The sequence below is a fragment of the Sphingomonas cellulosilytica genome (genome assembly GCF_052321755.1).
Lineage (GTDB): Bacteria > Pseudomonadota > Alphaproteobacteria > Sphingomonadales > Sphingomonadaceae > Sphingomonas.
The window spans coordinates 54,549-162,338 of record NZ_JBQRTT010000002.1 but is presented as its reverse complement, the minus strand read 5'-3'; the positions used below and the strand labels follow the sequence as shown (position 1 = coordinate 162,338).

Annotated in this window: 114 protein-coding genes, 3 tRNA genes and 1 other RNA gene (2 of these 118 running past the window's edge); 60 read left to right on the top strand and 58 right to left on the bottom strand. The window is 69.0% G+C overall.

Translation table 11 applies throughout. From position 1 onward, the window contains the following. Both purC and ACTZQ5_RS03980 read right to left on the bottom strand, forming a co-directional pair. Positions 1-490, bottom strand: the 5' portion of a protein-coding gene (gene purC / locus ACTZQ5_RS03985) for a phosphoribosylaminoimidazolesuccinocarboxamide synthase (protein ID WP_443583870.1). 290 nt of this gene lie to the left of the window's left edge; 490 of the gene's 780 nt are visible here — the first part of the coding sequence; its start codon is at positions 488-490; its stop codon lies beyond the left edge, outside the window. A 140-nt stretch (positions 491-630) separates the two neighbouring features. Continuing rightward, on the bottom strand, positions 631-1,512 hold the full coding sequence (locus ACTZQ5_RS03980) for a hypothetical protein (RefSeq protein ID WP_443583869.1): 882 nt from the start codon (positions 1,510-1,512) through the stop codon (positions 631-633). Positions 1,513-1,645: 133 nt separating this feature from the next. On the opposite strand from ACTZQ5_RS03980, the gene ACTZQ5_RS03975 reads away from it, so the two are divergent. Next, positions 1,646-2,341, top strand: coding sequence for a DUF2490 domain-containing protein (locus ACTZQ5_RS03975; RefSeq protein WP_443583868.1), 696 nt, complete (start codon positions 1,646-1,648; stop codon positions 2,339-2,341). 56 nt (positions 2,342-2,397) lie between these two features. Then, the gene (locus ACTZQ5_RS03970; RefSeq protein WP_443583867.1) at positions 2,398-2,853 is read left to right on the top strand and encodes a DUF983 domain-containing protein; all 456 of its coding nucleotides are present in this window, start codon (positions 2,398-2,400) and stop codon (positions 2,851-2,853) included. A 9-nt stretch (positions 2,854-2,862) separates the two neighbouring features. Here the strand turns inward: ACTZQ5_RS03970 and kynU are convergent, their stop codons facing one another. Genes kynU through ACTZQ5_RS03940 form a run of 6 tightly spaced genes read right to left on the bottom strand, consistent with a single transcriptional unit; the run spans position 2,863 to position 8,186 of the window. Beyond that, positions 2,863-4,080, bottom strand: coding sequence for a kynureninase (gene kynU, locus ACTZQ5_RS03965; protein ID WP_443583866.1), 1,218 nt, complete (start codon positions 4,078-4,080; stop codon positions 2,863-2,865). Beyond that, positions 4,077-4,907, bottom strand: a complete 831-nt coding sequence (locus ACTZQ5_RS03960; protein WP_443583865.1) for an alpha/beta hydrolase — start codon at positions 4,905-4,907, stop codon at positions 4,077-4,079. The genes kynU and ACTZQ5_RS03960 overlap by 4 nt, the downstream gene beginning before the upstream one ends. After that, positions 4,904-5,494: an FMN-binding negative transcriptional regulator gene (locus tag ACTZQ5_RS03955; RefSeq protein WP_443583864.1), complete on the bottom strand. Its 591-nt coding sequence runs from the start codon at positions 5,492-5,494 to the stop codon at positions 4,904-4,906. Before ACTZQ5_RS03955 ends, ACTZQ5_RS03960 begins: the two co-directional genes overlap by 4 nt. Beyond that, entirely contained in the window at positions 5,494-6,666 is a 1,173-nt protein-coding gene (locus ACTZQ5_RS03950; RefSeq protein ID WP_443583863.1) for an RluA family pseudouridine synthase, read from the bottom strand. Before ACTZQ5_RS03950 ends, ACTZQ5_RS03955 begins: the two co-directional genes overlap by 1 nt. After that, positions 6,663-7,043, bottom strand: coding sequence for a fluoride efflux transporter CrcB (crcB, locus tag ACTZQ5_RS03945; RefSeq protein WP_443583862.1), 381 nt, complete (start codon positions 7,041-7,043; stop codon positions 6,663-6,665). The genes ACTZQ5_RS03950 and crcB overlap by 4 nt, the downstream gene beginning before the upstream one ends. Positions 7,044-7,097: 54 nt before the next feature. Beyond that, positions 7,098-8,186, bottom strand: coding sequence for an extracellular catalytic domain type 1 short-chain-length polyhydroxyalkanoate depolymerase (locus ACTZQ5_RS03940; RefSeq protein WP_443583861.1), 1,089 nt, complete (start codon positions 8,184-8,186; stop codon positions 7,098-7,100). A gap of 175 nt (positions 8,187-8,361) precedes the next feature. On the opposite strand from ACTZQ5_RS03940, the gene ACTZQ5_RS03935 reads away from it, so the two are divergent. Continuing rightward, positions 8,362-9,360, top strand: coding sequence for a patatin-like phospholipase family protein (locus ACTZQ5_RS03935; protein WP_443583860.1), 999 nt, complete (start codon positions 8,362-8,364; stop codon positions 9,358-9,360). 6 nt (positions 9,361-9,366) lie between these two features. Here ACTZQ5_RS03935 and ACTZQ5_RS03930 read toward each other — a convergent pair whose 3' ends face one another. Next, positions 9,367-10,089 carry a hypothetical protein gene (locus tag ACTZQ5_RS03930; RefSeq protein WP_443583859.1) on the bottom strand — a complete coding sequence of 241 codons (723 nt, stop codon included), beginning with the start codon at positions 10,087-10,089 and terminating at the stop codon, positions 9,367-9,369. Between the two features lie 134 nt (positions 10,090-10,223). Here ACTZQ5_RS03930 and ACTZQ5_RS03925 point away from each other — a divergent pair, with 134 nt between their 5' ends. Then, the gene (locus tag ACTZQ5_RS03925; protein WP_443583858.1) at positions 10,224-10,445 is read left to right on the top strand and encodes a hypothetical protein; all 222 of its coding nucleotides are present in this window, start codon (positions 10,224-10,226) and stop codon (positions 10,443-10,445) included. Between the two features lie 46 nt (positions 10,446-10,491). Here ACTZQ5_RS03925 and ACTZQ5_RS03920 read toward each other — a convergent pair whose 3' ends face one another. From ACTZQ5_RS03920 to ACTZQ5_RS03880, 9 genes are all read right to left on the bottom strand, one after another. Next, positions 10,492-11,082 carry a glycine zipper 2TM domain-containing protein gene (locus ACTZQ5_RS03920; RefSeq protein WP_443583857.1) on the bottom strand — a complete coding sequence of 197 codons (591 nt, stop codon included), beginning with the start codon at positions 11,080-11,082 and terminating at the stop codon, positions 10,492-10,494. 104 nt (positions 11,083-11,186) lie between these two features. After that, positions 11,187-11,612: an OsmC family protein gene (locus tag ACTZQ5_RS03915; RefSeq protein ID WP_443583856.1), complete on the bottom strand. Its 426-nt coding sequence runs from the start codon at positions 11,610-11,612 to the stop codon at positions 11,187-11,189. A 92-nt stretch (positions 11,613-11,704) separates the two neighbouring features. Then, positions 11,705-12,010, bottom strand: a complete 306-nt coding sequence (locus ACTZQ5_RS03910) for a glycine zipper 2TM domain-containing protein (protein WP_443583855.1) — start codon at positions 12,008-12,010, stop codon at positions 11,705-11,707. Positions 12,011-12,094: 84 nt separating this feature from the next. Next, positions 12,095-12,247 (bottom strand): hypothetical protein, encoded by a 153-nt coding sequence (locus tag ACTZQ5_RS03905; RefSeq protein WP_443583854.1) that lies wholly within the window; start codon positions 12,245-12,247, stop codon positions 12,095-12,097. A gap of 305 nt (positions 12,248-12,552) precedes the next feature. Next, entirely contained in the window at positions 12,553-12,867 is a 315-nt protein-coding gene (locus ACTZQ5_RS03900) for a 5'-nucleotidase (RefSeq protein ID WP_443583853.1), read from the bottom strand. 62 nt (positions 12,868-12,929) lie between these two features. Then, positions 12,930-13,532, bottom strand: coding sequence for a TIGR02466 family protein (locus ACTZQ5_RS03895; protein WP_443583852.1), 603 nt, complete (start codon positions 13,530-13,532; stop codon positions 12,930-12,932). Then, entirely contained in the window at positions 13,529-14,098 is a 570-nt protein-coding gene (gene pth / locus ACTZQ5_RS03890; RefSeq protein ID WP_443583851.1) for an aminoacyl-tRNA hydrolase, read from the bottom strand. The genes ACTZQ5_RS03895 and pth overlap by 4 nt, the downstream gene beginning before the upstream one ends. Positions 14,099-14,342: 244 nt before the next feature. Then, a complete protein-coding gene (locus tag ACTZQ5_RS03885; RefSeq protein ID WP_443583850.1) occupies positions 14,343-14,990 on the bottom strand; it encodes a 50S ribosomal protein L25/general stress protein Ctc in 648 nt (215 codons plus the stop codon). 261 nt (positions 14,991-15,251) lie between these two features. Further along, positions 15,252-16,175 (bottom strand): TraB/GumN family protein, encoded by a 924-nt coding sequence (locus ACTZQ5_RS03880; protein ID WP_443583849.1) that lies wholly within the window; start codon positions 16,173-16,175, stop codon positions 15,252-15,254. Positions 16,176-16,269: 94 nt separating this feature from the next. Here ACTZQ5_RS03880 and ACTZQ5_RS03875 point away from each other — a divergent pair, with 94 nt between their 5' ends. From ACTZQ5_RS03875 to grxD, 13 genes are all read left to right on the top strand, one after another. Then, the gene (locus tag ACTZQ5_RS03875; protein WP_443583848.1) at positions 16,270-17,139 is read left to right on the top strand and encodes a glycine--tRNA ligase subunit alpha; all 870 of its coding nucleotides are present in this window, start codon (positions 16,270-16,272) and stop codon (positions 17,137-17,139) included. Positions 17,140-17,302: 163 nt separating this feature from the next. Continuing rightward, positions 17,303-19,666, top strand: a complete 2,364-nt coding sequence (gene glyS / locus ACTZQ5_RS03870; protein WP_443583847.1) for a glycine--tRNA ligase subunit beta — start codon at positions 17,303-17,305, stop codon at positions 19,664-19,666. Between the two features lie 103 nt (positions 19,667-19,769). Beyond that, entirely contained in the window at positions 19,770-22,427 is a 2,658-nt protein-coding gene (gene ppdK / locus ACTZQ5_RS03865; protein WP_443583846.1) for a pyruvate, phosphate dikinase, read from the top strand. A gap of 133 nt (positions 22,428-22,560) precedes the next feature. Further along, positions 22,561-23,268 carry a CoA transferase subunit A gene (locus ACTZQ5_RS03860; RefSeq protein ID WP_443583845.1) on the top strand — a complete coding sequence of 236 codons (708 nt, stop codon included), beginning with the start codon at positions 22,561-22,563 and terminating at the stop codon, positions 23,266-23,268. Then, the gene (locus tag ACTZQ5_RS03855; RefSeq protein WP_443583844.1) at positions 23,265-24,221 is read left to right on the top strand and encodes an HAD family acid phosphatase; all 957 of its coding nucleotides are present in this window, start codon (positions 23,265-23,267) and stop codon (positions 24,219-24,221) included. The genes ACTZQ5_RS03860 and ACTZQ5_RS03855 overlap by 4 nt, the downstream gene beginning before the upstream one ends. Beyond that, complete coding sequence (locus ACTZQ5_RS03850; protein WP_443583843.1) at positions 24,218-24,535, top strand: DUF5076 domain-containing protein; 318 nt, start codon at positions 24,218-24,220, stop codon at positions 24,533-24,535. The genes ACTZQ5_RS03855 and ACTZQ5_RS03850 overlap by 4 nt, the downstream gene beginning before the upstream one ends. 1 nt (position 24,536) lies before the next feature. After that, a complete protein-coding gene (locus ACTZQ5_RS03845; RefSeq protein WP_443583842.1) occupies positions 24,537-25,178 on the top strand; it encodes a CoA transferase subunit B in 642 nt (213 codons plus the stop codon). Positions 25,179-25,259: 81 nt separating this feature from the next. Next, positions 25,260-26,699, top strand: coding sequence for a 3-isopropylmalate dehydratase large subunit (leuC, locus tag ACTZQ5_RS03840; RefSeq protein WP_443583841.1), 1,440 nt, complete (start codon positions 25,260-25,262; stop codon positions 26,697-26,699). A 111-nt stretch (positions 26,700-26,810) separates the two neighbouring features. Continuing rightward, the gene (gene leuD, locus ACTZQ5_RS03835) at positions 26,811-27,440 is read left to right on the top strand and encodes a 3-isopropylmalate dehydratase small subunit (protein WP_443583840.1); all 630 of its coding nucleotides are present in this window, start codon (positions 26,811-26,813) and stop codon (positions 27,438-27,440) included. After that, positions 27,403-28,407: an NADPH:quinone oxidoreductase family protein gene (locus ACTZQ5_RS03830; RefSeq protein ID WP_443583839.1), complete on the top strand. Its 1,005-nt coding sequence runs from the start codon at positions 27,403-27,405 to the stop codon at positions 28,405-28,407. Before leuD ends, ACTZQ5_RS03830 begins: the two co-directional genes overlap by 38 nt. A 312-nt stretch (positions 28,408-28,719) precedes the next feature. Continuing rightward, complete coding sequence (locus tag ACTZQ5_RS03825; RefSeq protein ID WP_443583838.1) at positions 28,720-29,049, top strand: DUF1476 domain-containing protein; 330 nt, start codon at positions 28,720-28,722, stop codon at positions 29,047-29,049. 4 nt (positions 29,050-29,053) lie between these two features. Continuing rightward, positions 29,054-29,284 carry a BolA/IbaG family iron-sulfur metabolism protein gene (locus ACTZQ5_RS03820; RefSeq protein WP_443583837.1) on the top strand — a complete coding sequence of 77 codons (231 nt, stop codon included), beginning with the start codon at positions 29,054-29,056 and terminating at the stop codon, positions 29,282-29,284. 11 nt (positions 29,285-29,295) lie between these two features. Beyond that, positions 29,296-29,622, top strand: a complete 327-nt coding sequence (gene grxD / locus ACTZQ5_RS03815; protein WP_443583836.1) for a Grx4 family monothiol glutaredoxin — start codon at positions 29,296-29,298, stop codon at positions 29,620-29,622. Between the two features lie 56 nt (positions 29,623-29,678). Here grxD and ACTZQ5_RS03810 read toward each other — a convergent pair whose 3' ends face one another. After that, positions 29,679-29,867, bottom strand: coding sequence for a hypothetical protein (locus tag ACTZQ5_RS03810; protein ID WP_443583835.1), 189 nt, complete (start codon positions 29,865-29,867; stop codon positions 29,679-29,681). 75 nt (positions 29,868-29,942) lie between these two features. Between ACTZQ5_RS03810 and ACTZQ5_RS03805 the strand changes: the two genes are divergently transcribed. From ACTZQ5_RS03805 to nadA, 5 genes are all read left to right on the top strand, one after another. Further along, on the top strand, positions 29,943-30,311 hold the full coding sequence (locus tag ACTZQ5_RS03805; protein WP_443583834.1) for a BlaI/MecI/CopY family transcriptional regulator: 369 nt from the start codon (positions 29,943-29,945) through the stop codon (positions 30,309-30,311). Continuing rightward, positions 30,308-31,879 carry a M56 family metallopeptidase gene (locus tag ACTZQ5_RS03800; protein ID WP_443583833.1) on the top strand — a complete coding sequence of 524 codons (1,572 nt, stop codon included), beginning with the start codon at positions 30,308-30,310 and terminating at the stop codon, positions 31,877-31,879. The genes ACTZQ5_RS03805 and ACTZQ5_RS03800 overlap by 4 nt, the downstream gene beginning before the upstream one ends. Before the next feature lie 84 nt (positions 31,880-31,963). Further along, positions 31,964-32,821, top strand: coding sequence for an MBL fold metallo-hydrolase (locus tag ACTZQ5_RS03795; protein WP_443583832.1), 858 nt, complete (start codon positions 31,964-31,966; stop codon positions 32,819-32,821). Further along, positions 32,803-33,552, top strand: a complete 750-nt coding sequence (locus ACTZQ5_RS03790) for a DUF4230 domain-containing protein (protein WP_443583831.1) — start codon at positions 32,803-32,805, stop codon at positions 33,550-33,552. The genes ACTZQ5_RS03795 and ACTZQ5_RS03790 overlap by 19 nt, the downstream gene beginning before the upstream one ends. A 31-nt stretch (positions 33,553-33,583) precedes the next feature. Then, positions 33,584-34,591: a quinolinate synthase NadA gene (gene nadA / locus ACTZQ5_RS03785; protein WP_443583830.1), complete on the top strand. Its 1,008-nt coding sequence runs from the start codon at positions 33,584-33,586 to the stop codon at positions 34,589-34,591. Between the two features lie 18 nt (positions 34,592-34,609). Here nadA and ACTZQ5_RS03780 read toward each other — a convergent pair whose 3' ends face one another. Next, positions 34,610-34,759, bottom strand: a complete 150-nt coding sequence (locus ACTZQ5_RS03780; protein WP_443583829.1) for a hypothetical protein — start codon at positions 34,757-34,759, stop codon at positions 34,610-34,612. Positions 34,760-34,836: 77 nt separating this feature from the next. Here ACTZQ5_RS03780 and nadC point away from each other — a divergent pair, with 77 nt between their 5' ends. The 3 genes from nadC to ACTZQ5_RS03765 are packed head-to-tail and all read left to right on the top strand — an operon-like array spanning position 34,837 to position 36,900. Continuing rightward, entirely contained in the window at positions 34,837-35,685 is an 849-nt protein-coding gene (nadC, locus tag ACTZQ5_RS03775; RefSeq protein ID WP_443583828.1) for a carboxylating nicotinate-nucleotide diphosphorylase, read from the top strand. Between the two features lie 52 nt (positions 35,686-35,737). Beyond that, positions 35,738-36,184, top strand: coding sequence for a hypothetical protein (locus tag ACTZQ5_RS03770; RefSeq protein WP_443583827.1), 447 nt, complete (start codon positions 35,738-35,740; stop codon positions 36,182-36,184). Next, a complete protein-coding gene (locus tag ACTZQ5_RS03765; protein WP_443583826.1) occupies positions 36,181-36,900 on the top strand; it encodes a ribonuclease T2 family protein in 720 nt (239 codons plus the stop codon). The genes ACTZQ5_RS03770 and ACTZQ5_RS03765 overlap by 4 nt, the downstream gene beginning before the upstream one ends. 6 nt (positions 36,901-36,906) lie before the next feature. Here ACTZQ5_RS03765 and ACTZQ5_RS03760 read toward each other — a convergent pair whose 3' ends face one another. The 7 genes from ACTZQ5_RS03760 to ACTZQ5_RS03730 all read right to left on the bottom strand — a co-directional run bounded on the left by ACTZQ5_RS03760 (position 36,907) and on the right by ACTZQ5_RS03730 (position 43,819). Next, positions 36,907-37,311, bottom strand: coding sequence for a DUF4112 domain-containing protein (locus ACTZQ5_RS03760; RefSeq protein WP_443584134.1), 405 nt, complete (start codon positions 37,309-37,311; stop codon positions 36,907-36,909). A 41-nt stretch (positions 37,312-37,352) separates the two neighbouring features. Further along, complete coding sequence (locus ACTZQ5_RS03755) at positions 37,353-38,720, bottom strand: ABC transporter substrate-binding protein (protein ID WP_443583825.1); 1,368 nt, start codon at positions 38,718-38,720, stop codon at positions 37,353-37,355. A 113-nt stretch (positions 38,721-38,833) separates the two neighbouring features. Beyond that, a tRNA-Leu gene (locus ACTZQ5_RS03750) sits at positions 38,834-38,917 on the bottom strand. A 60-nt stretch (positions 38,918-38,977) separates the two neighbouring features. Further along, positions 38,978-39,259 (bottom strand): integration host factor subunit beta, encoded by a 282-nt coding sequence (locus ACTZQ5_RS03745; RefSeq protein WP_443583824.1) that lies wholly within the window; start codon positions 39,257-39,259, stop codon positions 38,978-38,980. Between the two features lie 131 nt (positions 39,260-39,390). Then, positions 39,391-41,109, bottom strand: a complete 1,719-nt coding sequence (rpsA, locus tag ACTZQ5_RS03740; RefSeq protein ID WP_443583823.1) for a 30S ribosomal protein S1 — start codon at positions 41,107-41,109, stop codon at positions 39,391-39,393. A 216-nt stretch (positions 41,110-41,325) separates the two neighbouring features. Further along, complete coding sequence (locus ACTZQ5_RS03735) at positions 41,326-42,522, bottom strand: sensor histidine kinase (RefSeq protein WP_443583822.1); 1,197 nt, start codon at positions 42,520-42,522, stop codon at positions 41,326-41,328. Continuing rightward, a complete protein-coding gene (locus tag ACTZQ5_RS03730) occupies positions 42,512-43,819 on the bottom strand; it encodes a sigma-54-dependent transcriptional regulator (protein ID WP_443583821.1) in 1,308 nt (435 codons plus the stop codon). The genes ACTZQ5_RS03735 and ACTZQ5_RS03730 overlap by 11 nt, the downstream gene beginning before the upstream one ends. Positions 43,820-43,861: 42 nt before the next feature. Here ACTZQ5_RS03730 and ACTZQ5_RS03725 point away from each other — a divergent pair, with 42 nt between their 5' ends. From ACTZQ5_RS03725 to ACTZQ5_RS03705, 5 genes are read left to right on the top strand one after another with little or no spacing between them, the layout of a single operon-like run. Beyond that, entirely contained in the window at positions 43,862-45,148 is a 1,287-nt protein-coding gene (locus ACTZQ5_RS03725; protein WP_443583820.1) for an efflux RND transporter periplasmic adaptor subunit, read from the top strand. A gap of 14 nt (positions 45,149-45,162) precedes the next feature. Further along, positions 45,163-45,858 carry an ABC transporter ATP-binding protein gene (locus ACTZQ5_RS03720; protein ID WP_443583819.1) on the top strand — a complete coding sequence of 232 codons (696 nt, stop codon included), beginning with the start codon at positions 45,163-45,165 and terminating at the stop codon, positions 45,856-45,858. A 9-nt stretch (positions 45,859-45,867) separates the two neighbouring features. Further along, entirely contained in the window at positions 45,868-48,288 is a 2,421-nt protein-coding gene (locus ACTZQ5_RS03715; RefSeq protein WP_443583818.1) for an ABC transporter permease, read from the top strand. 36 nt (positions 48,289-48,324) lie between these two features. Continuing rightward, positions 48,325-50,748 carry an ABC transporter permease gene (locus ACTZQ5_RS03710; protein ID WP_443583817.1) on the top strand — a complete coding sequence of 808 codons (2,424 nt, stop codon included), beginning with the start codon at positions 48,325-48,327 and terminating at the stop codon, positions 50,746-50,748. Beyond that, positions 50,741-52,003 carry a TolC family outer membrane protein gene (locus ACTZQ5_RS03705; RefSeq protein WP_443583816.1) on the top strand — a complete coding sequence of 421 codons (1,263 nt, stop codon included), beginning with the start codon at positions 50,741-50,743 and terminating at the stop codon, positions 52,001-52,003. The genes ACTZQ5_RS03710 and ACTZQ5_RS03705 overlap by 8 nt, the downstream gene beginning before the upstream one ends. 8 nt (positions 52,004-52,011) lie before the next feature. Here the strand turns inward: ACTZQ5_RS03705 and ACTZQ5_RS03700 are convergent, their stop codons facing one another. Both ACTZQ5_RS03700 and ACTZQ5_RS03695 read right to left on the bottom strand, forming a co-directional pair. Then, positions 52,012-53,076 (bottom strand): TSUP family transporter, encoded by a 1,065-nt coding sequence (locus tag ACTZQ5_RS03700; RefSeq protein ID WP_443583815.1) that lies wholly within the window; start codon positions 53,074-53,076, stop codon positions 52,012-52,014. 106 nt (positions 53,077-53,182) lie between these two features. Beyond that, positions 53,183-53,689, bottom strand: coding sequence for a GntR family transcriptional regulator (locus ACTZQ5_RS03695; RefSeq protein WP_443583814.1), 507 nt, complete (start codon positions 53,687-53,689; stop codon positions 53,183-53,185). A gap of 25 nt (positions 53,690-53,714) precedes the next feature. Here ACTZQ5_RS03695 and ACTZQ5_RS03690 point away from each other — a divergent pair, with 25 nt between their 5' ends. Continuing rightward, positions 53,715-54,797 carry a glycoside hydrolase family 31 protein gene (locus ACTZQ5_RS03690; protein ID WP_443583813.1) on the top strand — a complete coding sequence of 361 codons (1,083 nt, stop codon included), beginning with the start codon at positions 53,715-53,717 and terminating at the stop codon, positions 54,795-54,797. Positions 54,798-55,033: 236 nt separating this feature from the next. Here ACTZQ5_RS03690 and ACTZQ5_RS03685 read toward each other — a convergent pair whose 3' ends face one another. Beyond that, entirely contained in the window at positions 55,034-56,095 is a 1,062-nt protein-coding gene (locus ACTZQ5_RS03685; RefSeq protein ID WP_443583812.1) for an SDR family oxidoreductase, read from the bottom strand. A gap of 92 nt (positions 56,096-56,187) precedes the next feature. Here ACTZQ5_RS03685 and ACTZQ5_RS03680 point away from each other — a divergent pair, with 92 nt between their 5' ends. From ACTZQ5_RS03680 to ACTZQ5_RS03665, 4 genes are all read left to right on the top strand, one after another. Continuing rightward, the gene (locus tag ACTZQ5_RS03680) at positions 56,188-56,565 is read left to right on the top strand and encodes a winged helix-turn-helix transcriptional regulator (protein ID WP_443583811.1); all 378 of its coding nucleotides are present in this window, start codon (positions 56,188-56,190) and stop codon (positions 56,563-56,565) included. A 164-nt stretch (positions 56,566-56,729) separates the two neighbouring features. After that, entirely contained in the window at positions 56,730-59,195 is a 2,466-nt protein-coding gene (locus ACTZQ5_RS03675; RefSeq protein ID WP_443583810.1) for a TonB-dependent receptor, read from the top strand. A 7-nt stretch (positions 59,196-59,202) separates the two neighbouring features. Further along, on the top strand, positions 59,203-59,934 hold the full coding sequence (locus ACTZQ5_RS03670) for a tetratricopeptide repeat protein (RefSeq protein ID WP_443583809.1): 732 nt from the start codon (positions 59,203-59,205) through the stop codon (positions 59,932-59,934). After that, complete coding sequence (locus tag ACTZQ5_RS03665) at positions 59,928-60,611, top strand: Fe2+-dependent dioxygenase (protein ID WP_443583808.1); 684 nt, start codon at positions 59,928-59,930, stop codon at positions 60,609-60,611. Before ACTZQ5_RS03670 ends, ACTZQ5_RS03665 begins: the two co-directional genes overlap by 7 nt. A 29-nt stretch (positions 60,612-60,640) precedes the next feature. Here ACTZQ5_RS03665 and ACTZQ5_RS03660 read toward each other — a convergent pair whose 3' ends face one another. Next, on the bottom strand, positions 60,641-61,414 hold the full coding sequence (locus ACTZQ5_RS03660; RefSeq protein ID WP_443583807.1) for an SDR family oxidoreductase: 774 nt from the start codon (positions 61,412-61,414) through the stop codon (positions 60,641-60,643). Between the two features lie 269 nt (positions 61,415-61,683). Here ACTZQ5_RS03660 and ACTZQ5_RS03655 point away from each other — a divergent pair, with 269 nt between their 5' ends. Both ACTZQ5_RS03655 and ACTZQ5_RS03650 read left to right on the top strand, forming a co-directional pair. Continuing rightward, complete coding sequence (locus ACTZQ5_RS03655; protein ID WP_443583806.1) at positions 61,684-63,885, top strand: TonB-dependent receptor; 2,202 nt, start codon at positions 61,684-61,686, stop codon at positions 63,883-63,885. A gap of 3 nt (positions 63,886-63,888) precedes the next feature. Beyond that, positions 63,889-65,460 (top strand): AMP-binding protein, encoded by a 1,572-nt coding sequence (locus ACTZQ5_RS03650; RefSeq protein ID WP_443583805.1) that lies wholly within the window; start codon positions 63,889-63,891, stop codon positions 65,458-65,460. A 299-nt stretch (positions 65,461-65,759) separates the two neighbouring features. Here the strand turns inward: ACTZQ5_RS03650 and ACTZQ5_RS03645 are convergent, their stop codons facing one another. Continuing rightward, positions 65,760-67,400 (bottom strand): carboxylesterase/lipase family protein, encoded by a 1,641-nt coding sequence (locus tag ACTZQ5_RS03645; protein ID WP_443583804.1) that lies wholly within the window; start codon positions 67,398-67,400, stop codon positions 65,760-65,762. Further along, entirely contained in the window at positions 67,397-68,716 is a 1,320-nt protein-coding gene (locus ACTZQ5_RS03640) for a spinster family MFS transporter (RefSeq protein WP_443583803.1), read from the bottom strand. The genes ACTZQ5_RS03645 and ACTZQ5_RS03640 overlap by 4 nt, the downstream gene beginning before the upstream one ends. Positions 68,717-68,864: 148 nt before the next feature. Here ACTZQ5_RS03640 and ACTZQ5_RS03635 point away from each other — a divergent pair, with 148 nt between their 5' ends. Both ACTZQ5_RS03635 and ACTZQ5_RS03630 read left to right on the top strand, forming a co-directional pair. After that, positions 68,865-69,533: a TetR/AcrR family transcriptional regulator gene (locus ACTZQ5_RS03635; RefSeq protein ID WP_443584133.1), complete on the top strand. Its 669-nt coding sequence runs from the start codon at positions 68,865-68,867 to the stop codon at positions 69,531-69,533. Positions 69,534-69,608: 75 nt separating this feature from the next. Continuing rightward, positions 69,609-70,487: an SDR family NAD(P)-dependent oxidoreductase gene (locus ACTZQ5_RS03630; RefSeq protein ID WP_443583802.1), complete on the top strand. Its 879-nt coding sequence runs from the start codon at positions 69,609-69,611 to the stop codon at positions 70,485-70,487. Positions 70,488-70,554: 67 nt separating this feature from the next. Here ACTZQ5_RS03630 and ACTZQ5_RS03625 read toward each other — a convergent pair whose 3' ends face one another. The 8 genes from ACTZQ5_RS03625 to recJ all read right to left on the bottom strand — a co-directional run bounded on the left by ACTZQ5_RS03625 (position 70,555) and on the right by recJ (position 79,914). Further along, entirely contained in the window at positions 70,555-71,493 is a 939-nt protein-coding gene (locus ACTZQ5_RS03625) for a glycosyltransferase family 2 protein (RefSeq protein ID WP_443583801.1), read from the bottom strand. After that, entirely contained in the window at positions 71,490-72,401 is a 912-nt protein-coding gene (locus ACTZQ5_RS03620; protein ID WP_443583800.1) for a polysaccharide pyruvyl transferase family protein, read from the bottom strand. Before ACTZQ5_RS03620 ends, ACTZQ5_RS03625 begins: the two co-directional genes overlap by 4 nt. Beyond that, entirely contained in the window at positions 72,398-73,471 is a 1,074-nt protein-coding gene (locus ACTZQ5_RS03615) for a glycosyltransferase (protein ID WP_443583799.1), read from the bottom strand. Before ACTZQ5_RS03615 ends, ACTZQ5_RS03620 begins: the two co-directional genes overlap by 4 nt. Continuing rightward, positions 73,468-74,400, bottom strand: coding sequence for a galactosyltransferase-related protein (locus ACTZQ5_RS03610; protein ID WP_443583798.1), 933 nt, complete (start codon positions 74,398-74,400; stop codon positions 73,468-73,470). The genes ACTZQ5_RS03615 and ACTZQ5_RS03610 overlap by 4 nt, the downstream gene beginning before the upstream one ends. Beyond that, positions 74,397-75,542 carry a glycosyltransferase gene (locus tag ACTZQ5_RS03605; protein ID WP_443583797.1) on the bottom strand — a complete coding sequence of 382 codons (1,146 nt, stop codon included), beginning with the start codon at positions 75,540-75,542 and terminating at the stop codon, positions 74,397-74,399. Before ACTZQ5_RS03605 ends, ACTZQ5_RS03610 begins: the two co-directional genes overlap by 4 nt. Continuing rightward, positions 75,539-77,569, bottom strand: coding sequence for an HAD family hydrolase (locus ACTZQ5_RS03600; protein ID WP_443583796.1), 2,031 nt, complete (start codon positions 77,567-77,569; stop codon positions 75,539-75,541). The genes ACTZQ5_RS03605 and ACTZQ5_RS03600 overlap by 4 nt, the downstream gene beginning before the upstream one ends. 465 nt (positions 77,570-78,034) lie before the next feature. After that, positions 78,035-78,109: transfer RNA gene (locus tag ACTZQ5_RS03595), tRNA-Glu, on the bottom strand. A 50-nt stretch (positions 78,110-78,159) separates the two neighbouring features. After that, entirely contained in the window at positions 78,160-79,914 is a 1,755-nt protein-coding gene (gene recJ / locus ACTZQ5_RS03590) for a single-stranded-DNA-specific exonuclease RecJ (RefSeq protein WP_443583795.1), read from the bottom strand. 103 nt (positions 79,915-80,017) lie between these two features. Here recJ and ACTZQ5_RS03585 point away from each other — a divergent pair, with 103 nt between their 5' ends. From ACTZQ5_RS03585 to ACTZQ5_RS03575, 3 genes are all read left to right on the top strand, one after another. Then, positions 80,018-81,664, top strand: a complete 1,647-nt coding sequence (locus ACTZQ5_RS03585; RefSeq protein ID WP_443583794.1) for a DNA polymerase III subunit gamma/tau — start codon at positions 80,018-80,020, stop codon at positions 81,662-81,664. Further along, entirely contained in the window at positions 81,661-81,984 is a 324-nt protein-coding gene (locus tag ACTZQ5_RS03580; RefSeq protein WP_443583793.1) for a YbaB/EbfC family nucleoid-associated protein, read from the top strand. The genes ACTZQ5_RS03585 and ACTZQ5_RS03580 overlap by 4 nt, the downstream gene beginning before the upstream one ends. Positions 81,985-82,061: 77 nt before the next feature. Next, positions 82,062-82,310 carry a hypothetical protein gene (locus tag ACTZQ5_RS03575; RefSeq protein WP_443583792.1) on the top strand — a complete coding sequence of 83 codons (249 nt, stop codon included), beginning with the start codon at positions 82,062-82,064 and terminating at the stop codon, positions 82,308-82,310. 123 nt (positions 82,311-82,433) lie between these two features. Here ACTZQ5_RS03575 and mtgA read toward each other — a convergent pair whose 3' ends face one another. From mtgA to ACTZQ5_RS03555, 4 genes are all read right to left on the bottom strand, one after another. Beyond that, a complete protein-coding gene (gene mtgA / locus ACTZQ5_RS03570) occupies positions 82,434-83,108 on the bottom strand; it encodes a monofunctional biosynthetic peptidoglycan transglycosylase (RefSeq protein WP_443583791.1) in 675 nt (224 codons plus the stop codon). 9 nt (positions 83,109-83,117) lie between these two features. Beyond that, positions 83,118-84,521 (bottom strand): flavin monoamine oxidase family protein, encoded by a 1,404-nt coding sequence (locus ACTZQ5_RS03565; RefSeq protein WP_443583790.1) that lies wholly within the window; start codon positions 84,519-84,521, stop codon positions 83,118-83,120. A gap of 1 nt (position 84,522) precedes the next feature. Continuing rightward, the gene (gene rpoH, locus ACTZQ5_RS03560) at positions 84,523-85,428 is read right to left on the bottom strand and encodes an RNA polymerase sigma factor RpoH (RefSeq protein WP_443583789.1); all 906 of its coding nucleotides are present in this window, start codon (positions 85,426-85,428) and stop codon (positions 84,523-84,525) included. A gap of 63 nt (positions 85,429-85,491) precedes the next feature. Next, complete coding sequence (locus ACTZQ5_RS03555; RefSeq protein WP_443583788.1) at positions 85,492-86,439, bottom strand: RluA family pseudouridine synthase; 948 nt, start codon at positions 86,437-86,439, stop codon at positions 85,492-85,494. A gap of 17 nt (positions 86,440-86,456) precedes the next feature. Between ACTZQ5_RS03555 and ACTZQ5_RS03550 the strand changes: the two genes are divergently transcribed. The 12 genes from ACTZQ5_RS03550 (at position 86,457) to ACTZQ5_RS03495 (ending at position 96,718) form a co-directional block, all read left to right on the top strand. After that, the gene (locus tag ACTZQ5_RS03550) at positions 86,457-86,858 is read left to right on the top strand and encodes a M67 family metallopeptidase (protein WP_443583787.1); all 402 of its coding nucleotides are present in this window, start codon (positions 86,457-86,459) and stop codon (positions 86,856-86,858) included. Between the two features lie 80 nt (positions 86,859-86,938). Next, positions 86,939-87,583 (top strand): histidine phosphotransferase family protein, encoded by a 645-nt coding sequence (locus ACTZQ5_RS03545; RefSeq protein WP_443583786.1) that lies wholly within the window; start codon positions 86,939-86,941, stop codon positions 87,581-87,583. Positions 87,584-87,655: 72 nt separating this feature from the next. Then, positions 87,656-89,950, top strand: a complete 2,295-nt coding sequence (locus ACTZQ5_RS03540; RefSeq protein ID WP_443583785.1) for a chemotaxis protein CheA — start codon at positions 87,656-87,658, stop codon at positions 89,948-89,950. Further along, positions 89,950-90,375: a chemotaxis protein CheW gene (locus ACTZQ5_RS03535; RefSeq protein ID WP_443583784.1), complete on the top strand. Its 426-nt coding sequence runs from the start codon at positions 89,950-89,952 to the stop codon at positions 90,373-90,375. The genes ACTZQ5_RS03540 and ACTZQ5_RS03535 overlap by 1 nt, the downstream gene beginning before the upstream one ends. A 67-nt stretch (positions 90,376-90,442) precedes the next feature. Next, positions 90,443-90,808, top strand: a complete 366-nt coding sequence (locus tag ACTZQ5_RS03530) for a response regulator (protein WP_443583783.1) — start codon at positions 90,443-90,445, stop codon at positions 90,806-90,808. Positions 90,809-90,824: 16 nt separating this feature from the next. Next, positions 90,825-91,898, top strand: coding sequence for a chemotaxis protein CheB (locus ACTZQ5_RS03525; RefSeq protein ID WP_443583782.1), 1,074 nt, complete (start codon positions 90,825-90,827; stop codon positions 91,896-91,898). Beyond that, positions 91,895-92,737 carry a CheR family methyltransferase gene (locus ACTZQ5_RS03520; RefSeq protein ID WP_443583781.1) on the top strand — a complete coding sequence of 281 codons (843 nt, stop codon included), beginning with the start codon at positions 91,895-91,897 and terminating at the stop codon, positions 92,735-92,737. Before ACTZQ5_RS03525 ends, ACTZQ5_RS03520 begins: the two co-directional genes overlap by 4 nt. Before the next feature lie 42 nt (positions 92,738-92,779). Continuing rightward, positions 92,780-93,469: an N-acetylmuramoyl-L-alanine amidase gene (locus ACTZQ5_RS03515; RefSeq protein WP_443583780.1), complete on the top strand. Its 690-nt coding sequence runs from the start codon at positions 92,780-92,782 to the stop codon at positions 93,467-93,469. 11 nt (positions 93,470-93,480) lie between these two features. After that, positions 93,481-93,848, top strand: an RNA gene (gene rnpB, locus ACTZQ5_RS03510) — RNase P RNA component class A. A 47-nt stretch (positions 93,849-93,895) separates the two neighbouring features. Continuing rightward, positions 93,896-95,842 (top strand): hypothetical protein, encoded by a 1,947-nt coding sequence (locus tag ACTZQ5_RS03505; RefSeq protein WP_443583779.1) that lies wholly within the window; start codon positions 93,896-93,898, stop codon positions 95,840-95,842. Positions 95,843-95,888: 46 nt separating this feature from the next. After that, entirely contained in the window at positions 95,889-96,428 is a 540-nt protein-coding gene (locus ACTZQ5_RS03500; RefSeq protein WP_443583778.1) for a J domain-containing protein, read from the top strand. Next, entirely contained in the window at positions 96,413-96,718 is a 306-nt protein-coding gene (locus tag ACTZQ5_RS03495) for a (2Fe-2S) ferredoxin domain-containing protein (protein ID WP_443583777.1), read from the top strand. The genes ACTZQ5_RS03500 and ACTZQ5_RS03495 overlap by 16 nt, the downstream gene beginning before the upstream one ends. A 602-nt stretch (positions 96,719-97,320) precedes the next feature. On the opposite strand, the gene ACTZQ5_RS03490 is transcribed toward ACTZQ5_RS03495, so the two are convergent. The 10 genes from ACTZQ5_RS03490 to ACTZQ5_RS03445 all read right to left on the bottom strand — a co-directional run bounded on the left by ACTZQ5_RS03490 (position 97,321) and on the right by ACTZQ5_RS03445 (position 100,759). Then, positions 97,321-97,725, bottom strand: a complete 405-nt coding sequence (locus ACTZQ5_RS03490; protein WP_443583776.1) for a SufE family protein — start codon at positions 97,723-97,725, stop codon at positions 97,321-97,323. A gap of 63 nt (positions 97,726-97,788) precedes the next feature. Beyond that, entirely contained in the window at positions 97,789-98,025 is a 237-nt protein-coding gene (locus ACTZQ5_RS03485; protein ID WP_443583775.1) for a hypothetical protein, read from the bottom strand. 11 nt (positions 98,026-98,036) lie between these two features. Continuing rightward, entirely contained in the window at positions 98,037-98,267 is a 231-nt protein-coding gene (locus tag ACTZQ5_RS03480; protein ID WP_443583774.1) for a hypothetical protein, read from the bottom strand. Positions 98,268-98,323: 56 nt separating this feature from the next. Further along, positions 98,324-98,605 carry a hypothetical protein gene (locus ACTZQ5_RS03475; protein WP_443583773.1) on the bottom strand — a complete coding sequence of 94 codons (282 nt, stop codon included), beginning with the start codon at positions 98,603-98,605 and terminating at the stop codon, positions 98,324-98,326. 1 nt (position 98,606) lies between these two features. Further along, positions 98,607-98,876: a hypothetical protein gene (locus ACTZQ5_RS03470; RefSeq protein ID WP_443583772.1), complete on the bottom strand. Its 270-nt coding sequence runs from the start codon at positions 98,874-98,876 to the stop codon at positions 98,607-98,609. Positions 98,877-98,887: 11 nt separating this feature from the next. Continuing rightward, the gene (locus ACTZQ5_RS03465; RefSeq protein WP_443583771.1) at positions 98,888-99,199 is read right to left on the bottom strand and encodes a hypothetical protein; all 312 of its coding nucleotides are present in this window, start codon (positions 99,197-99,199) and stop codon (positions 98,888-98,890) included. Positions 99,200-99,227: 28 nt separating this feature from the next. Next, a complete protein-coding gene (gene pspC / locus ACTZQ5_RS03460) occupies positions 99,228-99,602 on the bottom strand; it encodes an envelope stress response membrane protein PspC (RefSeq protein ID WP_443583770.1) in 375 nt (124 codons plus the stop codon). A 1-nt stretch (position 99,603) separates the two neighbouring features. Then, a complete protein-coding gene (gene pspB / locus ACTZQ5_RS03455; RefSeq protein ID WP_443583769.1) occupies positions 99,604-99,861 on the bottom strand; it encodes an envelope stress response membrane protein PspB in 258 nt (85 codons plus the stop codon). Position 99,862: 1 nt separating this feature from the next. Then, positions 99,863-100,543 carry a phage shock protein PspA gene (gene pspA / locus ACTZQ5_RS03450; protein ID WP_443583768.1) on the bottom strand — a complete coding sequence of 227 codons (681 nt, stop codon included), beginning with the start codon at positions 100,541-100,543 and terminating at the stop codon, positions 99,863-99,865. Positions 100,544-100,618: 75 nt separating this feature from the next. Next, the gene (locus tag ACTZQ5_RS03445; RefSeq protein ID WP_443583767.1) at positions 100,619-100,759 is read right to left on the bottom strand and encodes a hypothetical protein; all 141 of its coding nucleotides are present in this window, start codon (positions 100,757-100,759) and stop codon (positions 100,619-100,621) included. A 173-nt stretch (positions 100,760-100,932) separates the two neighbouring features. On the opposite strand from ACTZQ5_RS03445, the gene pspF reads away from it, so the two are divergent. The 3 genes from pspF (at position 100,933) to ACTZQ5_RS03430 (ending at position 103,589) form a co-directional block, all read left to right on the top strand. Then, positions 100,933-101,976, top strand: coding sequence for a phage shock protein operon transcriptional activator (gene pspF / locus ACTZQ5_RS03440; RefSeq protein ID WP_443583766.1), 1,044 nt, complete (start codon positions 100,933-100,935; stop codon positions 101,974-101,976). 145 nt (positions 101,977-102,121) lie between these two features. Further along, complete coding sequence (locus ACTZQ5_RS03435; RefSeq protein ID WP_443583765.1) at positions 102,122-102,727, top strand: superoxide dismutase; 606 nt, start codon at positions 102,122-102,124, stop codon at positions 102,725-102,727. A 112-nt stretch (positions 102,728-102,839) separates the two neighbouring features. Next, positions 102,840-103,589, top strand: coding sequence for a MauE/DoxX family redox-associated membrane protein (locus ACTZQ5_RS03430; RefSeq protein ID WP_443583764.1), 750 nt, complete (start codon positions 102,840-102,842; stop codon positions 103,587-103,589). On the opposite strand, the gene cmk is transcribed toward ACTZQ5_RS03430, so the two are convergent. Both cmk and aroA read right to left on the bottom strand, forming a co-directional pair. After that, complete coding sequence (cmk, locus tag ACTZQ5_RS03425) at positions 103,586-104,215, bottom strand: (d)CMP kinase (protein ID WP_443583763.1); 630 nt, start codon at positions 104,213-104,215, stop codon at positions 103,586-103,588. The two genes, ACTZQ5_RS03430 and cmk, sit on opposite strands and share 4 nt — an antisense overlap. Next, on the bottom strand, positions 104,216-105,547 hold the full coding sequence (gene aroA / locus ACTZQ5_RS03420) for a 3-phosphoshikimate 1-carboxyvinyltransferase (RefSeq protein WP_443583762.1): 1,332 nt from the start codon (positions 105,545-105,547) through the stop codon (positions 104,216-104,218). A 123-nt stretch (positions 105,548-105,670) separates the two neighbouring features. Here aroA and ACTZQ5_RS03415 point away from each other — a divergent pair, with 123 nt between their 5' ends. From ACTZQ5_RS03415 to ACTZQ5_RS03405, 3 genes are all read left to right on the top strand, one after another. Next, the gene (locus ACTZQ5_RS03415) at positions 105,671-105,991 is read left to right on the top strand and encodes a TIGR02300 family protein (protein ID WP_443584132.1); all 321 of its coding nucleotides are present in this window, start codon (positions 105,671-105,673) and stop codon (positions 105,989-105,991) included. 82 nt (positions 105,992-106,073) lie between these two features. Then, positions 106,074-106,149, top strand: a tRNA-Ala gene (locus ACTZQ5_RS03410). Between the two features lie 138 nt (positions 106,150-106,287). Then, complete coding sequence (locus ACTZQ5_RS03405) at positions 106,288-106,662, top strand: heavy metal-binding domain-containing protein (protein ID WP_443583761.1); 375 nt, start codon at positions 106,288-106,290, stop codon at positions 106,660-106,662. Between the two features lie 261 nt (positions 106,663-106,923). Here the strand turns inward: ACTZQ5_RS03405 and ACTZQ5_RS03400 are convergent, their stop codons facing one another. Next, a protein-coding gene (locus ACTZQ5_RS03400) for a PQQ-dependent sugar dehydrogenase (protein ID WP_443583760.1) crosses the window boundary here: on the bottom strand, positions 106,924-107,790 show its 3' portion. It continues 462 nt past the right edge of the window; only the last 867 of its 1,329 coding nucleotides appear in the window; the start codon falls outside the window, past its right edge; its stop codon occupies positions 106,924-106,926.

Genomic DNA, 107,790 nt, shown 5'->3' with positions numbered 1-107,790 from the left:
CGGTCAGGAAATCGTTCACGCGGATGGCGAGGTCGGCGATGTCGTGCATCTCCTCCTGGCTCGCCCAGCCGAAGGCGGCGATATGTTCGTCGGAGATCATCGGATCGCCGAGCGCATCGTCCTTGTAATAATATTCGATGATCGTGCGCGGCAGCTTGACGCCTTCCTCGATGCCGAGGCGCTTGGAGAGCGAACCCGCCGCGACGTTGCGCACCACGACCTCGATCGGCACGATCTCGACCTGGCGGATCAGCTGTTCGCGCATGTTGAGGCGGCGGATGAAGTGCGTCGGCACGCCGATCGCATCGAGCAGGGTGAAGACATGCTCGCTGATGCGGTTGTTGAGCACGCCCTTGCCGTTGATCGTGCCCTTTTTCTGGGCGTTGAAGGCGGTGGCGTCATCCTTGAAATACTGGATCAGCGTGCCGGGTTCGGGACCCTCGTACAGGATCTTGGCCTTGCCCTCATAGATCTGGCGGCGGCGAGCCATGCGCGACTTCCCCTGAAAAGAGCAGCCCCGGCGGCGCGAGGGTTTCGCGGGCCGGGGCCGGATTGGCCGGGCCTATAGGGGAAGGGGGGCAGGCGCGCAATCTTTGGCGGCGTGCCTGCGCCCATGTGCATACCAGTGCGTCACGACTCGCCGTCCCCGCCACGCCAGCGGGCGACCGGGCCGCGCATGCGGCGCCAGAGGAGCAGGCTGACGACGATCACGATCGCCGGCGGGCCGAAGATCGCGATCAGCCCGAGCAGCACGGCGAGCGTCACCTGGGCGGACACCACCATCGTATCGAGCGCGCTGGTCAGCGGTGCACTGGTATCGAACCCGCGCACGGTGTCGCCAGATTCGTACACGAACTCCATCGGCGTGGTGGCAAGGCTGGCGCGGGCCTCCTCCGCCTCGGCAGTGGCGACCTGGACGGCGTTGGCGGCGGCGATGCGGCGGCTCTGGAGTTCGGCGCGCTCGTCCGTGCCTTGGCCCGCCGCCGCGAGTCTACGGTCCGCGTCACGTTCGGCGGCGGCGGCCTCGCGCGCAGCGGCGCTGGCGCGGGTGATCGCCTCCGCCGCATCGGTACCGGTGATCGTGGCATCGGCAAGGCTGCCTTTGGCGGCCTTCACCAGGTCGATGCCGCGCTTGCCGAATGCGCGGGCGATGGTCGGATCGAGCTTGAACAGCAGCCGCCCGCGGATATCGTTCTCGCCGACGACGCGATAGTCCATGCCGGTGATGCGGCAGCGCGCGATGCCGAGCTTTTCACAGGCCTGGGCATGCGCCTCCTGCGTGGCGGCGATCGCCCGCGGCGGCAGGCGGAAGGCGTAATGATAGGTGAAGGCGACGCCGGGCGCCGCCGTCACCGCGACGCCCGGCGCACCCATGGTGTCTCCGGTGTCGGCCAGGGTCTCGACACTGTTGTGATTGCCGCTCGCGAACGGGGCGGAGTTTTCCGCATCGGGTGCCTTGCTGCATCCGCCGATCGCCAGCGTGATGCAAATCGTCGCCAACACTGTCCGCATGGCATCTCCCTCCCCACGTTTCGATACACCATCCGCTTGGTAGGATTTGCCGTCAAGCCAGCCTCGCTGACCGACACCGGTGCCGCATCGGCCCAAGGTGACAGCGGCCCCGTCACGCATTAGCAGCGATGCCATGTCACGCCGCCGCCTTGCCTGCGCCATCGCCCTGCCGCTCGCGTCCGCCGCCGCGCCGGCCTGTGCGCAGCAGCAGGATGCGCAGCTCTGGACGCAGATCAACACCAACGTGCCGGTTGCCGATGGCGTGCGCGTGACGCTGGAACAGATCGCGCGGTTCAGCGATCGGCAGGATGGCCTGTACCAGAGCGAGTTCGGCGTGCTGCTGGGGCTGCGTGTGGCGAAGGGCGTCGAGCTGGGCGGGGGCTATCGCAAGGTCGGCGCGCACAACGGCAATAGCGGCGCGAACGAGGACCGCCTGCGCCAGCAGGTGGTGGCGACCTTCGGCCGTGTCTCCACGCGGTTCCGGATCGACGAACGCTTCAATCCGCGCGGGCCCGAGATCGGCGTGCGCATCCGCCCGCTGATCCGCTACAATTACCCGCTGGGATCGCGCGGCGTCGCGCTGTTCGCCAGCCACGAAAGCTTTTTCCTGCCCAACACGACGCGCTGGGGGCAGCGCAGCGGGTATGAGCGGATGCGCAACATCGCCGGGGTGATGGTGCCGATCGGCCGCGAGATGAACCTCGACATCGGCTACCTCAACCAGTTCCGCCCCGGCCGCAGCCATGCGCGCGCGCAGATGGATCATGCGCTCACCCTGCAGCTGACCATCAACCTGCACGATCTCGACCTGCCGCTGCTGCACGACTGACGGGGCGGGACAATTTGTCCCATCGTATCGGCGGCGCATGCGCCTATGTCTTTGTTATGAAAACGGATGATGCCGATCCCACGACGCCGCTGGACGGCAAGGCCAAGGTCCGCTGGATCCTGCGCTGCGGGTGGAAGGGGCTGTGCCCGCGCTGCGGCGAGGGGCGCATGTTCAAATCGTGGCTGAAGATCGTCGACCGCTGCGATCGCTGCGGCCTGGATTACCGCTTCGCCGCGCCGGATGACGGCCCGGCCTTCTTCTCGCTCTGCATCATCGCGCTGCCGCTGATCGCCTTCGTCGTGTGGGTGCAGGTGGCGTTCGACCCGCCGGCCTGGGTGCATCTCGTCACGTCGGTGCCGTTCATGGCGGCGGGGACGCTGCTGCCGCTCCGGCCGTTGAAGGGCTGGCTGGTCGCCTCGCAATTCGTCAACCGCGCGCAGGAGGCGGGGACGCAGCAGCTCTGGGCACAGCTGCACGGCACCCGCGCCGACCAGAACGACTTCGACCAGTAATCCCGCCGCTCACGTCACCGCGTTGCGGGTGGCGAAGGCCGGATCGCGCCACGCCTCGGTCGCGATCACCTCGCGCAGCTGCTCGCCGGCGCGCCATACGTCTTCGTGGCTGAGGTAGAGTGGCGTCAGGCCGAGACGGATCACGTCGGGTGCGCGAAAATCGCCGATCACGCCGCGGGCGATCAGCGCCTGCGTCACCTCATAGGCGCAGGGGTGGCGAAAACTGATGTGGCTGCCGCGCTGCGTCGGGTCGACCGGCGTGACGCAGGGCAGCCCGGCGGCATCGCCTGCCGCGGCCAGGATGGCGAACAGGCTGGCGCTCTTGGCGGTGAGGGCCGCCATGTCGACCGCGTCCCAGATCGCCAGCGCCGCCTCCAGGCTCGCCATGCCGAGGATCGGCGGCGTGCCGACCAGCCAGCGCTTCATGCCCGCCGCGGGCCGATAGCCGTCCTGGAACGCGAAGGGTTCGGCATGCCCCATCCAGCCGCTCACCGGATTGGCGAGCGCATCCTGCCACCGCTCGGCGACATAGAGGAAGGCGGGCGCGCCAGGCCCGCCGTTCAGATACTTATAGGTGCAGCCGACCGCGAGGTCGGCACCGGCGGCGGTGACGTCGATCGGCACCGCGCCGACGCTATGGCTGAAATCCCACAGCATCAGCGCCCCCGCCGCCTGCGCGCGCGCCGTCCATTCCGCCAGGTCGAAGCGTTCGGCGGTCTTGTAATGGACGTGGGTGAGCAGGAGGACGGCGGTGTCGGCGTCCAGCGCACCGGCGAGTTCGTCCCGCGCCACCACCTTCAGCCGGGCACCGGGAACGCAGCCGACCGCCCCTTCGGCGACATGCAGGTCGGTGGGGAAATTCCCCGCCTCGCTGACGATGGTGCGGCGGGCGGGATCGCGGCGCAGCGCGGCGACCAGCGCCTTGAACAGATGCGCCGAGGTGGTGTCGCCGACGATCACCTCGTGCGGGGCGGCGCCGATCAGCGGCGCGATGCGCGCGCCCAGCCGCTGCGGCGCGTCGATCCAGCCTTCGTTCCAGCTGCGGATCAGCCGCTCGCCCCATTGGCGCTGCGCCGCATCGGCGAGCGCCGGCGCGACCGCACGGGGCAGCGCGCCGAGCGAATTGCCGTCGAGATAGAGAATGCCTTCGGGCAGCGCGAACCGGTCGCGGAAGCCGGCGAGCGGGTCGGCGCGGTCGAGAGCGCGGGCGTGGTCGAGCGTGGTCATGGCAGGGTGTGGCGCAACGCGGCGGCGATGAGGCGGCGCGCGGTGGCCCAGGCGGGCGTCTCCGGCGCGATCAGCTCGACATGGCCGGTGTCGGCGACCGTGTGCAGCCGGGCCGCGTCGCCCGCCGCGGTGGCGCGCGCGACATGGTCGGTGGCGAAGCGATAGGGCACGATGCGATCCTCGCGGCCGTTGACCAGATCCTGCGGCACACCGAGCGGCGACAGGCGGGGAACCGAGGTGTCGGCGAACGGATCGGCCCGGCCCGGATCGACCAGCCGCGCGATCACCTCCGTACCGCAGCCGTTGTCGGGACTGGCGGCGACCGCCTCCAGGTCGGGGAGGCCGCCCAGGCTGACGACATGGGCGATCGGCAGCGGATCGTCGGCACGCAGCGGGCTGTCGACCGGCAGGCGCGGCCGCGCTGCGAGCCATAGCGCCAGATGGCCACCCGCCGAATGACCCACGGCCACGATGCGGGTCAGGTCCAGCCCGGCGCCGTGCAGCCGCAGCGCGTCGGCGGCGGCGGCCACGTCGCAAAAGGTGCCGGGATAGCCGCCGCCGGTCCGGTCGACGCCGCGGTAATCGATGTTCCACACCGCGATGCCGTGGTCGCGCAGGTCGGCCGCCACCCAGTCCATCAGCCGCCGGTCGGCGATATCCGACTGCCAGCAGCCGCCGTGGACCATCACCACCACGGGATGCGGCCCTGCTCCTGCGGGGCACCACAGGTCGACACGCTGGAGCGGCGCGTCGCCATAGGCGAAGGTCGCATCCGCCATCGGCCGCGGCCGGCCGGTAAGGTCGGGCCAGGCGAGCCGCGTCGTCATCGGCCCTCCATCCGGTCGGCGAGCGCGGCCTTGTCGCTGCGGCGAAAGCCGGCGATCACGCCGGCGCGGTCGGCAGCCGTCTTGTTCTGGCTGAGCTTGGTCGTCTCGCGCACGGCCGTCACGGTGACCTCGAACCCGCGGATGCCGGTCAGCATGCGGGCGAACACGCCGGCATCCATCTTGGCGCGGGTCCAGGGGTTGTCGCGCGGCTCGTGCACCGCCGCCAGCCGGTCGAGCTGTTCGGTCAGTGCCGCGTCATCGATCGCGCGGGCGGTGCCGTCGCATTCGATGGTGACGAAGTTCCAGGTCGGCACCTGGTCGCCCGGCGGCGCATACCAGTTCGCGCTGACATATCCGTCGATCTCGGCCAGGCTGACCAGCACGGCCGCGCCGTCGAGGTGCGGCGCGATCCGGTTGGAACGCGCGACGTGGAAGCGGAGCACGTCGCCGTGCAGCGTCACCGGCGCATGCACCACCATCGGGCCAGCGGGCGTCGCGGCGAAGACATGCGCGAAGCCGATCCGCTCGGCGCGGAGGAGCAGGTCGGCCTCCGCCGCGCCGGATCGGAACGCCGGGCTGGGGTGCATCAGCTCTTCCGGCCGCCGCCCTTGCCGCCGCGGCTCCCCGTGCCGCTACCACCTGCGTCCGGGCCGCCACGGCGGCGCCGCTCGCCGCGCTGCTCCTTGCGCATCGTCTTGGCGTGCGCCTTGGCGCGCTGCTTCAGCACGGACTTGGGCGGCGGGCCCTTCTTTGTCTCTTCCAGCGGCAGCGCGTCGCCCTGCGCCTCCTCGAAGCCCAGGCTGGCGAGGCTCTCGGCGAAATGCGTCGGCAGGCTCGCCGTCTCGTCGATGCTGCCGCCGTCGGGATGGTCGACGCGGATGCGACGGGCGTGAAGGTGCATCTTGCGGCTGATCCCGCCGGTCAGGAACGCCGCGGCGCCACCGTATTTGCCGTCGCCGACGATCGGATGGCCGATCGCCGCCATATGGACGCGCAGCTGGTGCGTGCGGCCGGTAAAGGGTTGCAGCTCGACCCAGGCGCAGCGGTTGCCGGCGCGCTCGATGACACGATAGCGGCTGCGCGCCGCCTGGCCGTTCTCCTCGTCGACGTGCATCTTCTCGCCGCCGGTGCCGGGCTGCTTGGCGATGGGCAGGTCGACCATGCCGTCGTCGATCGAGGGCACGCCGACGACCAGCGCCCAATAGACTTTCCGCGCGGTGCGGCCCGAAAAGGCCTTGGCGAAGAACGCCGCGGCACGGCTGGTGCGCGCCACCAGCAGCGCACCCGACGTATCCTTGTCGAGGCGGTGGACCAGCTTCGGCCGCCCCTCGGCGTCATATTGCAGCGCGTCGAGCAGGCCGTCGACATGCTCGGCGGTCTTGGTCCCGCCCTGCGTCGCGAGGCCCGGCGGCTTGTTGAGCACCAGCGCCTGCAGATCCTTGTGGATCACCATCTCGCGCGCGAAGGCGATCTGGTCCTCGCTCAGCGGCGCCCGCTCGCGCTTGGGGCGGGCGGTGACGGCGCCCGTTTCGTCCTTCACCTCGGGCTCGGGCGGCGGCACGCGCAGCGTCTGGCCCGCCTTGATCCGGTCGCCGGGCGTCGCGCGCGCGCCGTCGACGCGCAACTGGCCGGTGCGCGCCCATTTCGCGACGGTGGTGAAGCTGGTGTCGGGCAGGTGCCGCTTGAACCAGCGATCCAAGCGGATGCCGTCGTCGTCATAACCGACCGCGAACTGGCGGATGCCGGGCGTCTCGCTCATGCCGCCGCCCCCAGGGTACGCGTCAGCCACAGGCCGGCGAACAGCGCCAGCACCGACCCCAGCACGGACAGCAGCGCATAACCCAGCGCCGCGCCCGCCGCGCCGCGTTCGATCATCGTGACGACGTCCAGGCTGAACGAGGAGAATGTGGTGAATCCACCCAGCACGCCGATGCCGAGCAGCAGCCGCCAGGATTCGGCCGCGCCGGTGCGGGCGAGCACGCCGACGAGCACGCCCATCAGCGCTCCGCCGATCAGGTTGACGGCCAGCGTGCCGAACGGAAATTCCGGACCCAGCAGCGCCAGCGCGGCACGCCCGGTGAGATAGCGCGCGCCGGACCCGAAGGCCCCGCCGACCATGACGAAAACGAGAGGCATGGCCACTGCCCTACCGCAAGATGCGGGCAAGGGAAATGCGGGAGAGGGCAGGGATCAGCGCAGCAGCCCCGCCGCCCGCAGCGCCTCGTTGATGACGGCCGCCGGCGATGACCCCGCCTGGGGCGGCGCAGGCGCTGGCGAAGGCGTCGGCGCCGCAGCGGGCGTGCCGGGTCGCTCGGCAAGCGCGGGCGCGATGCCCCAGAAGGCGGCGATCCGCCGCGTCGACGACAGGCCGACGTCCAGCATGAAGGCACCGGCCTCGCCACAGGCTTCCGCCCCCGTCGCCGCGATCGGCGTGCCATGCCCCATGCCGGCGATGCGATGATCCTCCAGCACGATCCGGCCCGCCGTGTCGCGCCACGTGCGGTGCGGGTGGCCGGCGACGCAGTCGTGCTGCGCCGCCCCCTCCGCCAGGCGGTGCAGGCCGCGCCATTGCGCCAGCACCGCCTCGGCATTGGCGGGATGCACCGTCGCGTCGGCGTCGCCGTGCCACACCGACAGGATCGGCCAGGCGCCGCGATGCGCCGATGCATCGGTCACCCGCCGTGCCAGCGCCGCCGCATCCGGAACGCCATGGCCGCGCATCCGGTCGAGCGCCTGCGCGACGCCGCTTGCCGTGCCATAGGGCAGGCCGCCGATGATCGCGCCGCCGGCGAACAGCTCCGGATAGGTCGCCAGCATCACCGCGGCCATCGCGCCGCCCGCCGACAGGCCGGTGACGAAGATCCGCGCCGGATCGACATCCTGCGCGGTCGCGACCGCGGCGATCATCGCCGCGATCGACTGCGCCTCGCCTTGCCCGCGCGCCATGTCCTCGGGCGCGAACCAGTTGAAGCAGAGGTTGGGATTGTTCGCCCGCCGCTGCTCGGCGAACAGCAGCACGAACCCCGCCTCGTCGGCGAGCCGCGACCAGCCCGATCCCTGGTCGTAGCCCGCCGCCGTCTGCGTACAGCCGTGCAGCACCACGACCAGCGCCGGCCGCGGCGCGCATCGCGCCGGCACGTACAGCCGGGCGCGCAGGTTGCCGGGGTTGGGCGCGAAGTCGGTGAGGTCGTGCAACCGGTCGACCGCGGTCGCGCCCATAGGCTCCGCCGGCCCCCGTGCCGCCACCAGCCGGCCAATCGTATCAGACAGACGTCGCATGCGCGCACTCCCGAAGGCAGGCCGAAAGAGGGCAGGATTGCCGCCAGACGTGTAATGCTGCGATGCACAATATGGCGTCTGCCCCGCGAATGACAAGCGAACGCGCGGCGGCTGTGATATGCAAGCATCCCCTTGATTGCGCGGGACCTTTCGCTCTTTGCTGCGTTGCGACACGATGGCTGACCCGTCTTTCCATCTCGCGCTGGTGCTCGCTGGGGGCAATGCGCTCGGCAGCTATCAGGCCGGCGTGTACGAGGCGCTCCACGGCCACGGCCTGGAGCCGGGCTGGATCGTCGGCACGTCGGTCGGCGCGATCAACGGCGCGGTGATCGCCGGCAATGCGCCCGGCGCACGGATCGGCGCCTTGCGCGACCTGTGGCGCCCGGCGGCGGTGGACGCGGGCTGGCCCTCTGCCGCGGAGACATGGCGCCGGACGCTCTCGGTGCAGCACGCCGCGCTCGCCGGGCGACCCGGCTGGTTCGACCCGGTCGGGCCGCTGGGATCGTGGTGGCGCCCCGATGCCGACGCCGCCGCACCCGCATTGTTCGATCAGGCGCCGCTCGCCGGGACGCTGGCGCGCCTCGTCGACTGGCAGCGGCTGAACGACGGCGCGATCCGCTACGCTGCGCTGGCCGTCGACATGGCCGACGGCAGCGACCGACTGTTCGACACGCATCGCGAACGCGTTTCCGCCCTCCACGTCCGCGCCAGCGGCGCGCTGCCGCCGGTCTTTCCGCCGGTATCGGTCGACGGGCGGATGCTCGCCGATGGCGGCCTGTCGGCGAACCTGCCGCTCGACCCCGTGCTGGGCGAGGCGGACGCTCCGCCGACCCTCTGCATCGCCGTCGACCTGCTGCCGCTTGCCGCGCCGCTGCCGACGACGCTCGGCGAGACGATGGCGCGGGCGCAGGACCTGTCCTTCGCCATCCAGTCGCGGCGCACGATCGCACGCTGGCAGCACGCCTATCGCGTCGGCGCGCCGCCCGGCGGCGGAGTGGCGCTCGCCTGCCTCGCTTATGCCGACCAGCGCCCCGAGGTGGCGGGCAAGGCGCTCGACTTCTCGCCCGAATCGGTCGCGCACCGCTGGCGGGCTGGCATCACCGACGGCCATGCGCTGGCGGAGCGGATCGCAGCCGGCATCGCGATCACGCCCGGTGCGCTGACGATGCTGTGAGCGGGCTTAACGGACGAGCAGGTCGACGTCGCTGCCGCCGCCGGCCGCCGGCGTGACATAGACGACATAGGCCGCATCGCCCCGCGTTCCGCCCAGCACATGCTGCGCGCCGGCGGCCTGATGCTCGGCGGAATAGCCGGCGCGGGTGACGCGGGCATTGTACCAGTCGAGGATACGCCCGACCGGCGCGGCGCTGGCGAAGCTCACCACGCGCAGGCCGCAGGCCTCGTTGCCGGCCGCCTCCCGCACGCGCGCGTCGGGATACAGCGGCACGTCGGCCGGCAGCCGGTTGGCCCAGGCCGCGGCATAGGTGACGCGCGCGGCGCACGCGCCCGCATCGGTCTGGCGCGCGGCGAGTTCGCCCAGCGTCAGCGCACCCGCCGCCTTGCGGCATGCCGGGCAATCACCCCGCGCCGGCGGCACCGCCTTGAGGTCGGCGGCCTGCACCCCATCGGCGTGCGGCACCACCGGCTCGGGCGGCGCGGAAAGCGGATCGGGCCGGCTGGGTGGCCGGACGACATTGGTGTTGGCGCTTTGCGTCAGCGCCGGATCGACCATGATCTGGTCGTGCAGCGCGGCGGTGAGCGCAGGGTCGCGCCGGTTGCCGCCTGCGTCTGCGGTCAGTTCCTTATCGAGGGTGTCGAGGTCCTGCTGCGGCGCCGGCTGCTTGTCGCACGCGGCGAGCAGGGCGAGCGGCAGGAGGACGAGGAGGGCACGATTCGCTGACACGCCACCGCCATGCCGCAGCAGGCGTTAAGCGGCCATCGGCCATCGTGGTTAACCCGGAGCGTGCGGTCGCCCGGCTGTTCCGAAAGGAGACGCCTCCCTTGCCGCGCCGCCGGGCAGGGGCCATGTTCGCTGTCATGCTGAACATCTTTTCCATCGCGATCGGCCTCGTCACGCTGGTGCTCGGCCTGGTCGCATTCGTGCCGCTGCTCGGCTGGATGAACTGGCTGGTGATCCCGATCGGCATCGTCGGCGCCGCGGTCGGCGCGCTGTCGTCCTCAAACGGCGGCCGCAACCTCAATCTCGTGCTGATCGTGATCTTCGCAATCCGCCTCAGCCTCGGCGGCGGCATCATCTGATGCGAAAAGGCCCGGCGATGACGCCGGGCCTCCCGATCCCTTGTGGTCAGCGGCAGACCACTTGGCCGCGATCGACCGACTGGCCGAGCAGCGCGCCGCCGCCGGCACCGATCAGCGAGCCGAGCAGGCGCGATCCGCCACCGGCGATCACGTTGCCGAGCACGCCGCCGGCCAGGCCACCGACGATCAGGCCGGTCGTGCCGTCGCTGCGCCGGCAGTAATAGCGCCCGTTGCCGCCGCGATAGATGCGGTCGTTCCGCCCCAGCCGGCGCGGCTGGTAGTAGCGGCCGTCGCGATAGTAATTTTCCGCATAATAGCCACGCTGGCCCCGCGGCAGGCGGTTGTAGTCGTAGTTGCGCCACTGCCGCCAATCGTCACGCCGGTCGCGGCGGACATCGCGCAGGTCCTCGCGCCGGTCGCGCTGCGCATCGCGAACGTTGTCGCGATATTCGCGCCGCGCCTCGCGCACGTCGCGCCGCGAATCGGCATCGCGCAGGTCGTCGCGATAGTCGCGCCGCGCATCGCGCACGTCGTCGCGATATTCGCGGTTCGCCTCGCGGCGGGTGTCCTGCGCCGTCGCGGGCATCGCGGCGAGGCTGGTCGCCGCCAGGGCGACGGAAAGGATGGCGATACGCATGGTCGATGCTCCCTTGATCCAGATGAGCGTACAACCGGCATCGTCGCCTGCCGGTTGCGTGAACCGGAAACTACCTCCGGTTCATCGCACCGACAGGGGATGGATCAGCCGAACGTCGTCTCCAGCGTGATGTCGCAGTTCAGCACCTTGGAGACGGGGCAGCCGGCCTTCGCCTCGTCGGCGATACGCTTGAACTCCGCCTCGTCCAGCCCCTCGACATGGCCGGTCAGGGTGAGCGCGGAGCGGGTGATGGTGAAGCCGTCGCCATCCTTGTCCAGCGTCACCTTGGCGCTGGTCTGCAGGTCGCCCTGCTGGTGGCCGGCGCCGGCGAGCGCGAACGCCAATGCCATGGTGAAGCAGCCGGCATGCGCGGCGGCGATCAGCTCCTCGGGATTGGTGCCGGGGCCGTCCTCGAAGCGAGTGCCGAAACCGTAGTTGCTGTCCTGTAGCACGCCCGACTGGGTCGAGATCTTGCCCTTGCCGTCCTTGCCGAGGCCAGCGTAGCTCGCCGAAGCGCTGCGGGTCACCATAGTCGTATCTCCTGTCCGTTGCGGCCCTTATACGCGACAGGGCGCCGCGAGTTGCCTCGCGACGCCCCGTTCGGTCGAAAATCGGGCTGCGATCAGCGGCAGCGACGCTTGCCGCTGCGCTCCACCTCGCGGCCCAGCAGGCCGCCGGCCACCGCGCCGCCCAGCGTGCCGAGCGTCCGGTCGCCGCGGGTGTCGATCGTACGGCCGAGCAGCGCACCGCCGACCGCGCCGACGACGGCGCCGGTCGTGCCATCGGGCTTGCGGCAGCGCAGGCGGCCGCGGTTGTCGCGCCATTCGCGATACTTGTAGCGCTGCGCGCCGGCCTGCGACACCGGCACCACCATCGTCGCCGGCACCACCATCGCCGCACAACCCATCGCGAGCATCAACTTACGCATAACAGTCTCCCGTCCTTTGAAAATTCGTGTCGGACTAACGTTGGTCAGTACGGCCGGTTGCATGAACGTCAAACAACGTTCCGTTCAGGAAACGACCGGAGGTTCCCGCCCGGTTTCCGCAGGTTGCGCCCGGCGCCGGCGATAGTGATCGGCGACCAGCGTCGCACCGAGGATGAAGCCGCCGGGGGCGAACAGGACGACGGCGGCCAGGCCGATCTGGCGAGGGGTGATACGCATGGCTCCACCCTTAGCCGCGGCAGGTGAACGCCGGCTTGCAAGACGCGTGGCGCGCGATGGGTTCACCCATCCCGCTCAGCCCCGCGCCCGTCGAAGGGCGGGTTTCTACTGGCGGCCCGCTCGCGGCACGGCGCCCTTCGACAGGCTCAGGGCGAACGGATGAGGTTCGACATTCGACCTTCCGGCTCATCCCATATCCGTTAGCCCTGAGCCTGTCGAAGGGCGGGTTTCTACTGGCGGGCCCGCTCGCGGCACAGCGCCCTGCGAAGAACTCAGCGCGAACGGATCGGATGTGCGACTACCGGTCAGAACGGCATCTTCAACCGCAGCATCGCCCTTGGCGCACTCTGGCCATTGGGCAGGGTGCCCTGTTCGGCTTCGGCGGACAGGCCGATCCTGCCGACCCTGGTCGTCGCCCGGATCGGCTTTTCGGCATAACGCTGCGCATCGACGGGTTTCAATCGATCGGCGTTCCGGTCCCGCGCGCATACCACGATATCGCCGGCTTCGTCGGGCTCGCCGCATGGCGCCGATGGCGGCGCCACCTTGGGCGCGGTACGCAGTTCGGCCGGCACCGGCGGTCCCGCGACCTGAAGCGCCACCATCATCGCCAACCGCATCGCGTCGTCCTCCGCCGCCGTGGCCCGAGCGTGACGCGCGATTACGGCGGCAGTGCGGCGGGTCAGCGATAGTTGAAGCTGATGCTGATCCGCTCGCCCTTGGCGGCATTGGGCACGACCTCGTGCCGCAGCCAGCTTTCCCACAGGAAGACGCTGCCGGGCTTCGGCTCGGCATAGACGAAGGTCGCATGGCTCTCGTCGGCGTGGGGCAGGCGGGTCGGTGCCGCCATCATCAGCGGCAACCGCGGATCCTCGAGCTTCAGCGCGCCCGCGCCCGGCGGCGTCGCGACGTAGATCGTGCCGCTCACCGCGCTGTGCGGATGGATATGGCCCGAATGCGCGCCGCCCAGCTTGAGGACGTTGACCCACAGGCTGTCGAGCTTCAGCCGCCGCCCGCCGAGGTCGAACGCGCAGGCCTCGGCAAAGCGCGCGACATGCTTGTTCAGCAGCCGGACGAGGTCGGCGAAGCGCGGGTCGCGCGACGGCAGGTCGTTCAAGGAGGCGTAGGAGGTATAGCCGCGATAGCCATGCGCCTTCGACCAGGCGACGCCGGCGCGATCCTCGCGCGCGAGATCGCGGCACGCCTCCTCCAGTTCCTCCAGCAGCGCCGCATCGCCGAGGTCGTCCTCGTAGAAGCGGGTCGCGAACAGCGTACGGATGCTCATTGTGCCAGTCTCATCGCAACGTCGTTCATGAAGCGCACGTCGTCGCCCGCCGCCAGCCACGGCGCCTCCGCGCCGATCGCGCCGAGCATGTCGGCGAGCGGGTCGAGTTCCGCCTTGGCATAATTGCCGAGCACGTAGCCGGTGACGCGATCCTTGTGCCCCGGATGGCCGATGCCGATCCTGACGCGGCGGAAATCCGGCCCCAGGTGCTGGTCGGTCGAGCGCAGGCCGTTATGCCCGGCGGTGCCGCCGCCGCGCTTCACCTTCACCTTGAAGGCTGCGAGGTCGAGTTCGTCGTGGAAGACGGTGAGCGCCTCGACCCCCAGCTTGTAGAAGCGCAGCGCCTCGCCGATCGCGCGGCCGCTGTCGTTCATGAAGGTGGCGGGCTTCAGCAGCAGCACCTTCTCGGTGCCGATCCGCCCCTCCTGCGTCCAGCCCTGGAACTGCTTCCTGACGGGTGAGAAGCCGTGCAGGTCGGCGATCAGGTCCACCGCCATGAAGCCGACATTGTGCCGGTGCATCGCATATTGCGGCCCCGGATTGCCGAGCCCGGCCCAGATCTGCATGGCATGGTCCTTCATTCTGGCCGGTCATCTCACCCAGCTTCTGTCATCCCCGCGAAGGCGGGGATCCATAATCACGACGGCCAGTGAGTCTCAAAAGCATCAGCCAGTATGGATCCCCGCCTTCGCGGGGATGACGGCGGGTAGGGCTTCGGCGTGTCGCCACGACCTCCTACCAACCGTCAACGAAAAAGGGCAGGGGAGCCTCGCGCCACCCTGCCCCTTGTCCGAACGTCCGTGAAGGGGATCAGCCCTCCGCGCCGTCCTCGCTCTCGGCGGCGGCTTCGGCTGCCTGCGTCTCGGCGATCTCGGCGTCGGTCGCCTCGTCCTGCGCGGTCGGCACCGTCGGCGGCACGATCGTCGCGATCGCGAAGTCGCGGTCCTCGATCGCCGGCGTCGCGCCGTTGGGCAGCGTCACGTCGCTGATGTGGATCGAATCGCCGATCTCGCGGCCCTTCAGCGAAATGGTGATCTCCGACGGGATGTCCGCCGCGTCGACGACCAGCTCGATCTCGTGGCGGGTGATGTTGAGCACGCCGCCCTGCTTGATGCCGCGGCAATCGTCCTCGTCCGCGAACACGACCGGCACCGCGACGGTGACCGTGGTGTGCTCACCGATGCGCAGGAAGTCGACGTGCACCGGACGATCGGTGACCGGGTGGAACGCCACGTCTTTGGGCAGGGTGCGCTCGCCGCCCAGCATGATGACCGAATTCATGAAGTGACCGGTCGACAGCGCCTTCACCAGCGCCTTTTCCTCGAGATGGATCGAGGTCGGTTCCTTGTTCTGGCCGTAGATCACGGCGGGGACGCGGCCGTCACGACGCAGCGCCCGGGAGGCTCCCTTGCCAACCCGGTCGCGCGTCTCGGCTGCGAGCGTAATGGTGTCGCTCATGCAGAAAACCTTTTCGAAACGTGCTAATGTATGCTCCCGCGCCACGCCTCCAGGGATGACCATGGCCGGAAGCGGGCGCGCATAGCGGAAGGTCGCCACAAACGCAAATCCACTCCTCCCTCGCTTTAGCGGGGGAGGGGGACCGCCCGGCGCAGCCGGGTGGTGGAGGGGGCGCTTCCGCAAGCACCACGTTCGCCGCTGACCTCCCCCTCCGACCGCCTGCGGCGGCCACCTCCCCCTGGCGGGGGAGGACTGAGGATTTCAGTACCGCACCCGCCGCGCCGTCACCCCCAGCCTGGCAAGCTGCGCCTGCACCGAATCCGGCCCCGCCAGATGCCCGGCGCCGACCGCGATGAACACCGTGCCCGGCCGCGCCATCCGCCCCTTGATCCACTGCGCCCAGCGCGCGTTGCGGTCGGTCAGCAGCACCTTGGCGACCTCCGGCGAACTCTTCAGCTCGTCGTTCATCTCGCGTGCCAGCGCATCGGGATCGCCGCGCGCCCATTCGTCGACCATCGCGGCCATCTGCGTCTCCAGCTTCGGCAGCTCGTCCACCGTGCTGACCAGGAACTGGAGCTGCGCCGAATCGGACAGGCTGCCGAAGAAGCCCAGCTGCTGCTCGGGCGTCTCCAGCCCCGACACCGGCTTGCCGGCGCGCTTGGCGGCATCGGTGATGACCTCTTCCGGCCCGTTGGCGCTGTCGTAGCCCAGCTTCGACAGCGGCGCGACCGACAGTTGCGTCGCGGCGAGCCACGGCTTGTACCGGTCGAGCGCGTCGGCCGGCAGGCCGAGGTCGGTCACCGCCTTGGTGAAGGCGGCACGCTTGCCGGCGGGCAGGCGTTCGGTCAGCGGCGGCGTGCCCGGCGCGGCGACGCCGGTCGCCTTGACCAGCCCCTGCATCGCGGCCGGATCCGGCATCACGATCTCCAGCTTCACCTCTTTCGACCGGTCGAACGCGGTCTTCACCGCCTCGTCGAACCAGGTGAGGCCGGGCTTCAGCACATGGATCGTGCCGAACAGATAGATCGTCGTGTCCTTGTCCTTCACCACCCACAGTGCCGGATCGGCATCGTTGGCGGCGCGCGACGGTTTGGCGGCGGGGGCCTTGGCGGGCTGTTGCGCGCAGGCGGGCAGGGCAAGGGCGATCGCGACCGCGGACAGCGCGGCACCAAGCTTTCGTATCATGTGGAGACGGTATCCATTCGGGCGGTCGGGACGATACCTAATGCCGCAGCGCACCACTTGCTAGACGCCGCCTCATCCGCCAAAGCCGCGGGCAATGGCCGCCACTCCTCTCTCCTTCCAAAAGATGATCCTGACGCTCCACGATTACTGGAGCGACAAGGGTTGTGTGATCCTCCAGCCCTACGACATGGAGATGGGGGCAGGGACCTTCCATCCGGCGACGACGCTGCGCGCGCTCGGGCCGCAGGCGTGGAACGCCGCCTTCGTCCAGCCCTGCCGCCGCCCGACCGACGGCCGCTACGGCGAAAACCCCAATCGCCTCCAGCATTACTACCAGTATCAGGTGATCCTGAAGCCGAGCCCGCCCGACCTTCAGGACCTATACCTGGGGTCGCTCGCCGCGATCGGCGTCGACATGACCACCCACGACATCCGCTTCGTCGAGGACGATTGGGAATCGCCGACGCTGGGCGCCTGGGGCCTCGGCTGGGAAGTGTGGTGCGACGGCATGGAGGTGACGCAGTTCACCTATTTCCAGCAGATGGGCGGGTTCGACATGAAGCCGGTCGCGGGCGAGCTGACCTACGGCCTCGAACGCCTCGCCATGTACATCCAGGACGTCGACAACGTCTACGACCTGCGCTTCAACGATGCCGGCGTCAGCTATGGCGACGTGTTCCTCGAAAACGAACGCCAGATGTCGAAGTGGAATTTCGAGGTCGCCGACACCGCGACGCTGTTCGACGCCTTCCGCAAGGCGGCGGCGGAGTGCGAGAACAGCCTGGCCGCCGGCCTGCCGATCCCCGCCTACGAACAGGCGATCAAGGCCAGCCACACCTTCAACCTGCTCCAGGCGCGCGGCGTCATCTCGGTCGCCGAGCGCCAGGCCTATATCGGCCGCGTCCGCGATCTCGCCAAAGGCGCCTGCGGCGCCTGGATGGACAAGAACGGATGGGCGGCGTGACGCTGGTCCGCGCCGTCAGGCGCTTCGAAACGATGATGGTCACGCAAAGCCGCGAAGGCGCAAAGGCGTCGGGTCCAGAGGCTGGCGCTCGTCATTCTCTTCGCGTCTTCGCGTCTTCGCGTGAATCACACTTTCTTGGAAGCCGCTCCGCGGCAAACGGCCAATGACCGACTTCCTCCTCGAACTCCGCTCCGAAGAAATCCCCGCGCGCATGCAGGACAAGGCGCGGGAAGACCTCGCCCGCCTGTTCGCCGCCGAACTCGCCCGGGCCGGCCTCGCCGCGACCGGGATGGTCACCTACGCCACGCCGCGGCGCCTTGCGCTGATCGCACGCGGGCTGCCGGCCGAGACGCAGGCGGTGTCCGAGGAACTGAAAGGGCCCAAGACCGGCGCCCCCCCGCAGGCGCTCGAAGGATTCCTGCGCAAGACCGGCCTCGCCCGCGAGCAGCTGACCGAGCGTAACGGCGTCTTCTATGCGGTGACCGAAAAGCCCGGTCGTGCCACCCCGGCGGTGCTTGCCGAGGCGATCCCGGCGATCGTCCGCGCCTTCCCCTGGCCCAAGTCGATGCGCTGGGGCGCCGCCTCCGCCTCGACCGAATCGCTGCGCTGGGTGCGGCCGCTGCACGGCATCGTCGCGCTGTTCGGCGACATGCCGGTGGATGTCGAGATCGCCGGCATCCGCTCGGGCGTCGCGACCTACGGCCATCACTTCCACCATCCCGGCCAGATCACCATCGGCTCGGCGGCGGATTACGTCGAGAAGCTGCGCGCCTGCCACGTCATCGTCGACCAGGACGAACGCCGCGCGCTGATCCGCACCCGCGCCGCCGCGCTCGCCGCGGCGGCGGGCTTCACGCTGGTCGAGGACGAAGGGCTGGTGGCCGAGAATGCCGGCCTCACCGAATGGCCGGTGCCGATGCTCGGCCGCTTCGATGCCGACTTCCTCACCGTGCCGCCCGAGGTGATCCAGCTCACCGCGCGCGTGAACCAGAAATATTTCGTGTGCCGTGCGGCCGACGGGTCCCTCGCCGACGCCTTCGTCTGCACCGCGAATATCGAGGCGACCGACGGCGGCACCAAGATCGTCGAGGGCAATCGCAAGGTGCTGGCCGCCCGCCTGTCCGACGCGCGCTTCTTCTACGACACCGACCTGAAGACCCCGCTCGAAGAGCAGGTGGCGAAGCTGTCTAACATCGTCTTCCACGAAAAGCTCGGCACCGTGGCGGACAAGGTCGACCGCATCGCCAAACTCGCCCGCTGGCTGGTGGAAGAGGGTGTAATCCCTCCCCGTGCCGGGGAGGAGCCGATGAGCCTCGCCGCCATGGCGGAGCGTGCCGCGCGTCTCGCCAAGGCGGACCTCGTCACCGGCATGGTCGGCGAATTCCCCGAACTCCAGGGCCTGATGGGCGGCTATTACGCCGCCGCGCAGGGCGAGCCGCAGGCGGTGGCGGACGCGATCCGCGATCACTACAAGCCGGTCGGGCAGGGCGACGACGTGCCGACCGCACCGGTGACCGTGGCGGTGAGCCTCGCGGACAAGCTCGATACGCTCGCCTCCTTCTTCGCGATCGGCGAATTGCCGACCGGATCCAAGGATCCCTTCGCCTTGCGCCGCGCCGCCCTCGGCGTGATCCTGCTGATCGAGCGTTCGCAGTTGCGGCTCGGCATGCTCGCGCCGTTCGGCGTGGCGGTCACCAACGTCGTGCAGAGCGTGCTCGGCCGCACCGCGCAGGCCGATCCCAATTTCGCGCTCTACCTCGAAAAGGTCACGCAGATCGCGCCCGACCGCAATCTGCCGCAGGATGAATTCGACCGCCGCATGGCGCTGATGACCGAAGCGCTCGGTGATTTCGAGATCGTGCTGAAGCCGGAAACCGAAAAGGTCTTCCATTTCCTCCAGCAGGGTCGCGAGCGTATCCGCGAAACGCCGGTGCAGCTGCTCGGCTTCTTCGCCGACCGGCTGAAGGTGCAGCAGCGCGAGGCGGGCGTGCGCCACGACCTGATCGACGCGGTGTTCGCGCTGGGCGGCGAGGACGATCTGGTCCGTCTGCTCGCCCGCGTCGCGGCGTTGCAGGCGTTCGTCGGCAGCGACGACGGCGCGAACCTGCTCGCCGGCTACAAGCGCGCCGCCAACATCCTCAAGAAGGAGGGTTTCTCCCCTCTCCCCTCGCGAGAGGGGCAAGGCGCGCCAGCGCCGCGGGGTGAGGGTGAGCGCGGGACGGCTGGTGATCCTGACCCTTCCGCCGGGAGAGCGAATCCGCTGTCCTACACGCCCGAAAAAGCGGAAGGCGATCTCATCGCCGCGCTCGACTCGGCCGAACCCGCCGCCGCCGCCGCGGTCGCGGCGGAGGATTTCGAGGGCGCGATGGTGGCATTGGCGTCGCTGCGCGCGCCGATCGATGCGTTCTTTGACAGTGTGACCGTCAACGATGCCGATCCGGCGAAGCGCGCCGCGCGTCTCGCGCTGCTTGCCCGCGTCCGCGCCGCCGTGCACGGCGTCGCCGATTTTTCGAAGATCGAGGGGTAGGAAGACACCTCCCACGTAGCGTCAACTTCGACAACTTCCGAACGTCGGGTATGCTTCCTTCCTCCCCGGGGCCGAGCATTCGAACCGTAGCTAAGGACCAGCGATGACCCAATACGTGTACCGTTTCGGTGGCGGCGTTTCGGACGGGGGGAAGGGCGACAAGAATCTGCTCGGCGGCAAGGGCGCGAACCTTGCCGAAATGGCGTCGATCGGCCTGCCGGTGCCCCCCGGCTTCACGATCAGCACCGCGATGTGCACGCGCTATTACGAGGATGGCGAGCAATTTCCCCAGAGCCTGCGCGACGAAGTGGCGCACGGGATCGCGCATATCGAGGGGATCACCGACAAGGCGTTCGGCGATGCCGCCAATCCGCTGCTCGTCTCGGTCCGCTCGGGCGCGCGCGTGTCGATGCCGGGCATGATGGACACCGTCCTCAACCTCGGCCTCAACGACACCACGGTGGAGGGGCTGGCCGCCCGCTCGGGCGACGAGCGCTTCGCCTGGGACAGCTACCGTCGCTTCATCCAGATGTACGCCGACGTGGTGCTCGAACTCGATCACGGCGCCTTCGAGGAGGCGCTGGAGATCGCCAAGGAAGACAATGGCTACACGCTCGACACCGAACTGACCGCCGCCGACCTCAAGGCGCTGGTCGCCGAATACAAGGGGCTGGTCGAGCAGGAATGGGGCAAGCCCTTCCCGCAGGACGTCCACGATCAGCTGTGGGGCGCGGTCGGCGCGGTGTTCGGATCGTGGCAGTCGGAGCGCTCCAAGGTCTATCGCCGGTTGAACGACATTCCCGCCGACTGGGGCACGGCGGTCAACGTCCAGGCGATGGTGTTCGGCAACATGGGCGACACCTCGGCCACCGGCGTCGCCTTCACCCGCGATCCCTCGACCGGCGCCAATGCCTATTACGGCGAATTTCTCATCAATGCTCAAGGGGAAGACGTCGTCGCCGGCATCCGCACGCCGCAATATCTCACCAAAGCCGCGCGCGAGGAGGCCGGCGCCAAGCCCGCCTCGATGGAAGAGGCGATGCCGGAGGTGTTCGCCGAGCTCGCCGCGGTGTTCGACCGGCTGGAAACCCACTATCGCGACATGCAGGACATCGAGTTCACGGTCGAACAGGCCAAGCTCTGGATGCTGCAGACCCGCTCGGGCAAGCGCACCGCCAAGGCGGCGCTCAAGATCGCGGTCGACATGGCGAGCGAAGGGCTCATCACCCGCGAGGAGGCGATCCTGCGCGTCGATCCGATGGCGCTCGACCAGCTGCTCCACCCGACGCTCGATCCGGACGCGCCGCGCGACGTGATCGCCAAGGGGCTGCCGGCCAGCCCCGGCGCCGCCTCGGGGGCGGTGGTGTTCGATGCCGACACCGCGGAGAAGCGCAAGGCGGCCGGCGACAAGGTGATCCTCGTCCGCGTCGAAACCAGCCCCGAGGATATCCATGGCATGCACGCGGCGGAGGGCATCCTGACCGCGCGCGGCGGCATGACCAGCCACGCCGCCGTCGTCGCGCGCGGCATGGGGCGCCCCTGCGTCTCGGGCGCCGGATCGCTGTCGATCGCGGCGAAGGACAAGGTGATGAAGGTTGCCGGCCGCGAAATCCGCGAGGGCGACATCATCACCATCGACGGCGCCAGCGGCGAGGTGATGGCGGGATCGGTGGCGACGGTGCAGCCCGAACTGGCCGGCGACTTCGGCACGCTGATGGAATGGGCCGACGGCGTGCGCCGGCTGAAGGTGCGCGCCAATGCCGAAACCCCGCTCGACTGCCGCACCGCGCGCGATTTCGGCGCGGAGGGCGTCGGACTGTGCCGCACCGAGCATATGTTCTTCGACGCCGACCGCATCACCGCGGTGCGCCAGATGATCCTGGCGAGCGACGAGGCAGGCCGCCGCGCCGCGCTCGCCAAGCTGCTCCCTGCGCAGCGCAGCGACTTCACCGCGATCTTCGAGGTGATGGCCGGCCTGCCGGTGACCGTGCGCCTGCTCGACCCGCCGCTGCACGAATTCCTGCCGCACGAGGAGAACGAATTCGCCGAGGTCGCCGCGGCGGCCGACGTCGATGTCGAGGTGCTCAAGCGCCGGGCTGCCGAACTGCATGAATTCAATCCCATGCTCGGCCATCGCGGCTGTCGCCTCGGCGTGACCTACCCCGAGATCTACGAGACGCAGGCGCGCGCGATCTTCGAGGCGGCACTGGACGTGGCGGAAAAGTCCGGCGCGGCGCCGATCCCGGAGGTGATGATCCCGCTCGTCGCCACCAAGCGCGAGCTCGACCTGATGAAGGCGGTGGTCGACACGGCGGCGCGCGCCGTGTTCGCGGAGCGCGGGCGGACGGTCGACTATCTCGTGGGCACGATGATCGAGCTGCCCCGCGCCGCGCTGAAGGCGGGCGAGATCGCCGAGACGGGCGAGTTCTTCTCCTTCGGCACCAACGACCTGACCCAGACGACGCTGGGCGTCAGCCGCGACGATGCCGCGCGCTTCCTCGGCGCCTATGTCGAACAGGGCATCTACGCCAAGGACCCGTTCGTCAGCCTGGATGTCGACGGCGTCGGCGAACTGGTCGAACTGGCGGCGGAGCGCGGCCGCAAGACCCGCCCCGGCATCAAGCTCGGCATCTGCGGCGAACATGGCGGCGACCCGGCCAGCATCGCCTTCTGCGCCAGGGTCGGGCTCGATTACGTCTCCGCCTCGCCCTACCGCGTGCCGATCGCGCGGCTGGCGGCGGCGCAGGCGGCGTTGAAGTAACGCCCCCTTCCGTCATCCCTGCCTTCGCGGGGATGACGGAGGAAGCGCAGAGTTGAACATCAATTCAGGTTTGCTTGACCCCGCGGCGTCGCCCCCGCTATCGCCGCCGGCAACGACAGGAGAGTGACGGGCGATGAAAAAGCTCTATCCCGATGCGGCAGCGGCGCTCGACGGCCTGCTCCACGACGGCATGACGATCTGCGCCGGCGGTTTCGGCCTGTGCGGCATCCCCGAACGGCTGATCGACGCCATCCAGGCCTCCGGCGTCAAGGACCTCACCATCGCCAGCAACAATGCCGGCATCGACGGCGAAGGGCTCGGCAAGCTGCTGCGCACCCGTCAGGTCAGGAAGATGATCTCCAGCTACGTCGGCGAGAACAAGGAGTTCGAGCGCCAGTATCTGTCCGGCGAGCTGGAGGTGGAATTCTGCCCGCAGGGCACGCTCGCCGAACGCTGCCGGGCCGGCGGCGCGGGCATCCCCGGCTTCTACACCAGGACCGGCGTCGGCACGCTGGTGGCGGAGGGCAAGGAGGTGAAGAGCTTCGACGGCGAGGATTACATCCTCGAACGCGGCATCCGCGCCGACCTCTCGATCATCAAGGGGTGGAAGGCGGACGAGAGCGGCAACCTGATCTTCCGCAAGACCGCGCGCAACTTCAACCAGCCGATGGCGACCGCGGGGCGCATCTGCGTCGCCGAGGTGGAAGAGGTGGTGCCGGTCGGCAGCCTCGATCCCGATCACATCCACCTGCCCGGCATCTACGTGAAGCGGATGATCGTCGGCGGCCCTTACGACAAGAAGATCGAGTTCCGCACCGTCCGCGAACGCGAGAGCGCATGATGCGGCGGGCGGTCTTCGCGCTGACGACCGCGGCGCTGCTGACCGCGTGCGGCGGGCGCGGCGAACGCGTCGCCACGCTGCCCGCGCCGGGGCAGACCTACACGGCGGACGGCAAGGTCGTACAGATCACCGGCCTGAAAGCACTCCCGGCGCCCGGTGAAGCTCCTGCGGCGGGTGCGCAGGCCGCGGCGCCGGTGCCGCCGCAATTCCAGTATCTCTACGGCTCGGCGGAGTCGCTGGCGCTCAGCCGTCAGGCGTTCCGTGCGCTCGTCTCGTACGCCACGTATCGCAAGGCGGCGGGCGACAGCGTCGTGTTGGCGCCGGGCGCGACGCTCGCGATGCCGCGTTGGGAGCCTTGCAATGGCAAGCAACGAGCAGCAGTCTTCGATGCCGACGAAACAGTGCTCCTTAACCTTGGCGTAGAAGGCTTGGCGGCGCGCAATCCGGGCGCAGCGTTTGATCCGGCGCAATGGGCGCGCTGGGAGCGCACCGGCGCAAAAGCGGTCGCACCTGTCCCGGGCGCTGTCGAGGCGTTCGCTGCGCTGCGCGATGCGAACATCGCCGTCATCATCAACAGCAACCGCTCTGCCTCGGAATATGCCGGAACCATTGCCGCCTTGAAGGCGGCGGGACTGGGCGATTTCATGCTCGGGGTCGATCTGTTTTTGAACAATCAAAAATCGCCCGGCAAAGACTCTCGGCGAACCGCCATCGCCCAGCGCTATTGCGTCGTCGCGATGGCCGGCGACCAGCTCGGCGACTTCACGGACCTGTTCAACGCCGGCCTGTCCTCCACCGACCGTCGCCGCGCCGCCGATACCGGCCCGATCGGCGAGATGTGGGGCAACGGCTGGTTCGTGCTGCCCAACCCGGTCTATGGCACCGGCTTGAAGGGCGGCTTCGACGACATATTCCCGGCGGACAGGCGCTGGGTCGATGGAGGCGCGCAATGAGCGACAAGCCGATACCGATGAACCTCGATCGCTATGCCGAGCTGATCGGCGGCAGCGCGGAGTTCCTGCGCGTATGGGCCAAGGTCGATGGCCCGGTCACCTGCTTCGTCAATCCGGTGCCGATCGGCCCCGACCCGTTCGCCTTCGGCCTCGCCATGGTCGATTGCGTCCGCCACGCCGCCAGGGCCTATGCGCGCGCCGTCAATATCGACGAGGCGGAGGCACTGGCGCGCATCTGGGAAGGGCTGGATGCGGAACGAGCCGCGCCGACGACCGACCCGATCTCGATCACCGCCAAAAGGGATGTGAACTGATATGCCGTGGGATCGCAACCAGATGGCCGCACGCGCCGCGCAGGAGCTGCGCGACGGCTATTACGTCAACCTCGGCATCGGCATCCCGACGCTGGTCGCCAACAACATCCCCGCCGGCATGACGGTGACGTTGCAGTCCGAGAACGGCATGCTGGGGATCGGGCCTTTCCCCTATGAGGACGAGGTCGACCCGGACCTCATCAATGCGGGCAAGCAGACGATCAGCGAGCTGCCGCAGAGTGCCTATTTCGGCAGCGAGCAGAGCTTCGCGATGATCCGCGGCGGTCATATCGACCTGACCGTGCTCGGCGCGATGGAGGTGAGCGAGGGCGGCGACATCGCCAACTGGATGATCCCCGGCAAGATGATCAAGGGCATGGGCGGGGCGATGGACCTCGTCGCCGGCGTCAAGCAGATCATCGTCGTGATGGACCATAATGCCAAGGACGGCAGCCCGAAGTTCATCCCGGCCTGTTCGCTGCCGCTGACCGGCAAGAACGTGGTCGACATGATCGTGACGGACCTCGCCGTCTTCCGCCGGCCCGATCATGCGACGCCGTTCCAGCTGATCGAACTGGCCCCCGGCGTGACCGCGGACGAGGTCGCGGCCAAGACGAGCGCGCGGTATCTGCCAGCGGAATAAATGGCCGTTGCGAGGTCCGAGGGTAATTTAACGATCGTCAACCTTGGCGTTCGTGCAGCTTTCGGTTAACGCGCACCCATCATGGCAACCCGACCGCAGACGCTGTACGAAAAGATCTGGGCCGCGCACGTCGTCGAGACGCGTGACGACGGCACCTGCCTCATCTACATCGACCGTCACCTCGTGCATGAGGTGACGAGCCCGCAGGCGTTCGAGGGACTGCGCGCCGCCGGCCGCCGGGTCCGCCGCCCGGAGCTGACGCTGGCGGTGCCGGATCATAACCTGCCGACCACGCCCCGCCTCGACGCCGCCGGCCGCCCGATCCCGATCGCCGATCCGGAAAGCGCGCAGCAACTCGACGCCCTGCGGCGCAACACCGCCGAATTCGGCGTCGACTATATCGATGCGACCGCGGCGGAGCAGGGGATCGTCCACGTCGTGGGACCCGAACTGGGTTTCACCCTGCCCGGCACGACCCTGGTCTGCGGCGACAGCCACACCTCGACGCACGGCGCGCTGGGCGCGCTCGCCTTCGGCATCGGCACCAGCGAGGTGGAGCATGTGCTCGCCACGCAGACGCTGCTGCTCAGCCCGTCGAAGACGATGGAGGTCCGCGTCGACGGCACGCTCGGTTATGGCGTCAGCCCCAAGGACGTGATCCTGGCGATCATGGGCCGGATCGGCGCAGCGGGCGGCACCGGCCACGTGATCGAATATACCGGCGAGGTGGTGCGCGCCATGTCGGTGGAAGGGCGGATGACGCTCGCCAATATGTCGATCGAGGGTGGTGCGCGGGCCGGTCTGGTCGCGCCCGACGACACCACCTTCGCCTATATCAAGGGTCGACCGATGGCCCCGTCGGGTGAGGCCTGGGACAAGGCCGTCGCCTGGTGGCGCAGCCTCGCCACCGATCCCGGCGCAACCTACGACACCGTGGTGCGGCTCGATGCGACGGGAATCGCGCCGGCGCTGACCTGGGGAACCAGCCCCGAGGATGTGGTGCCGATCACCGGCGTGGTGCCGGAGCCGGAGAGTTTCGCCGATCCCGCCAAGCGCGACGCCGCCCGCCGCAGCCTGGACTATATGGGCCTCACCCCCGGCACGGCGATGCAGGACGTGGCGATCCAGCACGTCTTCATCGGCAGCTGCACCAACAGCCGCATCGAGGATCTGCGCGCCGCCGCCGCCGTCGCCGACGGGCGCCGCGTCGCGGACGGCGTGCGGGCGATGGTGGTGCCGGGATCGGGGCTGGTGAAGCGGCAGGCGGAGGCCGAGGGGCTCGACCGCGTGTTCGTGTCCGCCGGCTTCGAATGGCGCGAGCCGGGCTGTTCGATGTGCCTGGCGATGAACCCCGACAAGGTGCCGGCCGGCGAGCGCTGTGCCTCGACATCGAACCGGAATTTCGTTGGTCGTCAAGGACCTGGAGCCCGCACCCATTTGTTGTCCCCGGCAATGGCGGCGGCAGCGGCGGTGACCGGGCGGCTCGCCGACGTGCGTGATCTGATGGGAGGACGGCCGTGAAGAAGGTGCTGGTATTGTTGGTCGCAGGCGCGATGATGAGCGGCATCGCCGCCTATGTGGCGGGTGCGCGCGCGCCGCTCACGTCGGTCAAGACGCAACACTGATCCGCCGATGCAGCCTGTCACCCGCGTCAGCGGCACCGCCTATCCCTGGGGTGCCAAGAACATCGACACCGACATCATCATTCCGGCGCATTGGCTGAAGACGATCACCCGTGCCGGCCTGGGTCGCGGTGCGTTCGAGACGGTGCGGGCGCAGCCGGGCAACGTCTTCGACGATCCGCGCTATGCCGGGGCACCGATCCTGATCGCCGGCGACAATTTCGGCTGCGGGTCGAGCCGCGAGCATGCCGCCTGGGCGCTCGCGGACATGGGCGTGCGCGCGGTCATCGCACCGAGCTTCTCCGACATCTTTTCGGGCAATGCCTTCAAGAACGGCATCGTCCCCGTCGTGCTGCCGCAGGACGCCGTCGACCGGCTGGTCGAGGTGGCGCGCGACCAGCCGGTCACTGTCGATCTGGAGACGATGACGGTGACCACCCCGTATCAGGACCGCTTCGCCTTCCATCTCGATCCGTTTCGCCGCCGTTGCCTGATGGAAGGGCTGGACGAGATCGGGCTGACACTGGCAAGGGATACCGCGATTTCGAAATTCGAAGGTGCGGTGAACGAACACCGCCCCTGGATCGGGAGCAGGAGCGGTTATGCGGGCATTGCTGTCAACGGCGTCGGGCGGACCTGAAACTCTGAAATTGACCGAGCTGCCCGATCCGGTGCCGGCCGCGGGGCAGGTGCTGGTGGCGGTGAAGGCCTGCGCGATCAACTATCCCGACGTCCTCATCATCGAGGACAAATACCAGTTCAAGCCGCAGCGCCCCTTCGCACCGGGCGGCGAGATCGCCGGCACGATCGAGGCGCTCGGCGAGGGTGTCAGCGACTGGCAGGTCGGCGACCGGGTGATGGGGGTGATCGGCCACGGCGGCCTCGCCACCCGCATCGTCACCGAACCGCAACGCCTCTACCGCCTGCCTGAGGAGCGTGATTTTGCCGAAGGGGCGGCGCTGATCCTCACCTATGGCACCACGATCCACGCGTTGCTCGACCGTGGGCGGTTGCGGGCCGGGCAGTCGCTACTGGTGCTCGGCGCGGCCGGCGGGGTGGGGCTGGCGGCGATCGAGCTGGGCAAGGCCTATGGCGCGCGCGTCGTCGCGGCCGTGTCCTCCGAAGAGAAGGCTGCGGCCGCCAGGGCGGCGGGTGCCGACGAGACGCTGATCTATGGCCGCGCGCCGTTCGACAAGGACCAGTCGAAGGCGCTGGCCGAGCAGTTCAAGGCCGCAGGTGGCCGGTCCGGCTTCGACGTGATCTACGATCCGGTGGGTGGCGATTATGCCGAGCCCGCCTTGCGCGCGATCGGGTGGGAGGGGCGCTATCTGGTCGTCGGCTTCCCGGCAGGCATCCCGAAGCTGCCGCTCAACCTCACCCTGTTGAAGAGCTGCGATGTGTGTGGCGTGTTCTGGGGAGCCTTCGCCGCCCGCGACCCGCAGGCCAATGCCGCGCATGTCGAGGAGCTGTTCCGCCTCTGGCGGGATGGCGCCATCGCGCCCAAGGTCACCCAGCGTTTCCCCTTCGAGCAGGGCGGCGATGCCATCGCCACGATGGCGGCCCGCGCCGCCATCGGCAAGTTGGTGGTGGAGGTCAGCGCAGGATAAGCACCGTCCCGGCGATCATCGCCCATAGCACCAGCGAAATCGCGGTACCGATCAGCACCCCGGCCAGCGGCGGTGCGCGCTCGGGCGTGGCCATGGGGGCGGGTCCGTTCGACATCATCCTTCTCCATCCGGTCGCTCGTCATGGGCAACCTGCTGTTTATATGATGCGGAAAGGCCAGGAGTTCCATAGCGACGATTATGGACATTCCGCTTTTTCGAAATCCAGCCGCGACGCGGCAGGTGTCCGGCGGCACGTTGCGCGGCCGGGTGGCGCCGCCTATGTGTCGATGATGGAATTGCGGGGAACGGGCCATGACGATGTTCGATGACAGGCGACGGGCCGAAGAAGCGCATTTCGCGCGCTCCGAAGAGATGGCCTTTCGCATCACCGCGCGGCGCAATCGCCTGCTCGCCCAATGGGCTGCGGCACAGATGCGGCTGACGCCCGAGGAAACCGACGCCTATGCCAAGGCGGTTGTCCAGGCCGATTTCGAGGAAGCGGGTGACGAGGACGTGATCCGCAAGCTGCTCGGCGACCTGACCGCCGCCGGGGTGGAGACGGACGATGCCGCCGTCCGCCGCGCGCTCGCCGAACAGTCGATCGAGGCGCGCCGCCAGCTGATCGAAAGCCAGCCGGAGTAAGCGCATGCCGATGGCCGCCGACGATATCGCCGCGCTGATCCGCGCCGCCATCCCCGACGCCGAGGTCGAGATCACCGATCTCGCCGGCGACGGGGACCATTATGCCGCCCGCGTGACGTCCGCGAGCTTCGCCGGCCTGCCGCTGCGCAAGCAGCATCAGGCTGTCTATGCCGCACTCGGCCACCGCATGGGCGGCGAACTCCATGCGCTGCAATTGAAGACCGCAGCCGCCTGAGGATGATGACCATGACCGATGATACCCACGCCCGCATCGACGCCGTCGTAAAGGCCAATCCCGTGGTGCTGTTCATGAAGGGCAGCCCGCTGTTCCCGCAGTGCGGCTTCTCCAGCCGCGCCATCGCGATCCTTGACCACCTCGATGCCAAGTACGAGAGCGTCGACGTGTTGCAGGACCAGGGCATCCGCCAGGGGATCAAGGCCTATTCCGACTGGCCGACCATCCCGCAGCTCTACGTCAACGGCGAATTCGTTGGCGGGTCGGACATCATGATGGAGATGTACGAGAGCGGCGAACTCGCCACGCTGATCAAGGGCGACGCCGCCGCGGGCTGATCCCGCTCGAGCAAGCCATATGGGTCGCGGATGCCGAACGGTGTCCGCGGCCTTTTTCATGTGCGGATGGCCGGGTGCGGGTGGATCCGCGAGGCGGATCCACCCTGCTGAGGCGTCGAACGCTCGGCTGCCTGGTAATAAAGCAGATGGCATGCCAATTCGCGCAATCCGCTGAAAATGGCCACCACGATGGTTAACGCGACTGTTGGGTCGGGGTGATCTGTAAAGTCGCCCGACACATCCATGCACAATCCAACTCCACGCCTTGACTACGAACGTAATCGATGCGATTACAAGCGTAGTTGAAGAGGGAGCGTGTCATGGCCGAACGAATCAGCGATGCCGAACATGCCGTGATGGAGGTGCTGTGGGACGAGGCGCCGCTCACCGCGCAGGACGTTGCCGAACGGGTCGATCCGGCGCGCGGCTGGAGTGCCAACACGGTCAAGACGTTGCTCGGCCGCCTGCTCGCCAAGGCGGCGATCGCGCATCAGGAGGATGGCCGCCGCTATCTCTATCGTCCGCTGGTCGCCCGTGACGATTACGTATCGGGCGAATCGAAGCGGCTGATCGATCGTCTGTTCGGCGGCAAGCTGACGCCGCTCGTCGCGCATCTCGCCGAGCGCGACGCGCTGACCGCGCAGGACATTGCGGAGATCGAGGCGCTGCTGAAGGACCTCAAGCAATGACCGGCTGGCTGATCGAGGCGCTGATCGCCTCCACCCTGCTGATGGGGCTGGTCCTGCTGCTCCGCCGGCCGGTGCGCAACCAGTTCGGGCCGCAGGTCGCTTATGCCCTGTGGGCCTTGCCCGTCATGCGGCTCGTGCTGCCGCCGCTGCCGGACGCCTGGCGGCAGGCGGCGGTGACGCCGATCTCGCGCGCGGGCGAGACGATCACGATCTTCGTCGTCGACGGCGGCGTGCAGGCGGGATCGGCGGCTGAGGCGCCGGCGTCGATCTGGCCGGGCATCGCGATGGTCGTCGGGGCGCTGTGGGCGGCGGGGGCGCTCGCCTTCCTCGTCTGGCACCTGACCAGCCACACCCGCTTCTGCCGCCGGCTGCTCGGCTCGGCCGCCACGGTCGAGGAGGTGAGGGGGGTGCGCGTCATCGCCAGCCCTGCGGCGCCCGGCCCGCTCGCCTTCGGGGTGCTGCGCCGCTACGTCGCCTTTCCGACCGACTTCGCCGATCGCTACGATGCCGACGAGCGCGAACTGGCGCTGGAGCATGAGATCGGCCACCACCAGCGCGGCGACCTGATCGCCAACTGGATCGCGCTCGCCGTGCTCGCCATCCACTGGTTCAACCCGGTCGCCTGGCGCGCGTTCAGCGCGTTCCGCGCCGACCAGGAACTTGCCAACGACGCCCGCGTGCTCGCCGGCCGATCGACGATCGACCGCCACGCTTATGCCTGCGCCATCGTCAAGGCTGCGCACGGCGGCGCCGTGTCGGCAGCGTGTCACCTTCACACCATCGACGATCTGAAAGGGAGAATCCGGATGCTGTCCACTTCGCCGCGCTCGCGCCGCCGCCTCGCCGCGGGTGGTGCGCTCGTCTCCACGCTGGTCCTTGCCGGGCTGGGCATCACCGCGTCCGGCACCAGTGCCGCCGCTGCGATCTCCGGCAAGGTCGGCCGGACGATCGGTGCCGACCTGCAGGACGCCCCGCCGGCGCCGCCCGCGCCGCCCGCCCCGGCGATGCCGGCGGACCCCGCGCTGCCAGCCGCTCCCCCCGCACCGCCGGCGCCTGCCGCCGAGGGCAAGGTGCGCCACGTCGTCGTCAAGCGCGTCGACAAGGATGGCAAGGTCAGCACCTATACCTCGTCGACGGATGGTCGTTTCGACGATGCGGCGATCCAGGCGATGGTCGATCGCTCCCTCAAGATGGCGCCCGAGGTTCGCGAACGCCGCTGCGTCGACGGCCGGGACGGTGCGGCACGCGAACTGGTGGTGAACAGCGAGGCAGGCGGCAAGCGCATGATGGTGATCTGCACCAACCGCATCGAGGCGATGGCCTCGTCGGGAGCGGCGGCGGCCGCGCACGCCGATGCCATGCGCGTCAATGCGAGCGCCATGCGCATCAACGCCGAGGCGATCCGCCGCAATGCCATGGCGACCGCGCTCGCCAGCGTCGCCGCGTCGCGCGCCGATATCGCCGCCAATCGCGCGATGGCGGACGCGGATCGCACCAAGGCGCTGGCCGAAATGGACGCGGCGATGGCCGAACTGCGCGCCGAAGCCGCCGAGACCGACAAGGATTGATGCCCCTCCCGGCCATCCTTCGCCGACCCGCGAAGGATGGCCGCCCCTTGCGTCGCAGCGCGGACCGGGCCACATCCCTTGCCGATGCCTGAGTATCCGACCGGTATTCCGATTGAACTCGAGCCGCTTGTCACCCGCGTGCTCGCCCCCAATCCCTCGCCCTACACCGGCAGCGGCACGCAGACGCATATCGTCGGGCAGCGCGATGTCGCGATCATCGATCCCGGCCCGGACGATCCGGCGCATGTCGCGGCGCTCCTGGCCTCGGTTCGGAATCGCCCGGTGCGGGCAATCGTCATCACCCATCATCATCGCGATCACAGCCCGGCGAGCCGCCCGCTCGCGGCGGCGACCGGCGCGCCGATCGTCGGTGCCGCGCCCGTCCACAAGGCGAGCGACAGCCCACGGCTGGATGCCGCCTTCGACGCCGATTACGCCCCCGACCGCATCCTCGGCGAGGGCGACCGGGTGAGCGGCGACGGCTGGACGCTGGAGGCGATCGCGACGCCGGGCCACACCTCCCATCACCTCGCCTTCGCCCTGCCGGAGAGCGATGCGCTGTTTTCCGGCGATCACGTCATGGGATGGGCGACCAGCGTAATCTCGCCGCCCGACGGCGACATGGGCGCTTACATGGCCAGCCTCGACAAGCTGCTCGCCCGGAATGACCGCATCTACTACCCGGGCCATGGCGAGGCGGTGAGCGCGCCGCAACGGCTGGTGCGCGGCATGCTGGGCCATCGCAAGCAGCGCGAAGGCCAGATCCTGCGCCTGCTGCGCGAGGCGCCGCGCGGCCTTTCGACGATGACGGAGCGCATGTATGTCGGGCTCGATCCGCGGCTGATCCCGGCAGCGGAGCGTTCGGTGCTGGCGCATCTGTACGACCTGCGCGGGCGCGGACTGGTGGACGAGGAGGGCGAAGCATGGCGGATCGCGGCGTGAACGATCCGGCGGCGGCGCCCGCGCCCTTACCCCCGCAGCGATCCTCCACCGGCTCGTTCCTCGGCAAGGTGGCGGGCGTCATCATCCTCGTCGGCCTTGCCGTGCTGGTCGGCCTGTGGGGCGTTCAGCGTTATGTGGAGCGGCGGCTGGCGCCAGACCCCACCACCGTCGCCAGCGCCAGCCTGCAGGGCCTGCGCGAACAGAACCGCCTGTCCGCCTTCGCCGCGCGCTTCGTCGCGGTCAGCACCTCGCGCCAGTCGCAACTGGGCCTGTCGACCGAGAAGACGCTCATCATGCCGGGCCTCGTCCGCTACGAGGTCGATCTCGGCAAGCTGACGCAGAAGGATGTCGCCTGGGACCCGGACACCGATACGCTGTCCGTGCGCCTGCCGCCGATCGAATTGGACGGGCCGCAGGTCGACCTGACGCAGATCCGCGAATATGGCACCGGCGGCATCCTGTCGCGCTTGACCGATGCCGAGACGCGGCTCGATTCCGCCAACCGCCGCGCCGGGCAGGCGGAACTGGTGCGGCAGGCCCGCGATGCGACGCCGATGAAGCTCGCCAGGGATGCGACGCGACGCGCGGTGGAGAGCAGCTTCGCCATGCCGCTGCGGGCCGCCGGGATCGATGCGACGGTCAAGGTGACCTTCGCCGACGATCCGACCGCGGCGACCGAGCGCTGGGACACCAGCCGCTCGCTGGAAGAGGTGCTCGGAAACCGGCGTTGAGGGCGGCGGCCGGATCGCCTACGGGGGTGCCATGGAACTGACCAACAGCTTTGCCGGGCTAGACCTCCGCGCCGAGATCGAGCGGCTCCGCAAGGAGCGCAATGCCGTGATCCTGGCGCATTATTACCAGAAGCCCGAGCTTCAGGACTTGGCCGATTTCGTCGGCGACAGCCTGGACCTCAGCCGCAAGGCGCAGGCGACCGATGCGGACGTCATCGCCTTTTGCGGCGTGCGCTTCATGGCGGAAACGGCGAAGATCCTCAGCCCCGACAAGACGGTGGTGCTGCCCGACATCGACGCCGGGTGCAGCCTGGAGGACAGCTGCCCACCCGAACAGTTCGCCGCCTTCCGCGCCGCGCATCCGGATCACATCGCGCTCACCTACATCAACTGTTCGACCGAGGTGAAGGCGCTGAGCGATATCATCGTCACCTCGTCGTCGGCCGAGACGATCCTGGCGCAGCTGCCGCGCGATCAGAAGATCATTTTCGGTCCGGACCGCAACCTCGGCGGTTACCTGCAACGCAAGACGGGGCGCGAGCTGCTGCTATGGCCGGGCGTGTGCATCGTGCACGAGGCGTTCAGCGAAACCGAGCTGATGAAGCTGAAGGCGCAGCATCCCGGCGCGCCGGTCGCCGCGCATCCCGAATGCCCGGCGGTGATCCTGGATCATGCCGATTACGTCGGCTCGACCCGCGGCATCCTGGAATATGCGCAGGCGATGACCGGCGACACGCTGATCGTCGCGACCGAGCCGCACATCATCCATCAGATGGAAAAGGCGATGCCCGCCAAGCGCTTCATCGGCGCGCCGGGCGCGGACGGCAATTGCAACTGCAACATCTGCCCGTACATGGCACTCAACACGATGGAGAAGCTCTACGTCGCGTTGCGCGACCTGACGCCGCGGATCGAGATCGAGGAAAGCCTGCGCGTGAAGGCGAAGTCCAGCCTGGATGCGATGCTCGCGATGGCGTCCGGCACGGTCGGGCAGGGCGATCTTGGCCCGCGTCGCGCGGTGCCGGTGACGGGCGACTGAGCGATCGGGGCGAGGCGCTCAGAGCGCGGGCGCGGCCTGCATGCAGCGCAACCGGTCGCGTGCCTCGTCGACATGGATGGCGATCATCGGCATGTCCAGCCGGTCGGCCAGTTCCAGCGCCGCCGTCAGCATGCGATGCAGTTCGGCCGTTGCCGCGTGCGTTTCCATGTCGATGATCCCCCAAAGCCCCGACCGCGAATGCACAAGTCTCCATTTGGTTCCCTGCTTCGCTCGAGAAAGTATCCATGACCCGATTCACCTTGGACGGCTTCGATCCTGACGCTTTCGTGGCGGCCACGCTTGCCGAGGATTGCGGGCAGGCAGGCGACATCACTTCCGCCGCGGTGATCCCGGCCGAGGCGCGCTTCGCCGGCGTCATGGACACGCGCGAGGCGATCGTCGTCGCCGGCCTGCCCCTCGCCGAAGCGTTCTTCCGCACGCTCGACCCGGAGGTACGCTGCACCGCTCTGGTGGCCGATGGCGAAAAGGTGAGGGCCGGCACGCCACTGATGCGCATCGACGGGTTGGCACGGGCCATGCTCACCGCGGAACGGTCGGCACTCAACACGGTGCAGCACCTGTCCGGCATCGCGACGCTGACCCGAGCCCATGTCGATGCGATCGCCGGCACCGGTGCGATCCTGCTCGACACCCGCAAGACCATCCCGGGCCTGAGGCGGCTGGAGAAATACGCCACCCGCATGGGCGGTGCGCAGAACCACCGCATGGGCCTGTGGGATGCGGCGATGATCAAGGACAATCACGTCGCGGTGGCCGGCGGCGTCGCGGCGGCGGTCGATCGTGCCGTCGCCGCCGGCATCGCGCGGATCATCGTGGAGGTCGACCGCATCGACCAGATCGCGCCCGCGCTCGCCGCGGGAGCGACGCACCTGCTGCTCGACAACATGCCGCCCGCCATGCTGCGCGAGGCGGTGGGCATCGTCGACGGGCGGGTGCCGACGGAGGCTTCGGGCGGCGTGCGTCTCGACACGATCCGCGCCATCGCCGAGAGCGGCGTCACCTATATCTCGGTCGGCCGTCTCACCCAATCTGCACCGGCGGCGGACATCGGGCTCGATTTCGCCTTGGCGTGATCGCCGTGCCGCGGCTAGGCTGCACCCCGTATCCGCAAGGGGGGAACACGCCATGAGCAAGCCGCCGTCGATCGTCCGGTTCGAGCAATTCTACTGGGCCTCCGTCATTCTGTCGCTGATCAACGGCCTGCTCAACTGGCGGGTGTCGCAGGCGACACTGGCGGCCAATCCCGTGCTCGCCAATGCGACCTGGCTGCTGCCGGTCATGCAGCTGGTCGGGCTCGCCATCGCGGTGCTGCTGTGGTTCTTCATCGCCCGGCGGCCGAGCGTCGTCGCCAAATGGGTGCAGGTGGTGTTCGCCGCGTTCGGCGCCTTTGCCATCCTGTCGTCGCTGTTCCTGCTCGCCTCCGGCCGCACGGCCAGCCCGTTGCAGGTCCTGCTGGGGCTGATCGCCAACATCCTCTACATCGCCGCTGCCGTCATGCTCTTCAAGCCCGATGCCAAGCTGTGGCTGGGCGAGGGGCTGGACGACGACGATCTGGACGCGCCGCGCGTATGATCGGCCGGCTGACCCTCGCTGCGACGATGCTCGCCGTTCCCGCGGCGGCGCAGGCGCAGGCCTATCGCTGCACGGTGCCGGCGCCGGCGGCGATCGATCGCCCGCGGCCCGACCTGCCCGACGCCAGGCAGCCGCGCCGGGTGCTGCCGATCGGCGGCTACACGCTCGCCGTCACCTGGGCGCCGCAATATTGCCGCGACCATGCCCGCGACGCGTCCGCCCGCTTCCAGTGCGGCAGCGGCAATCGGTTCGGCTTCACGCTGCATGGGCTATGGCCGGATGGCGTCGGCAAGGACTGGCCGCAATATTGCCGCAGCACCCCATTGCTGTCACGACAGGTGATCCGGCGCAATATCTGCGCGACCCCGTCGGCACAGCTGCTCCAGCACGAATGGGCGAAGCATGGCACCTGCATGCCCGGCATGCGGCCGGAGCGCTATTTCGAACGATCGACCGGCCTCTACGCCAAGCTGCGCTATCCGGATATGGACGCGCTGTCGCGCCGCCCGCTGACCGCCGGCGGGCTGGCGCAGGCGGTGGCGCTCGCCAATCCCGGCCTGACCGCCGACATGATGCGCATCACCGCCAACCGGCAGGGGTGGCTGGACGAGATCTGGATCTGCCTCGACACCGGCTTTCAATACGCCCGCTGCCCGGCGCATCAGGGCGGGCTCAGCCCCGATGCAGCCGTCAAGATCTGGCGGGGACGGCGCTGAGCGCGCTCATCCGGTGATCGTCGCGGTCGCCGGATGATGCCGGTCGAGGTGCCGGCGAATGATCCGCAGGTTGCGGGTGTTGGAGCGGAAGAAGAAATCGGGCACGGCGCCGACGAAGGGGATCAGGCCCAGCGCCCAGTCGATCCCGACATTGCCGAACATCCGCGCCATCTGCAGCTTCGACATGCCGAGGTTGCGCGCCTCCCACACCAGCCACGATCCGATCAGCGCGGCGATCGTGGTGCCGACCACGGGCACGAGATCGAGCAGCACGTCCATGCCGACGCGGCGGTTGATGCCGGGAATGGTGAACAGACCCTCCATCACCCGTTCCATCGCCTCCAGCCGCACCCGCACCGATGCCGGATCGCGCCCGACGGGCAGCGAATCCAACATCGGGCGGATATCCATCGGACGGGGGCGGGTGGTGCCGGGGCGGGTGTTCATGCCCCTTAATTGGGATCGTCGCGCAGGCGGTTCAACGGGTGCCAGGCGCGGCTGTTCGGCCGCCACTGGCGCAGGCGCATCGCCACCAGCGACCAGCGCAGCGGGCGGGCGATCGGGATGAAGGCGGTGTCGCTGGCCAGCGCAGCATCCGCTGCGGCGATCAAGCGCGATCGTTCCTGTAGCGTCGGTGCGTCGCGCGCGGCGATCAGCGCGCGCTGCGCCTCTTCGCCGCAAACGGCACAGCCATTCGCCAGATACCAGCGCGCGCTGTCATAGGGCGCGACGCGATCGACGAGTTGGAGGTCGGCCGCGCCGCCGATGGCGACACGCTCGCTGGTGATGCCGACGCCGAGCAGCGAGGCGGCAACCTGCGCATAGAGCAGGGTGGCACCGGGACCGGGTGGCAACGCGATACGCAGATGCACCGGCGATCCCCAGGCGGTGACGGCAGCGCGCGCCTGTTCCTGGCGTTGATCGGGCGTGAGCAGCGACCAGCCGGGCAGGGCAGGGGGGGCTGCCGAGTCGAGCGTGTCCGGCAGGATGCGCTCCGCCGGTTCCCAACCCTGCATCACCGCTCCGGTGATCGCCGCGCGATCCATGGCGCCGCTGATCGCCGCCCGGTTGCGCGCATCCGCCAGAAAGCCGTCGCGGGTGAGGATCGCCAGGCCGAACAGGCCGGCGGCGGGGTCGAGGCGGATGTTGGCAGGCGCCACCGCCGCCAGTCCGACCAGCGGCCAATCGACGAAGGTGCCGCCCGTGACATAGTCCGAATCGCGCGCGGCGAAGCGGACGATCGCCCGCGCTGCGCGTTCGCCGATCAGCCGCACGTCCTGTTCCGGCCGGGTGCGCCGCTGATCCTCGGGATCGGCGCGGTCGGGGTCGAAGGCCGGGCGCAGCAACGGACTGCGCGCCGCCCGCACGATCCGCATCGGGCCTGCGCCGCCCACCTTGTCGCTGCGCCACAACGCCAGTTCAGGCTGGGCGAAGAGCTTCAGCAGGTCCGGCCGGGGGCGGCGCAGGCGCACCTCGATGACCTGCGGCGTCATCGTCACGATCTCGTCGACCGCGGTGAGGAAAGGACTGAGCGGATTGCGCGATCCCGGCGCCAGTTCCCGGCGCAGATGCGCGACCACCTGTTCCGCCAGCACGGGACTGCCGTCGCTCCACTGCGCCTCGCGCAGCCGGAAGATGTAGCTCATTCCCTGGTCGATCACGATCCAGCGTTCGGCGAGACCCGGTTCGATCTGGCCGGTCGCATCGAAGCGGACCAGCCCCTCGGCCGTCGCATCGAGCAGCAGCCGGGCGGGCGTATCCGGCCGCCCGCGCGCCGGATCGACCAGCCGCGGCGGCCCGCCGATCGCGCTGGCGATCACCGGTCCCGAATCGGGACGCTGACTACATCCGGAAGCCGCGGCCGCGATCAGCAGCGGAAGCCTCAGGGCGCGCGTGACGGGCGATCCGAAGGCACGAGACAGCGAGAGCGTGGTGGTGCGGACGGCGGGACTCGAACCCGCACTCCAGGGGAAGCCGATTTTAAGTCGGCTGCGTCTACCGGTTTCGCCACGTCCGCACACGCGCGCACGACAAGCGCAGCGAGGGGCGGGCGTCAAGCCGCCATCGACGGCAATGGTCAGGCGACGTTGAGCCGTGCGCGCATTTCCTTGCCGGGCTTGAAATACGGAACGCGCTTGGCGTTCACGGCGACGATTTCGCCGGTGCGCGGGTTGCGGCCGGTACGGGCATCGCGCTCGCGGGTAGAAAAGGCGCCGAAGCCGCGCAGTTCGACACGGCCATTGGAGGCGAGTCGCCGGGTGATCTCGTCGAAGAACGTCGTCACGATCGCCTCGACATCATGCGTCGCGAGGCTCGGGTTATGATTACACAGCTTCTGCACTAATTCAGATCGGATCATCGCAAGGTCCCTACCCGCGCTCGTTCGTGGGGCGCTTGATAAAGATCAATTCAGGACGCGTATAGAGCCGGATCGTACGTACTTGACAAAAAAAGAAGGGCCGGAGCAGCAATGCTCCGGCCCGTTCTCCTTTACTTCTTTTCGGCGTCCGAGCGGGCCTTCAGCGCCTCGCCCAGGATGTTGCCGAGCGTCGCGCCCGAGTCGGACGAACCGTACTGGGCCACCGCCTGCTTCTCTTCGGCGATCTGCATCGCCTTGACCGAGAAGGTCGGCTTCTTGGACCGGTCGAAACCGGTGACCATCGCGTCGAACTTCTGGCCGACCTGGAAACGCTCCGGACGCTGTTCGTCGCGGTCGCGGCCGAGATCGGTGCGCTTGATGAAGCCGGTCGCGCCATCGTCGCCCTGCTGCACTTCGAGGCCCGCATCGCGGACTTCGAGCACGGTCACGGTGACGATCGCGTTCTTGTTCAGGCGGTCGCCCGATGCGCTCGCGCCGCCGACCGACGGGCCGCCACGCTCGAGCTGCTTCATGCCGAGGCTGATGCGCTCCTTCTCGGCGTCGATGTCGAGCACGACCGCCTGCACGGTCTCGCCCTTGCGGTGCAGGTTGAGGGCATCCTCACCCGACACGCCCCAGGCGATGTCCGACATGTGGACCATGCCGTCGACGTCGTTGTCCAGGCCGATGAACAGGCCGAACTCGGTCGCGTTCTTGACTTCGCCCTCGACGGTCGAACCGATCGGATGGGCGGCGGCGAACGCTTCCCACGGATTGTTCTGCGCCTGCTTGAGGCCGAGGCTGATGCGACGCTTGTCCTCGTCGACCTCGAGCACGACCACATCGACTTCCTGCGAGGTCGAGACGATCTTGCCCGGATGGACGTTCTTCTTGGTCCAGGACATCTCGCTGACGTGGACCAGGCCTTCGATGCCCGCTTCCAGTTCGACGAACGCACCATATTCGGTGATGTTCGTGACGCGGCCCGACAGCTTCGCGCCGACCGGATACTTGGCCGATGCGCCATCCCACGGATCGGACTCGAGCTGCTTCATGCCGAGGCTGATGCGCTGCGTGTCCTTGTTGATGCGGATGATCTGCACCTTCACGGTGTCGCCGATCGCGATCATTTCCGACGGGTGGTTGACGCGCTTGTAGCTGAGGTCGGTGACGTGCAGCAGGCCGTCGATGCCGCCCAAGTCGACGAACGCACCGTAATCGGTGATGTTCTTGACGACGCCGTCGATGATCTGGCCCTCGGCCAAGCTCTGGATCAGGCCCGAACGCTGTTCGGCGCGGGTTTCTTCCAGCACGGCGCGACGCGACACGACGATGTTGCCGCGCTTGCGGTCCATCTTCAGGATCTGGAACGGCTGCGGGATGTCCATCAGCGGCGTGACGTCGCGCACCGGACGGATATCGACCTGCGAACCCGGCAGGAACGCCACGGCGCCCGACAGGTCGACGGTGAAGCCGCCCTTGACGCGGCCGAAGATCACGCCCTCGACGCGGGCGGTCTTGCTGAATTCCAGCTCCAGCTTGTCCCAGGCGGCTTCGCGGCGGGCGCGGTCGCGGCTGAGCATCGCTTCGCCATGCATGTTCTCGACGCGGTCGACGTACACTTCGACTTCGTCACCGACCTTCAGGTCGGCCTTCTGGCCCGGTGCGGCGAATTCGCGCAGCGGCACGCGGCCTTCGGACTTCAGGCCGACGTCGATGACGGCGAGGTCGTTCTCGATCGCGGTGACGGTGCCGTGCACCACGCGGCCCTCGAAGCTGTCGGCACCGCCGAACATGTCATCGAGCATCGCCGCGAAATCGTCGCGGCTGGGAAGGGCTTGGGTAGCCATAGGGTTAGAGTGTCCTCGAGTTTTATCTGTTTCCGGCCAAGCGGTTGGCTCCGCTGGTCTTGGCTGAAAACGCCACGGCGGCCCCATGCCGGTCGCGGCATCCAGCGGGCGGGATCGGGCGGAGGAGATACGATGCGCGGATGCGAAAAGGGCGCTGAGCGGCTGGGCCGATCTGCGCCGTCCTCCGCGAGCTCCTGCTCGTCGGACCGGCGGCCCTTAGGCGAAACCGGCCGTTTTGGCAAGGTCGCAAGGCTTTGCTCCGCCGCCGCCCGCGCAGGTGCGCAGTTCGAAGGTGGTGGTGGCGACCGGCAGCAGCCGAAGGTCGCCGCCATGCGCACGGGCGATGCGCTGCGCCAGGCTGAGGCCGATCCCCGATCCCGACGGCTTGGTGGTGAAGAACGGGCGGAAGATGCGCGAACGGTCGGCGGGGGCGATGCCTGCGCCGCTGTCCGCAACGGATACGGTCAGGCGTTGGGTGCCGATCGCGAAGGCCAGCGTGATCCGCGGCGGTCCCGACGCGGCGAGCGCCGCCTCCGCGCCATTCTGCAGCAGCGCCCAGATCGCCTGCGTCAGCTGGTCGCGGTCGACATGCGCACTGGCATCGGCGGGCAGATCGAGCGCCAGCGCGACCGACGTCCCGAAGCGGCTGGCGAACAGCCGGCGCAGATCCTGTGCCAGATCACCCAGCGCCACCGGCGCCGGCAGCGGGTCGGGCAGGCGTGACAGCAGGCGATAGGCGCGGGTGAAGCCTTCCAGTCCCTCGACGCGCCGTGCCAGCGTGGCAAGGATATCGGGCAACATGGCATCGCCCCGGGCGGCGGCGGTGACTGCGCTGTCGGCCAGCGAGACGACGGGCGACAGGCCGTTGAGCAGTTCGTGGCCGAGGATGTCGATCATCTCGTTGCCCGCGCGCATGTCGGCGGCCTGTGCCTCCGCCTCGACGTCGATCAGGACGAGCTGGCGTTCGCCGGCGCCGATCTCGACCGCGTCGATCCGCCAGTGCCGCCCCTCGTGACTCAGCCGGTCGGCGCCTCGTTCCAGCAGCGCCGGCACGGCGGGCAGGATGCGGTCGTCCGTGTCGAACACGATCCGTGCCGCGCGGTTGATCGCATGGGCGCCGGTCGCATCGACGCGGACCAGCGGCAGCGGCACCTGATCGAGCAGGGGGCGCAAGGGTGCAGGTTCGGCATCGGTGCGGCCGGCGGTCGCGTCCGTGGCGCCGGCGCGGCGATGCAGCGCCTGCCAGCCGTGCGAGCCGGCGATCCCGCACAGGCACAGCGATGCGCCGAACAGCGTCGCCCACCAGTGCATCTGCCAGGCGAGCACGCACGCCGCGCCGCTGGCGGCGAGCAGGCCTTCGGTCGCCAGCACGCTGCCGGCCCCGCGCCACGCGAGCGGCCGATCAGAAGCCATAGCGCTCCATGCGGCGGTATAAGGCCCCGCGGCTGAGGCCCAGCGCGTTCGCCGCGTGGGTGACGTTGTGATGGTGCTGGCGCAGCGCCGCGGCGATGACCGCGCGCTCATTCTCCTCCAGGTCGAAGCGCGACGGTGCGGTAGCGGCGGGGACGGCCGGGGCGGGCGCCGGCGGCAGCAGCAGGGCGGTGTCGATCACCCCGCCGTCGCCGAGCAGGACGGCGCGCTCCACCGCGGCCGCCAGCCCGCGCACCTCGTCCGGCCATGGCGCCCGCAGCACGGCGGCCTCGGCCGACGGGGTCAGCTGCGGCACCGGGCGCCCGTGCCGCTCCGCCGCGATCCGGACGAAATGGCGGGCGAGCAGCAGCGCATCGTCCCCGCGGGAGGCGAGCGGGGGCAGGGCGATCTCCACGGCGGCGACGCGCCGGGCCAGCGCCGGGTGGATCGCCGCTGCGTCATCGGCGATGGCGATGATCCGCGCCGCGTCGGGCAGACGGTCGAGCAGGCGCGCTTGCTCCACCGCGTCGAGGGCGGAGAGATGGCGCAGCAGCAGCGTGCCGGATGCATCGTCCAGGCGCTGCCACGCCGGGGCATCGCGCAGGTCGACGCGGATCATCGGCTGCTCCGCATGAGGCGAGGCGGCGTGGATCGCGGCCGCGACCAGCGTGCGGCCGGTGCCCGATGCACCGGTGACGAGGACGCCGGCCAGCGTCGGCCCGACGCGGCGGATCAGGTCGCGGGCGCGGACGATCCCGTCGCTGTCGCCGATCAGCCGCAGCGCATCCGCCTGCGGCCGAGGATCGACCGGCAAGGGCATCGGTGCGGCCGTCGCCGGAGCCGCCGCGCGTTCCAGCCGGGCGAGCAGATCGGCGTTGCGCCACGGCTTCATCACGAAATCGCGCGCGCCGGCGCGCATCGCCTCCACCGCGATGCGGATGCCGCTGTGCGCGGTGATGACCACCACCCTGGCGCCCGGATCGTCGGCGAGGATGCGGCCGAGCAGCGCCATGCCTTCCTCGCCGCCGGTCCGCCCCGCGGCATAGTTCATGTCGAGCAGGATCGCATCGTACCGCCCGACCGCAAGCCGCGACAGCGCCTCCTCCGGATCGGCGGCGCGTTCCAGCGCGTGACCGGCGAGCCGTACCGCCAGCCCGAGCGATTCGGCGACATGCGGATTGTCGTCGATCAGCAGGATCGACAGCGCGCTTGACGACCCCGCCGGCCGTCCATTCGTGGACGGTCCGTCCGACCGTGGACGGACAGGATCGTCCGCCTTCTGAAAAAACCGTTTATCCATAGCGCTTTAGGCTTTTCGTGGGTGGTGAGCGACACTGCGCCCATGATGACCGAACCCGATCACGGCGCAAGCACCTCTCCCGGAGCGGCGATGGACCGGCGCGTCGCGCGCCCTCGCCGGCCGTGGTGGCGGGGGCGCCCGGCCCTGATCGGCGTCGCCGTTCTGCTGATCGCGCTGGCGGTGTGGCGGGTGCTGCCGGCGAGCGGATCCACCGACATCGCCGCCGCCGATATCGAGACGGGGGAGGTGACGCGCGCCCGGTTCGACGACTATCTGCCGGTGCGCGCGACGGTGGCGCCGCGGGTGACCACCTTGGTCGGCGTGCTGTCCGGCGGCCAGGTCGAGCGGCTGCTGGTGCAGGACGGCGCAACCGTCACCGCGGGACAGCCGCTCGCCACGCTCGCCAACCCGGAACTGCGCCTGGACGTGCTCACCCGCGAGGCGCAGATCGCCGGACAGCTCGGCAGCGTCGCGGGCGAAGGGCTGGGGATCGAGCGCAACAGCCTGGATCGCGCCGCCCAGGTCGCGCAGGCGGAATACGACCTCATCAAGGCGCGGCGCGATCTGGCCGTCCGCCAGCAGTTGCACGATCAGGGCTTCCTGTCGGATGCCGGCGTGCGCAGCTTCCAGGAAGAGGCCGCCTATCAGGAAAAGCGGCTGGCACAGCTGCGCACCGGCCGCGCGGCGGAGGCGCGGATCACCGCCACGCAAAGCGCCCGCCTCGCCGACACGCAGCAGCGCCTGTCCGGCAATCTCGCGGCGGTACGCGGCGGGCTGGAGGCGCTGACGATCCGCGCGCCGGCGGACGGGCGCCTCACCAACTTCACGCTGCAACCGGGGCAGACGCTGAAGCCCGGCGACCCGGCGGGGCAGGTCGACAGCGAAGGATCGTGGAAGCTGGAGGCCGACGTCGACGAATATTACCTCGGCCGCGTCGCCGTCGGGCAGCGCGCCCGCACGCTGGACGGCGCGGCGCTCACCGTATCCAAGGTGCTGCCGGCGGTGAAGGACGGGCGCTTCCGCGTCGAACTGACCTTCGACGGCGCGGGACCCCGGGGGCTCAACCGCGGCCAGACGCTCGATATCCGGATCACGCTCGGCAGCGCGGCGGTCGCGCTGGTCGCGCCGGTCGGCGGCTGGCTTGAATCGGGGGGCGGCACCTCGGCCTTCGTGCTCGACGCCGACGGCGCGCATGCCCGGCGCCGGGCGGTGAAGACCGGCCGCCGCAATCCCGAGCAGGTCGAGATCCTGTCCGGCCTGAAGCCCGGCGCCCGCATCGTCACCAGCAACACCGCGTCCGTGAAGGGCGACATCCTCAACATCCGCTAGCCGGGAGAGCCGACATGATCCGTCTCGAAAACATCCAGCGCCGCTATGTATCCGACGAGGTCGAGACCACCGCGCTGCGCGACATCGACCTGGAGGTCGCCGACGGCGAATTCCTCGCCATCATGGGGCCGTCGGGCTGCGGCAAGTCGACGCTGCTCAACACGCTGGGCACCGTCGACCGGCCGACCGCGGGCCGATATTCGTTCGGCGAGCGCGACCTTGCCGCCTTGAGCGAGAAGGAGCTGGCGAAATTCCGCGGCGCGACGCTCGGCTTCGTCTTCCAGAGCTTCAACCTGATCGACGAACTGACGATCGAGGAGAATGTCGCGCTCGGCCTCGCCTATCGCAAGGATACGGCGACAGGGGCGGGGCAGGCCGGTCGCCGGGCGCGGGTGGCGGCGGCGATGGACAAGGTCGCGATCGCCCACCGCGCCCGCCACTTCCCGCACCAGCTGTCCGGCGGGCAGCAGCAGCGCGCCGCCATCGCCCGCGCGATCGTCGGCGATCCGCAGCTGATCCTCGCCGACGAGCCGACCGGCAACCTCGACACCGCCAACGGCGAGCAGGTGATGAACATCCTCGCCAGCCTCAATGCGGAAGGGGCGACGATCGTGATGGTCACCCACTCGCCAAGCCATGCCGACATGGCGAAGCGACGGATCGACATGCTCGACGGCCGCATCGTCGCCTCCGCGATGCGCGCGATCTGAGGCGGCGCGATGACCGGCCATGTCATGACGACGCTGCATCGCGCGCTGACCCGGCACAAGGGCTATGCCGCGCTCAACATCGGCGGGCTGGCCGTAGGTATCGCGGTGTGCCTGGTGCTGGGCCTCTACGTGCGATTCGAACTGGGTTTCGAACGCTGGCTCCCGCACCATCGCGAGCTGTACCTGGTCCAGAGCGAGTTGCATCTGCCGGGCAGCCCGTTCAACGGCGCCTATCCGCAGACGATGGCCGGCATGCTGGAACAGATGCGCGCGGACTTCCCCGGCCTGGTCGGGACGCGCGTCCGCGGCGGCAAGGACGGCGGCAGCGTTCTGCGCGCCGGCGAGGCGCTGCGGATGGACGTGGCGCAGGTCGATCCGTCGTTCTTCTCGGTCTTCGCCTTGCCGATGGTGCGTGGCGACGGGGCGGCCGCACTCGCCGATCCCGCGGCGGCGCTCGTCAGCCGGTCGGCGGCGCGCACGCTCTTCGGTGCGGCGGACCCGATCGGCCGGACGCTGACGATCGCGGTCGATGATCCACGCCCGTATCGGGTCGCTGGCGTGTTCGAGGACCTGCCCGCCGATACCGACCTGTCCGCCACCATCCTGATCCCGATCCCGCGCACGCCGCCGCCCGCCGAATGGGCGTGGTACAGATGGGGCACCGCCGCGGTCACCACGGTGCTGCGCTTCCCCACGCCCGCCGCCGCGGCGCGCTTCACCGCGCAGATGCCGGCGTTCATCCGGCGACACGCGGGACAGGATCTGGGGCCGGCGCCGGACAAGGTCATTTCGCTGTCGTTGCTGCCGGTCACCCGCGTTCACCTGCAACCCTTCGGCGGCGAGAACAGCGGCCGCCCGCTGATGATCGCCGCACTGGGTATCGTCGGCGTGCTGACCCTGCTGATCGCTGCGGTGAACTACGTGAACCTCGCCACCGCGCGTGCCGGGCTGCGGGCACGCGAAGTGGCGATCCGCAAGGTGCTGGGCGCGGATCGGGCGATGCTGATCCGCCAGTTCCTCGGCGAAGCGATCCTGACCGTGGCGATCGCCGCGCTGGTCGGGCTGATCCTGGCCGAACTCGGCCTGCCGCTCGTCAACGCGGCGGCGGGCTTGTCGCTTGCGCTGCCCTACGGACTCGTCGTTCCGGTGCTGGTGGCGGTGACGCTGGTGGTCGGCGTGATGGCAGGCGCCTATCCCGCCCTGCTGTTGTCCCGCTATCCGGCCGCCGCCGTACTCGCCTCGGCACGGGCACCCGGCGGCGGCCGGACGGGCACGCGGGCGCGCGAGGCGCTGGTCGTGGTGCAGTTCGCCCTTGCGGTCGCCTTCATCATCGGCACGATCGTCCTCGCGGCGCAGGCCTTTCACGTCCGCCGATCCGATCTGGGCTTCCGCCGCGACGGGCTGATCGTGGTGCCATCGCTGGCCGACAGGCGGATCTTTCCACCGCAGTCGCGACCGATCATTGCCGCGTTCCGTCGCTTGCCTGGCGTCGTCGCGGCGGGGGCGGGCAGCGTCAGCCCCGGTGGTGACGGCATCGGCAATATTGATTTGATCGAGCGGCCCGGCGGGCCTGGGCTGACGATCATGGCCGTTACCGTGGGACCGGACTTCTTCGCCGCATACGGCCCGCGTCTGCTCGCCGGCCGCCTCTTCGACGACAGGCACGGCGCCGACGATGCGAGCGACTGGACACGGTGGAAGCAGGGCCGCAACATCGTCATCGACCGCACCGCCGTGCGGGCGCTCGGTTTCCACTCGCCGGCCGATGCGATCGGCAGGACGGTCGGCGGTGCCATGCCGCGCACCATCGTCGGGGTGATCGACCCGTTGCGCTTCGCATCGCCGCGCACGCCGCAACGGGCGACCTATTACCAATATTACCGCGACATGCCGCCCGCGCCCATGGCCGCGATCCGCTTCACCGGCGATCCGCGCGTGATGCTCGACCGGGTGCGCGATACGTGGCGGCGGCAGGCGCCCGATGTGCCGTTCATCGCGGACACCGCCGACCGGCGATTGGCCCATCTCTACGAGGATGACGATCGCGCCACGCGCCTGTTCGCCATCGGGGCGGGACTGGCCGTGCTGATCGGCTGCGTCGGATTGTGGGGACTGGCCGCGTTCAACAGCCAGCGGCGGGTGAAGGAGATCGGCATCCGCAAGACGCTGGGCGCCTCGTCCGCCGATATCGTCCGGCTGCTGGTCGGCCAGTTCCTGCGCCCGGTGCTGATCGCCAACCTGTTCGCCTGGCCGCTTGCCTGGGTAGCGATGCGGACATGGCTGGCCGGGTTCGGCGACCGGATCGCGCTGTCGCCGCTCTATTTTCTGGCCGCCAGCCTGCTCGCGCTCGCCATCGCCCTGCTGACCGTCCTTGCCCAGGCGCTCCGCGCCAGCCGTGCGGCGCCTGCCTGGGCGCTGCGCCATGACTGACCGCCCCGCCCGCCTCCTCCTGAACGGGATCGTCCCATGAACCGCTACGCGCTGCTTTCGCTATATCGCTCGCTCACCCGCCATAAACTCTATGCGGCGCTCAACATCGGCGGGCTGGCGGTCGGCATCGCCGTCTGCCTGGTGCTCGGCCTCTATGTGCGCTTCGAGACGGGGTACGACACGTGGCTGCCCCGCCACGACCGCATCTATGCCGTGCAGACGGTGTGGAGCCTGCCGGAGAGCCCGGCGAACGGCGCCTATCCCTATACGATGGGCGGCCTGCTCGATCAGATGCAGGCCGACTTCCCCGGTTTGGTCGGTACGCGGATCCGCGGCGGCAACGGCAGCGTGCTGCAGGACGGCCGCGCCACGCAGGAGGGGGTGGTGCAGGTCGACCCCGCCTTCTTCCAGGTCTTCGATCTGCCGATGGTGCATGGCGACGGGCCGAGCGGCCTCGCCCGGCCGGGGGGCGTGCTCATCAGCCAAAGCGTTGCAGCCAAATATTTCGGCACTGCCAACCCGATCGGCCAGCCGCTGACGGTGGCGATGGATGCGCCGGGCAGCTACCGCGTCGCCGGCGTGTTTCGCGATCTGCCCAAGGACAGCGAGCTCGATTTCTCCATCCTGATCCCGCTGCCGCGCACCCCGCCTTCGACGAACTGGTTCCACTGGGGCAGCACCTCGCTCCAGACCTTCCTGCGCTTCGAAACGCCCGCGGCGGCACGTGCCTTCGGCGGAAAGATGCAGGCATTCGTCAACCGGCATGGCGGCGAACTCGCCGCACCGGGCGAGCGGCCGTGGGCGGTGCAGCAGTTGCGCCTGCTCCCCGTCGCCCGCCTTCATCTCGAACCGCAGGGGCAGGAGAGCGGCAGCCGCAAGACGACGGTGGTGACGCTCGGCCTGGTCGGCGTGCTGACGCTGCTGATCGCGATCGTGAACTATGTGAACCTCGCCACGGCGCGGGCGGGTCTGCGTGCCCGCGAGGTCGCGATGCGCAAGGTGCTGGGCGCCGACCGGCTTTCACTGGTGCGCCAGTTCCTCGGCGAAGCGATGCTGACCGTCACCGCCGCGGCGCTGGTCGGGCTGATCCTCGCCGAACTGGGGCTGCCGCTGGTCAATGCGGCGGGTGGCCTGTCGCTGACGCTGCCCTATGGGGTAGTCGTGCCGGCGCTCGCGCTGCTGGTGCTGCTGGTCGGCATCGTCGCGGGATCCTATCCGGCGGTGCTGCTGTCGCGTTTCCCCGCCGCCGCCGTCCTCGCATCGGCGCGCACGCCGGGCGGCGGGCGATCGGGCGCCCGCACGCGCGAAGCGCTCGTCGTCCTGCAGTTCGGCCTGGCCATCGCCTTCACCATCGGCACGATCGTGCTGGTCGCGCAGACGCGGCACGTCCGGCAGACCGATCTCGGCTTCCAGCGCGACGGGCTGCTGATCCTCGGCTCCATCGCCGACGGCCGGGTGCCCCCGGCGCAGAAACGCTCGGTCGTCAACGCCATCGCCGCGCTGCCGCAGGTCGTCGAGGTGACGCTGTCGAACGGCGTGGCGGGCGGCAGTGGCGAGGACAATGCCAATAACGTGCCGTTGCCGGGCGTGCCGGGCAGCGGCCCGTCGCTGCGCTGGGAGGTCGTCGGACCCCGCTTCTTCGATACCTATCGCGCGCGGCTGATCGCGGGCCGGCTGTTCGACTCGGTGCATGGGGCCGACGACGTCCAGGCGCGGGACTTAGCCAAGGGTATCAATATCGTCGTCAACCGCCGCGCGCTGTCCTCGCTCCGCCTGGGCTCGCCGCAGGAGGCGATCGGCAAGACGGTCGGCGGCAACCGCCCCCGAACCGTCATCGGCGTCATCGACGACCTGCGCTTCGCCTCGCCGCGCGATCCCAATGCGCCGACCTATTACATGTACCAGAGCCGGCCGGAGACGTTGGGCACGGCGATGGCCACCCTGCGCTTCCGCGGCGATCCGCAAGCCATCACGGCGGCGGTGCGCGGCGTGTGGCAGCGGATGGTCCCGCAGGTGCCGTTCCAAGCGAAGACCGCCGATCAGCGGCTTGCCGAATTCTACAAGGCCGACGATCGGGCGACGCGCCTGTTCGGCATCGGCGCCGTGCTGGCCGTGCTGATCGGCTGCGTCGGCCTGTGGGGGCTCGCCTCGTTCAACACGGCGCGGCGGGTGAAGGAGATCGGCATCCGCAAGACGCTGGGCGCGTCATCCGCCGATATCGTCAGGCTGCTGGTCGGTCAGTTCCTGCGCCCGGTGCTGCTCGCCAACCTCATCGCCTGGCCGATCGCGTTTATCGCGCTGCGTAGCTGGCTCGCCGGGTTTGCGGATGCGGTGGCGCTGTCGCCGCTCTACTTCCTTGCCGCCAGCCTGCTGGCCACCGCGATCGCGGTGCTGACGGTGCTCGGCCAGTCGCTCCGCGCCAGCCGCGCCACCCCCGCCTGGGCGCTGCGCCATGGTTGAGCGGCGTATCCGCGCGACACTGCTGGTCGCGGCGACGCTTGTCGTCGCGGCGCCCGGCTATGCCGAGACGCTGCCGGAGGCGATCGCCGCCGCCTGGGCCGGCAATCCCGAACTCGCCGCCGCCCGCGCCCGGCAGGAGGCGCTGGCCGAAACGCCGCGACAGGCGCGCTCGGCCGGGCGGCTGACCGCTGCGGCGAGCGGCAATGCCGGCTACGACGAACTCGGTTACGGCCGGTCGGGCAGCACCGGCGTGGTGGCGACGCTGCCGATCTGGACCGGCGGGCGGGTCGCATCGGCGGTGCGGGCGGCCGACGCCGATGTCGCATCGGGCGCGGAGATCGTGCGCGATGCGGAGGCGGCGGTGCTCCAGCGCGTGGTCGCGGCTTACGCCGCCCTCCTCTACAATCAGCAGGCGGTGGAGGTGGCGCGCGTCGGGATCGAGCGGCTCGACCGGCAGGTGGCGGAGGCGCAGTCGCGCTTCGGGCTCGGTCAGGCGACGCGCACCGACGTCGCGCAGCTCCAGGCTCAGCGGGCCAGCGTCGTCGCCAATCTCGCCGACGCGGAAAGCGCGCTGGCCGCGACGCAGGCGGCCTATCGCGCTGTGGTCGGCCGCGATGCCGGCGCCTTGTCGGACGCCATCGCACCATCGCCGCTGCTGCCCCGCACGCTCGCCGATGCGCGAACCGCGGCGGAACGCGCCAATCCGCTGCTGCTCGCCCAACGACGCGTCGTCGATGCGTCCGCCGCCAGGATCGATCAGGCACGCGCCGAGCGGATGCCCGGCCTCGATCTGGCGGGCGGCTATGGCCGCGGATGGCGGAGCGCCGGCGGCGACTGGCGCGGCTTCGACAGCGCGGCCAGCGTCGGCGCCACCGTGCGGATACCGCTGCTGACCGGCGGCCTCATCGGCTCGCGCGTCCGCCAGGCGGAGGCGACGTGGCGTGCCGATCGGTACCAGACCGATGCCGCGGCGCGCGAGGCGGTGCGCGGCACCGACGCGGCATGGGCGGACCTCACCGCCGCGCAGGCGCGGCTGCGTGCCGGTACTGAAGGGTTGGCCGCCGCCGACCTCGCGCTGAAGGGCGTGCGGGCGGAATATGGCTTCGGCCTGCGCTCGACGATCGACATCCTCGTCGCCGACCAGAGCTTCCGCGCCGCGCAACTCGACGTCGCGCGGGCGCAGGCCGACATGCTGACGGCGCAGGCCGCCCTGCTACGCGCTGTCGGCCGGATGCAGCCCGATGCCTTTCGGTGACGGGCGGATCAGTGGTCTGGCAGTGCACGGTTGCGTGGCGTGCCCTGGGGGGAGATTTCCAGCTTGCTGACTATCCCGTCGTGGCGACGGTAAACCTCGTAGTACAGGCCGTTGCCGCGCACTTCCTCGATCATCACGATCGCGCCCCCGGCAGCGATCGTCGGCAGCGCCGCGCGCACGGCAGGGGGAAGCTGCGCCGGCGCCACCACCCGTTCGACGACGAGGCGCCCGTCATCCTCCCGCTCGATCGCGGCGCGGCGGGTGCCGCCCCAATAGAGTTGGATTTCCCTCTCGTCGCCGGGTGCGACATAGGTGATCCAGGCGCGGTGGATCGCCATGATCTGGCTGCCCGACAGGCTGAACATCGCGATGCCCGACGCCACCATCGCCAGCAGTCCGGCGCGGCGGAACAGGCTTTCGCGCATCAGCGACAGGACGCGCCGCGATGCGAGCGAGGCGAGCACGGCGGCAGCGGCGACCAGCCCGCCGGCGATCAGCGCCGAACGCGGCAACAGGCCGAAGGCGGCATAGAGCGCGATCTTCAACAGGTGCAGCAACACCTCGTTGGTGGCGCGGGTGGCGACGATCTCGGCCTTGCTCAGCCCCATCCGGTAATAGGCACGGTTGAAGACGACACCGACCGCGCCGGTGAACCCCGACAGCAGGCCGGCGGCGGCGCCGAGCAACGGCAGGCGCGCGAGCGGCAGCGGCGCCTCCGTGCCCGGTGCCGGCATGCGCCGGAACAGCGCGGGCAGGTTGAGCAGCAGGAAGCAGCCGAGCAGGAATTCGACGTACACCGCCTCGAACTGCGTCAGCAGCCACGCGCCGAGCGCCGCGGCAGGCAGCGCGGCAGGCACGAAGCGCCGGACGACATCCCAGCGGATGTGGGGGCGGAACAACCAGATGCGCGAGAGCGAACTCGCCGCGGTGCCGATCGACAGCGCGCCGGGGATCGAGGCGACGGGCAGGATCAGGCGCAACAGCGGCACCAGCACCAGTCCGGCGCCGCCACCCGCCACGGCGCTGACGATGAAGGCGAGGAAGGCGGCGACGAAGACCAGGGCGACGATCACGTCGCCGTCCTAGCCATATCATGCGTGGATGTCGCGCCGATCACGGACCATTGCGGCCGGATACTCCGGCCGTCCGGTCGCTGGGCGGCCGCATGACCCGCAGGCGTCACGCCATGCCGAGGATCCGTTGCAGCGCCTGCTGGAAGTGGCTGGCGAGCGCGATCTCCGCCGCATCCGCATCGCGGCTCGCGCAGGCTTCGAGGATGTCGAGATGCTCGCGCAACGTCCGTATCGCCAGAGGTCTGGTGACGAGCCGATCGAGCCGCACCAGCGTGACATAGTTCTTCAGCCGCCGAGCCGTGATCTCGATCAGCGGGTTACGCAGCGCCGCGATCAACGCGCCGTGCAGTTGTTCCTCCAACTGCCCCAGGCGTTCCTCCTCCGCCGGTCCCAGGTCGGCCTGATCGAGCACTGCGAGCAGATCGCGATGCGCCGCGATCATCTGAGCGATGATACGTGCGTCCCCCGTCTCGGCGAGCGATCGCGCGCCTGCCTGCTCGATCAGCGAGCGGAACTGATAGGTCGACCGCGACAATTCCAGGTCCGCCTTGACGAAACGGATGCACGAACGCGAGTGGATCGTGATCAGCCCCTCGTTCTCGAGCGTGCGCAAGGCGTCACGCAGGGGCTATCCGCTGATGAATGCTCGCGCCTTCTACGAGGGGTGGACCGCCTTCAAGCCCGATGTACGACCGCTCGTGCTGACGCGATCGGGTTTCGGCGGGCTGCAGCGTTACAGCGCCGCGATCTGGTCCGGCGACACGGCCAGCCGGTGGGACGACTTCAGGGCGCAGATACCCGCGGGCGTCAATGCGTCGATGTCGGGATTGCCCAATTGGACGCACGATATCGGCGGCTTCACGGTCGAGGATCGTTACGCCGTCAAGGCCCCCAAGCCATCCGACCTCGACGAATGGCGCGAGCTCAACCTGCGCTGGTTCCAGTTCGGGGCGTTGAGCCCGCTGTTCCGCAGCCATGGCGAGGCGGTGTATCGGGAAATCTACGAGATCAGCCCGGACGGGTCGCCGATGCGTAGCTCGATGATCTGGTACGACGAATTGCGTTACCGGCTGATGCCCTACATCTACACGCTGGGTGCCGACACCTATCAGCGGGACGGCAGCATCATTCGCGCACTGGCTGCCGATTACCCGCAGGACCGGACCGCGCGCGTCGTGAACGACGAATATCTGTTTGGCGACGCGTTCCTCGTCGCGCCGGTGACCGCGTACAAGGCGCGCAGTCGGCCGGTCTATTTTCCAGGGCGCGGGACCTGGTACGACTTCATCACCGGCACGGCGTATCGCGGCGGCGCCAGCGCCACGGTGCCTGCGCCGTTCGAGCGGATGCCGCTGTTCGTTCGTGCCGGTGCGATCGTGCCGATGGGCCCCGTGACGCAATATGTGGACCAGCGACCCGAGGCGCCCATCACGCTCGTCATCTACACCGGCGCCGATGGCCACTTTTCGCTCTACGAGGATGATGGCACCAGCACCGCCTACAAGACGGGAGCGTTCGCGAGGACGCCGATCGGCTATGACGACCGCACCGGCACCGTGGCGCTCGCCGCGCGGGAAGGCCAGGGGTGGAAAGGGATGCAATCGCGCCGGATGGTGCGGGTGAAGTGGTTGAAACCCGGACAGGCTGTCGGCAGCAGCGACGCATTCGATGCCGAGGTGGCGTATACCGGGATGCCGCTGACCATCAAACGGCCCAAGTGACGAGGCTGGCGCGGCCTGCGCCGGAAGCGATGGCCGCGCCGAAACCGATCTTCCAGTCGGCAGGCTGTGTCGCTCGGGCAGCGACGTCCCGATCCGATCGCCGGGCGAGGCATCCGGCACCAGCAGGCCATGCCTGTTCGGCCGGGCGTTCGAGACCTGGCTGCCCGGACCCGGTTCGGGTGCGTCGTCGACGCACTTCGAAGGCGACGCCCTGACCGATATCCTCTCCCGATGGCTCAGGGGATCAGCCGGTCGGCGCGAAGCCGTTGGAAGAGCGCGAAAAAGGCGTCGTCGGTCGGCTGATAGCCGGTAAAGCCGAGCCGGCGGCTTTTGCTCATATCGGTGACCACCTCTATCGGCCGGCCGAGATCGGCATCGGTGTGCCAGGGGGAGGCGAGGCGGTGAAGATCCGGTTCGGCCAGCCCCTCGCGCATTGCGATCTCACGCCACAGAGCCGCGTCACCCGCCATCTGTTGATCGAGTGGCCGCACGGTGCCGTCGAAGGGCGCCGCCTCGACGCCGAACCAGTCGGCGATGCGGCTCCACATCCATTGCCAGCGGAAGATGTCGCCGTTGACGACGTTGAATGCCTCGTCGTGGGCGCCGGTCGTCTCCGCAGCCCAAAGAAGATGGCGCGCAAGCTGGCCGGCATCGGTCATATCGGTCAGCCCCGCCCATTGCGCCGCCGAACCGGGGAACGTGAAAGGCCGTCCGGCTGCCCGGCACAAGGTGGCGTAGACCGCCAGCGTCGTGCCCATGTTCATCGCGTTGCCGACCGCCAGGCCGATCACCGTATGCGGGCGGTGCACGCTCCAGGTGAAGCCGTCCCGCTCGGCCGCGGCGAACAAGGCATCTTCCTGCGCATAGTAGAAGTTCTCGACGTCCAACCGCCCCTGCTCCTCGCGGAATGGCGTCTGCGGCAGCGTGCCCTGGCCGTAGGCCTCGAACGGCCCGAGATAGTGTTTGAGACCGGTGACCAGCGCGACGTGGCGCGGACCGCGCGGCCTGGGCAGTCCGTCGAGCAGGTTGCGCACCATGGCCGAATTGACCCGGATATTCTCCGCCTCGCTGTCCTGCCGCAGCCACGTCGTGATGAAGACGGCATCGGGATGCAGGTCGTGCAAGGCCGTTGCCGTCGCCGCGGCGTCCTGCAGATCGACGGCGATCGGCCGGACCCCCGCATCGTCCCGCGGCCTGCGGGCAAGTCCGTGCACGGTCCAGCCCTCTTCCTGAAGGAGCGATACGGTCGCGCCGCCCACGATGCCGCTCGCACCCACCACCAATGCCGTCTTCGCCATGAAAATCTCCTTGTCGTCGCAGGAGCTAGGCACCGCCGGCGCGCACTTCTAGACGGCACCATTTGGGTCCCCAGGCACCAGGAGGTAACCACATGAGGCCCGGAACACCGGACGATGAATGGCGTGAGGACTGCGCACCGCGTCGCATATTGGAGCTGTTCGCGACCAAGTGGACCAGCATGGTGCTGCATACGCTTCATGCCCGTCACGATGGTGCCGCCCGCTCGGCGGTGCTCCAGCGCAGCCTGCCGGGCATCTCGAAGAAGATGATGACGCAGACGGTGCGGGAGATGGAAGCCAGCGGCCTGCTGACCCGCCATGTCCACGGCAGCATTCCGCCGATGGTGGAATACCGCCTGACGGATCTTGGACGCCGCTTCGTCGAGCCGGTGGAACTCCTGTACGACTGGGCGCGTGCCAATGCGGATGCGCTGGACAGCCTGCGGCCGCGCCCGACCTCACGCCGGTGAGCGATCCGCGACGCGCCGCCGTTCGCAGCCCCCGGTCCGATGCGTACGACTGGGCCGCGCGGCGGGACAGGGAATCGGAACTGCATGTTTGCGAGAGCGACTCGCATTAGCATTGACGGTGATAATCATTCGCAATAATGGCGCCTCCATAAAGGGGGAATCAGATGACCAATCATGTGCAACGATCCGGCACGTTCCTGGCGCTGACGTGTGTCGGCGCCTTCGCCACGGCGCCGGCCTATGCCGAGGACAAGGTCGTGGCGCCGGAACCTCAGCAGGTCCATGGTGCCGACGACATCCTGGTCAACGGGGAGCGGATGCGGCGCGACGCCGATCCCAAGGATGTCGCGCCGATCGTCAACACGCCGCGTTCGATCGTCGAACTGAACGCCCAGACGATCGAACAGACGGGATCGGTCACGTTGCAGGATGCGCTGCGTACCGTTCCCGGGATCACGTTCGGTGCGGCCGAGGGCGGCAACCCGGTGGGCGATCGCCCCTTCATCCGCGGCTTCGACAGTCAGGGATCGATCTATGTCGACGGGGTACGCGATCTCGGCTCGCAAAGCCGCGAGGTGTTCGCCGTGGATTCGATCCAGATCGTCCGAGGTTCGGATTCGACCCTGGGCGGCCGCGGATCGGCCGGCGGTACGATCAATATCATCTCGAAGCTGCCGCAGGCGCGCGACTTCGGCAGCGTGTCGGGCAGCTACGGCAACGCCGATTTCAAGCGGTTCACCGGCGATCTGAACCTGCGGATCAGCGACATGGCCGCCTTCCGGGTCGAGGGCGTGTACCACGACCAGGACGTGGCGGGCCGGGATGCGATCTGGTCCCGGCGATGGGGCGTCTCGCCATCGGTCACCATCGGGCTTGGAACGCCGACCCGGCTGACCGCGCTCTATTATCATCTCGAAACCGACGAGTTGCCCGACAGCGGATTGCCGTACCGCTACACGCTGGCCAATGCGCCCGGCACGGGCAACATCCGCGTGGAGCCTGTCCTGGGCCGTTTCACGACGCGGGGCGGAGTGACCGGCAACGTCGATCGCTCGACGTTCTACGGCTTGCGCAACCGCGATTTCCGCAAGACCAACACCGATCAGGTCATGTTCCGCGCCGAGCATGATTTCGGCGGGGTGACGCTGCGCAATACCGCCCGTTTCACCGATACGCGTCAACGCTATATCTTCACCCAGCCAGACGACAGTCAGGGCAACGTCTACGGCAATGCAGCGGTGAACCCGAACGATTCCGCAGGCTCCATCACCAGCGGCGGCTATGTCTGGCGCAGGGCCAACACGCGGTGGGGTTACACGCAGGGCCTGATCGACCAGACCGACCTGTACGGCACGGCCGAGACGGGTGGCATACAGCACAGCTTCTCGGTCGGAACGGAGTTCGCCTGGGAGAAGACCCGGCGCGGCACCTATCTGCTCGCCACCGGCTCGACCGTGTCGCCACGCTGCAATGCGGCCACCATCGCGCGTTACAACTGCACCAGCCTTTTCACGCCCAATCCGAACGATCCCTGGGTCAATTACGTCAGCGACAGCTCCGCCGTGACGACGCCGATCGTCCGCAGCCCGGTCACCGCAGAGACGCAGAACCATGGCATTACGCAGGCTGTCTATGGTTTCGATTCGATCACCATCGTACCGCAGCTGATCCTGAACCTGGGTGCGCGCTACGACCGCTTCAAATCGAGCGCGATCACCGCACCGACCGCCACGACACAGCTGAAGGTGTCGCGTACCGACAGCCTGTTCAACTGGCAGGCGGGCCTCGTCTTCAAGCCGACCGCGCAGACGAGCCTCTACGGCAGCTATGCGACCAGCGCGACGCCACCCAACAGTCTGCTCGGCGAAGGGCGCGAGGACAATGCCCTTCCGACGACGGCTGCGACCGCGAACTTTCTCGATCAGCTGAAGCCGCAGAAGACGCGGTCCTATGAGCTGGGTGCCAAGGCGAGCCTTATCAACGATGGCCTGCAACTCGGCGCGGCCGTATTCCAGACGGAGATCAGCAACACCCGCGTCCAGGTCGATCCGAATACGATCCAGTTCATCGGCGAAAGCCGCATCCGCGGTTTCGAGCTGAACGCGAGCGGCACCATCCTGCCTGGATGGACCGTCTTCGGCGGATACAGCTACCTGGATGCGAGGATCATCGATGGGGGCACGAGCACGCTCACGGCGCCTGCGGTCGGCGCACGGGCGGCGCAGGTCGTCTACGTACCGTCGGTGAATACGGGCAAGCGCCTGCCACAGACGGCACGGAACAGCTTCACCGGAACGACCAACGTCACGCTGTTCGGCAGGCTGCAGCTGGGCGGCACGGCGATCTACCAGAGCCGGGTCTATGGCGGGTATCAGGACAATCGATCGGCCGTGCAGACCGCGGCCGGCGTCGTGACGATCAATCCCGCGACCAAGGTGCTATATCGTTCGACGCCCGGATACTGGCGCTTCGATGCGCGAGCGAGCCTCGATCTGACGCAGAACGTATCGGTCGCGGTGAATGCGCAGAACCTCACCGACAAGGCCTATTTCAGCCAGACGTTCACGACGCACTATGCCGGGATCGCTGCCGGACGTACCGTCTTCGGTACCGTCAACGTCAAGTTCTGATGAGTGCATGACCACGCTCGACGCCCTGTCCCGCGAAGAGATCGCCGTCCGCCTCGCCGCGCCGCCGGCGGAGCGGGCGGCGTTCCTGCGCCAGGCGGCGCTGCTGGGCCATGCCGAAGCGCAGGCGGTATTCGGTCAGATGCTTCTGGATGGCGTCGGGGTAGCGGCCGATCCACGCGAGGCGTTCGGCTGGTTCGTCAAGTCGGCGGCGCAGCACCATCTGATGGCGCTCAACATGGTCGGCCGCTGCTACGATCTCGGCTGGGGCGTTGCCATCGACAAGGCGCGGGCAGCCGAATGCTACCGGGTCGCCGCAGCGCGCGGCCTGGTCGAGGCGATCTACAACCACGCAACGCTCCTCACCCTCGGGCACGGCGTTGCGGAGGACAAGGCCGCGGCGCTTGCCTTGTTCGAGAAAGCGGATGCGATGGGCTATGCCAAGGCGACCAATTATGTCGGGAGTTTCGCCGAGGACGGCTGGGCATGCGAGCGCGATCCGCGACGTGCAGCCTCCTGTTACCGACGGGCGGCAGAGGGCGGCGATTTCCGCGGCGCGTTCAATCACGCCCGCATGCTGTTGATCGACGGCAACATCGACGAGGCCGGCACATGGCTCCGTCGGTCGCTGGAGGGCGGCACGCCGCAGTTCCGGGCGAAGGTATCGGCCTGGCTTGCGGCACATGAACGCGCCGATGTGCGCGCATGGGGCGCCGCCGCGGCGAGGGCGGAGGCATGCTGATCGTCATACCCGGGCTGCTGGCGGCTGCGGAACTGGGCCGTGTGCGACAGCTGCTGGACGCCGCCGAGTGGGTCGACGGCAATGCCACGTCCGGCGCCCAATCGGCACTGGCGAAACGTAACGAGCAGCTTCCCGAGGGATCGCCGGCGGCGCGCGAGGCGGGTGGCATCATCCTCGACGCACTCGGTCGTTCGCCGGTGTTCATAGCATCGGCGCTGCCGCGCAAGGTCTTTCCGCCGCTGTTCAACCGCTACACCGGCGGGCAGCGCTTCGGCACGCATGTCGACAATGCCATCCGCATGCAGCGCGGCACCGATTTCCGGATTCGTAGCGACCTGTCGGCCACGCTCTTCCTGGCAGATCCCGACAGCTACGATGGCGGCGAACTGGTGGTCGAGGAGCAGTTCGGCGAGCAGCGGGTCAAGCTGCCGGCGGGGCATCTCGTCGTCTATCCGGCGTCGAGCCTGCATCGGGTCGAACCGGTGACCCGTGGAACGCGCTCGGCTTCGTTCTTCTGGATCGAATCGATGGTGCGCGACGATGGGGAACGTCGGCTCTTGTTCGAGCTAGACCAGGCGACGCAGGATGTCGCCGGTCGCCACGGCCAGGATGATCCCGCCGCCATCCGCCTGACCGGAGTCTATCACAATCTGCTGCGGCGCTGGGCCGACGCCTGACGTACCGGCGGCGGATGCGCGCAAGAGGGTCATGAACCACCGGCGGCTCGTTGCTGGGCCGCACGTTCGGTCAGGGTCTTCAGCGTCTCGTCGAAGCGCCCTTCCCGTTCCGCCTGCCTGAGGAACTGGACCTCGTCGACCAGGATTTCCGATGGTGTCGGATGCCGCGCGAACTGCTCCGCGACCGCATCCGCAAAGGAATCGAGCGGCATGTAGCCGGGCCGATTGGCCTGTCCGGGGGTAAGGTCCGTCCGTACGCCGGGTGGCGCGACCTCGATGATCTCGATCTTGCCGGCCAGCTGCGTTCTCAGCGAAACGGTGTAGGAATGGATGGCGGCCTTGGTCGCCGAATAGGTCGGTGCCGCCACCAGCGGTACGAAGGCAAGGCCCGACGTCACGGTGACGATCGCGGCATCGGGCCGGGTCGCAAGATGCTCGATCAGCGCATTGGTCAGGCGGATGGGGCCGAGCAGGTTGATCGCCAGCGTCGCTTCGGCAGCGGAGAGATCGCGGCGGCGCGTAAGATCCTCGAACTGCATGATGCCCGCGTTGTTGAACAGCACGTTGAGATCCGGAAAGTCGGTAACGATCCGCTCTGCAAATGCGTCGATGGCGTCCGAATCCTCCACGTCGAGTGTGACCGTATGGATGCCCGCGCGTCCCGCAGCGGCGCGGTCGAGCGCGTCCTGGCGGCGACCGGCGATGATGACGGTATCGCCACGATCGTGGAAGCGGTGGGCAAGCGCTTCACCGATGCCGCTACCGCCGCCGGTCATCAGGATCGTGTTGCCGCTGGTCTTCATGGTCGTTTGGCTCCTGATGATACGGGCGTGACCCGGCCCAAATGATCGGGGCAGCCGATCGTTCAATGCGACACCGCCTCTGGCGGCGTGCGTGGTCGCCGCCCAGCGCGCCTCACGGACCAGAAGAACAACGGAAATAGTAAATCGCTATCACGTGAGTGAATAAGCTTGCATTCGCTGCGACGATCATGCACCCCTGCGTCAGTGGCGCCGAAGAGCGCGATATGTCGGTGGAGGGGATTATGCGGCTTCGTACGTGCTGGCTCGGTGTGTCTGCCCTGGCTCTCGTCTGGACGGGCGATGCGCTCGCCCAGGCCGTTCCCGCCGATCCCGGCGCTTCGAGCGAGCAGGCCGAAAGCCCGTCGCCCGACCAGGGCGAGATCATCGTCACCGCCCGCCGCCGCAACGAGAACCTGCAAACCACGCCGCTGTCGGGCTCGGTGCTGTCGGGCACCGACCTTGCCAACAAGGGCGTCGCCAATGTCGATGCGCTCCAGTTCGCCTCGCCGAGCATCGTGGTCAACAATTTTGGCCAGGGCATCGACTTCAACGTCCGCGGCATCGGCAAGGGCGAGCATAACACGCAGACCGCGACCGGCGTCATCACCTATCGCGACGGCGCGCCGACCTTCCCCGGCTATTTCCAGCAGGAACCCTATTACGACGTCGCCAACATCCAGGTGCTGCGCGGTCCGCAGGGCACGATCGTCGGCCAGAACGCCACTGGCGGCGCGGTGTTCGTCAACAGCAACGATCCGATCATCGGCGGCGACTATCACGGCTACGTCAACGCCAACGTCGGCAATTATTCCGAAGCCGGCGTGCAGGGCGCGCTCAACATCCCGGTGAGCGATACGCTCGCTGCCCGCTTCGCGGTGTTCGGCACGCGGCGCAACGGCTTCTACCATATCACCGGCCCGAACGGCGCGCCGTACAACGGCAACAACGGCGACGTGCGCCAGCTCGCCGGGCGCTTCAGCCTGCTGTGGAAGCCGACGACGCAGCTGACGATCCTGTCGAAGACCGACGTCGACTACCTCGACATGGGGGCCTATCCGGCCAGCCCCTACACCAACCGGTTCCGCACGCTGCCCGGCACCACGATCGCCAACCCGAACTTCCGCGACCTGTTCGACATCACCGCCAATTCCCCGCAGGCAGCGCGCGACAAATTCTACCGTTCGATCCTGCGCGTGAACTACGAATTCGACAACGGCATGCAGCTGCGCTCGGTCAGCGCCTATGCCAGCGGCAACACCATGTACCGCGCCGACCTGGACGGCACGGCGACGGCCAACCGCACCTTCTTCGACAGCGTCGACGAACGGCAGATCTCGCAGGAGATCACGCTGATCTCGCCCGATACGAAGCGGTTCACCTACCTGCTCGGCGCGTTCGGCCTGTGGAACAAATATACGTTCCTGTCGCCCTACCAGTTCGTGATCGGTGCGCCGCTCGGCAACCGGCTGACCGAATACCGGTTGCAGGGGATCAACCCCAACCGCTCGCTTGCCGCGTTCGGGCAGGTCGGCTTCGTCATCACGCCCAAGCTGAAGCTGGAGGCCGGCGCCCGCTACACCGCCAGTCGCAGCCGCAACGATATCGACGTGCTGCAATATGGCACGCCGATCGTCGCGGAGCAGGAAACCCGATCGGACGACGTGTCGTACAAGGTGTCGCTGGGCTGGGAGGCGACGCGCGATCATTACCTGTATGCCTTCGTCGCGACCGGCTTCAAGCCGGGCGGGCTCAACGTGCCCGTCGGGCTCGGCAACCCGGCGCCGTTCGGGGCGGAGCAGGTGAGATCCTACGAAGCGGGGTGGAAGGCGAATTTCGCCGATCGCCGCATCCGCACCACGGTCAGCGCCTTCTACAACGATTACGAGGATTTCCAGGTCACGATCGGCAATCCGGCGATCCCCGTGTTCGGCCTGCAGGTCAACGTGCCGGGCAAGACCAAGATCTACGGCTTCGAAGCGGAAGCGGACGTGAAGCTCGGCGCATTCAGCTTCGATGTCGGCATGAACGTGCTGCACAGCGAACTCGGCCGCTTCTACGCGACTGACCCGCGCATTCCGGCGACGGCGGCGTGCAACATCAACACCGGACCGGCGAGCGCATCGTGCCGCAACCTCGAGGGCATGGACCAGAGCTATGCGCCCAACTTCACCTTCAACGTCGGTGCGGCCTATGAGATCGCGCTGGGTGGCGGCGCGACGCTGACGCCGCGTGCGAACTACGGCCACATCGCGCCGCAATGGGCGACGCTGTTCGAGAACAGCCTGCTCGGCGACCGGCTGCCGGCGCGCAACATCGTCAACGCGCAGCTGGCGCTCGCCAAGGGAACGGTGACGGTGACCGCCTATGCGACCAACCTGACCGACCAGCATTACCCCGCGGCGCTGAACAGCGGCCTCTATTTCGCAGGGCCGCCGCGGCAATACGGGCTGAAGATCCTGAAGGCGTTCTGACGCATGCAGAGCTTCGCACTGACCGTCGACACGTTCCTGACCCACGCCGGCACATGGTTCGGCGAGCGGGAAGTGGTGTGGGCCGAACAGGGCCGGGCGGTCGCGCGCCTCGGCTATGCGGCGTTGCGCGAGCGGGCGAACCGGCTGTCGGGGGCGCTGATCGCGCTGGGCATGGCGCAGGGCGACCGCGTCGGCACGCTCGCCTGGAACACGCAGCACCATCTGGAGGTCTATTACGGCGTGATGGGGGCGGGGGGCGTGTGCCACACGCTCAACCCGCGGCTGACCGCGGCGCAACTGGCGGCGATGGTCGACGAGGCGGACGACCGCATCCTGGCGGTGGCCGCGGACCTGATGCCGTTGCTGCGCCAGGTGCTGCCGCTCTGCCCGCGCGTCCGCCACGTCGTGGTGCTCGACGGCGAGGCTGATGCGGAGGATGCGATCGGCATCGAGGCGCTGCTCGCCGAACGGGGCGCGCCGGTACCGTGGGGCGCGTTCGCCGAGGAGGCGCCGGCGGGGCTATGCTATACCTCCGGCACCACCGGGCGGCCCAAGGGCGTGCTCTATACGCACCGGTCGAACTATCTGCACACGCTGCGCGCGTTGCAGGCGGACGCGATCGCGATCACCGCGCGCGATACGTTGCTGCTGGCGGTGCCGATGTTCCATGCCAACGGCTGGGGGCTGCCCTTCGCGGCGCCGGCGGCGGGCACGAAGCTGGTGCTGCCGGGGCGGCATCTCGACGGCGCGAGCCTTGCCCGGCTGATCCGCGATGAAGGCGTGACGGTGGCGGTCGGCGTCCAGACGGTATGGCTGGGGCTGGTCGATCACCTCGACCGGACGGGCGAGGCGGTTCCGACGCTGGAGCGGATCGTGATCGGCGGATCGGCCTGTCCCGATGCGCTGCTCGAGCGGTTGCAGAGCCGCCTCGGCGCCCGCGTCCAGACGAGCTGGGGCATGACCGAATTGTCGCCGGTCGGCACGATCGCGCCCGCCGACGCGCCCCCCGGTCCGTCGGGATCGGCGGGGCGGCCACCGGTCGGCCTCGACCTCAAGCTGACCGACGCCGAGGGCAGGACGCTGGCGGAGCAGCGCGGGACGCTGGGCCACCTCAAGGTGCGCGGGCCGAGCGTGCTCGACCGCTATTATGGCGCCGACGCGGACGTGCTCGACGCGGAGGGATATTTCGACACCGGCGATCTCGCGATGATCGACGCCGCCGGTCACCTGACGATCTGCGGCCGGGCCAAGGATCTCATCAAGTCGGGCGGCGAATGGATCAATCCGGCCGAGATCGAGGCGATCGTCGGCGCGCATCCCTCCGTCCGCCATGTCGCGGTCATCGCCCGGCCCGATCCGCGCTGGGGGGAACGCCCGGTGCTGGTGATCGAGGGAGCGGAAGGTGACGCGGGCCAGCTGCTCGCGCTGCTCCGCGGCCGGGTGGCGGACTGGTGGATTCCGGATCGGGTCGCCACGGTCGGCACGATGCCGCTCGCCGCGACCGGCAAGATCGACAAACAGCGCCTGCGCGCCGATTACGCGCAGGGGCGGATCGTCGCCCGCACCGTGGGGTGACCTGCGGGATCGTTGTGAGCGGTGGTTCGGTGAGACGCGCCCGGCCCTTGAGGGGAGGGCTATCGCATATCGCTACGACGGCTGCTGGGCTCGGGTGAAGGGCATGCCTTCCCAATATTCTCCGTCACCCCGGACTCGTTCCGGGGTCCACCGTGCCGTAAATCCATAGCCTATCGGTGTGCGGCGCGGTGGACCCCGGAACAAGTCCGGGGTGACGAAGGAATAGAGAACATCAGCGCGGATCAGACAGCCCATATGCGATAGCGCTGCCCGGCACGGAAAGGGGCTCTACCCGACGCTCATTCGCAGCCGGCCGCTTTCGGCGGCAGCTTCGGGGCGGCGAGGCCGACGTTCCAGTTCCAGCCGATCGTGCCGGTCGCGCGGCGGCGGCACATCACGCTTTCGTTGAGCGCGAACATGCCGGGCATCAGGTCGCGTGCGGGCTGGGGCGTCGCGGCGAAATGCATGTAGCTGCGCGCAGCGTCATAGGCGGGCCACGGCGCCGCATTCCTGGCGACCGGCTTGCCGTCGCGCACGAAGCTCGCCCAATAGTCGAGCATCGCGTCGGACAGCGCGCGTTCGCCCGGCGTATCGGGCACCTTCGGCCAGCGTGGCGGCGTGCCGTCCGGCGTGCCGAAGACGAACGGCAGCTCGCTGGCGTGGAAGGCGTGCAGATCGGCCCCGTCCATCGCCGGATAGCCATGATCGAACAGGTAGAGATAGGCAGGCTGGCCGAGCGCCGCCTGCTTGCGGACCAGCCGCTCCGAGGTCCAGCCGTAGAGCGCATCGCGCGTGGTCGCGAGGATGCTCTCCCGATAATCGGCGGCGGGGTAGAGTTGCAGGAAGCGGTCGGCGAGGTCCGCGTAGGACGCGCGGATCGCCTTTTCATAGGCCGCGGCATCCGCCGGCGCCTTGGGCGCGAGCATGCGCAGCGAGCGGATCTCGCCCTGGTTGAAGCCGGCGAGCACCGGCACCGGCGCCTGGCGTCCCTGATCGAAGGCATCGACCATCTGCTGCGGCAGGACCGCGCCGTCGACCACGCCGAACGGCGCGAAACCGAGCTTCGCCGCGGTGTCGGTCAGCGCCTGCGCATCCATGCCGCGCAGGCCGGCGATGTCCGGCACCTGCAACGCACCGGTCAGCAGCTGCCCGCCGCCTTCGCCGGACGGCATGCCGAAGGCGGCTTTGCGCAGGTCCGGCATCGAGATCATATAGCCGCTCTGCGCGATCGCCCGGGTGAACAGGCCGCGCGCCGCGGGCGAGGACATCAGGTACAGCGTGCTGAGGCCGCCGGCGCTTTCCCCCGCCACCGTGACCTGGCGCGCATCGCCGCCGAACGCGCCGATATTGTCGCGGACCCAGGTCAGCGCGGCGATCTGATCGAGCAGGCCGTAATTGCCCGACACGCGCTGGCGCGATTCGCGGCTGAGCCAGGGGTGCGCCAGCCAGCCGAGCACGCCGAGCCGATAGTTGATCGACACGACGACGATGCCGCGTTCGGCGAGCTTGCGGCCGTCGTACATCGGTTCGCGGCTCGATCCGCTGACCAGCGCGCCGCCGTGGATCCAGACCATCACCGGCGCATTGCGGGCGTTCGCGGGTGTCCAGATGTTGAGCGTCAGGCAGTCTTCGCTGACCGGCATCGGCGGCCCTGCGTAGATCGTAGCGTTGGAACCTTGCGGCTGGACGCAGGCGGCACCGAACGACGTGGCCGCCCGCTCGCCGGTCCAGCGGGGCAGCGGTGCAGGCGGGCGCCAGCGCAACGCACCGACCGGCGGCGCGGCATAGGGTATGCCCTTGAAGACGCGGAGGTCGCCATCGCTGGTGCCGCGCACCGTGCCGGCGGGTGCGGTGACGACCGGTGCCGGATCGGCTGCGCTGGCGGGTGCGGCCCCGGCAAGGGCGCCGGACAGCGCGGTGGCGAGCAGCAGGGCTTTCATGCGGAGGTCTCCTGACGATGCAGCGTCCGCGCCAGCCACAGGAACAGGCCGATCGCGATGCCGTAAAAGGGGGTAAGCGTGTAGAGCGCCAGTTGCAGCGCGTTGCCGGCGCCGCCGGCGGCGAACCGGTCGCTGGCGGCACCGACCCAGGTCGGCCCCAGCCCCAGGCCGATGAAGTTCATCACCAGCAGCAGCAGCGCGCCCGCCAGCACGCGCTGGTTGGGCGCCGCCTCTTCCTGCACCAGCGTTACCGAGCAGGAGAGATAGAAATAGTTGAAGAACATCACGACCGTCAGCAGCGACAGCGCGAGCGGCCAGGAAGGCGCCCAGACGAAGGCGACGTAGAAGGGCATGGCGATGGCGAGCGATACCGCCGGTGCGACCGCGAAGACGCGGCGCGAGCGGCGTGACAGGCGATCGATGATCCGGCCCGATGCGACCATGCCGCCGCCCATGCCGACGACGATCGCCAGCGCATACCAGATCGCGATCTCCGGCAGCGTCATGCCCTTTTCCCGGATCAGGAAGAGGACGGCGAAATTGCCGAGGCCGTACGTGACGAACTGCGTCGCGCCACTGCCGAAGGCGGCGAGCGTCACCACCGGATTGGTGAAGAAGGCGCGCAGCGTCGCCCAGAACGGCGCCTTGTCGCGCTGCATGTCCCGCTGCACGCTGCCGCCGGGGTCGGCGGCGCCGCGGGCGGGTTCGGGAATGACGAAGGGCAGGGCGATCGCCGCGACGATCCCGACCGCGCCGATCGCGACGAAGGCATCGCGCCAGTCGAACAGCGTGGCGATCGTCGCGCCGAGCGCGATGCCCAGCGCCGCGCCGATCGGCGGGCCGAGATTATAGATGCCGAAGGCGACGCCGCGGCGGCCGGGTGCGAACGTGTCGGTGATGAGCGCATAGGAGGGCGGCACCCCGCCCGCCTCGCCGAACCCGACGACCATGCGGGCGGCGACCAGTTGCGGATAGGTGCGGGCGAGACCGCAGGCGATCGTCGCCGCGCTCCAGATCGCGCAGGCGATCGTCAGTACGCCGACGCGGCTGGTGCGATCGGCCAGCCAGCTCACCGGGATGGCGATGAAGCAATAGAACATCGCGAAATACAGCCCGCCGATCAGCCCCAACTGGCCATCGGTGATGCCGAGCGAATCCTGGATCGGCTTGGCGAGGATGCCGAGCAGCTGGCGATCGAGGAAGTTGAGGACGTAGACGAAGGTCAGCATCGCGAGCACGATGCCGGGGTGGCGGGCGCGTGCCGTCCGTCGTTCCTGCCGGGGCACACCCGGTGCCATGCTGCTCGTAACCGCCATACCCTCTCCCACTGTGTCGTGGTTTGTGGTGGAAGGATGATCCACTCCTCCGGACCTGTCAATGCACACTCACTTGCGTGTGAACTTATCGTGATGGGACCGGAATGGCTTGACGGTAACGCCCGAACGCCGGAGGGACGGACGGGTGATGCAAGCCGAGAAACCCGCCCGCCGCTCCCGCAAGGCCGACCAGCGCGCGGCGACGATGGAGCAGATCTACGACGCGGCCGAGGAGCTGTTCTCCAAGCACGGCCTCCACGGCGTCACGCTGAAGGATGTCGCCAAGCAGGTCGGCGTCCACCATACGCTGCTCAATTATTATTTCGCCGACAAGAAGGCGCTGTTCGACGCCGTCTTCTCGCGCCGCGCCGGTGTGACCAGCGAACGGCGGATGAAGGCGCTTGACGATTACGAGGCCGCGGTCGGCGACAAGCCGACGGTGGAGGGGGCGCTACGCGCGTTCCTCGATACCGACCTCGACACCTATATCGAGGGGGGCGAGGGCTGGAAGAATTATGCCAAGCTCGGCGCGCAGGTGGCCAACACGCCCGAATGGGGCGCCGAGCTGATGGACCAGCATTTCGACCCCGTCGTGCTGCGCCTGATCGCCTTGCTCAAGACGGCGATGCCGGAATGCCCGGAAGAGCGCATCTTCTGGGGCTATCACTTCGTCACGGGCGCGCTGATGCTGACGCTGGCACGCACCGGACGCATCGACAAACTGTCCGGCGGCCTGTGCCATTCCGACGATTTTGGTGCGGTGAAGGAGGTGATGGCGACGTTCATGGCAGCAGGCTTCCGCTCCATCTGCACCTGATCGGCATCGCGTGTCAGATCGATATTGCGCGCTGATTATCATTCGCTATCAAGAGAGCGAATGATAATCAGGAGAGTGACTGTGGCGCTTGGCGGACGAACTGCGATCATCACCGGTGCTGGCGGTGGCCTGGGGCGGGCGCATGCGCTCTATCTGGCCGGCAAGGGCGCCAGGGTGCTGGTCAACGACGTATCGGCGGAGGCCGCCGAACGCGTCGCGGCGGAGATCGTGGCGGCGGGCGGTGAAGCGATGGCCTTCGCCGCGTCGGTGACCGACGAGGAAGCGGTCGAGCGAATGGTCGCGGCGATATCGGGTGCCTGGGGGCGGGTGGACATCCTCGTCAACAATGCCGGCATCCTGCGCGACAAGAGCTTCGCCAAGATGACGATCGCGGATTTCCGCACCGTCGTCGACGTGCACCTGATCGGCGCCGCGATCTGCACCAAGGCGGTGTGGGAGCCGATGCGTGCGCAAGGCCATGGCCGGATCGTGATGACCACATCCTCGTCGGGCCTCTGCGGCAATTTCGGCCAGGCGAATTATGGCGCGGCCAAGATGGCGCTGGTCGGGCTGATGCAGACGCTGGGGATCGAGGGCGAGAAATACGGCATCCGCGTCAACTGCCTGGCGCCGACGGCGGCGACGCAGATGACCGAAGGCGTGCTGGATGCCGAGAGCCTTGCGCTGCTGGCGCCGGATCGGGTGTCGCCCGCCTTGCTGACGCTGGTCGGCGACGATGCGCCGACGCGCGCCATCGTCTGCGCGGGGGCGGGCCATGTCGCGGCCGCGCATGTGACGCTGACCGCGGGGCGCTATATCGGCGCCGGCGACGATGCGGGTGAACAGATCGTCGCGCACTGGCCGGACATCGCCGATCGTGCCGACGAGATCGTCCCGGCCTATGGCTTCGTCCAGGCGGAGCGCGAGGTCGCGGCGGCACGAGGCCATCGCTGACGACCGCTGCCTTGCTACATCGTCTACGCCGGGCGGGCCTCGCGAGACGGGACCGGCACTCGGCTGCCTAGGTGGGTGGTAAGAGGCCGGTGCCACTCCTTTGCGCTGTCGCAGTGCTGCGCAGGGCGAAGGCCACCATGCCTCGGAACCGATGCCGCAAGCAGAAAGCGCGGAAATGACTTATGCCGCGATGGGTGGTGATCGGACGCGTGACGTCAAACCACAGTGCGGCCAGGTCACGGCAGAGGAAAGCCAAGACGCGGCGGTCCCTGAAAAGGTATTTCGCGTACAGGGCGCCATCGCCGAAGCTGTAGCCGGCGAGCAGGCGGGTTTCGTCTGCGATGTCACGGCGGCCGTGGTGGTGATCGACGACGAAGCGCGGATCGTAGCGCAGCGGGATGCCAAGGCCGAGGGCGCGGAAGAGGAAGTCGGTATCCTCGGCCGCGATGAACGGCGCGCCGGCCCCGAAGCGTTCGTCGAAGCCCCCGACGCGCGACAGGACGTCGGCGGTCATGGCGAGGTTCGCGCCCATCACGAACCCGCCGGGAAACGCGCCCGGCGGCGCGACCATCGGATGATCCTCCAGCTTCAGCGTTACGGCAAGGTCGCGGGCGTCGCCGGGCAGGATGCGCCCGCCGACGATCGCCGGGGAACCGACCTCCGCAAAGCAGCGCGCGAGCCCTTCGAAATACGCCGCGTGCAGGACGCAATCGTCGTCCGTCATCGCGACGATCGCCCCGCGGACGGCGCCCAGTCCGCGATTGCGGGCGCGGGCGAGGCCCGGCCGCTCCTCGCCGAGCAGGCGGACGGAACAGCGCTGTGCATCCCGCCACGTGCGCAGCAGGCCGGCGGTGGCATCGGTCGAGCCGTTGTCGACGATCACGACCTCGATCGTGCGGCGGGCGCTATGGTCGAGGGCGCGGGTGATGGAGGCCAGCAGCGCCGGCAGCGCGGCGGCGCGGTTGCGGGTGCAGACCAGCAGGCTGATCTCGATCGGCGCGGTCATGCGGCGATGCGGGGGCGTGCGGCCGCATCCGCCACCTCCGCCCACGACGCCGCCCGCGCCACCAGCGGTGAGCCGGCGGTCCAGGCATCGATATAGGCGCCGACCTTGCCGTAGCTGTTGTCGAGCACGACGTGGGGGATGCCGAGCAGCAGGGCGAGGATGTGCCCGTGCAGCCGGTCGGTGACGATCCGCTCGCCGCGCGACAACAGGGCGAGGCCCCGCGCGACACGGGCGGCCGCCCGCTGCAAGCGGTCATCGGGCAGAGGTTCGTCATCCTCCAGCCAGTCGACGGGTGCGGCTTCGGCGGGTGGGCCGGCCCGGTCCGCGACGCGCTCGGCATCGGTGCGCAGCAGCGCGAGGAGCGGCCGGTCGGCGGCGCTGCGCGGTTGCGGGCCGAGGGCGAAGGCGGAATCGGGCGCGAGCGCCGCATGTGCGCCGACGAAGGCCTGCGCGGTCGCGAGGCTCGGGCGATCGCGGACGTAGAGCGTCAGGTCGGGATGCGCCGCGGCGATGTGCGCGAAGCGTGCCGCGGCGGCGGGATCGTCGAAATGGATCGACTGCGGCAGCTGCACGACCCGCCGGTCGCGCATCCGGGTCAGCACCGTTTCGCGCAAGCGCTGGTGATGCGGCCAGATATCGCCGAGGTTGCCGCCGCCGTGCAGGAAGACGACGCCGTCCGGACAGGCCCGGCGCAGCGCGGCTTCATCGAAGTCGTGCCAGGTGGAGACGTAGGCCGGATCATTCCCGGTCACGGCGCGCAGCATGGCGCATTCGCCCAGCCAGATCGCGCTGTCGCCGACGTTCGGGTGATCGGGGAAGTCGAGCAGGGCGTATTGCTCGCCCGGTCCGATGGCAGCGCGATAGAGAGCGTCGAGCGCGCTACGCTGCGCGGTGATGACGTCGCTCATGCGGCAAGCTGCGCGTCGCCGGCCGTGACCTCGCGGTACAGGGCTTCGCAGCGATCCAGCCAGAGGTCCTGCGTGAACAGGCGCAGCACGCGTTCGCGGGGAACCGAGGGGGGGATGGCGCGTGCCGCACCGATCGCGGCGGCGAGGGCCGGGACGTCGCCGGCGGCCGCGAAGGCGCCAGCTTCGCCGATCACCTCGCGCGCGGCGCCCATGTCGAAGGCGGCGACGGGCAGGCCGCAGGCCATGGCCTCGGCCGCGACCAGCCCGAAGGGTTCGTCCCAGCAGGGCGTGAACACGAACACCGACGCTCGGCCGAGTTCGCCGGCCAGTGCAGGCCCATCGAGATGGCCGCCATAGGCGACGCCCGGCCCGATCAGCGGCGCGACCTGCGCGGCCCAGTAATCGGGATCCTCGATGGCGCCGAACAGGGTCAGGCGGACTCCTGCGGCGAGCGCCGCCTGCGCGGCGAGATGCGGCCCCTTGTTGGGCGTGATCCTGCCGCACCAGACCGCCTCGCCATTGCCGTTCGCCACGAAGGGCCAGCGGGCGACGCAGATGCCGTTGTGCAGCACCGACGCCTGCGGCGGCGCGCCGTCCGGCCACCAGGCGGCAAGCTGCCGCGCCGAGGTGACGGTCAGGCGATGCCGGGCCGAAGGACTCGCCGCGACGAACCAGTGCAGGGCATCATAGGGCGGGACGTGCAGCGAGGTGACCGTCGGCACCGCCGCCGTCCGCCGCTGCTCCAGCGGGAAACGATGCAGGCTGTTGTTGTGGACCACGTCGAACCCGCCCGCGGCGATCCGGTCGCACGCGGCGGCATAGCCGGCGTCGAGGTGCGCGATCAGCGGTGCCGAGCCGCGATGCTCCGCCCAAGGGAAGGTGCGCTCGTAATGTTCGGCCAGCACCGGATTGATGGCGAAGCGCGGATCGCTGTCGCCCGAGGCGAACAGCACGACGTCATGGCCGCGATCCTGCAACCCGGCGGCCAGTTCCCAGCAATGCGCCTCCATGCCGCCGGCGAACGGCTGCGCGATGCGCTGTCGGACATGCGCGAGGATCGCGATCCTCATGCGGCGACGGGATCGTGCGGCGCGGCCTGCTGCGCAGCGGCTTCGAGCTGACGCAGCACGGTTGCGGTATTGGCATAGGGCTGGTGGCTCTGCTGGCCGGTGAGGGCGAGGTCGCCTGCGTCCGGGCGGCGCAGGATGCGGATCGGCCGGCCCGGCGCATCGTCGATGAGGCCCATCAGGCGGAAGGCGTGGAGCCAGTGGCCCATCGTCCGGTAGCCCCATTTCGCCTCGAACAGCTGCGCGTTGCGCACCACGCTGTCGACATGGTGGACGGGCGGCATGTGGTGCGGATGATATTGGTGGTAGGCAAGGCCGCCCTTGATCCACGCGATCGGCACGCCGGCCTGATCGAGCGTCTTGCCGAAGTCGGTATCCTCCCCGCCATAGCCGGCATAGCGTTCGTCGAAGCCGCCGACCGCCAAGAAGGTCGACCGCCGCATCGCGAAATTGAGCGACCAGAAGCAGCGATAGTCGGCGCAGATCTCCCAGCCCCGTGGCGGCGGGCCGCGGCGATCCGAATGCTTTTGCGCCACGGCGGCGAAGCCATCGTAGGTCCATTCCCCCGCAGTGGCGCCGCCGGGGAGGTACATCACCTCGCCCATCAGCAGCGCATCGACCTCGCCCGCGAAGCCGGCATAGTCGGCGACGAGTTGCGGCGTCGGGATGCAATCCATGTCGAGGAAGACGATGACGTCGCCGACCGCGGCGCGCGCCGCGGCGTTGCGGGCGGCGGCGAGGGGCAATGCCTCGCCCGTCACCTGCATCTGGCGGATCGGGAAGGGGGCGTCGGGAAGCACGTACAATTCGTCCTGCATCACCGCCACGATCAGCTCGACGGGCGTCTGCGTCTGGAGCGACAGGCCGCGAACGACATTGGCGAGATGGTCGGCGCGGCCCTTTGCCAGCGTGACGACGGAAACGTTGGTCATGGGCGGCGGGTCTCCATAGCGGTCAGGGGAAGGGGGGTGAGCGGCGGCGTCCACAGCCGGTCGGCCAGCGCCTCCAGCCACAAGGCGACGCGATCGGCCGGCGCATCGTCGATCATCGCGCGCTGGCAATCGGGCCGGTGTGTGGCGCGCGTCTGCGCCAGTGCGGCCGTCCACCCTTGCGCCGACGAGGGCAGGTGCGGGCGGACGCAGGCGACGCCGGCGGCCGCGAGCGCCTCCGCCTTGCGATGCTGTTCGTCGAAATAGCGCCATTCGGGGATCGCCAGCCAGGGGCGGCCGGCCGCGAGGATTTGCTGGCAGGTGGTGTTGCCGGTGGAGGCGACGACGAGGTCGGCGGCGGCGATATGGTCGGCGGCATCGGCCACCCAGCCGCGATGCTCGATGTTGGCGGGTTCGGTGGCGTGCCAGTCGCGCTGCACCTTGCCGATGGTGATCCAGCGGGCCTGTGGGTGCGAGCGGGCGCCGACGCCGAGCGGGGCTTGCGCGAACCCCTCGCCGCCGCCGCCCGACAGGACCAGGATCATCTCTTCATCGGGCGCGACGCCGATGCGCTGGCGCGCCACCTCGCGCTCAGGCATGCGCACGTCGACGCCGAGGCCGCCGGCGAAGCACGTCTTGGCGCGCAGCCCGGCATCCCATTCCGGCTGGGCGAGATCGGCGTGGAAGGGGCCGAGCAGGCCGGCCGCACCGTCATAGGCGGCGCGATGGCCGGGATCGTCGCGATCGCCGTGCTGCAGCACCTTCACATGGGGGACCGAGCAGATGCGGGCGAGCTGCGCGACCTCGGCCGACACGTCGCAGATCATCAGGGCGGGGTTGGCGGTGTCGAACCACGCGGACAAGGTCGCCATCGCGCGGCGGATGCCGGGCCAGCCGAGCGGCGCGCAGTGCAGCGTCTGCGGCGTCGGCACCCAGTCCATGGTCTGCGGCTCGGTGCCGGTCGGTTCGAACAGCGACGGCAGGCGCACGATATCGACCTGATCCGGCAAGGGCGGGAAGATGTCGTCGCGTGCGCAGAACACCGTCATCGGCCGCGTCGGCGGCAGCGCATGGGCGATGGCCGCGCAACGTTCGGCATGGCCGCGTCCCTGGTGGTGGACGAAATAGCCGAAGGGCGGCATCATGCCGCCGCCGCCACGCCGGCTGCGGCGGCGCGTGGCGCGTTGCGGTCGGCATCGAGGCCTAGGGCGCACAGCCCCTCCAGCACGCCGGCGGCATGATGCGCTGTCGTGCGGTGAAGGCCGGCGCGGCGCGGCAGGTCGGCGAGATCGTCGCTGGCGTTGCCGACGACGATGGCGTGGCCGCACGCCGCCAGCATATCCGCATCGTTGCCGCTGTCGCCCGCGGCGATGCAATCGGCGAGCGTCCAGCCGTGGCGCGCGGCATATGCGGCGATCGCCTGCGCCTTGCCGCCGGCGGGCGCGAGCACGTCGATCAGCCGGCCGTGCGAGAAGACGACGCGCGCGGCAAGCGCGGCGTCGGCCAATGTGGCGCGGATCCGCTCCGCATCGGCGGCGGTCCCGAAGAAACTGATCTTGTGCGGGCCGGCGGTGGCGACGGGCTGGGGTTCGATACCGAGCGGGGCGAGCGCGGCGGCGACGCCGGCACGGTCCCAGCCGGCATCGAGCGCACGCGCGTAATCGTCGCAGGCACGCCAGCCGCCGCGGCCGTCGGCGAGCATCAGCCGGGTGCCGACGTCGACGATGAACGCGTCGGGTCGGGGCAGGCGCCAGCGGCGCAGGATCATGCGCGCGGCATCGAAGCTGCGCCCGGTCGCGACTACGAACGGTAGCGACGAGCGCGCGCGCCAGGCGGCGAAGGCTGCGGCGCCGTCGCGGCAGCCGGTCAGCGTGTTGTCGATGTCGGAGGCGAGCAGCTTCGGGCTGACGATGTGCCGGTAGAGGACGGAGGTCGCCGACGCATAGCGATGCCAGCAATAGGCGTCGGCACCGGCGAGCGCGGCCGCCGAACAGGCCGCGTGCCGGGCGGCGTCGGTGATGATCGCCCGTATCGCCGCGGCGATGGCGGCGGGATCGCGGGGATCGATCAGCAGCCCGTGGCCGATGGTGTCGACGATCTCCGCAGGGCCGCCGTTGCGCGTCGCCACGACCGGCACGCCGGCGGCGGCGGCCTCGACCAGCGTCAGGCCGAACGGTTCGTGCAGCGCAGGGTTGACGAAGACGCCGCCGCGCGCGGCCCGTGCATAGAGGGCGGCGACATCGTCGGCGTCGTGGCGCGGCGGCAGCGCGACCCGGCCGCGCAGCGCCGGTGCGGCGGCGAGGGCATGCAGTTCGTCGAGGACGGCGCGTTCCTCGTCGGAGGCATGGCCATGCTGGCCCGCGAGGATGACGAGGTTGGCGGCGCCTTGCAGCACCGCATCGGCGGCATAGGCGCGGACGAGGGCGGCGAGGTTCTTCTTCTCGACCGGGCGGGCGACGGCGAGGATGATGGGGAGGTCCGCGCGATCGAGCCAATCGCCCAGCCGATCCGCCAGCGTCGGTGCGGTGGGAACGAGATCGCGGCGCGGCACGCCCGGCGATATCGCGTGCACGCGGGTGCCGAGCGGCACGCCATAGCCGCCGACCTGCCGCACGGCCTCTTCCCGCGTCGAGACGACGATCGCGGCGGCGGCGGCGATCGCGGTCCGCTCGGCGGCGATCCGGGAATCGAGGCCCGGGCATGCGCCGCCGTGCGCGCGCTTGTCGATGCCGAGGGCGTGCGGCGTGTAGACGAAGGGGATGCCGAAGCGGCGCTGTGCCGCCATCGCCACTGCCGCGGCGTCGGCGAAATGGGCGTGGATGACGTCGGGCCGGCGCGGTGCCGCGGCCAGGTGGTCGCAAAAGGCGTCGGTGAACGCGGCAAGGTCCGCACCGAGCGCTTCCTTTTCCAGATAGCGCCGGTCCGCGCCGACGATGCGTTCGATGACGACCTTGTCGCCTGCCGCTTCGCGCGGTTGCGCATAGGCGCGCCCGAGCCGCTCGTCATCGAACAGGCGGGTGGCGATCACGACCTGCTCCACCTCCGGACGCAGCGCCTGGTGGCGAGCGGCGTCGAGCACATAGGCGATATGTCCACCGGTGTCCGCCGTGATGCCGAAATCGACGGGCGGCGCCTTCAGGCAGCCGCCGAGCGCCAGATGAAGAATGATCAAGAGCGCCCCTTTTTTGATTGCTGGAGCGTAACGTTGCGTGCGCGGAATCGGTCCGAAGTATCGATCTGGATTAATTTTTTTGTGCCGGACCGGGAATGATGCCCAGGGGCGGGGCGTCCAGGCAAGGATTATGGCGCCGAAGCGGCTGCCTTCGACCGAACACGCAAGGCGCAGATTGGCGGCATTGCGATATGGGCTCCGCTCAGCACCGATCCGGGCGCGATCCGGCAGTTGCCAGCGCGAGATACCAGGGGCTCGACTCGATCCGAATCAGAAGGCGACGCGGCCTGCTCCCGCAACTTTCAGGGCGCGATGGGTCTGGCTTGGCCCTCACCCAACTCGACACTCAGCTGAGGGCAAAACCCAGACGTTCGTATCCCTGCTCGCACCACCCCTGCTTCGTTGGGTGGGCTGATCGTTGGGAGAATGTACCGAATTCACCATTCCCGCCATAAGCCTGGGAAATGGTGACCCCTACGGGAATCGAACCCGTGTTTCAGCCGTGAAAGGGCCGCGTCCTAACCGCTAGACGAAGGGGCCAGCGGGGGTGCTGCTAGAGGGGGGGCGGCGGTCGGTCAAGGGGCTTTTCGTCAATTTGCCCAGGCGGCGTCCTCGATGTGCAGTTCGGCGGCGGGGCGGCTGCCCCAATCGTCCAGCTTGGCGCGGCCGGCCAGCCACAGGCGGCGGTGCGGTGCGGCACCCAGCAGTGCCTGACCGAGCGGGGTATCCGCGGCGCGAAAGGCCATCGCCTTGAAACTGCGGCCATCGTCGCCGGCGACGATCGTGCGGACATGGCCGTTGCCGACCACGTCGGCCTTGACGATCCGCACCGGCCCGGCGGCGATCCGCGGCGCCGGCCAGCCCATGCCATAGGGGCCACCCACCTCGAGCGATTCGATGAGGGCGGGATTGATGCCACCCGGCGCCAGCACCGTGTCGACCAGCAGCGCACGCTCGCCGATCGCGCGCTCGACCGCGGCGGCGAGGCGATCTTCGAGGAAGGCGCTGAATTCAGCGATGCGATCCGCGGCGACGGTCAGCCCGGCCGCCATGGCATGGCCGCCGCCGGCGACGAGCAGGCCGTGATCCTTGGCGGCGAGCACCGCCGCGCCGAGGTCGACGCCGGCGATCGACCGGCCGGAGCCCTTGCCGAGGCCGGTGTCGTCGATCGCGATGACGATCGCCGGGCGGCCGAGCTTTTCCTTCAGCCGTCCCGCGACGATGCCGATCACGCCGGGATGCCAGCCTTCTCCGGAAACCACGGCGACGCTGCGATCGGTGCGGAGCAGCGCGTCGGCGGCCTGCTGCACGCCCGTTTCGATCAGGCGGCGTTCCTCGTTGAGGCCATCCAGTTCCTCGGCGATGGTCCGCGCCTCATCGGGGTCGCGCGTGGTGAGCAGGCGGACGCCCAGGTCGGCACGTCCGACCCGCCCGCCAGCGTTGATCCGCGGGCCGAGCGCGAAGCCGAGGTCGCTGCACGTCGGCGCGCGGGTCAGCCGCGATGCGGCGATCAGCGCGGCAAGGCCGATGTTGCGACGCTGCGCCATCACCTTCAGCCCCTGCGCGACGAAGGCGCGGTTGAGACCGCGCAGTTGCGCGACATCGGCGACGGTGCCGAGCGCAACGATATCGAGGTGATCGATCAGCCGCGGCTCCGGCCGATCGGCGAAGAAGCCGCGCCCGCGCAAGGTACGGACCAGCGCGGCGGCGAGCAGGAAGCAGACACCGACCGCGGCGAGATGGCCGTGCGCGGCGCCTTCGTCCTCGTCGAGGCGGTTGGGGTTCACCAGCGCATGCGCGCGCGGCAGAGCGGCGGCGCATTTGTGATGGTCGACCACGACCACGTCGACCGGGTGGGCATGCGCCATCGCCAGCGCCTCGAACGCCTGCGCGCCGCAATCGACGGTGACGATCAGCGATGCGCCCTCGCTCGCCAGCCGGACCAGCGCGTCGCCCGAAGGGCCGTATCCTTCGAGCAGGCGGTCGGGGATATAGGCGCGCGCCTCTATGCCAAGGTCACGCAGCACCAGGATCATCAGCGCGGCCGAGGTGGCGCCATCGACGTCATAGTCGCCGAACACCGCGACGTGTTCGCCACGCTGCACCGCATCGGCGAGCCGTTCGGCGGCGCGATCCATGTCGCGGAACACGGAAGGGTCCGGCATGAAGCCGCGGATCGACGGCGCGCGATGCTGTTCGAGCGCCTCGCGCGGCGCCCCGCGGGCGAGCAGCAGCTGCGTGACGAGGTCGTCGGCGCCGAAGCCGTCGCGTGCGTCCGCGGCGAGGCTGCGCCAGTGCCAGGGCTGGCCGAGGATGGAGGAGGTTACGCCGAGTACGGGGGTCATGTCGCCGCGTATCTAGGGCAGGGGAGGCGGGGCGGCAAACCGTCGTGCCTCATCGACCCTGCCCTTCGACAGCGCGCGTGGCTGCGCCTATATGGGGCAGGCAATGGCCGATTCCTTCGATCTGGGCGAACCGCCGCAACCTGCGGCACAGGCGACCCCCTACCGCGTGCTGGCGCGCAAATACCGTCCGCAGACGTTTCGCGAACTGATCGGGCAGGATGCCATGGTCACGACGCTGGGCAATGCGATCAAGCGCGACCGGCTGGCGCACGCCTTCTTGATGACCGGCGTGCGCGGGGTGGGCAAGACGTCCACCGCGCGGCTGATCGCCAAGGCGCTGAACTGCATCGGTCCGGACGGGCAGGGCGGGCCGACGATCGATCCGTGCGGCGTCTGCGAACCGTGCCGCGCCATCGCGGAGGGGCGGCATATCGATGTGATCGAGATGGACGCCGCCAGCCACACCGGCGTCGACGACGTGCGCGAGATCATCGACGCGGCGCGCTATGCGGCGGTGTCGGCGCGTTACAAGATCTATATCGTCGACGAGGTCCACATGCTGTCCAAGAACGCGTTCAACGCGCTCTTGAAGACGCTGGAGGAGCCGCCCGCCCACGTCAAATTCCTGTTCGCCACGACCGAGGTGAACAAGGTGCCGATCACCGTGCTGTCGCGCTGCCAGCGGTTCGACCTGCGCCGCATTTCCGCCGAGCAGCTGGCGGCGCATTTCGCCTTCGTCTGCCGCGAGGAGGGCGTCGAGGCGGAAGCGGAGGCGCTGATGCTGATCGCACGCGCGGCGGAGGGATCGGCACGCGACGGGCTGTCGATCCTCGACCAGGGCATCGCGCATGCAGGCCTCGAGGGCGGTGCGGTGACCGCCGATGCGGTGCGGCAAATGCTCGGCCTGTCCGATCGCGGTGCGGTGCGCGACCTGCTGGCGCTGGTGCTGGCCGGCGACGCTGCGTCGGCGCTGGCCAGCCTGCGCCGGCAATATGACTATGGCGTCGATCCGCAATCGGTGCTGCGCGCGATGCTGGAGACGGTGCACGGCATCACGCTCGCCAAGGTCGGCACGGCGGAGGACCCGGCGCAGGCTGCCGAGGAACGCGCGGCGCGGGCCGAGTGGGCGGCCAAGCTGTCCTTCCCTGCGCTGCACCGGCTGTGGCAATTGTTCCTGAAGGGGCATGACGAGGTCGCCAAGGCGGCGCTGCCGATCGAGGCGGCGGAGATGGCGCTGCTGCGCGCGATCCATGCCTCGACGTTGCCAGATCCGGGCGAACTCGCGCGGCAGATCGCGAGTGGCAAGGTCGGAGCGGCTCCGGCGGCGGCTGCTCCGGCGGCACCGCCGCAGGGCACACCGGCCGCAGCCGAGCGGCCGGGGGTGCCAGCCGATTTCGCCGGCCTCGTTGCGATGCTGGAGGACAAGGGGCATCACGCGGTCGCCGCGCAGCTCGGCTATGGCGCACGCGTGGTCCGTTATGCCGCACCCGAGCTGATCCTCAGTGGATCGCGGCCGATGTCCGCCGACACGCTGCGCGACGCCGCCGACGCGCTCAAGAAGACGACGGGACAGGTTTGGAAGATCGCCTTGGAGGATGCGCCCGGTGCGCCTACCTTGCGCGAGCAGGACAAGGCGGCAGAAGAGGCGACCCGGCAGGCGATCCTCGACACACCTTTGGTGAAGGCGGCATTCGCGGCCTTCCCGGAGGCGGAACTGGAAAGCTGGCCCGGCAAACGGAGTATCGCATGAAGAACCTCGATGAAATCCTCGCCATGGCGCAGAACGTGCAAAGCGAGTTGCAGAAGGCCCAGGACCAGCTCGACACGATCGAGGTCGAGGGCGTGTCCGGCGGCGGGCTGGTCAAGGTGAAGGCCAGCGCCAAGGGCCGCATCATCAACATCGCGATCGACGATTCGCTGATCGAAGTGTCTGAAAAGCAGATGCTGGAGGACCTGCTGGCGGCGGCGTTCAACGATGCGCGGGCAAAGGCGGATGCGGCGTCGGGTGCGGAAATGTCCAAGATGACCAGCGGCTTGCCGCTGCCACCGGGCTTCAAGCTGCCGTTCTGAACCGATCGTTACGATCGGGGAACAAGGCTGCCCGATATGGCGTTGCTGCCTCCATCATAACGACAGGAGGAGCAATCATGGTCGAAGAACGGATCGTCGAGACGCCCAACGGATCGACCCATACGACGGTGATCGAGCGTCGCGGCGGCGGTGGCGGCGTGGCGATCGCCATCGTGCTGCTGATCGCGGTGCTGATCGGCGGCTATTTCCTGTTCGTCCACCAGGGCAGCGAAACCGCGAAGAACAATGCGATCACCTCGGCCGCGAAGAGCGTCGAGAAGACCGCCGACAAGGCGGGTGGCGCGATCGACGGCGCGACCAAATAAGGCCGGCACCTCTCCTTGCCATCCGCCAGCGCGCGGGTGGCGAGGGTGTCCCGCTGGGGCGAGTGTCCGTCCCAGATCGCGAAACGCGGGTGACCGGCATCCCGCATGGGCGAGTCGCCGGTGCTATTTCAGGCAGGCATCCAGACCGCTGCGCCGCACCACGCCGACATAGCGCGACAGCGCGTTGCCGTGCCGCCGCACGAAGCCATGCGGGTCGATCGCCTCGCGCTTCTTGGGAAGCGGCAGCACCGCGGCGATGCGGCCCGCTTCGGTCGGCGACAGGCGCGAGGCGTCGTGGTGGAAATAGCGGAGCGCCGCCGCGTCGGCGCCATAGGTGCCGATGCCCGTTTCCGCGACGTTGAGATAGACTTCCATGATCCGCCGCTTGCCCCACAGGGTTTCGATCAGCACGGTGAAATAGGCCTCGAACGCCTTACGGATGTAGCCGCCGCCCTGGAACAGGAAGACGTTCTTGGCGGTCTGCTGGCTGATCGTGGAGCCGCCGCGCAGGCGCTTGCCTTGCGCGTTGCTGTAGGCGGCGCTGGCGATGCCTTTCCAGTCGAAGCCGTGATGTTCGCAGAAGCGGGCGTCCTCCCCGGCGATGGCGGCGCGCGGCATGTCGGGGTCCATCGCCGACAGGGGCATCCACTGCTTGGTGACGCTGCGGCCGGCGAGCAGGTCGCCCGCCATCGTCCAGGTGAAGGGGACGGGCACGAAGCGGTAGAGGCCGACCCAGAGCACGCTGACGATCACGAAGACCAGCGCGATCTTGGCGAGGATGCGGAGGATGCGAAGCATGGCCGATCCTTACGGTGCGGTCGTGGCGCCCTTCAAGCCCAGGATCGTGTCCGCTGCCGCTACGCCGGTCGCGTAGGCGCCATGCGCGGTGGAGAAATCGCTCGCGGAGCAGGCTTCGCCGGCGAAGAACAGGCGGTCGTCGACCGGCGCGGCAAGTACGGCGCGGGCACCGGCGTGGCCGACGGCGGCATGGCTGTAGCTGCCGTGGATGTACGCCGCTTCGCGCCAGCGGGTCGCACCGAGCGGCGCGAGGCGGCGGCGCCAATCGGCACCGAGCAGCGCGACGATTTCATCGATCGCAAAGGCGATCGCCGCAGTCCGATCGGGCATCGCTTCCGCGCACGATCCACCGAAGAAGCTTTCGATGATCGGCAGGCCGAAGGGCGACAGGCGGTGGCTGGCGGTGCAGCTGCTGTGGGGGTTGCCGGTGAGATGGGCATGGGCCGGCCATTCGGGGCGATCGACCGCCAGGAACACCTTGTCGGCGAGGCCGAGCGGCAGCGATGCGGCGGCATCCTGCTTGCCATGGAGCGGCGGGTCGAAGCGGATGGCGGCGTAAGCCGTGGTCGGGATGGCGAGGATCACGCGATCCGCCGTGATCGTGCCGGCGGGTGTGTCGAGGCGGATCGTCTGCCCGCTGTGGTCGATGCGGGTCACCGGCGTGCCGAGGCGCACGGACAGGCCCTCCGCGTGACCTGCGATCAACCGGCCGTAGCCGGAGGGGATCGCCCAATTGTCCTCGGTCGCCGCATCTTCATAGGCCGCCCAATCGTGGAGCGATACGCGGGAAAGCGGCGCGCCATTGGCATAGCCCGAGATGGCATCGATCATCGGTCGCCACGGATCGTCCGCCGCCACGAAGGTGGAGAGCGGCTGGTCGGGTCCGCCCAGCGCGGCGTGAGCGGCGGTTTCGAAGCGCTCGTACGCTGCGCCGAAGGCGTGCTGTTCCGCGGGCGGAAAGCCGAGGTCGCGCCACTGTACGCCCCAATTCGGCGACGATCGGTCGATCGACACGCCCCGGTGTTCGGCGATGGCCGTCCAGGGATTACGCCCGGCGGAATGGAGCCAGCCGCAGCCGAAATCGACGGTGACGGTGTCATGCGCACCCGCACCCGCACCCGTCACCCCAGCGAAAGCTGGGGTCGTGTCGAGCGGAGATGCTGCCCCCTCCAACGCGGAGATCCCAGCTTTCGCTGGGGTGACGGCAGGAGCGGACGATGATGCATATTGCGGTAGAGCCGCGCAGCTACGCCAATCCGGCAGCACCAGCGTCTCGGTCCGAGCCCGACCGCCCAGCCGGTCGCCCGCTTCGATCAGCAGCACCTCTGCGCCCGCATCGTGCAGGCGCCGCGCGGCGACGATGCCGGCTGCACCGCCGCCGACGACGACGGTGAGGCCGTTCGCCGCCGTCACGTCAGGCGGCGGCGAGCAGGCGCTTTTCGCCGGCGATGCGCATCATCGCCTTTTGCAGCTTCTCGAACGCGCGCACCTCGATCTGGCGGACGCGTTCGCGGCTGACGCCATAGACCTGGCTCAGCTCCTCCAGCGTCTTGGGATCGTCGGTCAGGCGGCGTTCGGTGAGGATGTGCTTTTCGCGATCGTTGAGGTCGTCCATCGCGCTGACCAGCATGGTGTGGCGAACGTCCGCCTCCTGCTGGTCGGCAACAACCGCGTCCTGCAGCGGCGCATCGTCCTGCAGCCAGTCCTGCCACTGGCCCTCGCCATCCTCGCGCATCGAGACGTTGAGCGACGTGTCGCCACCCATCGCCATGCGGCGGTTCATGCTGACGACATCGCTTTCCGCGACGCCCAGGTCGGTGGCGATCTTGGTGATATGCTCGGGCCTGAGGTCGCCATCCTCGAACGCATCGAGCTTGGACTTCATCCGCCGCAGGTTGAAGAACAACTTCTTCTGCGCCGCGGTCGTCCCCATCTTCACCAGGCTCCACGATCGCAGGATATATTCCTGGATCGAGGCGCGGATCCACCACATCGCATAGGTGGCGAGGCGGAAGCCGCGGTCGGGCTCGAACTTCTTGACGCCCTGCATCAGGCCGATGTTGCCCTCGCTGATGAGTTCGGACGTCGGCAGGCCATAGCCGCGATAGCCCATCGCGATCTTGGCGACGAGGCGCAGGTGGCTGGTGACGAGCTGCGCCGCCGCCTCCGTATCGCCATGCTCCTGGAAGCGCTTGGCGAGCATATATTCCTGCTCGGGTTGCAGGATGGGGAATTTCTTGATCTCGGCGAGATAGCGGTTGAGGCTCTGCTCTCCGCCGAGGGCAGGAATCGTCGCGGGGACGTTGCTGCGGGCTGCCATGATCTGATCTCCCTTGTCTTGCGGAGGCATTCCTACCGCAGCGCGGTAACGAACGGCTCGAACCTATACGTGAAGCTCGGTGAACAGTTCCTGCATGTCAGCAGGCATCGGGCTATCGAAGGCCAAAGCGGTGCTTTTCACCGGATGGATGAACCCCAGATGCGCCGCGTGCAAGGCCTGCCGGCGGAAACCGAGGGTTTCGAGAAGCGCCTTTTGAGCACTCTTTGTTCTACCATACACCGGGTCGCCTAGCAAGGCATGACCGATCGACGCCATATGGACGCGCACCTGGTGCGTCCGCCCCGTCTCCAGCCGGCATTCGACCAGCGCCGCCTCGTGCAGCCGTTCCAGCGTGCGGTAATGCGTCACCGCGCGCTTGCCGCCGGCGACGATGGCGATCTTCTTGCGATTGGTCGCCGAGCGGGCGAGGGGGGCATCGACCTTGCCTTCCGCCGGCCGCGGCAGGCCGCCGACGATCGCACGATAGCGCCGGTCGATACTGTGATCGTGGAACTGTCGGGCCAGCCCCTCGTGCGCGCGGTCCGTCTTGGCGGCGACCATCAGGCCCGACGTGTCCTTGTCGATGCGGTGGACGATGCCGGGTCGCGCGACGCCGCCGATCCCGGACAGGCTTCCGTCGCAATGGTGCAGCAGCGCGTTGACCAGCGTCCCGTCGAGATTGCCCGCCGCCGGGTGAACCACCAGGCCGGCAGGCTTGTCGATGACGATCAGGTGCTCGTCCTCATAGGCGACGACCAGCGGGATATCCTGCGCCTCGTTGTGCGGCAGCGTCGGGTTCGGCACCGCCACCGCCAGCCGGTCGCCCGCACTCGCGCGCTTGGCCGGATCGCGCACCATCTGCCCGTCGCGGGTCACCGCGCCGCTGGCGATCAGCACCTTCAGCCGTTCGCGCGACAGGGTCGGCACCGCCTCGGCCAGCGCACGATCCAGACGCCACCCGTCGGACTGTGGCGCTATCGTCGCTTCAATGATGGAAACCCCCCGGTCCATACGATAGCGATGTGGGGATGACGGTGCAGATTGCAAGCGCGCTCCTCCAGCGCATCGCCGATGCGGCGGCTGCATCGCCGCAAGTCGAGGTGTGCGGCCTGCTGTTCGGTACGCCGCAGAGGATTATTGCGGTGACGGCGTGCCGCAACGTCGCCGCCGATCCGGCGCGACACTTCGAGATCGATCCTGCCGCGCTGCTGGCCGCGCACCGGGCGGCGCGCAACGGAGCGGCGACGATCGTCGGCCACTATCACTCGCATCCCAGCGGCAATGCCGTGCCGTCGCCGCGTGACGCTGCGGCCGCCGCGCCCGACGGTTCGCTGTGGCTGATCGCGGCGGGGGGTGAGGTGCGCGCCTGGCGTGCCGTGGCGGACGGGCCGGTGACGGGGCGGTTCGAAGAGGTCGCATTGCGCCGCTGACCACGCCGCCCCGAACCGAGCCGGCTTGCGTCCGCGACTCAACCCCGCCACATCTGTGCGCGATCATTCAGGGGAATTGCATGTCCGTCAGCCCGGTCGATTTTGCCAGCCTGCTGTGTTCGCGGCTGTGCCACGACCTGCTCTCGCCGGTGGGTGCGCTCAACAACGGGCTGGAGCTGCTCGGCGACGAGAACGATCCCAACATGCGCGACCGCGTGTTCCAGCTGTTGAGCGAAAGCGCGCGTGCGTCCGCCAACAAGCTCAAGTTCTTCCGCCTCGCCTTCGGTGCGGCGGGCGGCTTCGGCGAACAGGTCGACAGTCGCGAGGGCAAGACGGCGATCGAGGGGCTGCTCGCCGACAACAAGCGCACCACCTTCAACTGGTGGGTCGAGGCGGAGACGCTGTCCAAGCCCGCACTGAAGGTGATGCTCAACCTGGCGCTGATCGCCAGCGAGGCGCTGGTCCGCGGCGGCACACTCGACGTCGGCGGCGAGGAGAATGGCGGGCACCTGGAGGTCGTCGTCAAGATCGAGGGGCCGCGGATCATCCTCGATCCCGAATTGCGCCAGACGCTGACCGACGGCGAGCGCGAGACCGGCGTGACCCCGCGCGCCGCGGCCGCCTATCTCGTCCATACTCTGGCGACGCAGGCCGGCGGTTCGGTGCAGATCAGCGAGCCTGCCGACAACGTCATGATCTTCGGCGCGAGCTTCGCGGGCGGTTGACCGCGAGGCGCCAGTAAACGCCCCTTTAACCCCTGATCGGCCATCACCCCGCTGCGACAATCGCGGGGGACTATGGACGACCTGCTGCAGGAATTCATTGCCGAGACGCGGGAGACTCTGGAATCGCTGTCCGGAGAGATCGTGGCGTGGGAAGCGGCGCCGACCGACCGCGCGCGGCTGGATGCGATCTTTCGCTTCGTCCACACGGTAAAGGGCAGCTGCGGGTTCCTGGACCTGCCGCGGCTCGCCCGGCTGAGCCATGCCGCCGAAGACGTGCTGGCGGCGGTGCGCGACGGCCATCGCGCGCCCGACACCAACCTGGTCAACGCGGTGCTCGCGATCGTCGACCGGATCGGCGAGATCGTCGAGGCGATCGATTCGGGCGCGGCGCTGGACGATTCGAGCGAGGACCTGCTGATCGCCGCGCTGGCCGAGGATGCGCAGCCCGTCGCGCAGGCGCAGCCTGCCGCGGTGGTACGCACCGCAAACCGGTCGGTGCGGCTCAACGTCGACCTGCTCGACCGGATGATGAGCGGCATGTCGGAGATGGTGCTCGCCCGCAACGAGCTCGCCCGCCGGCTGCGCGACGAACAGGTCGACCCGCAGGTCGAGGCGGCGCTGGAGCGGCTGTCGCTGACCGTCGCCGAGATGCGCGACACCGTCACCCGCACCCGCATGCAGAAGATCGATGCGCTCTTTTCGGCACTGCCGCGCATGGTGCGCGATACCGCGGCCGAACTGGGCAAGCAGGTCGCGCTGACCATCGACGGGTCTGACGTCGAACTGGATCGCGAGATGATCGAGCTGATGCGCGATCCGCTGGTCCACATCATCCGCAACGCGGTGGACCACGGCATCGAGGCACCGGCCGACCGCCGCGCCGCAGGCAAGCGCGAGGCGGGGCGGCTGCTGGTGTCGGCACGCCAATCGGGCAACCAGATCCTGATCGAGATCGCCGACGACGGCCGCGGCATCGATGTCGACCGGCTCGTCGCCAAGGCCAAGGCGCAGAAGCTGTTCGGCGAGGCCGAACTGGCGGCGATGGACATGGCGGCGCGGCTGGACCTGATCTTCCACGCCGGCCTGTCGAGCCGCGATGCGGTGACCGCCATTTCCGGCCGCGGCGTCGGCATGGACGTGGTGCGCGCCAACATCGAACATATCGGCGGCCGCGTCCACCTGGCCAACCAGCCGGGCAAGGGGCTGGCGATCGTCATCTACGTGCCGCTGACGCTGTCGATCATGTCGACCATCGTCGTCGGCGTCGGCGGCCAGCGCTTCGCCATCGCCCGCCAGTCGGTGGACGAGATCCTGCGCGTGCGCGGCGAGGCGGTGCGGATCGACCGGATCGGCGACGCCGAGGTCGCGACCGTGCGCGGGCGGCGCTTGCCGTTGGTGTCGCTCGGCCGGCTGCTCGGCATCGGCGACGGCGACGAGCGGACGCTGGCGATCGTTTCCACCCGCGATGGCGATTATGCGCTGGCGATCGACCAGGTGATCGATACCGAGGAACTGGTGGTGAAACCCGCCGCGCCAGCGGTGATGGCGACGGGCGTCTATGCCGGGCAGACGCTGCCCGATTCGGGCCTGCCGATGCTGCTGCTCGACGGATCCGGCATCGCGACGATGGCGGGCCTGCGCTTCCATCGCAGCACCGCCGCCGATGAGGAGCAGGAGGCGCCGGACCATGCCGAAGGCGTCGCGGCGCTGATGTTCGAGGATCTGGACGGCCAGCGGCGCGTGCTGCCGCTCGCCGCGATCGACCGGGTGGAGCCGGTGGCGACCGACGCGATCCGCTTCACCGCCGGGCAGATGCGCCTGGCGATCGGCGGCAACCTGGTGCCTCTCCATTCCGCCGCGCCGATCGGCGAGCGGGCGGAGGTGCCGGTGCTGCGCCTGACCGACGGGATGAGCGAGATCGCCTATGCCATCCACGAACCCGTCGAGATCGTCCACCTGCCGACCGCCATCGCCCCGGCGCGCGGGGCGGGGCCGGTCGCTGGCGTGGTGATGATCGAGGGCGAACAGGTCGAACTGCTCGACGCCCATGCGCTGTTCGCGGGCGAATCGCTGGGCAATGCCGGCCGGCGGCTGTGCTGGCTGCAGGCCGACGGCAGCGGTTGGATGGAAACGTTCCTGCGCCCGATGCTGGAAGCGTCGGGCTATCGCTGCGTGGCGCAGCCCCCGGCCGACGGGCCTGCCGATGTCGCGCTGGTGATGGACGATGCGCCGGTCGCGCCCGCCGCCGCGCGCAACATCGTCCGGCTGCGGCGCGAGGTCGCCGCCGCGGCGGGGACAGGCAGCGTCTATCGTTACGATCGTGCCGGTCTGCTCGATGCGCTGGCCCATGCGGTGGAGGCATGCTGATGGAATTGTTCCTGATCGCTCATATCGCCGGGCGGGGCGTCGCGATCGAAACCGGACAGGTCGATTCGGTGGTCGATATCGCCGATGTCGTCGCCGTGCCGCGGACCGAAGCGGCGGTGCGCGGGCTCGTCGCGCTGCGCAGCCGGGTGGTGACGGTGATCGACACCGGCACCGCGCTGGGCCTCGAACCCTCGCCGGACACCGGCCGGCGCGCGGTCATCACCCGCGTCGACGGGCATCATTATGCGATCCTGGTCGATTCGCTGGAGGATGTCGCCCTGTTCGAACGCCAGCCGCTCTCTTCAGGCCTCGCACTCGATCGCGGCTGGGCCGACGTGGGCGTCGGCCTGGTCGAGCGCGACGGCGAACCCATGCTGATCGTCGATCTCGCCGCGCTGGTGCCCCAGCCTGCGCTCGCGGCTTAACGCGACGCTTACGCTTGGCCGTTACCACCATCCCTTGCGATTACCCGCTCGTGAAGAAAGCCCATCCATGAAGACCTGCCTCGTCGTCGACGATTCGAAGGTGATCCGCAAGGTCGCCCGCCACATCCTGGAAACGCTGGACTTCACCGTCACCGAGGCGTGCGACGGCCGCGAGGCGCTGGACGCCTGCCTCGCCTCGCCGCCCGACGTGATCCTGCTCGACTGGAACATGCCGGTGATGAGCGGCATGGATTTCCTGCGCGCGCTGCGCGATGCCAGCATCGCCTCGCGCCCCAAGGTGGTGTTCTGCACCACGGAAAACGGCATGGCCTATATCCGCGCCGCGATCGAGGCGGGCGCCGACGAATATGTCATGAAGCCGTTCGACCGCGACACGCTGGAATCGAAGCTCCAGATCGTCGGCATGGCCTGAGGCGGGGAGAACCCCGATGGCGACCGCGTCGCGATCCCTGCTGGCGGAGCCGCCCCACCCGCGCGTGCTGATCGTCGACGATTCGGCGGTGGCGCGTGCCGTGATGGAGCGGATCATCGGTGCGACCGGCCGCTTCGTCGTCGCAGCCAGCGTCAGCACCGCGGCCGCCGCGCTGACGTTCCTGGCGCGCGAGCGGGTCGCGTTCGTGCTGCTCGACGTGCAGATGCCCGGCGTCGACGGCTTGACCGCGCTGCCGGACCTGATCGCCGCCGGGCAGGGCGCCCGCGTGCTAATCGTCTCCGGCCAGGCGAGCGAAGGGGCCGCCACGACGGTGCAGGCGCTGGCGCTGGGCGCGGCGGACACGCTGCTGAAGCCGGGCACCGGCGAGCGCATGGGCCAGTTCGGCGACGCGCTGATCGACAAGCTCGACCGGCTGAGCGACGGCGATGCGCCGCCGGCACCGCCGATGCCGGCCCCGCGCCCGTCCGCGCCGAAGCCGCGCGCCGCGAGCGAGGATTACGACGTGGTGGCGATCGGCGCCTCGACCGGCGGCATCCACGCGCTCACCCTGATGCTGCGCGCGATCCCGGCGGAGTTCCGGCTGCCGATCCTCATCACCCAGCATCTGCCCGCATCCTTCATGCCCTATTTCGCGGCGCAGATCGCGGTGATCGCGAACCGGCCGTGCGAGGTGGCGGTCGACCGGCTGCGGCTGCGCCCCGGCCGCATCGTCGTCGCACCGGGGGAGGCGCACATGCGCTGCGTGCCGCTGGCGGACGGATCGACCGCAATCCGGCTCAGCGCCGAACCCAGCGCCAGCGGCTGCATGCCGTCGGTCGATCCGATGTTCGCCTCGATGGCCGGGGTGTTCGGCCCGCGCATGCTCGCCGTCGTGCTGAGCGGCATGGGCCGCGACGGTGCCGAGGGCGCACGGCAGGTGCATCAGGCGGGGGGATGCGTGGTGGTGCAGGATCAGGCGAGCTCGGTGATCTGGGGCATGCCGCGCGCGGTCGCCGACGGCGGCTATGCCGATGCGGTGATGAGCCCCGAGGCGATCGGCCGGCTGGCCGCGGCAAGGGCGCGGCCATGACCGGCGCGGCGCCATCCCAGGTCGCGCTCAACGTCTTCGGCGCCTTGCTGGAGGCGCGGACCGGGCAGCAGATCTCCAGCTACCGGTCGTGGCGGGTCGACACCGCGCTGAAGCCGTTGCTGCGCGAGCGCGGGCTCGACACGCTCGACCAGCTGGTGGCGTTGCTGCTCGACGGGCAGGATGCCGGCATCGGCGACCAGATCGTCGATGCGCTGCTGAATGGCGAAACCTCGTTCTTCCGCGATGCGCCGGTGTTCGACATGGTGGTGCAGGCGATCGAGGCGGCGGAAGCGCAGGGGCGGCGCGCGCGGATCTGGTGCGCGGGCTGTTCGACCGGGCAGGAGCCTTTGTCGCTGGCCATGCTCTTCGCCGAGCGGGCGGAAGCCGGGCGGCCGATGCCGGAGATCGTCGCCACCGACGTTTCCGACGCCGCGGTGGTGCGCGCCCGTGCCGGCAAATACAGCCAGTTCGAGATCCAGCGCGGCCTGCCGATCCGGCGGATGATGCGCTGGTTCGAATCGGATGGCGCCGATTGGGCGGCGCGGCCGGAGCTCACCCGGCTGGTGTCGGTGCGCCGGCACAATCTGGTCGCCGACCGGCCGCTGGCGGGGCAGTTCGACGTGCTGCTGTGCCGCAATGTCCTGCTCTACCTGTCGGCCGGGACCAAGGCGCAGGTCTTCGACCGCTTCGCCGGGGCGGTGCGGCCGGGGGGCATCCTGGTGCTGGGCGCCGGCGAGACGGTGATCGGGCAGACGACCGCCTTCGAACCGAGCCGTGCCTTGCGCGGCTTCTACGAGCGCACCGGCGCGGTGGCCAAGACGGGACGGGTCGCCGCCTAAGTCCCCCTTACGCGTGCCGGCAGGCTCGGCTAAGACGTGAGCATGACCATCCTCGACACGCCCTCGCCGAACTTCGACGAGCGGACGCTGCCGATCAGCATGATCGTGCTTCATTACACCGGGATGCAGGACGGCCCGTCCGCGCTGGCGCGGCTGCGCGATCCCGAAGCGAAGGTGTCGGCGCACTATCTGGTCGAGGAGGACGGCACCGTCTGCCGGCTGGTCGCGGAAACGCAGCGCGCGTGGCATGCGGGGCGATCGCACTGGCGCGGGGTGACCGACGTCAATTCGGCGAGCGTCGGCATCGAGATCGTCAATCCGGGGCACGAATGGGGCTATCGCCCCTTTGCCGAGGAACAGATCGACGCGCTGGTGCCGCTGGTCGCGGCGATCAAGGAACGGCACGGCATCACCCGTGGCAACGTGGTCGGCCATTCCGATATCGCGCCGACCCGCAAGCGCGACCCCGGCGAGCTGTTTCCCTGGGCGCGGCTCGCCAGGCTGCGGCTGGCGCTGCCGCGGCCGACGCGCAACCTGATGGACCCGCAGTGGACGCAGGGCGGATTCCTGCTGGCGCTGGAGCGGTTCGGCTATGACGTCGCCGAGCCGATGGCGGCGATCATGGCGTTCCAGCGCCGGTTCCGCCCCGAGCTGATCGACGGCGAGATCGACGCCGAATGCCGGATGATCCTGCTCGCGCTGCTGCTTCCCAAACCGCAGGGGGATGAGTAAGGACCTGCGGGTCAGAGGGTCGGGCGGCCGCGGGCACCTTCGGGTGCGCGAGGAAAGTCCGGGCTCCGCGGAACGACGGTGCCGGGTAACGCCCGGCGGGGGCGACCCCAGGGACAGTGCCACAGAGAGCAGACGGCGACGGCTTCGGCCACGCCAGGGTGAAAGGGTGCGGTAAGAGCGCACCGCGCGACCGGTAACGGAAGCGGCATGGCAAACCCCACCGGGAGCAAAACCGAATAGGGACGGCATACGGGCTTCGTTCCAGCTCGTCGTCCGGGTTGGTTGCTGGAGGCGGCGCGCAAGCGTCGTCCTAGAGGAATGGTCGCCCATTTCCCTATGTGGGAAAGGACAGAACCCGGCTTACAGACCTTCTGGCATTTCCCGCCTGCCTGTTCCACGGTCGCACCGGGCACAGGGGGGGAAGAGATGCGCACGGTGGTGATGGCGATGGCGCTGGCAGGCGCGGCGATCGGTGGCCTCGCGGCGGCGCAGCAGCAACCGGCGCTCAGCGTGCAACAGGCGTTCGAGGCTGCCGAAAAGCTGTCGGCGGGGCCTGACAAGGCCGCCGGGCTGGCCGCGTGGCAGGCGATGGAGGCGCGGGTCGGAGGCAATCCGCGCAGCCGTGGCATCGTGCTGGTCCGCAAGAGCGCGGTGCTGATCGCGCTCGATCGCCGTGACGAGGGCGTGGCTGCGGCGCGGGCCGGACTGGCCCTGTTGCCGACCGGCGATAAGACGTTGCGCCAGGATCGGTACGACGCTTATTCCAATCTTGCCGGCGTGGCGCAGGCGAGCACCGATTTCGCGACCGCGGCGGATGCCTATCGCCATGCCGAGCAGGAAGCGGGCGGGCCGGCCGAGACGCTCGGCGCCCTGCGCGGCCTGATCCAGACCGCGACCTTCACCGATCCCGCCGCCGCGGCGGCCGCGGTGACCCGTGCGGATGCGGTCATCGCCGCGAACAAGGTGGACAATCCCTTGCTGGCCGATTTCGCCTCCGCCCGCGCGATCCTGGCGCTCAACACCGGCGACCTGCCGCGCGCGACGCGCGAGGCCAAGGCGGCGGTGAAGCTGCTCGGCGGCCTGACCAGCAAGACCGACCTGCGTGATGCCGCGGCCCGCTCCAACGCGGCGCTGGCGCTGCTGCTGTCCGGGAACAAGGACGATGCGCGCGAATATATGGCGATGACCGGTGCGGGCCGCGTGCCGTCGGGGAACTTCAACATCGGCGCCGCCATGGCCCCGCCCGACTGCGGGGGCGAGGCGGGCCTGAAGCCGGCCGACATGGCGGTGGTGCAATTCTCCGTCGCCGACGACGGCAGCGTGCTGCTCGCCGAACCGATCTATGCGGCCGGTGGGCCTGCGGTGGCGCTCGCCTTCGCGCGCGCGGTGCGGCAATGGGCGTGGAGCCGCGAGCAGGCGGAGGCGATGCCCAAGTTCCTGCGCTACAATGCGCGGGTGGAACTGCGCTGCAACGCCGCCTTCCCGCGACCGTCGATCACCGACGGGCTGATGGACAGCCTGATCGCGTGGTCGGCCGATCGTGGTGCGCCGATTCCCGACGAGCCCGAAAACCCGGCGCAGGCGCTCGCCGCACAGCGCGCGGCCCTGGCGGCGGCGGGCAGCGGACCGGCCGCGCTCCCGCCGCTCGTCGCGCTCATCCGTTCGCCCGTGGTGCCGCGGGAGGAGAAGACGGCGTTCGCCGCGACGGCGCTGCAACTCGCGCAAGCCAGCAAGGCGCCGGCGACGGCCCAGCTCGCGCTCGATCTGGAAATGCGCATGAACGCCAGTGCCGACATCTGGCGTCCGGCGACGTTCCGCCGCACGGTCGCGCCGCTGCTGGAACAGGCGCCCTACGCTGGCGATCCGCGCTCGCGTGCGGCGATCCGGCTGTTGCTCGCCGATCGCGAGCGTAGCGGCAGCGAACGCGTGGCCACGCTGCTCGATCAGGTGGTCGCCGACCCCGCCTTGCCACCGACCGATCCGCTGCGCGCGGGCGCGCTGATCCGCCTCGCCTCGCTGGCCCAACAGCGCGGTGACGATGCGGCGGCCAAGGCGGCGTTCGCCAAGTCCGGCCTGACCGCCAGCCAGTGCGCGCTGGTGGGCGATGCACCCAAGATGGTGCGCACCGGCGGCGCCTTCCCCGAGGAGGCGCAGTCCTGGGGCTTCGAAGGGTTCACCCGCACGCAGTTCGACATCGCCGCGAATGGCAAGGTGCTCAATTCCCGTGCGATCGTGTCCTATCCCCCGTTCATCTTCACCAAAGCCGGGGCGGAGACGGCGAGCACGTCGACCTTCGCCAAGACCTATCGGCCGGAAGGCGCGCTGGCCTGCGGCGCGGAGACACGAAACGTCGTGTTCAGGATACCGCACTGAGCGACACGAGGTTGCCCCGCGCCGCACAGCGCTTATGTGACCGGGAATGGCGCGCAGTCCGTCCCGTTCGAACGATTGGGGTTTTCCCCGCTGGCGTGGCTATGGCTCGGCGCGGGAGGCGACGACGGTGCGGCTCTGCGACCGTCATGGCTGCGAGGCGCCCGGCAACTGCCCGGCGCCCAAATCGCCCAACAGCCCCGACCGCTGGTATTTCTGCGAGGCACATGCCGCCGAATACAATCGCGGCTGGAATTATTTCGAAGGGCTGTCGGCCGAGGACGCCGCCGCCCGTGAAGCGTCGGAGAGCCGCACCGCATCCGGCTATGCCAATGCCAGCCATTATGCGTGGGGCGGCCCCGGCGACGGCAGCCGCTCGCGCGACGAATTGCGTGCGCTGGAGGCGCTGGGGCTGGAGAGCGACGCCGACTTCGACGCGGTGAAGACGGCATGGCGCCGGCTCGCCAAGGAGAATCACCCCGACGTGCGGCCGGGCGATGCGCAGGCGGCCGTGCGCTTCCAGACGGTACAAGCCGCCTATGAGGTGTTGCGGACGGCGGAGGAGCGACGCGAGTGGCGTCCCCGCTGACCGCCGTTCGCAGTGAGTGGCGGGGGGCCGTGCTCGTCTGCGGCAGATGTTCGAAAAAGCTCGATGGCGGCTTCGGCAAGAAGGGGCGTCGCCCGCTCGCCAAGGTGCTGCGCAAGATCCTGGGCCTGAAGCCGGGGCGCAAGGCGGCACTGGGCGTGGTGGAGACGCGCTGCCTCGGCATATGCCCCAAGGGAGGCGTCGTGCTGGTCGACAGCCGCGCGCCCGAGCGCTGGCTGGTGGTGCGGGAGGGCGCGGATGTGGCCGAACTGGCGGCGCGGCTGGCGCCGTAGTGGAGCTATCGGGGCATGAAGCTCGTGGAGAGCAGCCCTTCGACAGGCTCAGGGCGAGCGGGTATTGTTTAGCGCCCGCTCATGGCGAGCGGGTGTTGTTTGGCGTTGGCTCATGGCGAGCTGGTATTGTTTGGCGTCGGCTCATGGCGAGCTGGTATTGTTTGGCGTCGGCTCATGGCGAGCGGGTATTGTTTGGCGTCGGCTCATGGCGAGCGGGTATTGTTTGGCGTCTGCTCACGGCGAGCGGGTAGCGTTTGGCGTCGGCTCATGGCGAGTGGGTATTGTTTGGCGTCGGCTCATGGCGAGCGGGTATTGTTTGGCGTCGGCTCATGGCGAGCGGGTATTGTTTGGCGTCGGCTCATGGCGAGCGGGTATTGTTTGGCGTCGGCTCATGGCAAGTGGGTATTGTTTGGCGTCGGCTCAGGGCAAACGCGTATTGTTGGCATCCGCTCACGGCACCCGGATCGCTTGGCGTCGGGCACGCCAGCCACCCCCGTTCGTGCTGAGCCTGTCGAAGCACAGGTGAGACTCCTATCGCTTGTCTCGAACGAAGAGATCCGCGTGGATCGGCAATCCGCCCTGTCGTCTCGTCACCGCTCCCTTCAAACGTAGCGCGCCGCCGTTTCGCGGATCAGCGCAATCATATTGGGGATGCCCTGCGTCCGGTTGGAACTCAGCTGGTTGCGTAAGTCGAATGGCGCCAGCGCGCCCTCGATATCGGCGGCGACGATCGTCTCGGGCGTCGCGTCCTGCACGGTCAGCAGGACGAGGGCGATGATCCCCTTGGTGATCGCGGCATTGCTGTCGGCGAGGAAATGCAGCGTGCCGTCCTCGCGCCGCGTCGGATACACCCACACCGAGGCGGAGCAGCCGCGCACCAGCGTCGTTTCGGTCTTGAGCGCATCCGGCATCGGTTCCAGCGCACGGCCGAGGTCGATCAGCAGCCGATAGCGGTCGTCGGCATCGAGGAATTCATACTCTTCGCGGATTTCGGCGATGCTGGTCATGGCCGGCGCGGTACAGGCGGGGCGGGGAGGGGGCAAGCGGGCGGTGGCGCCGCCTGCTCGTCCCTACAGCTCGACGCCCGCGGCGATCGCCTCCAGCTTGCGGATGCGCTCCTTCAGGTCGGCGATCTCGATCCGCGATCCGGCGGAGGGCGCGGGGGGCAGCGCTTCGTCGATCTGGTCGAGCTGCTGGTGCTTCAGCGCCAGCCAGCTGCGCCAGCCCGAGAGCCCTGCGCTGGTGACCATCGCCAGCCCGGCGAGCGACGAGAGCGACACGGTGAGATACACATTGGGGTCGGTCATGGTCCGCCTCCTCAGCGGTTCCGCAGCCGTTCGATCTCGGAGTCGAGATCGACGCTGCGGCGGTTGTCGGTGATGACGCGCTCCAGCACCTGGATGCGCTCCTTCAGTTGCTGCACGTCTTGGGCGAGGCGGCGCGCGTCGGGGTCGGACGGCGATGCCGCGGTGTCGCGGGGCGCGTGGGCGGCGAAGCGGGCGCGGAGCACGCCGCCGATCACCACCAGCGCCACGATCGCGACGATCATCTCTGCGGGATTCATGGTCGAGCCTTTCGACTATGGGTCAGTTGATCGGCAGGGGGTCAGTTGATCGGCAGGCGAGCGGCGGGGCGTTCGTCGCGCAGCGCCTCGATCTCCTGCGCCAAATCGGCGCCGCGATCGGTCACGATGCGTTCGAGGACGCGGACGCGCTCCTCCAGCCGCTCGGTCTGCGCGGCATATTGCGCGGCCTTTTCGGCGACCTTGCTCGCCTCGATCTCCATGCGGCGCTCCTGCAGGGCGAACCAGGGCTTGATGAAGACGCCGCCGATGATCGCGACGATCGGGATCGACAAGGCGAGCATCGGAATGAGCAAAGGAGACATGTCAGTTCGCCTTGATCCGGAGGGAGTCGATCTCGGAGGCCAGCCGGTGTGCCCGATCGGTGACGATGCTCTCCACCGTCGCCAGCCGCTCCTGCAGCCGGTCGATCTGGCCGATGCGCTGCACGTTCTCGGCATCGAGCAGCTGGATGTCGCGCCGGGCCTCGACGTCGGGTGCCGCAATCGCCTGGCGGACCTTGCGCCGGCCGTAATATTGGACGGCGAGCGTGATGAGCGCGCCCAGGCCCATGCAGAAGAAATGCTCGGGGTTCATCTCGCGGTCCCTTATTTGTCGCGGAGCGCTTCGATCTCGCGGGCGGTGCGCTCGGCGGGATCGGTGGCGATGCGTTCGAGGACGGCGATCCGCTCCTCCAGGCGGCCGACCTGCCCGGTCAGCTTGTCGTTCTCGTTGGTCAGCAGCATGATCTTGCGCTCGGCCTCGAGATCCCCGCCGTCCTGGGCATTGCCCCGGCGGCGGCGGCTTCTGTAGTCCAGCGGTGCGTAACCGTGTTTGGCGCGGAGCCAGTTGTTCGCGATCCACGATACCGGGCCGATGGCGATGGCGGTGATCGGGATCAGCAGAGCAAGGTCGGACATCGTTTTCTTCCCCTTTGGCCAGCCCGGCTCAGCGCAGGCTGTCGATTTCCTCGGCCAGCCGGCTGTTGCGGCTGGTGTAGTGCAGCTCGATGTCGGCGAGCCGGCGATCGATGTCGCGGAACTTGCTGCGCACCTCGGCTGTGGACCGCTTGGGATTGGAGCGGACGCCCTGCCAGAACTTGGCGTCTTCCTGCGTCTCGTAGAGGCCGATCGGCTTTTTGGGCGCCAGCCAGCCCGCCGCGACATAGGCGACGAACACCCAACCCGAGGTCGCCAGCGTCAGCACGATCATCGCGACGCGGACCAGTGTCAGGTCGAAGCCGGTGTAGTCGGCGATGCCGGAGCACACGCCCATCCACTTCGCATCCTGCTTGTCCAGGTAGAATTTGGTACGGGCGGCCATCTCAATTTCTCCGATCGAGTTGATACTGGGGCTGCTGAGCGGTCAGGCTCGGCTTGAAGTCGGGGTTGTCGGCGGCGACGATCCGCTCGACCGTGTTGACGCGTTCCTCGAGGCGGCGGGCGAGATTGTACATCTCGTCGAGCAGCCGCTCGTCCTCGTCGGTGATCTTTGGCGCCTGCTTCCACTTGGTGATGTAATGGAAGATGATCCACGGCATCCCCAGGAAGATCGCGGGGATGACGATGATTTCGGATCCCATCTCACCCCTCCCGGTTGGTGTTGCCGTTGAGGCGCGCCTTCAGCGCGGCGAGCTCGGCATCGACCTTGTCGCTCTGGCGCAATTCGGCGATCTCTTCCTCCAGCGTCTTGGGTCCGCTGCCTAGGCCCATCGCCTCGGCGCGGCCCTCGGCATCGTCGACGCGGCGTTCCAGCACGTCGAAGCGGCTGAACGCCTCGTGCGTCTTGGGGCCGGCGTACATCTCGCGCAGGCGGTAGCGGTTGTTGGCGCTTTCCAGCCGGGTCTGCACGTTGGACTGTTTGGTGCGCGCTTCGCTGAGCTTCTTCTGCAGCTTGGCGATATCCTCTTCCGACGCGCGCAGCGCATCGTCGAGCACCTTCACCTCGATCATCAGCTGTTCGGCCATGTCGGCGGCCTTCTGCTTCTCGACCAGCGCCGCCTTGGCCAGATCCTCGCGATCCTTGGAGAGGGCGAGTTCGGCCTTTTCGGTCCAGCTCGCCTGCAACTGATCCAGCTTGTTGATGTGCCGGCGCATTTCCTTCTGGTCGGCGATCGTGCGCGCCGCGGAGGCGCGAACCTCGACCAGGGTTTCCTCCATTTCGAGGATGATCATGCGGATCATCTTCGCCGGGTCTTCCGCCTTTTCCAGCAGGTCGGCGAAATTGGCGGCGACGATGTCGCGGGTGCGGGAAAAGATGCCCATCGGTGTTGATGCTCCTCGCGTGAAAACATGGCCGGGACGGGCGAGGGATTGTGGCCCGCCCCGGTTTCGGGCCGCTTACGCCGTCTGGCGGGCGGCCGTCTCGACGGCCTGGCTATACCCCGTCGCCGGCCCGACCGCTCCGGCGACGCAGGTCGCGCTGAACAGGACGGTGCAGACGATGGCGGTGAGCTTGCGGCCGATCTCGGTGTTGAACATGGGAACCTCCCGGAGCTTGAACCTGTGGACCGCTCGATGCGGTATGCCAGGAGCTTTGCAGGAGGCGTGCCAATTGCAAAAACGGCCGTTTTCCGGGCGTTTCGCGTGTATTAGTCGCATGAACCACGGATGAATGCTTGCACAAGCTTGGCGTTTTACGCCAGATGTTGGCGATGCAGCGGACGACACAGGTCATCGGGCAATCGGGCGCCTTCCTGGACGCGCTGGAGCGGGCGAGCCGGGCGGCGGCGCTCGACCGGCCGGTGCTGGTGATCGGCGAGCGGGGCACCGGCAAGGAACTGGTGGCGGAGCGCCTCCACCGCCTGTCGCCGCGCTGGGACCAGCCGCTGGTGGTGATGAACTGTGCGGCGCTGCCCGAATCGCTGATCGAGGCCGAATTGTTCGGCCATGAGGCGGGCGCCTTCACCGGCGCGACCAAGGCGCGCGCCGGCCGCTTCGAGGAGGCGGATGGCGGCACGCTGTTCCTCGACGAACTCGGCACGCTGTCGATGGCGGCGCAGGACCGACTGCTGCGCGCGGTGGAATATGGCGAGATCAACCGGATCGGATCGTCGCGGCCGCTGCGCGTCGACGTGCGCATCGTCGCGGCGACCAACGAGCATCTGCCCGACAAGGTCGACGCCCACGAATTCCGCGCCGACTTGCTCGACCGATTGTCGTTCGAGGTGGTGACGTTGCCGCCGCTCCGTGCGCGCGCCGGCGACATCGCGGTGCTGGCCGATCATTTCGGACGGCGGATGGCATCGGAGATCGGTTGGGAGCGCTGGCCCGGCTTCGGACCGCGGGCGATCGACCAGCTGCTGACCCACCGCTGGCCGGGCAACGTGCGCGAGTTGCGCAACGTCGTCGAGCGCGCGGTCTATCGCTGGGACGGCGAGGGCGCGGTGGATTCGATCGAGATCGACCCCTTCGCCTCGCCCTACCGCCCGCAGGGGCAGGCGCCCGCGCGTTCGGCGCAGGAGGGCACGCCCGCCCCCGCCGCCGCACCCCAGGTGGAGGACGATCCCGTGGTCGCCTGCGACACCGGCCCTTCGGACTTCAAGTCGCGCGTCGCCCGCTTCGAACGCGAACTGCTCGCCCGCGCACTTGCCGAGAACCGCTTCAACCAGCGCGTCACCGCCGAGGCACTGGGCCTCAGCTACGACCAGCTTCGCCACGCGCTGCGGCGACACGATCTCATCAACGCGGGCGGCTAGCCGCGCGTCGTGATCGGTCCACCACCCCGGCGCAGGCTGGGGCGACGCCCTGTTCATCACGCTTGCGTAACGGCGTGGGAGCGTTAGGCCGCGTCTCGCGTTGAGGCGGGGACGACCCCGTTTCTTCCAAAAAGGAGATCATGCCATGGCATTCGAACTGCCGCCGCTGCCCTACGATTATGATGCGCTGGAACCGGTCATCTCGAAGGAGACGATGACCTTCCACCACGACAAGCACCATGCGGCCTATACCGCCAAGCTGAACGAGGGCGTCGCCGCCGATCCGTCGCTGGAAGGCCTGTCGATCGAGGACATCCTCGGCCGCATCTCGTCGCTGCCCGCGCTCGTCCGCAACAACGGCGGCGGCTATTGGAACCACGACTTCTTCTGGAAGATCATGGGGCCGAAGGGCTCGACCCAGCCGTCCGGCGCGCTGAAGGAGGCGATCGACGCCTATGGCGGGCTCGACACGCTGAAGGAAGACTTCAACACCAAGGGCGCCGGCCAGTTCGGTTCGGGCTGGGCCTGGATCATCAAGGATGCGTCCGGCGCGCTCAAGGTCACCTCGACCCCCAATCAGGACAATCCCCTGATGGACGACGCCAAGGACAAGGGCACGCCCATCCTCGGCAACGACGTGTGGGAACACGCCTATTACCTCACCTACAAGAACGACCGCCCCGGCTATCTCAAGGCGTGGTGGGACGTGGTGAACTGGGACGAGGCAGGCAAGCGGTTCGACGCGGCCTGATCCTTATCCGCCACGTGACCCGAAACGGCCCCCGCTGCGACACGGAGCGGGGGCCTTTTCATGTCGGCTCCACCGTCCCCATATCGGATGTTTCCAGCCAGGGCCGCTTGCCATGACCGCTTCCGCCGAACCCCGCGTCGCCACCCTCTATCGCATGGTCATGCCGACGCACATCTGCCCGTTCGGCCTGAAGGCGCGGGACCTGTTGCGGCGGCAGGGCTATGCGGTCGAGGACAAGTGGCTGACGACGCGCGAGGCGACCGACGCGTTCAAGGCGGAGCATGGTGTCAAGACGACGCCGCAGACCTTCATCGGCGGCCAGCGGATCGGCGGCTACGACGACGTGCGGCGCTTCTTCGGCAAGTCGGTGCCCGATCCCAAGGCGACCAGCTATACGCCGGTGCTGGCGCTGTTTGCGATGACCGCGCTGATGGCCGCGGCGGCGAGCTATGGCGTCTACGGCACGCCGCTGACCGTACGCGGTGCGGAATGGTTCATCGGCTTCAGCATGGCGGTGCTGGCGCTGATGAAGCTGCAGAACATCGAAAGCTTTGCGACGATGTTCCTCAACTACGACCTGCTGGCGCGGCGCTGGGTGCGCTATTCCTACCTGTATCCCTTCGCCGAGGGGCTGGCGGGCGTGCTGATGATCGGGCGCGTGGTGACGTGGCTGTCGGTGCCGATCGCGCTGTTCATCGGCACGGTGGGCGCGGTGTCGGTGGTCAAGGCGGTGTATGTCGACCGGCGCGAGTTGAAATGCGCCTGCGTCGGCGGGGGCAGCAACGTGCCGCTCGGCTTCCTGTCGCTGACCGAGAACCTGATGATGATCGCCATGGCGATCTGGATGGCGCTGGCGCTCTAACCGCGCCCCGCCACCCGCGCATCGACCAGCGCGATCGCGCGGGCGACGCTTGCCTCGATGGTCAGCGCGCTCGTGTCGAGCAGCGCGGCGTCGGCGGCCATGGTCAGCGGTGCGACCGAGCGCGCCGAATCGCGTGCGTCGCGGGCGCGGATATCGGCGAGCACCTGGTCGAAGGCGACGTCGGCGCCGTGGCCGGTCAGTTCCTTGTGGCGGCGCGTCGCGCGGACATGGGCGCTCGCCTTGACGAACAGCTTGGCGTCGGCGTCGGGCGCGATCACCGTGCCGATGTCGCGCCCGTCGAGCACCGCTCCGCCGGGCTGGCGGGCGAAGCGCTTCTGCCGCTGGAGCAGTGCGGCACGGACCAGCGGATGCGCGGAGACGATCGAGGCACGCTGGCCGACCGCATCGCTGCGCAGCGCGGGATCGGCGAGCAGGCTCTCGTCGAAATCGCAGGCGGCCACCGCATCCGCTTCCCGCGCCGGATCGAGCTCCAGCCGCTCAACGGTCAGCGCCACCGCGCGATAGAGCAGGCCGGTGTCGAGGTGCGGCAAGCCGTAATGGCGCGCCAGCGCCCGTGCGATCGTGCCCTTGCCCGATGCGGCCGGGCCATCCACCGCGATAATCATCTACGCTCCCGTCACTGCGTCAAGCGTTTGATAGAACACGGGATAGCTGGTGGCCACCGGGCTGGCATCGTCGATCGCGACCGGCGCTGCGGCGTGCAGGCCGGCGACGCTCATGCTCATCGCGATACGGTGGTCGAGCAGCGAGGCGATCGTCGCGCCGCCCGGAATGGCACCGCCGCCGGTGCCGGTGACGGCAAGGCCGTCGTCATATTCCTCGCAAGGTACGCCGCAGGCCTCCAGCGCAGCGCGCATCGCGGCGATCCGGTCCGATTCCTTGACCCGCAATTCATGCGCGCCGCGCGCCACCGTGCGCCCGGCGGCGAAGGCGGCGGCGACGAACAGCACCGGATATTCGTCGATCATGCTCGGCGCGAGATCCGGCGGCACCTCGATCGCGGTGAGCGGAGCGTGGCGGACGCGTAGGTCGGCGACCGGCTCGCCGCCGACCTCGCGCGCGTCCAGTTCGGTGATGTCGGCGCCCATCAGCCGCAACGCCGCGATCAGCCCGGTGCGCGTCGGGTTTAGGCCGACGTTGCGCACGACGAGGTCCGATCCCGGCACGATCGAGGCGGCGACCAGCCAGAAACCGGCCGACGAGGGATCGCCGGGCACGGTGATCGTCTGCGGCTTCAGCTCCGCCTCGCCGCGCAGCGTGATGACGCGGCCTGCGTCGCTGTCCTCGACGGTCAGGTCGGCGCCGAAGCCGCGCAGCATCCGCTCGCTGTGGTCGCGCGTCGCCACCGGCTCGACCACGCGGGTGAGGCCGGGGGTGTTGAGGCCGGCGAGCAGCACCGCCGACTTCACCTGCGCGGAGGCGACCGGCAGCGTGTAGGTGATCGGCACGGCCGGCGTCAGGCCGCGCACCATCAGCGGCAGCTTGCCGCCGGGGCTGGCGGTGATGTCAGCGCCCATCTGCGCCAGCGGCTCGATCACGCGGCCCATCGGCCGGGCGGACAGCGAGGCATCGCCGGTGAAGGTCGCGGTGATCGGGTGGCTGGCGACGAGGCCCATCAGCAGCCGCGTCGAGGTGCCGCTGTTGCCCATGTCGAGCGCCTGCGCGGGTTGCAGCAACCCGCCGACGCCGACGCCGTCGACCCGCCATTCGCCGTCGCCGGTGCGCTCGATCGTCGCGCCCATCGCGCGCAGCGCGGCGGCGGTGGCGAGCACGTCCTCGCCCTCCAGCAGGCCGCTGATCCGGCTGGTGCCGACCGCCAGCGCCGCGAACATCAGCGACCGGTGGCTGATCGACTTGTCGCCGGGAACGGTGAGCGTGCCGGTGAGCGGCCCGCGCGGCGCGATGCTGCGCGGCTGGGGAGGGGAGGAATGCGCCATAGGGCCGAGGGCTTTGACAGCCACCTTGCGCTATGGCAAGGCGCCGCCCACCTCGCAGGGTCGGGGCGACCCCAAGGGGACGTTCTGCCCGGCGAAACCCAATTCCGAAAGGCACTATACGGCATGATCAAGCCGGAATGGGGCACGAAGCGTACGTGTCCGAAATGCGCCACGCGCTTCTATGACCTCGAAAAGGACGATCCCGTCACCTGCATCAACTGCGGCACGACGTGGAACCCGGAACCGATCCTGAAATCCAAGCAGCCGCTGCCGTTCGAGCAGATCAAGCCGGACACCAAGGAGGCGGATCGCGACCTCGAGGGTGAGGACGAGGATCTGGAAGCGCTGGGCGAAGAGGAAGAGCCCTCGGCGGACGACGAGGTCGATCTCGGCGGTGACGACGACCTGGGCGTGGAAGCGCCCAATGACGACGACGAACATTAATTGTGGATAAGCATGGCAGGCGCGAAAACAGCGCTTGCCATGCTCCGGCGCCCCCGCTAGTGGGGCGCCTCCCGGAACGGATGGGGCCGTAGCTCAGCTGGGAGAGCGCTGCAATGGCATTGCAGAGGTCAGGGGTTCGATCCCCCTCGGCTCCACCATCCGGTTCCTGACGCGGCGGATCGCGCCGCTTTTCTCCTCCGTATGCACGGCCGTAATGGCCCCAATCTTGACTGGCCGCCGCTGCTGCGCGACCATCATGCGGCGTCCGGCCAACGGGCGCATGGGGGGAGGCAAACATGAAACATATCGGATCGATCGCGGCCGTCGCACTGATGCTGGCCGTGGCACCGGCTGCGTCGGCGAAGGATGGCAAGACCTATGCCGTCGTCAATCCCGAGGCTGGCGTTCCAGTGTTCGCAGGCGATATCGCCGACCGGCCGTATCGCGTGATCGGCGAGGTCAAGGCAGGCGTGCGCAAGGCGACGATCTTCAGCAAGGCCTCATCGGAGGCCAAGATCTTCCGCGAATTGTGGGAGCGCGCCGAGAAGATGGGCGCGGATGCGGTCATCAACGCGCGCTACGGCAATTCCCACGTGACCGCGGTCAGCTGGGGCAAGACCAATGCCACCGGCACCGCGATCAAGTTTACCGAGCCGGCGCCGGCGCAATAAGCGCCTCCTGGCGCCCGGAGGCGTTTGGGAGCGTCAGAGGTCTTCCGATGCCGCTCCGCGACGTGCGCTAGATGGTAGAATACGGCCGGCTTGATCCGTTCGTGCCGAGCCTGTCGAAGGGCAGGGTGCCGCGAGCCTGCTGCCCGTGGCAGTCCGCCCTTCGACAGGCTCAGGGCAAACGGTTCGGGCTCCACCAGTGCTGCGCACCCAGGTGTCACCCTGACCCGTCGGGGATCAGGGCTGCCACCACAGTGCGCACGCCTATTTCGCCTGCGACACCCGCCAGATCGTGTTGCCGACGTCGTCGGCCACCAGCAGGCCGCCGGCCTTGTCGCCGATCACGCCGACCGGGCGCCCGCGCGCCTTGCCGTCCTTGTCCAGGAAGCCGGTCAGCACGTCGACCGGCTTAGCGCCGTCTACCGGGAAGCCGCGAGGAGCGAAGGGGATGAAGACCACCTTGTAGCCCGACACCGGCTTGCGGTTCCACGAACCGTGTTCGCCGACGAACGCGCCGCTGGCGAAGCGATTCCCGAGCGTCACGTCGCCAGAGAAGGTGAGGCCGAGCGCCGCGACGTGCGGCCCGAGCGCGTAATCGGGGCGCTTCGCATATTGCTGCAGGTCCGGGCGCTGCGGGTCGACGCGCGTATCGGGATAGCCACCCCAATAGAACCAGGGCCAGCCGAACTGGTCGCCCAATTCGACCTGCGTCAGGTAATCGGGCGCGAGGTCCGATCCCAGCATGTCGCGCTCGTTGACCACCGTCCACAGCTGGTTGTTGAACGGGCTGATCGCCATGCCCTGCGGGTTGCGCAGGCCGGAGGCGAAGATGCGGAACGTCTTCTGGTCGGGATAGACCTGGAGGATGTTGGCGCGGAATTTCTCCGCCTCCAGCCCGTTCTCGGCGATGTTGGACGACGATCCGACGCCGACGTAGAGCGTGCGCCCGTCGGGGGCAGCGACCAGCGTGCGCGCCCAATGGTTGCCGCCGCCGTTCAGCTTGACGATCAGCTCGGGCTTGGCGGTGATCCGCGTCGTGCCCTCGACATAGGGCACGCGCACGACCGAATCGGTGTTGGCGACGTAGAGCTGGCCGCCGAGCAACGCCATGCCGGTCGGCGAGTTGAGGCC

Excerpts from the sequence above, each read along its gene's own strand:
- ACTZQ5_RS03980 (WP_443583869.1), bottom strand. The coding sequence starts at position 1,512 with ATGCGGACAGTGTTGGCGACGATTTGCATCACGCTGGCGATCGGCGGA.
- ACTZQ5_RS03975 (WP_443583868.1), top strand. The coding sequence starts at position 1,646 with ATGTCACGCCGCCGCCTTGCCTGCGCCATCGCCCTGCCGCTCGCGTCC.
- ACTZQ5_RS03970 (WP_443583867.1), top strand. The coding sequence starts at position 2,398 with ATGAAAACGGATGATGCCGATCCCACGACGCCGCTGGACGGCAAGGCC.
- kynU (WP_443583866.1), bottom strand. The coding sequence starts at position 4,080 with ATGACCACGCTCGACCACGCCCGCGCTCTCGACCGCGCCGACCCGCTC.
- ACTZQ5_RS03960 (WP_443583865.1), bottom strand. The coding sequence starts at position 4,907 with ATGACGACGCGGCTCGCCTGGCCCGACCTTACCGGCCGGCCGCGGCCG.
- ACTZQ5_RS03955 (WP_443583864.1), bottom strand. The coding sequence starts at position 5,494 with ATGCACCCCAGCCCGGCGTTCCGATCCGGCGCGGCGGAGGCCGACCTG.
- ACTZQ5_RS03950 (WP_443583863.1), bottom strand. The coding sequence starts at position 6,666 with ATGAGCGAGACGCCCGGCATCCGCCAGTTCGCGGTCGGTTATGACGAC.
- crcB (WP_443583862.1), bottom strand. The coding sequence starts at position 7,043 with ATGCCTCTCGTTTTCGTCATGGTCGGCGGGGCCTTCGGGTCCGGCGCG.
- ACTZQ5_RS03940 (WP_443583861.1), bottom strand. The coding sequence starts at position 8,186 with ATGCGACGTCTGTCTGATACGATTGGCCGGCTGGTGGCGGCACGGGGG.
- ACTZQ5_RS03935 (WP_443583860.1), top strand. The coding sequence starts at position 8,362 with ATGGCTGACCCGTCTTTCCATCTCGCGCTGGTGCTCGCTGGGGGCAAT.
- ACTZQ5_RS03925 (WP_443583858.1), top strand. The coding sequence starts at position 10,224 with ATGCTGAACATCTTTTCCATCGCGATCGGCCTCGTCACGCTGGTGCTC.
- ACTZQ5_RS03920 (WP_443583857.1), bottom strand. The coding sequence starts at position 11,082 with ATGCGTATCGCCATCCTTTCCGTCGCCCTGGCGGCGACCAGCCTCGCC.
- ACTZQ5_RS03915 (WP_443583856.1), bottom strand. The coding sequence starts at position 11,612 with ATGGTGACCCGCAGCGCTTCGGCGAGCTACGCTGGCCTCGGCAAGGAC.
- ACTZQ5_RS03910 (WP_443583855.1), bottom strand. The coding sequence starts at position 12,010 with ATGCGTAAGTTGATGCTCGCGATGGGTTGTGCGGCGATGGTGGTGCCG.
- ACTZQ5_RS03905 (WP_443583854.1), bottom strand. The coding sequence starts at position 12,247 with ATGCGTATCACCCCTCGCCAGATCGGCCTGGCCGCCGTCGTCCTGTTC.
- ACTZQ5_RS03900 (WP_443583853.1), bottom strand. The coding sequence starts at position 12,867 with ATGCGGTTGGCGATGATGGTGGCGCTTCAGGTCGCGGGACCGCCGGTG.
- ACTZQ5_RS03895 (WP_443583852.1), bottom strand. The coding sequence starts at position 13,532 with ATGAGCATCCGTACGCTGTTCGCGACCCGCTTCTACGAGGACGACCTC.
- pth (WP_443583851.1), bottom strand. The coding sequence starts at position 14,098 with ATGCAGATCTGGGCCGGGCTCGGCAATCCGGGGCCGCAATATGCGATG.
- ACTZQ5_RS03885 (WP_443583850.1), bottom strand. The coding sequence starts at position 14,990 with ATGAGCGACACCATTACGCTCGCAGCCGAGACGCGCGACCGGGTTGGC.
- ACTZQ5_RS03880 (WP_443583849.1), bottom strand. The coding sequence starts at position 16,175 with ATGATACGAAAGCTTGGTGCCGCGCTGTCCGCGGTCGCGATCGCCCTT.
- ACTZQ5_RS03875 (WP_443583848.1), top strand. The coding sequence starts at position 16,270 with ATGGCCGCCACTCCTCTCTCCTTCCAAAAGATGATCCTGACGCTCCAC.
- glyS (WP_443583847.1), top strand. The coding sequence starts at position 17,303 with ATGACCGACTTCCTCCTCGAACTCCGCTCCGAAGAAATCCCCGCGCGC.
- ppdK (WP_443583846.1), top strand. The coding sequence starts at position 19,770 with ATGACCCAATACGTGTACCGTTTCGGTGGCGGCGTTTCGGACGGGGGG.
- ACTZQ5_RS03860 (WP_443583845.1), top strand. The coding sequence starts at position 22,561 with ATGAAAAAGCTCTATCCCGATGCGGCAGCGGCGCTCGACGGCCTGCTC.
- ACTZQ5_RS03855 (WP_443583844.1), top strand. The coding sequence starts at position 23,265 with ATGATGCGGCGGGCGGTCTTCGCGCTGACGACCGCGGCGCTGCTGACC.
- ACTZQ5_RS03850 (WP_443583843.1), top strand. The coding sequence starts at position 24,218 with ATGAGCGACAAGCCGATACCGATGAACCTCGATCGCTATGCCGAGCTG.
- ACTZQ5_RS03845 (WP_443583842.1), top strand. The coding sequence starts at position 24,537 with ATGCCGTGGGATCGCAACCAGATGGCCGCACGCGCCGCGCAGGAGCTG.
- leuC (WP_443583841.1), top strand. The coding sequence starts at position 25,260 with ATGGCAACCCGACCGCAGACGCTGTACGAAAAGATCTGGGCCGCGCAC.
- leuD (WP_443583840.1), top strand. The coding sequence starts at position 26,811 with ATGCAGCCTGTCACCCGCGTCAGCGGCACCGCCTATCCCTGGGGTGCC.
- ACTZQ5_RS03830 (WP_443583839.1), top strand. The coding sequence starts at position 27,403 with ATGCGGGCATTGCTGTCAACGGCGTCGGGCGGACCTGAAACTCTGAAA.
- ACTZQ5_RS03825 (WP_443583838.1), top strand. The coding sequence starts at position 28,720 with ATGACGATGTTCGATGACAGGCGACGGGCCGAAGAAGCGCATTTCGCG.
- ACTZQ5_RS03820 (WP_443583837.1), top strand. The coding sequence starts at position 29,054 with ATGCCGATGGCCGCCGACGATATCGCCGCGCTGATCCGCGCCGCCATC.
- grxD (WP_443583836.1), top strand. The coding sequence starts at position 29,296 with ATGACCGATGATACCCACGCCCGCATCGACGCCGTCGTAAAGGCCAAT.
- ACTZQ5_RS03810 (WP_443583835.1), bottom strand. The coding sequence starts at position 29,867 with ATGGATGTGTCGGGCGACTTTACAGATCACCCCGACCCAACAGTCGCG.
- ACTZQ5_RS03805 (WP_443583834.1), top strand. The coding sequence starts at position 29,943 with ATGGCCGAACGAATCAGCGATGCCGAACATGCCGTGATGGAGGTGCTG.
- ACTZQ5_RS03800 (WP_443583833.1), top strand. The coding sequence starts at position 30,308 with ATGACCGGCTGGCTGATCGAGGCGCTGATCGCCTCCACCCTGCTGATG.
- ACTZQ5_RS03795 (WP_443583832.1), top strand. The coding sequence starts at position 31,964 with ATGCCTGAGTATCCGACCGGTATTCCGATTGAACTCGAGCCGCTTGTC.
- ACTZQ5_RS03790 (WP_443583831.1), top strand. The coding sequence starts at position 32,803 with ATGGCGGATCGCGGCGTGAACGATCCGGCGGCGGCGCCCGCGCCCTTA.
- nadA (WP_443583830.1), top strand. The coding sequence starts at position 33,584 with ATGGAACTGACCAACAGCTTTGCCGGGCTAGACCTCCGCGCCGAGATC.
- ACTZQ5_RS03780 (WP_443583829.1), bottom strand. The coding sequence starts at position 34,759 with ATGGAAACGCACGCGGCAACGGCCGAACTGCATCGCATGCTGACGGCG.
- nadC (WP_443583828.1), top strand. The coding sequence starts at position 34,837 with ATGACCCGATTCACCTTGGACGGCTTCGATCCTGACGCTTTCGTGGCG.
- ACTZQ5_RS03770 (WP_443583827.1), top strand. The coding sequence starts at position 35,738 with ATGAGCAAGCCGCCGTCGATCGTCCGGTTCGAGCAATTCTACTGGGCC.
- ACTZQ5_RS03765 (WP_443583826.1), top strand. The coding sequence starts at position 36,181 with ATGATCGGCCGGCTGACCCTCGCTGCGACGATGCTCGCCGTTCCCGCG.
- ACTZQ5_RS03760 (WP_443584134.1), bottom strand. The coding sequence starts at position 37,311 with ATGGATATCCGCCCGATGTTGGATTCGCTGCCCGTCGGGCGCGATCCG.
- ACTZQ5_RS03745 (WP_443583824.1), bottom strand. The coding sequence starts at position 39,259 with ATGATCCGATCTGAATTAGTGCAGAAGCTGTGTAATCATAACCCGAGC.
- rpsA (WP_443583823.1), bottom strand. The coding sequence starts at position 41,109 with ATGGCTACCCAAGCCCTTCCCAGCCGCGACGATTTCGCGGCGATGCTC.
- ACTZQ5_RS03735 (WP_443583822.1), bottom strand. The coding sequence starts at position 42,522 with ATGGCTTCTGATCGGCCGCTCGCGTGGCGCGGGGCCGGCAGCGTGCTG.
- ACTZQ5_RS03730 (WP_443583821.1), bottom strand. The coding sequence starts at position 43,819 with ATGGATAAACGGTTTTTTCAGAAGGCGGACGATCCTGTCCGTCCACGG.
- ACTZQ5_RS03725 (WP_443583820.1), top strand. The coding sequence starts at position 43,862 with ATGATGACCGAACCCGATCACGGCGCAAGCACCTCTCCCGGAGCGGCG.
- ACTZQ5_RS03720 (WP_443583819.1), top strand. The coding sequence starts at position 45,163 with ATGATCCGTCTCGAAAACATCCAGCGCCGCTATGTATCCGACGAGGTC.
- ACTZQ5_RS03715 (WP_443583818.1), top strand. The coding sequence starts at position 45,868 with ATGACCGGCCATGTCATGACGACGCTGCATCGCGCGCTGACCCGGCAC.
- ACTZQ5_RS03710 (WP_443583817.1), top strand. The coding sequence starts at position 48,325 with ATGAACCGCTACGCGCTGCTTTCGCTATATCGCTCGCTCACCCGCCAT.
- ACTZQ5_RS03705 (WP_443583816.1), top strand. The coding sequence starts at position 50,741 with ATGGTTGAGCGGCGTATCCGCGCGACACTGCTGGTCGCGGCGACGCTT.
- ACTZQ5_RS03690 (WP_443583813.1), top strand. The coding sequence starts at position 53,715 with ATGAATGCTCGCGCCTTCTACGAGGGGTGGACCGCCTTCAAGCCCGAT.
- ACTZQ5_RS03685 (WP_443583812.1), bottom strand. The coding sequence starts at position 56,095 with ATGGCGAAGACGGCATTGGTGGTGGGTGCGAGCGGCATCGTGGGCGGC.
- ACTZQ5_RS03680 (WP_443583811.1), top strand. The coding sequence starts at position 56,188 with ATGAGGCCCGGAACACCGGACGATGAATGGCGTGAGGACTGCGCACCG.
- ACTZQ5_RS03675 (WP_443583810.1), top strand. The coding sequence starts at position 56,730 with ATGACCAATCATGTGCAACGATCCGGCACGTTCCTGGCGCTGACGTGT.
- ACTZQ5_RS03670 (WP_443583809.1), top strand. The coding sequence starts at position 59,203 with ATGACCACGCTCGACGCCCTGTCCCGCGAAGAGATCGCCGTCCGCCTC.
- ACTZQ5_RS03665 (WP_443583808.1), top strand. The coding sequence starts at position 59,928 with ATGCTGATCGTCATACCCGGGCTGCTGGCGGCTGCGGAACTGGGCCGT.
- ACTZQ5_RS03660 (WP_443583807.1), bottom strand. The coding sequence starts at position 61,414 with ATGAAGACCAGCGGCAACACGATCCTGATGACCGGCGGCGGTAGCGGC.
- ACTZQ5_RS03650 (WP_443583805.1), top strand. The coding sequence starts at position 63,889 with ATGCAGAGCTTCGCACTGACCGTCGACACGTTCCTGACCCACGCCGGC.
- ACTZQ5_RS03645 (WP_443583804.1), bottom strand. The coding sequence starts at position 67,400 with ATGAAAGCCCTGCTGCTCGCCACCGCGCTGTCCGGCGCCCTTGCCGGG.
- ACTZQ5_RS03640 (WP_443583803.1), bottom strand. The coding sequence starts at position 68,716 with ATGGCGGTTACGAGCAGCATGGCACCGGGTGTGCCCCGGCAGGAACGA.
- ACTZQ5_RS03635 (WP_443584133.1), top strand. The coding sequence starts at position 68,865 with ATGCAAGCCGAGAAACCCGCCCGCCGCTCCCGCAAGGCCGACCAGCGC.
- ACTZQ5_RS03625 (WP_443583801.1), bottom strand. The coding sequence starts at position 71,493 with ATGACCGCGCCGATCGAGATCAGCCTGCTGGTCTGCACCCGCAACCGC.
- ACTZQ5_RS03620 (WP_443583800.1), bottom strand. The coding sequence starts at position 72,401 with ATGAGCGACGTCATCACCGCGCAGCGTAGCGCGCTCGACGCTCTCTAT.
- ACTZQ5_RS03615 (WP_443583799.1), bottom strand. The coding sequence starts at position 73,471 with ATGAGGATCGCGATCCTCGCGCATGTCCGACAGCGCATCGCGCAGCCG.
- ACTZQ5_RS03610 (WP_443583798.1), bottom strand. The coding sequence starts at position 74,400 with ATGACCAACGTTTCCGTCGTCACGCTGGCAAAGGGCCGCGCCGACCAT.
- ACTZQ5_RS03605 (WP_443583797.1), bottom strand. The coding sequence starts at position 75,542 with ATGATGCCGCCCTTCGGCTATTTCGTCCACCACCAGGGACGCGGCCAT.
- recJ (WP_443583795.1), bottom strand. The coding sequence starts at position 79,914 with ATGACCCCCGTACTCGGCGTAACCTCCTCCATCCTCGGCCAGCCCTGG.
- ACTZQ5_RS03585 (WP_443583794.1), top strand. The coding sequence starts at position 80,018 with ATGGCCGATTCCTTCGATCTGGGCGAACCGCCGCAACCTGCGGCACAG.
- ACTZQ5_RS03580 (WP_443583793.1), top strand. The coding sequence starts at position 81,661 with ATGAAGAACCTCGATGAAATCCTCGCCATGGCGCAGAACGTGCAAAGC.
- ACTZQ5_RS03575 (WP_443583792.1), top strand. The coding sequence starts at position 82,062 with ATGGTCGAAGAACGGATCGTCGAGACGCCCAACGGATCGACCCATACG.
- mtgA (WP_443583791.1), bottom strand. The coding sequence starts at position 83,108 with ATGCTTCGCATCCTCCGCATCCTCGCCAAGATCGCGCTGGTCTTCGTG.
- rpoH (WP_443583789.1), bottom strand. The coding sequence starts at position 85,428 with ATGGCAGCCCGCAGCAACGTCCCCGCGACGATTCCTGCCCTCGGCGGA.
- ACTZQ5_RS03555 (WP_443583788.1), bottom strand. The coding sequence starts at position 86,439 with ATGGACCGGGGGGTTTCCATCATTGAAGCGACGATAGCGCCACAGTCC.
- ACTZQ5_RS03550 (WP_443583787.1), top strand. The coding sequence starts at position 86,457 with ATGACGGTGCAGATTGCAAGCGCGCTCCTCCAGCGCATCGCCGATGCG.
- ACTZQ5_RS03545 (WP_443583786.1), top strand. The coding sequence starts at position 86,939 with ATGTCCGTCAGCCCGGTCGATTTTGCCAGCCTGCTGTGTTCGCGGCTG.
- ACTZQ5_RS03540 (WP_443583785.1), top strand. The coding sequence starts at position 87,656 with ATGGACGACCTGCTGCAGGAATTCATTGCCGAGACGCGGGAGACTCTG.
- ACTZQ5_RS03535 (WP_443583784.1), top strand. The coding sequence starts at position 89,950 with ATGGAATTGTTCCTGATCGCTCATATCGCCGGGCGGGGCGTCGCGATC.
- ACTZQ5_RS03530 (WP_443583783.1), top strand. The coding sequence starts at position 90,443 with ATGAAGACCTGCCTCGTCGTCGACGATTCGAAGGTGATCCGCAAGGTC.
- ACTZQ5_RS03525 (WP_443583782.1), top strand. The coding sequence starts at position 90,825 with ATGGCGACCGCGTCGCGATCCCTGCTGGCGGAGCCGCCCCACCCGCGC.
- ACTZQ5_RS03520 (WP_443583781.1), top strand. The coding sequence starts at position 91,895 with ATGACCGGCGCGGCGCCATCCCAGGTCGCGCTCAACGTCTTCGGCGCC.
- ACTZQ5_RS03515 (WP_443583780.1), top strand. The coding sequence starts at position 92,780 with ATGACCATCCTCGACACGCCCTCGCCGAACTTCGACGAGCGGACGCTG.
- ACTZQ5_RS03505 (WP_443583779.1), top strand. The coding sequence starts at position 93,896 with ATGCGCACGGTGGTGATGGCGATGGCGCTGGCAGGCGCGGCGATCGGT.
- ACTZQ5_RS03500 (WP_443583778.1), top strand. The coding sequence starts at position 95,889 with ATGGCGCGCAGTCCGTCCCGTTCGAACGATTGGGGTTTTCCCCGCTGG.
- ACTZQ5_RS03490 (WP_443583776.1), bottom strand. The coding sequence starts at position 97,725 with ATGACCAGCATCGCCGAAATCCGCGAAGAGTATGAATTCCTCGATGCC.
- ACTZQ5_RS03485 (WP_443583775.1), bottom strand. The coding sequence starts at position 98,025 with ATGACCGACCCCAATGTGTATCTCACCGTGTCGCTCTCGTCGCTCGCC.
- ACTZQ5_RS03480 (WP_443583774.1), bottom strand. The coding sequence starts at position 98,267 with ATGATCGTCGCGATCGTGGCGCTGGTGGTGATCGGCGGCGTGCTCCGC.
- ACTZQ5_RS03475 (WP_443583773.1), bottom strand. The coding sequence starts at position 98,605 with ATGTCTCCTTTGCTCATTCCGATGCTCGCCTTGTCGATCCCGATCGTC.
- ACTZQ5_RS03470 (WP_443583772.1), bottom strand. The coding sequence starts at position 98,876 with ATGAACCCCGAGCATTTCTTCTGCATGGGCCTGGGCGCGCTCATCACG.
- ACTZQ5_RS03465 (WP_443583771.1), bottom strand. The coding sequence starts at position 99,199 with ATGTCCGACCTTGCTCTGCTGATCCCGATCACCGCCATCGCCATCGGC.
- pspC (WP_443583770.1), bottom strand. The coding sequence starts at position 99,602 with ATGGCCGCCCGTACCAAATTCTACCTGGACAAGCAGGATGCGAAGTGG.
- pspB (WP_443583769.1), bottom strand. The coding sequence starts at position 99,861 with ATGGGATCCGAAATCATCGTCATCCCCGCGATCTTCCTGGGGATGCCG.
- pspA (WP_443583768.1), bottom strand. The coding sequence starts at position 100,543 with ATGGGCATCTTTTCCCGCACCCGCGACATCGTCGCCGCCAATTTCGCC.
- ACTZQ5_RS03445 (WP_443583767.1), bottom strand. The coding sequence starts at position 100,759 with ATGTTCAACACCGAGATCGGCCGCAAGCTCACCGCCATCGTCTGCACC.
- pspF (WP_443583766.1), top strand. The coding sequence starts at position 100,933 with ATGCAGCGGACGACACAGGTCATCGGGCAATCGGGCGCCTTCCTGGAC.
- ACTZQ5_RS03435 (WP_443583765.1), top strand. The coding sequence starts at position 102,122 with ATGGCATTCGAACTGCCGCCGCTGCCCTACGATTATGATGCGCTGGAA.
- ACTZQ5_RS03430 (WP_443583764.1), top strand. The coding sequence starts at position 102,840 with ATGACCGCTTCCGCCGAACCCCGCGTCGCCACCCTCTATCGCATGGTC.
- cmk (WP_443583763.1), bottom strand. The coding sequence starts at position 104,215 with ATGATTATCGCGGTGGATGGCCCGGCCGCATCGGGCAAGGGCACGATC.
- aroA (WP_443583762.1), bottom strand. The coding sequence starts at position 105,547 with ATGGCGCATTCCTCCCCTCCCCAGCCGCGCAGCATCGCGCCGCGCGGG.
- ACTZQ5_RS03415 (WP_443584132.1), top strand. The coding sequence starts at position 105,671 with ATGATCAAGCCGGAATGGGGCACGAAGCGTACGTGTCCGAAATGCGCC.
- ACTZQ5_RS03405 (WP_443583761.1), top strand. The coding sequence starts at position 106,288 with ATGAAACATATCGGATCGATCGCGGCCGTCGCACTGATGCTGGCCGTG.